Source organism: Delftia sp. WSY_16 (genome assembly GCF_043104415.1).
Classification (GTDB): Bacteria; Pseudomonadota; Gammaproteobacteria; order Burkholderiales; family Burkholderiaceae_C; genus Comamonas; species Comamonas tsuruhatensis.
On sequence record NZ_JBICKS010000019.1, the window covers coordinates 398,482 to 512,400 of the forward strand.

Below are 113,919 nucleotides of genomic sequence, written 5' to 3' on the forward strand. Positions count from 1 at the left end.
GGTGTTCCAGGTGAGGATCTGCATCATGCGGACAGCGGCTCGCGCAGCTGGAACAGGTTGCCTTCGGGGTCCATGGCGTTGCAGACGCGAAAGCCCGGGCCCAGCCAGGACTGCTCCCACAGCTGGCCGCCATGGGCGATGACCAGGGGGCGCACGGCCGCAAAGCTTTTCACGGTGGCAAAGAACTTGATGGCCACGTTCTCGCGCGGCTGGGGTGGCTCGGTGATGGTGATGTGCCGCGCAATCGCCTCGGGAATGGCGTGCAGCACCAGTTGCAGGTCCGGCGACTGCAGCACCATGAGCTCGCTCGTGTGGTGCAGCATGCGCATGGCCAGCACCTCCATGTAGAACAGCGCCAGCCTGTCGGGCTGCTTGGCGTAGATGAACAGACCTGCGGATGCGGGACCGGACATGGTGGACCTCGGGGTGAAAGGCTGGGACAAGGAACTTTAGCACCGCCCTCACTTGATCCCCGCACGCATGAAGCTCTGCACGAACTGGCGCTGGAACAGCACGAAGGCCACCAGCAGCGGGCCCGAACTCATCAGCGTGGCGGCCGTGATGGTGGCCCACTCCACGCCAGACTCCACGCTGGAGAACACCTGCAGGCCCACAGTGAGCGGGCGCGCCTGCACGCTGTTGGTGATGATCAGCGGCCACAGGAAGTTGTTCCAGTGAAAGCTCACCGACACCAGCGCAAACGCCAGGTACACGGGCCGCGCCAGCGGCACGTAGACGCGCCACAGGATCTGCAGGGTGCTGGCACCCTCCACCCGCGCGGCCTCGTCCAGTTCCCGGGGAATGCCCAGGAAGGTCTGGCGCAGCAAAAAGATCGCAAAGGCCGATGCGAAGTACGGCAGGCCTATGCCCAGCAGCGTATCGACGGCGCCCAGTCGCGACACGGTCTGGTAGTTCGCCACCAGCAGGATGTCCGGCATGATCATCAGCTGCACCAGCACCAGCGCAAAGGCCAGGCCCTGGCCGCGAAAGCGGTAGCGTGCAAAGGCATAGGCGGCCAGCGTGCCCAGCACCAGCTGGGCCGCCAGGATCATGGCCACCAGCACGGCCGTGTTCAGGAAATAGCGCGTAAAGGGCGCGGCCTGCCAGGCACGGCGAAAGTTCTCCAGCGTCCAGGGCGCGGCCAGGTCGAAGCGTGCCGAGTATTCGGGCGGATGGAAGGCCGTCCAGAACGCATAGGCCAGCGGCAGTATCCACAGCAGGGCCAGCAGCCAGGCGGCCAGCGTATCCAGCCAGGTGGCGCCGTACAGCGCGGGCGGCGCATGGCGCGGGGCAACGGGTGCGGCGCTCATTGGTAGTGCACCTTCTTGTCGAGCACGAAGAACTGCAGCAGCGCCACGGCCGCCAGCACCACGACCAGCACCACGGTGATGGCCGCCGCATAGCCCGTGTCCCAGAACTTGAAGCCCACTTCGTACAGGTGGTAGAGCAGCAGCGTGGAGGCGTTGTCCGGCCCGCCGCGCGTGAGGATGAAGAGATGGTCCACCAGGCGGAAGGCGTTGATCACCGCATTGACCAGCACGAACAGCGTGGTCGGCATCAGCAACGGCCACTGCACGCGGCGCAGGAAGTACCAGCGGGAGGCCTCCTCGATGGCCGCCGCCTCCTTGAGGCTGGGGTTGAGGGTCTGCAGCGCGGCCAGGTAGAAGATCATGAAAAAGCCCGCCTCCTTCCACACCGCCACCACGGTCACGCAGGCCAGCGCAGTGGACGGGTCGCCCAACCAGTTGTGCGCGGGAAGGCCCAGTGCGCCGCGCAGCTGCTCCAGCAGCCCGTACTGCGGCGTGTAGAAGAACAGCCAGATATTGGCCACGGCAATCATGGGCAGCACCGTGGGCGTGAAATACGCCATGCGCACGAAGGCGCGGCCGGCCAGCCTCTCGTTGACCCACAGCGCCATGGCCAGCGCCAGTGCCATGGACAGCGGAATCGTGGCCGCCGCAAACCACAGGTTGTTGCGCACGGCCTGCCAGAACACCGGGTCGTCGGCCATCACGGCGTAGTTCTCCAGCCCCACCCAAGGCCCCGGCTGGCCGCCGCGCGGCGTGGCATGCAGGCTGTCGATCAGCGTGGCCACGGCCGGCCAGTGCGTGAAGGCCACCAGCAGCACCAGCGCCGGCAGCAGCATCAGCCAGGCATGGACGGCCTGGCGGCCGCGGACAAGGGAGGCGGGAGCGGAGCTCATGCGGTCAGCGGCACTGCGCCATCACTTGTAGCGGCGCAGGATGCGGTCTGCTTCCTTTTGCGCATCCTGCAGGGCCTGGGCCGAGGTCTTGCTGCCGTTGAGGGCGGCCTGCACGGCGTCGTTGAGCACCTTGGTCACGCGCTGGTTCTCATGCGTGGAGAACTCGGCCACCGATACGGGCAGCTGGTCGCGCGCCACCAGGGCCTGCGGGAAGTCCTGGCCGTACTTCTTGAGCGCGGGCGTGTCATAGGCGGCGGGCGAGACGGCCACGTAGCCGCTGTCCATGCTCCACTGCGCGGCCAGCGAGGGCTGGGTGACCCACTTCATGAACTGGAAGGCCGCCTCCTGCTGTTCCCGGGGCGCCTTCTTGAACAGGTAGAAATTGCCGCCGCCCGTGGGCGAGCCCTTGCGCACATTGCCTGCGATCTGGCCCACGCCGAAGTCGAATTTGGCATTGGCGCGGATATTGGTCAGGTTGCCCGTGGTGGTGACGATGATGGCGGCCTTCCTTTCCATGAAGTCCTTGGGCGTCGTGCCCCATTCCACCACGCCGGCCGGGTGCACGCCCTCCTTGACCAGGCCCACCCAGAAGTCCAGCGCCTCCACTACCTTGGGGCTGTCCAGCGTGACCTGGGTGCCGGCCTCGTTGGCCAGCAGCACGTCATTGGGCGTGGTCAGGGTCTGCAGCATCCAGTAGGCAAAGCCCGTGGACGGGATCTGTATGCCGTACTGCAAGACCTTGCCGCCGGCGTCCTTCTTCGTCAGCCTGTGGGCGGCTTCCTTGAGTTCCTTCCAGTTCTGCGGCGCCTTGCTCGGGTCCAGGCCGGCTTCCTTGAAGGCTTCCTTGTTGTAGTACATGACCACGGTGGAACGCTGGAAGGGCACGCCCCAGGTCTTGCCGCCCGCCTGGCTGTTGGCCATGAAGGCCGGGTAGAAGCCCTTGAGCCAGGCCCGGTCGGCATCGGTCTTCACGAAGTCGTCGATGGGGGCGATGGCGTCCTCGTCGATCAGCGTGAACATGTCGGTGGACAGCAGCACCGAGCTGGCCGGCGGCTTGCCCGACTTGTGGGCCGTCAGCGCCTTGACGATGGTCTCCTGGTAGGTGCCCGCATAGACGGGCGTGATCCGATACTGCGGATGGGCCTTGTTGAACTCGGCCGCATAGCCGTCGATCACCTTGGTGATGGGGCCGCCCACGGCCACGGGGTAGTAGAACGGCACCTCCAGCGGCGTCTGCGCGCTGGCGGTGTTCAGCAGGCCCGTGGCGGCCAGGGCGGCAGCGGCTGCGAGGGTTTTGAGGAAGGCATGGCGTTGCATGGCGGACTCTCCTGGAAGGTGCTTCGGATGCGAAAGCCGGAACGGCTGAAACGGTGGAACTGCGGAGGAAGATAGAAGCGGTGCCACGGCATCAGGCCGTGCAGCGCCGCCCCTTTTCGTCAAAGAAATGCGTGGCCTCGCGCGCCCAGCGCAGGCCCACGAGCTGGCCCGGCTGCAGGCCGCCGAGCTGGCTGCCAGCGGTGCGCACCATCAGTTGCTCGCTGCCCACGCGGCAGCGCAGCACCAGGTCGGCGCCCAGGTATTCGAGGCTTTCGATGTCGGCGGCCACCACGGGGCCGCTGCCGACATCGCCATGGAGCGACAGGCGCATGTCCTCGGGCCTGACGCCCAGCCAGCGCGCCTGGGCCGGCTGCTGCAGGCCGGCGGGCGCGGCGCTGGCATGGCTGCCCGCGATGTGCAGGCCGTCGAGGCGCGCGATGTTCATGGCCGGCGTGCCGATGAAGCGCGCGGCAAAGGTGGTGGCGGGCCGGCGGTAGATCTCCTGGGGCGCGGCGCACTGCTCCACGCGCCCCTGGCTGAGCAGCACCACCTGGTCGGCCATGCCCATGGCCTCGGCCTGGTCGTGCGTGACATAGACCACGGTCAGGCCCAGGCGCCGCTGCAGCTCGCGCAGCTCGGTGCGCATTTCCTGGCGCAGCTGGGCGTCGAGGTTGGACAGCGGCTCATCCATCAGGCAGACCCGGGCGCGGGCCACCAGGGCGCGGCCCAGCGCCACGCGCTGCTGCTGGCCGCCCGACAGCTGGCCGGGCCGGCGCGCCAGCAGCGCGTCCAGGCCCAGCAGCGCAGCGGCCTCGTCGATGCGCCGGCGCGCCTCGGCCGCCGGGACCTTGCGCACGGACAGGCCGAAGCCGATGTTCTGCGCCACCGTCAGGTGCGGGAACAGCGCGTAGTTCTGGAACACCATGGCAATGCCGCGCCGTGCGGGCGGCAGTTGGGTGACGTCCTGCCCATCGATGCGCACACGGCCCGAGGTGGCGCTTTCCAGGCCCGCGATGATGCGCAGCGTGGTGGACTTGCCGCAGCCCGAGGGACCGAGCAGCACGCAAAAGGATCCGGGTTCAATGCGCAGATCCAGCGCCTGCAGTGCCGTGGTGCCGCCCCAGGACTTGGCGACACCTTCCATCTCGATCAAGGACATCACGCCAGTCTAGGAAGGCTGTGTGACAGGCCCGTGTCGCGCCACCGGACTGGCGCCCCGCGCAGCTCAGGCAGCTCAGGCAGCTCAGGCAGCTCAGGCAGCTCAGGCAGCAGGGTGCCGTCTGTGCCAGTCCGTGGCCTGCTGGAACGCCCAGCCCGCGCGCACCAGCAGGTCTTCGCGGAAGTCGGGGGCCACGAACTGGAAGGCCACGGGCGCGCCCTCGGGAGTGCGTCCGCCGGGCAGCGTGATCGTGGGGCTGCCCGTCAGGTCGAACGGGCAGGTGTAGCGCAGCATGCCCGAGAACAGCTCGGCATCGGAGCCGAAATGCGCCATGCGCTGCAGCGTGGGGGCCGCAAAGGCCGTGGCGGGGACCAGCAGCAGGTCCACCTGCGCGAAGAGTGCGCGTACCTGGCCCGTGAAGTCCGCGCGGCGCAGCAGCAGCCGCTGGTAGTCGGTGGCGGACAGGCCCAGCCCCAGGTCGATCAGCCCGGCGAGCCCGGGGCCATAGGCCTCGCGCCGTGCAGGGAAAGTGGCGCCGTGCGCCACGGCGGTCTCCACCGCGCACAGCGCCGGCCAGTCCTCCACCGCCTCGGTGGCATCGGGAAAGCGGACTTCCTGCACGCTGGCCCCCAGGCGCTGCGCCACCGCCAGGGCCTGCTCCACCGCCTGGCGGGAGGGGGCATCCACGCCGTCCAGTGCCCATTGCCGGTCCATGCCCAGGCGCAGGCCGGAGAATCCGCGCGTCATCATGGCCAGATAGTCGGGCACGCTGCACTGGCTGGCCGTAGGGTCCAGCGGGTCCGCCCCGGCGATGGCCGCGAGCATGGCTGCGGCATCGGCGGCACTGCGCGCCATCGGGCCTATGTGGTCCAGGGACGCGGCCAATTCGAAGGCGCCGTGGCGGCTCACCCTGCCCCAGGTGGGCTTGAGCCCCGTGATGCCGTTGGCGGCCGATGGAAAGCGGATGGAGCCCCCGGTGTCCGTGCCCAGCGATCCGAAGCACAGCCCCGCCGCCGTGGCCACGCCCGAGCCGCTGGACGAGGCCCCGGGCCACAGCTGGGCTCCCCAGGGGTTGACGGGGGCAGTGATCTCGGGATGGTGGTCGGCGAAGGCGCCTTCGGTCTGCTGCAGCTTGCCCAGGATGACGGCGCCGGCCTCGCGCAGCCTGCGCACCACGGTGGCATCTTCCGTGGGGCGATGGTCGCGGTGCAGCGTCATTCCATGCGTGGTGGGGACGCCCCGGGTCCACAGCAGGTCCTTGAGCGCCAGCGGCACGCCGTGCAGCGCACCGCGGCGGCGGCCCTGCGCGATCTCCGCGTCGGCGCGGCGGGCGTCCTCCAGCGCCTGCTGCGCCATCACCGTCACGTAGCTGTGCAGCCGCGCGTCCACGGCCTCGATGCGCGCCAGCATGTGGCGGGTCACCTCTTCCGAGGAAATGCGGCGGGACTGGATCTCGCGCCCCACCTCCAGCAGTTCGAGATGGTGCAGTTCGCTGTCGTTCATGGCATGTCTCCCGGCGCCCGGCTCCGGGGCGCCACCGTTGTTGCACTGGAAAAGCCGCACGGGACGCACGGCAGGCCCATGCTAGGGAGCCAGCGGCACCGACGCTTGTTCGTGAGGGTCAGCGACCTTGCTCAGGCGGCCAGCAGGCTGCGGGGCGTGCAGCCGAAAGCCTTGCGAAAGGCTCGGCTGAAGTGCGCCGCATCGGAGAACCCATGCGCGAAGGCCGCCTCGGTCACGCTAGAGCAGCGCCCCTGCATCAGGGCCTGGCGGCTGGCCTGCAACCGCAGCTGCCATACCAGGCCCATGGGCGTCTGGTTGCGCCGCGCAAAGGCCCGCGTCACGGTACGCGGCGAGACGTTGTGCTGCTGCGCCAGCCATTGCAGCGACAGCTCGGGCGAGCCCAGGTTGTCCTGGATGAACGCCTGGATGCGGCCGTGCAGGTCCCTTTCCGAGCGGGGCTGCACGGCCATTTCCTGCATCTCCAGCGCCAGGGCCAGCACATCGAGCAGCGCCATGCCGAAGCGCTGCGCCAAGGCATCACCGTGCGGCGCAGGCGGCATGGCGATGGCCTCGCCGAGCATGGCCCGCAGCGGCGCCACGGCCGGGGCATGGCCATGCAGCGCCCGGCCCGCGTGCGAGGGTGCACGGGCAAAGCGATTCAACAATTCGCTGCGCGGAATGCGCATCAGCAGGATATCGCGGGGCGCCACCGAGAATTCGAAAGGCTGCGCAGCGTCATAAAGCACCAGATTGCCCGCGCTCAGCCGGGCCACTTGCCCGCCCTGGCGCACCTCGGCCTGGCCCTGGAGCAGATAGCCCAGCCACAGCTCGTCGCGGGCATGCAGGCGCAGGTGGGCTGCGTTGCGCACCCAGCGGTGGCTGGGTGCCGACATGGCACTGATCTCCAGCAGTCCCAGGGACCGCACGGACAGCGTGGCCCCGAAGCCGCCGGGACCTGCGGCGTCCCCCTCCGCGCGGTGGCTGTCGGCCGGGATGCAGTGGCGGCAGACCACCTCGTGCCAGTAGTCGAAACGATGGCGTGGCTCCTGCGAATGGGTAGAGTATTCGAGCTGCATGGCAGCGCCCAGTATCCGCAGGCGGCCGCCGGCTGGCACCCCGGTGTTTACCCAAAGGCCCGGGGTGCCGCGACGGCGGCACTGCGCAGCACGGTTCAGCTGTGGCCCGGAGCCCGGTTCAGCAGATGCGTGCGCTGGTCGGCGCTCAGCGACAGGTAGCGCTCGTAGTGGCGCAGGATGTCGGCGATGACTTCCTCGCTGCGCAGGTACTGGATGTCGTGGCCCAGGCGACCGTCCTCGAAGAACGTGATGGGCTCGTAGACATGGCGCCGCTCCTGCTCGCTGGCCGCCTCGCTCACCAGGAAGGTGGGCACCGTGCGGCGCGTGGCGCGCACGCCGTAGACGAAGTCGCGCAGCGAGGGATCGGGCACGGTCAGGCGCACGGCGCCCTCGCCATCCAGGTCCTCGGTGACCACGGCCTGCACGCCGCGCCTTTGCATCTCGGCGGCCACCTCGTTCATGGCGGGCAGCACCACGCCGGCCAGGAACCTGCGCACATCGGCGCGCGAGGGCTGGTGCACGATCTGCTCCAGGCGCTTGCGCCAGTGCTGGCCGCTCCAGAAGCTGGTGGCCGGGGCCAGGTCAGGCGAGAAGTGCGCGCGGTCGGCCTGCAGCCCGCGCCACAACCCGTAGCACAGGGCCAGCATGATGACGGCCACGGGCAGGGCCGCCACCAGGGTCATGGCCTGCAGCGCCTTGAGGCCGCCGGCCAGCATCAGCACCATGGCCGTCACGCCCAGCACGGCAGCCCAGAACAGCCGCTGCCAGACCGGCGAACGCGCATGGCCGCGCGAGGCGATGTTGTCCACCACGAAGGCCCCGGAGTCCGCCGAGGTGACGAAGAACACCGCGATCAGCACGATGGTGAGCCAGGCCACGGGCTTGAACCAGGGCAGGTACTCGAAGAAGCGGAACAGCAGCGCATCCACGTTCGAGGCCGTCTGCCCCAACGCGCCCATGGCCACGTGGGTGTCTATCCAGATGGCGCTGTTGCCGAAGGCCGTCATCCACAGCAGGTTGAAGGCCGTGGGCACCAGCAGCACGCCGGTCACGAACTGGCGGATGGTGCGCCCGCGCGAGATGCGCGCGATGAACATGCCCACGAAGGGCGACCAGGAGATCCACCAGGCCCAGTAGAGGATGGTCCAGCCGCCGAACCAGCCTTCCTGGCTGGGCGGCTCGTAGGCGAAGGTGCGGAACGACAGCTGGACCAGGCCAGACAGGTAGTTGCCGATGTTCTCGCTCAGCGCCTCGAAGAGGAAGACCGTGGGCCCCGCCACAATGACGAAGGCCAGCAGGATGAAGGCCAGCACGAGATTGAACTCGCTCAGGCGGCGCACGCCCTTGTCCAGGCCCGAGACGGCCGACAGCCCGGCCAGGCCGACCACGATGACGATGACCGAGATGCGGAACAGCGCCGTGGAGGTGTCCCATCCCGTCACCGTATGCAGGCCGGCGGCCAGCTGCAGCGCGCCATAGCCCAGCGTGGTGGCGATACCCGCGATGGTGCCCACCAGCGCGAAGGCATCCACGCTGTGGCCGATGGGGCCGTTGATGCGCTTGCCCAGCAGCGGGTACAGGCCCGAGCGCATGGTCAGCGGCAGGTTGTAGCGAAAGCCGAAGTACGCCAGCACCAGGCCCATGGTCCCGTAGACGGCCCAGGCATGAAAGCCCCAGTGGAAGAAGGTGGACTGCAGCGCCTCGCGCGCGGCAGCCGGCGTGGAAGGCACGGCCGTGGGCGGCTTGAGGAAATGCTGCAGCGGCTCGCCCACGCCGAAGTACATCAGGCCGATGCCCATGCCGGCGGCGAACAGCATGGCGGTCCAGGAGATGAAGCTGAACTCGGGCTCCGCATCATCGGGACCCAGGCGGATATCACCGAAACGGCTGGACGCGACGAAGATCAGAAAGACCAGGAACAGCGTGACCGAGACGGCATAGAACCAGTCCATGTGCCCCACCACCCAGGCCTGGGCGCTGGAGAACAGCCGGTCGGCGCTGTCGGGCATGAGGCCGCAGTACAGCAGCAGCAGGCCCAGCACCAGCAGGGAAGGAATGACGACGGGGCCGGAGAACGTGATGCGCGGAGCAGGCTCGGCAGGCGATGGCGTGGCCGCCTGCGGTGCATCCGGTGGCGCGGGTGGCGCCGGTCGGGGATCGGTGGTCGTGTCTGGCATATACCCTCTCTCTTGTGATCAATGGTGTGCCCGGGAACCGATTCGCAATGGTGGCGGACCTGCCCTTGTGGGGCGGGCCGCGTTCCCTGCTCGGGGGATGTCCGCCGGGCAAAGGCCGCAAGTATGCAAGGGCGGCGTGGAAGCAGGCGTCGGACGCCAACGCCAAAGGCTTCCGATTTGCTGACTTCAGGGCCGACGCCCCAGCACGCTGCTCCAGCGCGCCAGCGCAGCCAGTACGGCGGGCCAGAACACGGTATTGGCAATGTCGTGCAGGCTGGCGCCCCAGCGCCAATACCCCAGGCTCGCGATATCGTCGCGCATGTCCAGCAGCTCGCCCGTCATGGCCACCGCCAGGGCCGCCAGGAGGGGCGTCCAGCTGCCCAGGGGTCTGCGCAGCACGGCGCAGGCGGCCAGCGCCACCGTCAGGCCCACGTAGATATGCAAGGCGTCCTTGGACAGCCCCGAGGCACCCACGACGGCCATTTTGATGGCCTGGACAGCCGACGGCTCCATCCGCAGCTTTCAGCCGGCCAGCTTGGCCACCACGGCCGGGGCGATGACGCGGTGGGCCGGCGCCACGCCCAGCATGTAGATACGGCCCAAGGCATTGTGCACATGGACCACGGTGGACATGGCCACGGTGAAGGTGGCCGATGACAGGCCCTCGGGCCGGGGCAGCTTCATGAGGGAGACCTGCACGTCCAGATGCCGGTCGCTGTCGCCCAGCACCACTTCGCTGTCGCTCAGGGCATGGACACGGAAGATGCCGGCACGGTCGCCCACGCGGTAGCTCGATGGCTGGCGCTGCGCATCGACGCCGCTGAGCGTGCCCAGGTCCTTGATGCCGAAGGGCGCCACCACGCGGTTGCGCAGGCGCATCAGAAAGTCGATCCAGCCCGGCGTGCGGCCCACGCAGCGCAGGTACAGCGCCATGGGGCTGCTGCCGTCGTCCGGCAATTGCAGCTGGTAGCTGTCGTGGAAATAGGCGGTCTTGAGGCGGTCCTGCAGGGCGCTGCCCGCGGGAACCGGAGAGAGGATAACTTGTGCCATGGAGCGGAGGGTGATGAAAAAAGGGGGCGGTCCTGCAGCCATCATAGGCCGCAGGGCCGCCCCCTTGTCAGGGCGCCATCAACGCTGCATCAGCGCTTGTCGCTCACCTTGATGCGGGCGTTGGGAACCTCGCCGAACATCTCGGGCGCATACAGCGCCTCCACCCGCGTGGGCGGCAGCGCGAAGTCGCCGGCATTGTTCAGCCGCACGGTGTACTCCACGCGCGTGCTGCCCTTGGGCAGGTACTGATAGTAGGCGCGGTAGGCCTCGAAGCTGCGCTCTTCATAAGCCAGCCAGCCCGCGCCTTCCGCGCGCTCGCCGCCCGAGGCGATCTCCGAGTCGCGCCCCAGACCGCCGCCCAGGATGGTGGCGCCCGTGGGCACGGGGTCGGTGATGGCCACCCAGGTCATGTCGGTGCGGGCCTGCACCTCCAGCGTGACGCGCAGCACGTCGCCGCGCGAGTACTGGCCTGCGGGCAGGCTCTTGTCGGCCTGCTCCACGGGCTTGACCGTGCGCGTGACGGTGTAGCCGGCGCTGAACGGCGCCTTCAGCTGCACGGCCGCCACGGACTGCAGCGTGAGCCAGGGCTTGCCGGTGCCCTGCTGGGTCACCGTCAACTGGCCCTTGCGGGCATCACCCACCGCGCTCCAGGGCAGGAACATGGTGTTGTTGCGCAGGCCGCCGACCACCGTGGTCGCGCCGAAGCTGGACGCCTGGTGCGCCGCGCCCTCGGTGTCGCTGGCGCGCATGCGCGTGACCTGGCTCCACTCCACGCGGGCCTGGGACGCGCCCAAAGCCGCCTGGGTGGCGCCCGTCACGGGCGTGGCCTCGAACTGCTGCGAGAAGCGCTGCAGTGCCAGCGCGCCCCACAGGTTGGCCGTGGTTGTGCCCCAGGCGCCGTTGCTCTGGCGCGAGATGAAGCCGTTGGCCAGGCGCGGCAGCTCTTCCTTCCACGTCGGGTCGTCCATGTTGACCAGCATCAGGCGGGCCAGGTTGACCTCGGGGCCCTGCATCAGCCACCACCACTGGTCGTCCTGCTCGTTGCTGAACGCCACGCGCGTGCCCTGGTAGCTCAGGCGGGCGCGCAGGATCTGCTGGGCCTGGGCCAGCTGCTGTTCGCGCTGGGGCAGCTCGCGCATGTGCTTGAGCAGGGCCACCCAGTCGATAACGGCATGCGTGGGCCAGTCGTTGGGCGCGATGGTGATGCTGTCGAGCATGCGCGGATTGGCGCGGCCCGTCAGCGCCAGCGCCTGGATGGCGGCCAGCTTGCGCATGTCCAGATCCTTGCGCGGGCTCCAGAAGCTGCGCTGGATACGGCCTTCGACGAAGGCGATCAGGCCGTTTTCCATGCGCTCGCGCTCGGCAGCCGGCAGCACGAAGCGCTTGTCCACGCCCTGTGCCAGTGCCGAGAGGTTGAGCAGGTGGGCCGTCAGCGTATCGCTGCCGCGGGCCGCACGGCCCGAACCGTCGCCTGCCAGCGGAAAGTAGCTGGCCAGGCCGTCGCCGTCCAGGTAGCTGGGCAGCTGGCCCATCGTGGACTGCCACAGCGTGGCGTCGCTCATGCCCACGGCCTTGCTGGTGACCTGCTCCAGGCAGCTGTAGGGATAGCGCGCCCACCAGTCGCGCACGCCCGGCAGGCCTTCAGCCAGCTTGGGCGCCAGCGACATGCGCAGGCCGCCGCGGCCGGACAGTGCATCGGCCGGCAGTTGCACGGGCAGGTTGATGCTGCCATCGACCTGCATCAGCGTGCCCTGCTGCACCGTCAGCGGCACGGCCGGGATGATGCGCTGGCTGACCTTCAGCCTGTCGCTGGCCGGCTTGTCACCGCCTGCGGTGTCACGGGCCTCAATCTCCCAGATCAGCGCCTCGGCGCGCGTCTGGCCCAGCTGGGCCGGGGCCGTGACGTTCCAGGCCACCTCGCGCGCCTCGCCCGCGGGAATCTCCACGGTCTGCGCTGCCAGCTCCAGCAGCGTGGCACGCGGCGTGACCTGCACCTTCATGGCCTTGGCCGAGGTGTTGCGCAGCGTGACCATGGCACGGAACTGGTCCTCCTCGCGCACCAGCGGCGGCAGGCCGCTGATGATCTGCAGGTCCTGGGCCGTGCGGATGGGCGCCTGGCCCGTGCCGAACATCGACACGCCATGGTCGGCCACCGCCACCACCTGGAAGGTGGTCAGCGAGTCGTTGAGCGGCACGCTGACCTGGGCCTTGCCCTGGGCATCGAGCACCACGCTCGGATTCCACAGCAGCAGCGTCTCGAACAGCTCGCGCGTCTGGCTGCGGCCACCGCCGCCGCCAGCGGCCACGGCCTTGCGGCCGTAGTGGCGCCTGCCGATCACCTCCATCTGCGCGGTCGAGGTCTGCACGCCCCACTCGCGGCGGCGCAGCATGGCGTCGGCCAGCTGCCAGCTGGTGTTGGGCATGAGCTCCAGCAGGGCCTGGTCCACGACCGCCAGCGCCACCTCGGCGCCAGCGGCGGGCTTGCCGTCGGGCAGCGTGGCGCTGATGGTGACCTTGGCGGTGCCGCGCACCTGGTAGCTGGCCTGGTCGGCCGTGACCTTGACGTCGATGCGATGGGCCTTGGTGCCCACGCGGATCTCGGCCATGCCCAGGCGGTAGGCGGGCTTGGACAGATCGACCAGGGCCGTGGGCGCGATGTACTCCTTGCCCTCATGCCAGAAGGCGTTCCACCACTCACGCGGCGCCTTGAAGCCCCAGGTGAAGAAGCTGTACCAGGGCACCTCGCGCAGCCGCCCGCGCAGGGCCAGCACGCTCACGTAGACGTTGGGCCCCCAGTCGGGCTGGACCTTCAGCTCCACGGTGGGGTTCTGGCCATTGAGCTGCATGACCTGGGTGCTGACGATGCCTTCGCGCTCCACTGCGACCAGGGCCGTCGCATAGCGGAAGGGCATGCGCACCTGAAAGCGCGCTGTCTCGCCGGGCTCGTAGCTGCGCTTTTCGGGCAGCACGTCCATGCGGTCATGGTCCTCGCCGCCGAACCACAGTTCGCCCTGGCGCGTGACCCAGACGCTGGAGGCGGCCTGGGCGGGCCGGCCGTCCTTGTCGGAGGCGGTGACGATCAGCTCGACCTCGCCGGGCTGCGACAGCTGGGCCTCGCACTGCACCATGCCCTGGGCATCGCTGTTGCCCGTGCACACCGTGCCCATGGATTGGAGCATGGTCTGGTTGTCATAGCTGTAAAAGCCCCCCACCAGGCGCTTGCGGCTGCTGGTGGTGACGCGGGAGATGGCCTCGACCTTGACCGGCACGCCGGCCTGGGGCTTGCCGTCCACGCCCAGCGCCAGCGCCTGGAACTGCAGCTTGCGGCCCGTGGTGATCCAGCTTTCGGCACGCACGCCGGCCACGATGGCCGCGGGCCACAGCATCTGCGTGCTGCGCAGGGTCTGCACCTCGCCATTGGGGTCGGCATAGGTGGCCTCGATCAGCAGCTCGCGCGGCTCGCGCAGCTTGGGCAGGTTCTCGATCTTGAGCTTGCCCAGTCCTTCACGGTCCAGCGTCACGGGCAGCTTGTCGGCCACCACCTTGCTGTCCTGGGAGGCCGTGGCCTCCTCGTCATCGCTCTGGCCCGTGTCCTGGGCGCTTCGCGGTGCCGAGAAGCTGAAGCCCTGCCAGTCGCTGCGGTCCATCCAGGTGGAGCGCACCAGGGCGGACACGCGCACCGGCAGGTTGGCGGCCGGGCCGCCGGAGACGTAGTTCACCTGCACCTGCACCGGCAGGCTGGAGACGCCGACCAGGGCCTGCTTGCCTTCGGGGCCCACGCGGCCTTCGAGCACGGGCAGGCGGAATTCCTCGACACGGAAACTGCCCGTGCCGAAGCGGTTGTTGCGCCCGCGCGAGCCGTTGCCATCGCCGCGCAGCTCCACGGAATACGAGCCGAGCTTGGCGCCCTTGGGCACGGAGAAGCTGTTTTCCGCACTCAGGCCGCCCGTGCCCGTGGAACGCCACTGCAGCGGCTGCGTGTACTGCTGGCCGCTGCCTTCATGGGTGATGACCAGTTGCGTGGGCCGCTGCTCGGGCAGCGCAAAGCCGCCCTGCCCCTGGCCGATGCCGGTCTGGGTGCGCATCAGGTGCTTCATGGACACGGTCTCGCCGGCGCGCAGCAGCGTGCGGTCGAAGATGGTGTGGGCCACTTCGTCGCGCTGGGCGCTGCGGCTGGTGGGCACGTTGAAGCGCCAGGACTCGATGCCGCGCTGCCAGTCGCTCCAGGTGAAGGCCAGCTCCTGCTGGCCATCCTTGCCCTGGGCGCGCGCGCTGACGAAGTAGGCCGGCGAGCGGTAGCCGACACCGCCCGTGCACTGGGGCGGCTCGGGCGACAGGCCGTCCAGGCGGGCCACGCCGCTGGCATCGGTGGTGGCCGAGGTCAGCACCTTGCCATTGCAGTCGGAGACCTGGACCCTGGCATTGGCCACGGCCTGGCCCTTGTCCAGCGTGGTGACCCAGGCGGCCGCGTTCTCGCGGCCGAGCTTGAAGTGCACGGACAGGTTGGTCACCAGGGCCGAGGTGCGCACATACATGCTGCGCGCCGAGCCGTAGCGCTCATCGAGCAGCGACTGCCCCAGCAGCGGCGAGGCGATCTCGACCACATGAAAGCCCGGCGTGAGCGGAATGCCCACCACCTCGAAGGGGCGCGGATCGCCCTTGACGGGCTTGGGCAGCTCCAGCGTCTTGACGTCGCCCTGGCCGGCCAGCAGCGACAGCATGCGCGTCTGCACATAGTCGCGGTTTTCGTTGTCGATCACGGGCGGCAGCGGGCCCTTGATGTCGCGCGAGGCGCGCTTGCGGTCCATGTCGGAGGACTCGTAGTCGGCCACGCGGCGCATCCAGGCGATGATCTCGGCATCGCTGCCGGGCTGCTTGGTGCTCACGCGGCTGGCGTCCAGGGACCTGGTGGCCAGCTCGGACTCCACATTGCGCAGCGTCACGGGCAGCAGGGCCGGGCCGTCCGGGCCTTCGGCATAGCGCTCGACGATGCCGAAGGGCGAGGCCGCGAACTTGGCCAGCGGCGGCAGCGCGCCCGTGGCCACCTGCAGCGGGAACATGTCGGCATTGCTCAGGCTGCGGCCTGCCGCGTCCTTGAACTGCGGAGGCAGCTCCACCGTGTAGCGCGCCTGGGCCTGCATGGTGGCCGGGAAGCTCAGGTTCTGCACCAGCGAATCCTCGCTGAGCTTTTCGCCGTATTCGCTGTCGATCACGGGCGCCACCTTGGAGGCGCCGCTGCTCAGGCGAATGCCCTCGGCCAGCTTGCGCGGCACGGGGGCATTGAAGCGCAGGCGCATGGGACGGATCGGCAGGCAGGCGGCCTGGGCGTTCTCGCGCTCGCAGCTGAACTCGGCGACGAAGGGCTCGCGCACGCGGTACTCGAAGCGCTTGTCCTGGCGGCTGGCCACGCCGTTGGGCGTGGCAATGCCGGCGCCGAAGACCAGCTTCATGGTCGTGCCCGCCGTCAGGCGGCGGTTGCAGGCCAGCGTGGCGTACTGCAGCGGGTTCTTGGCAGCGGCCTTGTCCCAGCCGCGGTGCTTGAGCAGCTCGTCGCGCTCCTTGCCTTCGATCAGGCGCACGGGAATGCGCTCGCCCACGCCTTCGGCCGTGCACCACATGTGCTGCTGCAGGCTTTGCACGGTGGCCGGGCCCGACAGGCGCAGCGCGAAGTACTGCTCCTCGTCGATCTGTTCATAGGTGTCGGGTGCCATGTCCAGCACGGCAGGGCCGCCGGTCTGGAACTGGTAGCTGGCAGCGCCCGTCACGGCCGTGCCCGCAGGCGACTTGTAACCGGCCACGAGCTGGGCCGTGCAGCGCACGCCGGGCGGCAGGGCCTGCTTGAAGTCGAACACCCATTCGCGGTCGCTGTTCCAGCGGCCCGTGCCCTGGGTGGCCGCCGCATCGCTGCAGCTGAGCGTGACCGGCGCGGCGGCCTTGGGGTCGCCAAAGCGCACGGCCGTGCCATCGAACTGCACCACCACCTGCTCGACCTTGGCCACCTCTCCCTGCGGGCTGAACTGGCGCACGCCCACGGCCTGCGCCGTCAGCGCCGCCGATCCCAGCAGCAGGCCCAAACCCCACCGGCCCCAGGCCCGGCCGTGCGCCGGCGGACTCTGGAACCCCTTGATCGCTGTCGTGCGAAGCACCCCCATGGCAATCCCTTCTGTCGGGCTCAGATGGCCCGGTGTTTTCTTGGAATGAGCAGGCTTTCAGCGCTGCGGCGCGCGCCGTGCACGGTGCACAGGCTGCAAATGAAAAGCCCTGCGCTGCGGCAGGGCTCGGCGGCAAGGGCTGCAACGAGGCAGATGCCCGCCGCCCGCATGCGCCGAATGCAGGGCCGCATCCGCTGCGGCTGAAAACCACTGCGCGGGATGATACCGGGCCGCATCCGCTGCAGGCCCTGCTGCGGGTGCCCGGAACCGGGTCTGCGGTGTATCCATCTGTAAGACATCGGCGCACAAGGGCGTCATATATGTCCGATCACAAGGATTCGCGCCACCCACTGCACCGTCAGCTCCGGCGATGGCCGTACCAAAACACAGCGCTTGCCGGTTCACAGCGCCTGCCGGTCGCGGAGGCTGTCGCCCCGCAGTCCGCCTGTCTTACTGCGGCTGGAAGCCGCTGGTCTGGATGATGCGTTTCCAGACCTGGGTATAGGCCTGCTCGCGCTCGGCCAGTTGCGCGGGCGGCATGTGGCCCACGGTCAGGCCCAGGGCGGTGAGCTGCTCGTGCACATCGGGCTGCTTGAGCACGGCGGCCACGGCGGCGGAGAAGCGGTCGATGAAGGCCTGGGGCGTGCCGCGCGGCGCGTAGATGCCGTAGTAGGGCGTGTCCTCGAAGCCCTTGACGCCCTGCTCGGCCAGCGTGGGCACTTCGGGCATGGTGGCCTGGCGGCGCGTGCCCAGCACGCCGATCACGCGCAGCTTGCCGGCCTTGTGGTTTTCCATGAAGTCCTGCACCGAGGCGATGCCGGCCGGGATCTGGTTGCCCAGCATGTCGGCCAGCATGGGCGCGCTGCCCCGGTAGGGCGCGGCCACCAGGTCCAGCCTGTAGTGCTCGCCCAGCAGCCTGACCAGGAATTCCGGCGTGGACGCGGGCGCGGGTATGCCGATGCTGCCGCGCTTTGCGCCCTGGCGCACCCACTCCACATACTCGGCGAGGTTGCGCGCAGGCGTGCTGGCGGAGACCGCCAGCGCGTTCACGAAGGTGGCAAAGCCGGCCACGGGAACGAAGTCATGGGCCGGGTCGAAGCCCGGCTTCTTCACCACCTGGGGCAGGATGGAGATGGTGTGGTCATGCGTGAGGAACAGCGTGTGGCCATCGGCCGCAGCCGCCTTGAGCTGCTGCGCCGCGATCTGGCCGCCCGCGCCGGGGCGGTTGTCCACCAGCACCGTGGTGCCCAGCACGTCCTTGAGACGGTCGGCCAGCAGGCGTGCGATGGCATCCGTGCCGCCGCCCGGCGGAAAGCCCACGAGGATGCGAATGGCCTGCCCCGGCTGGGCCCAGGCCAGCGGAGCCAGGGCGGACGAGGCGGCAACGGCGGTCACTGCGCCGGCGGCGCGCAGCGCCCCCGTCAGCAGTTGGCGGCGGGAGGATGTCATGGCGTGGCTCCGGCGAACGGGGGGATCAGCCCAGGCGCGCGTTCAGGCGTGCATTCAAGCGCGCCTGGTGGCCTGCCAGCTGCTTGCGCACCTGGGCCGGCGCCGTGCCGCCCAGGGTGTTGCGCGCATTGAGCGAGCCTTCCAGGCTGAGCGCCTCGAAGACATCGGCCTCGATGCCGGGATTGAAGGCCTGCAGTTCGGCCAGCGGCAGCTCGGTCAGGTCCACGCCCTTTTGCGAGGCCAGCTTGACGGCATGGGCCACGGTCTCGTGCGCGTCGCGGAAGGGCAGGCCCTTCTTGACCAGGTAGTCGGCCAGGTCGGTGGCCGTGGCGTAGCCCTTGAGCGCGGCGGCGCGCATGGCTTCGGCGTTGACGGTGATGCCGCCCTTCTTGCCGCCCGTGGCCGGGTCGGCCTGGCCGCCGATCATCTCGGCGAAGATGCGCAGCGTGTCCTTCAGGGTGTCCACCGTGTCGAACAGCGGCTCCTTGTCTTCCTGGTTGTCCTTGTTGTAGGCCAGGGGCTGGCCCTTCATCAGGGTGATCAGGCCCATCAGGTGGCCGACCACGCGGCCGGTCTTGCCGCGCGCCAGTTCGGGCACGTCGGGGTTCTTCTTCTGCGGCATGATCGACGAGCCCGTGGTGAAGCGGTCGGCGATGCGGATGAAGCCGAAGTTCTGGCTCATCCAGATGATCAGCTCTTCGGACAGGCGGCTCACGTGCACCATGCACAGGCTGGCGGCGGAGGTGAATTCGATGGCGAAGTCGCGGTCGCTGACGCCGTCCAACGAGTTCTGGCAGACGCCTTCCATGCCCAGGGTGCGGGCCACGCGCTCGCGGTCCAGCGGGTAGGTGGTGCCGGCCAGGGCGGCGCTGCCCAGCGGCAGCACGTTGACGCGGCGGCGCAGGTCCAGCATGCGCTCGGCGTCGCGCTTGAACATTTCCACATAGGCCAGCAGGTGGTGGGCAAAGCTCACGGGCTGGGCCACCTGCAGGTGGGTGAAGCCGGGCAGGATCACGTCCACGTTCTTCTCGGCCACTTCGACCAGGGACAGCTGCAGCTCGCCCAGCAGGCCTTCGATGAGGTCGATCTCGCCGCGCAGCCACAGGCGCACGTCAGTGGCCACCTGGTCGTTGCGGCTGCGGCCCGTGTGCAGGCGCTTGCCGGCGTCGCCCACCAGCTGGGTCAGGCGGGCCTCGATGTTCAGGTGCACGTCTTCCAGGTCGAGCTTCCACTCGAACTGGCCGGATTCGATTTCCTGCGTGATCTGCGCCATGCCCTTGCGGATGGCTTCATGGTCGGCGGCGGCGATGATGCCCTGGGCCGCCAGCATCTCGGCATGCGCCAGGCTGCCCGTGATGTCGGCCTGCCACAGGCGCTTGTCGAAGAACACGCTGGAGGTATAGCGCTTGACCAGATCGCTCATCGGCTCTTCGAAGAGAGCGGACCAGGCCTGGGCCTTGGTATCGAGCTGGTTGTGCGAGGCGGACGTTGGTTGATTGGCAGACATGTGAGGACGCGATCTTCGATGGGGCTGTGCAGGCAGCGCAGGCGGCGGGCGGCATCGCCCCCCGGCGCAGGCAGGAAGCGAAGATTCTATCGACCTGGGCGGCGCCACGCCCGTGCAGGGGCCTACACGGGCCTGCATGGGCGTGCATGGGTGTGCATGGGCGGTGTGACCGCTGTGCAGGCCCGCCCGGCATGACCATAATCCGGGCATGCGGCGCGAACCCCACCCGCCGAAACACTACCTGCCGCCCCTTGCCGACCCAGCCGACCCCCACCACTGCCCCCCCGCCCCTGCCTGCGGCGCTGGTCTTTGACGCCTGCAACGTAGGCGTGGTGCTGCGCGCCGTGCTGTTTGTGCAGGCCGTGGTGGCAACGGCCTCGATGTTCGGCGCCGACTCGCCCCTGCAGTGGCTGCAGGGCATGGCCCTGCTGACCGGCGCCTGCCTGCCCGGCACGCTGGTCTGGCTGGTGGCCGCCTGCCTGCTCAAGCACCCGCTGCAGCGGCTGCCCGCCTCCGGCCAGTACGCGGCCGGCGTGCTGCTGGGCATGGCGGCCGGGCTGTATGCCTGCGCCATGCTGCACCTGGCCGGCGGCACCAGCGCCCCCTGGCTGGCCAGCGCCGTGTCCGGCGGACTGCTGGCAGCCCTGCTGGTCGCAGCCCTGGTGCTGCGCGCACGCGGCCACGCACCCGCCGACACGCAGGCGCGGCTGGCCGAGCTGCAGTCGCGCATACGCCCGCATTTCCTGTTCAACACGCTCAACAGCGCCATCGCCCTGGTGCGCGCCGAGCCCGCCAAGGCCGAGGCCCTGCTGGAGGACCTCAGCGACCTGTTCCGCTATGCGCTGGCCGAGCCGCACAGCACGACCACGCTGGCCGAGGAGATCGAGCTGGCCCAGCGCTACCTGGCCATCGAGCAGGTGCGCTTTGGCGAACGGCTGCAGGTGCGCTGGCAACTGGACCCTGCCGCCCACGGCGCCCTTCTGCCGCCGCTGCTGCTGCAGCCGCTGGTGGAAAACGCCATACGCCATGGCGTGGAGCCCAGCGCACGCGGCGGCAAGCTGCAGGTGCGCACCGAGCGCCGTGGCGATCTGGTGGAGGTGCGCATCACCAACACCCTGCCTTCCGAGATCGATTCCGCCAGCGCAGCCGGCACGCGCGGCAACGGCATTGCGCTGGCCAATGTGCGCGCCCGGCTGTCGCTGCTGCACGACCTGCAGGCCCACCTCACGGCGCGCACGCTCAACGGGCATTTCGTGGTGCGCATCAGCCTGCCGCTGGCACCGCCTGCCAGCCAACCCACGAAGGCTTTATCGAAGAAGAAGCACCATGCACATCCTGATCGTTGACGACGAAGCCCTGGCCCGCGCGCGGCTGCGCACCCTGCTGGCCGACGTGCAGGCATGCACGGGCAGCGGCCCGCACCAGGTCAGCGAGGCGGCGGACGCCCGCCAGGCCATGGCCGTGCTGCAGGCGCCGGGCCCGCGCCCCGTGGAGCTGGCACTGCTGGACATCCACATGCCCGGCCAGGACGGCCTGGCCCTGGCCCATATGCTGCGCCGCCTGCCGCTGCCGCCTGCCGTGGTCTTCGTCACCGCCCATGCCGGCCACGCGGTCGAGGCCTTCGACCTCGATGCTGCCGACTACCTGACCAAGCCCGTGCGCCGCGAACGCCTGCAGCAGGCCCTGGCCAAGGCCGCGCGCACGGCCGCGCACCAGACGGCCGAACGCGACAGCGGCCCCGTGCTGCTGATACAGGACCGGGGCGCCACCGTGCGCCTGCCCCTGTCGGAGGTGCTCTACCTCAAGGCCGAACAGAAATACGTGACCGTGCGCACCGTGGGCCGCAGCTACATCCTCGACGGTGCACTGGCCGACCTGGAGGCCCGCCACGCCGATCACCTGCTGCGCGTGCACCGCAACGCCCTCGTGGCACGCAGCGCCCTGCGCAGCCTGGAGCGCCACGACGACCCCACCGAAGGCGAAGGCTGGGCCCTGCGCCTGCACGGCATCCCCGAACTGCTCATGGTCTCGCGCCGCCAGCTCCCCCAGGTCCGCGCCGCCATCCGCGACGAAGGACAGCCCGGCTGAGGCGCAGGGCTCAAGGAGCCCGGCCCAAGACAGCCCCCCGCGTCAGAAAGCACGCCCGCAACACAAGCATGGCCCAACGCGAGGGACACCGAGCAAGGGCCTATGCCGGCCGCGCCGCCCCGCAGCGAGGGTGTCGTCCCCCTCGGGGGGAAGGCGCGCAGCGCCTCAGGGGGCTACATTTTTCTAGACAGATCCCACATCGCATCCACCAGCAGATCGATGTCCCGCGCGTCATGCCACAGGTGCGTGGACACGCGCACGCCGTAGTGGTCTGCCGCCGCGCCGATCACGGGGAAGTTGGAGTTGCGGATCACGAAGCCCTGCGGATAGTCGCTGAGCATGCGCGCCACGAAGGTCGAGGACTTGGTCCCGTTCATCACGTCGTCCTTGTTCTGGAACGGGTTGAAGCAGGTCAGCGCCGACAGCAGCTTGGGATCGTCCTTGGGCGAGTACAGCGAGTCCACGCCCCAGCGCTCGACGATCTTTTCCTTGAGGTAGGACGACAGCGTCAGGTCATAGGTCTCGATCTTCTTGCGGCCGATGCTGTCCCACTGCGCGCAGGCCTGGGCCAGCGCCATGAACATGGGCGTGTGCACGCTGCCGCAGGAAGTGACCGAGGCGGCGATGTCGTAGGTCTCCTTGGCCGTGGTCGTGCGCTCCAGCGCCGGGTAGGCGCTGGTGTGCACCGGGTACCACTTGGGCAGGGGCAGCGGGTTGGAGGCGCGGATCTTGTTGCGGATGATGAGGATGCCCGTGGAGCCCGGGCCGCACTGCCACTTGTGGCCCGCGCCCGACATGAAGTCCATGCCCAGCTCCGCATAGTTGTAGGCCATCATGCCCGGCAGGTGGGCGCCGTCCACGATGCTGATCAGGCCGTGCGCCTTGACCACGCCCATCAGGTCGGCAATGGGCAGCATGGTGCCGGTCTTGTAGGTGGGAGAGGACCACATCATGGCGCGCACGCGCTTGCCCTGGGCCTTGAGCGCGCGGATGCGCTCGTCGAACAGGTTCACGTAGGTGGCGGCCGTCTGGTTGTTGCCCACGGGCAGCGCAATGCGCGAGACCTCGATGCCGTAGCGGTCCTGGGCGATCTTCAGCGGCGTGTCGCCGCCGCCGTGCTCGTGGTTGGTGGTCACCACCACGTCGCCACGCTGCCAGTCGATGCCCAGGATGGCGTGGCACATGCCCGAGGAGGTGTTGGCCGAGAAGGCCAGCTCGTCGGCATCCACGCCAAAGCCCGGCGCCACCTGCTTGCGCAGGTCCAGCAGGTTGCTGTAGCCGTTGCCCGAGTCGGCGGCCTTCTTGCGGTTTTCGGTATCGAACACATCGAGCACCAGCTTGGGCATGGAGCCCGCCGTGCCGATGTTCATGTAGGTCTTCTCGGGCTTGAGGATGAACATGCTCTGCACGTCGGTCCAGAAGGCCTCGTCACGCATGAGCTGCTCGCGCAGCGCAGCGGCCGAGGTCTGGGCATTGCCGCTGCCGCAGGCAGCCAGCAGCGGGCCCAGCGTGGCTGCGCCGGTGCCGTAGCCCAGCATGCGCAGGAAGTCGCGGCGCTTGGAAGTCCAGCGCGCGGGATAGCCGGATTCGCCGGCGGCCGCAGTGGCGGTCAGGGATGTGGCCTGCTCGGCCGCGATCTGGGGGTGTCGTGCGTTCATGCGGTCCTCCTGTCGTTGCGCAAGCGGTCAGCGGCGGCCGACGATGGCCGAGATTTCGATCTTCACATCGCGCGGCAGGCGCGCCACCTCCACCGTGGCCCGAGCGGGGGCGCCGGTCTTGAAGTACTCGCCATAGACCTTGTTCATGGCGGCGAACTCGTTGAGGTCCTTCATGAAGACCGAGGTGGACAGCACATCCTCATAGCCCAGTCCCTGGGACTTGAGCTTGGCGCCGATGTGGTCCAGCACGGCGCGCGTCTGCTCCTCGATGGTCGTGCCCTGGATGGCCGTGCCCTGCGCGTTCAGCGGCAGCACGCCCGAGAAGTAGATCGTGTTGCCATGCGCCACCATCTGCGAATACGGGCCGATGGCCGGATAGATCTGCGTGGTGGACAGCACCTCGCGCTTGTGGGGCGCGGCGCAGCCCGCCAGCGTCGCTACCGCCGCCGCCACACCGCATGCCAGCGCCACGCGCCGCAGGTTCGATCGAATATCCATGGTATTGCCTTTCTGAAACAAGAATACAAACTGCCACTGCCGTGCCGCGCATTACTGCAACGGCGCCCCGGAAACACTTCGTCACCATTTAATTGGGTCATCGAAGGCGACATGAATCATTGACACAAAATGATTCGAATCAGTGATTTCACGGAGAAATTCTAGGCAGGGATCTGGAGCATTCGATAATGAATTTTCCCCTACGCACCACTACGCAGGACCGCTTGCGCAGTGCTACGCAGCAGGATAACTCTCTTCTGAAACAACGGCTTGGCACGGAACCTGCTCAACCGTAGCCAGGCATGTCAGACAGATGAGGGACGGCGCACCACAATACGGCAAAACCATTATTCAAGACCCCAAAAAGGGGACAACGCACCAAGAAAATGCATATCGGATTCCCTATGTCAATGGGATATTCTTTCGTGCGCGAAATATATTATCCATGGCATTTTCCTTGGGATATTCAAATTCCTTTTCCTGCGCGCGTGGATATGCAGCGCGCACAGGCCATTGGCAGATACGACGCCCGCCATTCAAGGTCCGCTGCCGGGCCCCGGCGCCATGCGCGCAAGCCCTGTTGACAAGGTCCGTGCACTGGGCGGAAAAGATCGTCGGTGCACCCCACACAGGCTCCCATGCAACTTCCGCTGAAACTTGCGCTTCTGTCGATTGCCGCCATCGCGCTGGCCCTGGGCCTGGTCGCGGTGACCGTGCAACACCAGACACTGGAGCTGGCCCGCCAGGAACGAGAGCTGGTCGAGACCGCCTACCTGCACAGCAAGGAGACCGAGCTGCGGCACTACGTGCAGCTGGCGACCACGGCGCTGGCGCGCATCCAGTCCAGCGGCGAGGAGCCATCCGTGCAGCGGCGCCAGGCGCTGGATACGCTGGCGCGCATGCAGTTCGGCGAGGACGGCTACTTCTTTGTCTACGATGAACACGGCAACGTGCTGCTGGATGCGCGGCAGATGGGCCTGTCGGGCGTGGACCTGTGCGATCCCAACAGCCCGGGCGGCGCAGGGCCCGCCAGGATCATCCTGGATGCCGCGCGCAGCGGCGGCGGCCTGGTGCGCTACCAGTGGCAAAAGCCGTCCTCGCTGCGTACCGAGGCCAAGCTCGCCTACGTGGCCACGGTCCCCGAATGGGGCTGGTCGCTGGGCACGGGCCTGTACCTGGACGATGTGGAGCAGGCGCTGCGCCAGATCGACGAAAGCGCCCAGGCCAATATCGCGGCCACGCGCTGGCGCATCTTCGGCATTGCGGCGCTGTGCATCGTGCTCATCGGCGTGGCGGGGCTGGCGTTCAATCTCAGCGACCACCGCGTGTCCAGCACCAAGCTGCAGCGCCTGGCCCAGCGCGTGGTGCATTCGCAGGAGGAAGAACGCACGCGCGTGGCGCGCGACCTGCATGACGGCGTGGTCCAGGTGCTGGTCTCGTCCAAGTTCCTGCTGGAGACGGCCCAGGCCCAGCTCAGGCGTCTGGCCGCACAGGACCCGGCCACGGCCCAGCGCATGGTGGACCAGGGACTGGAGCAGCTCAACCACGCGCTGGTGGAGATACGGCGCGTCTCCCACGGCCTGCGCCCCGCCCTGCTGGACGACCTGGGCCTGGCCCCGGCCCTGGCACTGATGAGCCAGCAGATGCAGGCCGAGGACGGCCTGCGCATGCAGTTCGGCTGCCGGGGCGAGACCCGCTTTCTGCCGCCCAGCCACGCCACGGCCCTGTTCCGCGTGGCCCAGGAGGCCGTGACGAATGCGCAAAACCATGCGCAGGCCACGCGCATCGACGTCAGCCTGCACTTTCAGCGCCGCCGCGTGGTGCTGCAGGTCAGCGACGACGGCCAGGGCTTCGACATGCGCCGCGTGCAGCGCGACCGCCAGGGCGGCATCGGCCTGCGCAACATGCGCGAGCGCATCGAGGGCCTGGGCGGCCATCTGAGCATCAGCTCGGGCGCCCGGGGCACCCGGCTGGTCGCCGTGCTCTACCGCAGCGGCGGCATGCCGCTGTCTCCCTCACCGGAATTCGAACTCCCACAGGCCGCTGCATGAACCCCATGATCCGCATCCTCCTGGTGGACGACCACCCTCTTGTGCGCGACGGCGTGTCCATGCGCCTGCAGGCCACCGACCATATCCGTGTCGTGGGCGAGGCCGCCAGCATGGACCAGGCCCTGCCGCTGGCGCGCGAGCTGTCGCCCGACCTGGTGGTGACCGACATCCGCATGCCGGGCGCCAGCGGCATCGACCTGGCCGCGCTGTTCCGCGATCAGTTCCCCCTGGTGCGCGTGCTGGTGCTGTCCATGCACGAGGACCCCGAATACGTGCGGCGCGCCGTGGCACTGGGCGCACGCGGCTATGTGCTCAAGGATGCACCGGCGCAGCAGCTCATCGAGGCCATAGACCGGGTCTACGCGGGCGGCCTGTATTTCAGCCCCGGCCTGCAGCCCGTGGTCGAGGACGACGGCGCCGGTGCCGGCCCCCGGCGCGCCCTCACGCCGCGCGAGGCCAGCGTGCTGCAGTGGATCTCGGAGGGCCGCTCCAACAAGGAGATTGCAGCGCTGATGGGCACCTCGGTGCGTACCGTGGAAACCCACCGGCTGCACCTGCGCCGCAAGCTGCGCATCGACGGCCATGCGGCCTTCATCAAGTACGCCGTGGACTATGCCGACCTGCTGGGCAGCACGCCCGTGCAGGCCGGTGCGGGATAGCCTGAAACGCCGCCCCCTCAGTGCGCGTGCGCCGCGCGGCTGACCACGGTGACCAGCACGATGCCCAGCATCAGCCAGCCCACCTGGGCCACGGTCTCGCGCGCGCTCAGGCGCTTTTGCAGCTGGGGAATCAGGTCGGCCAGCGCCACGTAGATGAAGCTGCTGGAGGCCACGGCCAGGAAGTACGGCAGCAGCTCCTGCAGCTGGCCGACCAGGAAATAGCCGCCAATGCCGCCCAGCGTGGTCACGGCCCCGGCCATGGACACCTTGATCAGGGCCACGCGCCGGTTGGAGCTGGACTGGCGCAGCACCACGATGTCACCCATGTGGTGTGGCACCTCGTGGGCCAGCACCGACACCGCCGCGATCAGCCCCAGGCGCATGTCGGCCATGAAGGCGGAGGCGATCAGCACGCCATCGCCGAAGCAGTGCACGCTGTCGCCGGTCAGCACCGCCCAGCCGCCGTGGCGGTGGCCATGATGGTGGCCATGGGAATGGTCATGGGCGTGGCCCTGGTGATCGTGATGCTCGTGGTGATCGTGCTCATGGGCCGGCGGCGCGCCGTGCTCATGCCCGTGGTGCCACAGCTCGGCCTTGGACAGCAGGAAAAAGAACACCAGGCCCACCAGCAGCGTGACGAACAGGTCGTGCGCGCCGGCCTCGCTCTCGAAGGCTTCGGGCAAGAGGTGCATGAAGGCCGTGGCCAGCAGCGCGCCCGCCGCCAGGCTCAACAGCCGCTGCGGCATCATGCCCGGCGAGCGGTTGCCTCCCAGCCCCATCAACAACGCGGCCACCCAGACGCTGCCAATACCGGCGGCCAGGGTGGCCAGAATGATTGCTACCAATGTCATAGCGATTTGTGCTTCAACCGTATGCCCTTGCAGGCGAAACCCGCGAATTCTCGCAGAAAGACCGGCCCCATCGCAGCCGTGGCCTGCGATCCCATGAAGGAAGCAGGCCACGGTGTCGGGCGCCCTCGGTTTCAGCCTACAGAAGCTGTCAAGCCCCCCCTGCGCGAATAAAGTTGAAAGCTAGTCAGCAATACCTTAAAAACTGGCGCGTCCTCACACCAGGGACACCGAGGAAGGGCCTACGCCGGCCGCGCCGCCCCGCACCGAGGGTGTCGTCCCCCTCCCGCGAAGCGAGAGAGGGGGAAGCGGCGCAGCCGCTCAGGGGGTCACCCCATGCTTATTGAACCAGGCCAGCATTTTTTGCCAACCGTCGCGCGCAGCCTGCGCGCGGTAGCTGGGCCGGTAGTCGGCATGGAAGGCGTGTGGCGCCTCCGGGTAGATCACGAACTCCGAGGCCTTGGCCGCTGCCGAGCCCTGCTTGAGCGCCTCGCGCATGCGCTCCACGGATTCCAGCGGAATGCCCGTGTCCTGCCCGCCATACAGGCCCAGCACCGGCGCCTTGAGGCTGGAGACCAGCTCCAGCGGATGGCGTGGCTGCAGCGCGGTCTTGGCGCCTTCCAGCCGGCCGTACCAGGCCACGCCGGCCTTGACCGGGCCATGGGCCGCATACAGCCAGGTGATGCGCCCGCCCCAGCAAAAGCCCGTGATGGCCACGCGCGCCGTATCGCCGCCCTGCGTGCCCGCCCATTGCACGGCGCCGTCCAGGTCGGCCATGACCTGTTCGTCGGGCACCTTGGAGACCAGCTCGCTCATGAGCTTGGCGATCTCGGTATAGGTCTTGGGATCGCCCTGGCGCGCATACAGATCGGGGGCGATGGTCAGGTAGCCGGCACGCGCCAGGCGGCGGCAGGTGTCGGCAATGTATTCGTGCACGCCGAAGATCTCGGAGATCACCAGCACCACGGGCACATTCTTCTTGCCGGCGGGCGCGGCGCGGTAGGCCGGCACCTTGAAGCCGTTCACGGTGAAATGCACCTCGCCGGCCGTCAGGCCGTCGGCCGGCGTGGAGATGGCGGTCTGCGCCATCAGCGGCGTGGCCGCTGCGGCATAACCCAGGCCCAGGGCCGTCTGCAATGCCAGGCGCCGCGTGGGCCCCTCTTCGCTGCTGCGCCCCGGAACCAGGGCCTTCAGGTCTTGCTGCTGATCGTCACGCATGCATCTCTCCTTGGTGGTGGTTGAGAACCGGCCAAGTCTACGATGCCTGCGTGAAGCTCAATGCGCCTTGTCCCAGTTGGGTCCCAGGCCCACCTCGGCGAGCAGCGGCACCTTCAGGTCGGCCACGCCGGCCATCAGGCGCGGGATCTCGGTGCGCACCCAGTCCGACTCGCCTTCGGGCAGCTCGAACACCAGTTCGTCGTGCACCTGCATGATGACGCGGACCTCGGACTGCCTGGCATCGAGCTCGGCCTGCACCGCCACCATGGCCTTCTTGATCAGGTCGGCCGCCGTGCCCTGCATGGGCGCGTTGATGGCCTGGCGCTCGGCCGCCTTCTTGCGCGGGCCGCTGCCGCCGTTGATGTCCACCAGGTACAGGCGGCGGCCGAAGACGGTTTCCACGTAGCCGTGGTCGCGCGCGAATTCCACCGTCTCGTCCATGTAGCGCTTGACGCCTGGATAGCGCTGGAAATAGCGGTCGATGTAGGCGGCGGCAGCCTTGGTCTCTATGCCCAGGTTCTTGGCCAGGCCAAAGCTGCTCATGCCGTAGATCAGCCCGAAGTTGATGACCTTGGCATAGCGGCGCTGCTCGCTGCTGACCTGCTCCAGCTCCACGTTGAAGACTTCCGATGCCGTGGCACGGTGCACGTCGCGGCCTTCGTGGAAGGCGCGCAGCAGCGACTCGTCGCCCGACAGGTGGGCCATGATGCGCAGCTCGATCTGCGAGTAGTCGGCGCTGGCGATCACATGGCCGGGCGCGGCAATGAAGGCCTCGCGCACGCGCCGGCCTTCGGGCGTGCGGATGGGGATGTTCTGCAGGTTGGGGTCGTTGCTGGACAGGCGCCCCGTCACGGCCACGGCCTGGGCGTAGTGCGTGTGCACCCGGCCCGTGCGCGGCAGCGCCAGCTGGGCCAGCTTGTCGGTATAGGTGCCCTTGAGCTTGGACAGGCTGCGGTGTTCCAGCAGCTTGGCGGGCAGCGGATAGTCCTCGGCCAACTTCTCCAGCACCTCTTCGTCGGTGCTGCGTGCGCCGGTGGCCGTCTTCTTGACCACGGGCATGCCCAGCTTGTCGAAAAAGATTTCGCCCAGCTGCTTGGGGCTGGCCAGGTTGAAGGGCTGGCCCGCGATGTCGTAGGCCTCCTGCTCCAGCTGCACGATGCGCTGGCCCAGATCGTTGCTCTGCCTGGCCAGCGTGGCGGCATCGATGAGCACGCCGTTGCGCTCTATGCGGAACAGGGCCTCGCTGGTGGCGATCTCCAGCTCGTAGATGCCGCGCAGGCCGTCGTGCGCCTGCAGCTGCGGCCACAGCACGCGGTGGACGTCCAGGGTCTGGTCCGCATCCTCGCAGGCGTAGGCGGCAGCCTTGTCCACGGGCACCTGGGCAAAGGGAATCTGGTGGGCGCCCTTGCCGCAAAGGTCTTCGTAGCTGATGCCCGTGCGGTTGGTGTGGCGCAGCGCCAGGCTGGCCAGGCCATGCGGGCGGTGCACTTCCAGCACATAGCTTTGCAGCATGGTGTCGTGCACATAGCCGTGCACCTCGATGCCGGCATTGGCGAAGACATGGCGGTCGTACTTGACGTGCTGGCCCAGCTTGGGCCGGGCCGCATCCTCCAGCCAGGGCTTGAGGCGCTGCAGCACTTCGTCGGCCGGCAGTTGCTCGGGCGCGTCGGGGCCGGCATGGCGCAGGGGGATGTAGGCAGCGGCGCCGGGCTCCACGCTCAGCGAGATGCCGACGATCTCGGCACGCATCTCGTCCAGCGAGGTGGTTTCGGTATCCAGGGCCGTGAGTTCGGCGGCGTTGATCTTGGCCAGCCACTGGTCGAACGCTTCCCAGGTCAGCACCACGTCGTAGTCCAGCGCACGCTGCTGGGCGGTCTCGGCCTCGGCGGTGGCGTCGTCGGATTCGGCCTGCTCCTGGGCAAACATGTCGCCCGTGGACTGGTCGGCACGCGGCTTGGCCGCGGGCTTGCGGCCGGCCTTGACGGCTTGCAGCGCATCGGGCTCGGGCGCGGCACCGCCGAGCATGCGTGCCAGCCCCTTGAAGCCGTAGCGCTCATAGAACTCGCGCAGCGGCGCGGTATCGGGCTCGCGCGGCGCCAGCGCGTCGAGCACGGGCAGGGTGGGCACTTCGACGCTCAGGTCGCAGTCGGTCTTCATGGTGACCAGCTGGCGGCTCAGCGCCAGCTGGCCCGAGGCGATGGCATCGCGCAGGTTCTGGCCGGCCACGCCCTTGATGCCGTCGGCCGCAGCGATCAGGCCGTCGAGCGAGCCGTGCTCGGCCAGCCACTTGACGGCCGTCTTGGGGCCGACCTTGGCAACGCCGGGCACGTTGTCCACGGCATCGCCGACCAGCGCCTGGTAGTCGATCATCTGCGCAGGCGGCACGCCGAACTCGGCCGTCACACCGGCCACGTCGCGGCGCTTGCCGCTCATGGTGTCCATCACCATGATGTGGGGATCCACCAGCTGGGACAGGTCCTTGTCTCCACTGGAGATGACCACGTTCACGCCCTGGGCGGCGGCCGTCTTGGCCAGGGTGCCGATCACGTCGTCGGCCTCCACGCCCTGGATGGCCAGCACGGGCCAGCCCATCAGGCGGACCACTTCGTGGATGGGCTCGATCTGCGAGCGCAGATCGTCGGGCATGGGCGAGCGGTGCGCCTTGTATTCGGGATAGAGCGCATCGCGGAAGGTGGGGCCGCTGGCGTCGAACACGCAGACCGCGTAGTCGGCCGCCACTTCCTTGCGGATCGCCTGGAGCATGTTGATCATGCCGCGGATGGCGCCCGTGGCGGGGCTTTCCGGGTTGCCGGGCTCGGCGCGCAGATCCGGCATGGCGTGGTAGGCGCGGTAGAGGTAGCTGGAGCCGTCGATCAGCACCAGGGTCTTGGAATTGCTCATGCGCCGATTGTGCACGCGCCGGCAGGGGGACAGGGCGGGACAGGGCCCGCCGCAAGACCTACAATGGAGCCCATGCGCGCCGCTCCACTTCTCATCCTCCTGAGCCTGGCCGCCAGCCCCGTGCTGGCCCAGAACCCCACGCCTGCCCCGGCTGCCTCCACCGCCCCCGCGGCGGCGACCGCCGGGCAGACCGCGCCGGACACGGCCAGGCCCGAGGCCCGCGACCGAAGCAACCAGCGCGTGGAACGCATCCATGTGGAAGACGAAGGCAGCCGCGTTGACGAACTGCGCGTGGGCGGCCAGACCCGAAGCATCACCGTGCAGCCCAAGGTCGGCGACATGCCCTCCTATGAGGTGCAGTCCAACGACGGCGCCCGCTCCTCCCGCAACCGCGGCGATGGCGACGGCACCAACGGCACGCGCGTCTGGAACCTCAAGAAGTTCTGATCCTCACCGGACTGTCCGGGCCCCGGGCCCGGCGGCATCCCAGGGGGCAGCACCTGACGGCGCTGCCCTCTTTCCATATCTGACGACAACGATTTCCGCCGAGCCGCGCTGGCCGGCAATGCAAACATGGCCGTTTTCACCGAAGTCTCCGACAAAGATGCGCGCGAGCTGCTGCGCCGCATGTCCCTGGGTTCCTTCAAGGAGCTGCGCGGCATCCAGGGCGGCATAGAGAACACCAACTACTTTCTCACCACCGAGCAGGGCGAGTGGGTGCTGACGCTGTTCGAGCGCCTGACGGCCGAGCAACTGCCCTTCTACCTGTACCTGATGAAGCATCTGGCGCAGGCCGGCATTCCCGTGCCCGACCCGCAGGCCGAGACGCGCAGCGGCGACATCCTGCTGCGCGTGTGCGGCAAGCCCGCCTCCATCGTCAACCGCCTGCCCGGCAGGAGCGAGCTGACCCCCCAGCCCGCACACTGCGCCGCCGTGGGCGAGATGCTGGCGCGCATGCACCTGGCCGGACGCGACTACGATCGCCAGCAGCCCAATCTGCGCGGCCTGCCCTGGTGGAACGAGACCGTGCCCACGGTGATCCCGCACATCGACGCACCCACCGCCGACCTGCTGCGCTCCGAACTGGCCTTCCAGAACCATGTGGCCGCGCTGCCTGCCTATGCGGCGCTGCCGCGCGGCCCCGTGCACGCCGACCTGTTCCGCGACAACGTGATGTTCGATGGCGAGCGCCTGACCGGCTTCTTCGATTTCTACTTCGCAGGCGTGGACAGCTGGCTGTTCGACCTGGCGGTGTGCCTCAACGACTGGTGCATCGAACACGCCACAGGCGCCCATGACGCCGCCAAGGCCAAGGCCATGATCGATGCCTACCAGTCCGTGCGCCCCCTGACCGCCGCCGAGCGAGAACTATTCAACCCCATGCTGCGCGCGGGCGCGCTGCGCTTTTGGATCTCCCGCCTGTGGGATTTCCACCTGCCACGCGAGGCCTCCATGCTCGTTCCCCACGATCCCACGCATTTCGAGCGCGTGCTGCGCCAGCGCCTGGCCCGCCCCGTGGCGCTGGACTGACGTCCCAGGCCGGCCACGACGCGGCTGCCGGAGGGCTTTGCGGTCCACGGGCCGCGCTTCCTCGGGTACAGTCCCCGTTCGGGCGCCAGCGGCGCGGCCCATGCCAGAGGCCATGCCCCATCCAGGCGCCCCGACTTCCTCACCCCATGAAACTTCTCATCGTTCCCGCCCGTACCGGCCTGCAATGGGTGCAGCAGGGCATCCGCACCTTCCGCCAGCAGCCGCTGGCGCTGGCGGCACTGTTCTTTCTGTCGATGGCGGCCATGTCGCTGGTCACGGTGCTGCCGCTGATAGGCCCCGTGATCGCGCTGGGCCTGCTGCCGGCCACATCGCTGGCCATGATGGTGGCGGCGGCCGAAGCCTCGCACGGGCGCGCGCCCACGCCGGCCCTGCTGCTGGTGGCCTTTCGCACCGGGCGCCAGCGCCTGAATTCCATGCTCACGCTGGGCGCCATGTATGCGGCAGGCTTCTTGCTGATCATGGGCCTGTCCATGCTGGTGGACGATGGCCAGTTCGCCAACGTCTACCTGGGCGGCGAACCGCTGACGCGCGAGATCGCCGAATCGCCCGACTTCCAGGCCGCCATGTGGCTGAGCATGGGCCTGTACCTGCCGCTTTCGCTGCTGTTCTGGCATGCGCCGGGCCTGGTGCACTGGCACAACGTGCCGCCGGTCAAGGCCGTGTTCTTCAGCCTGGTGGCGTGCGTGCGCAACATCGGCGCACTGGTGGTCTTCGGCCTGAGCTGGATGGGCGTGTTCATCGTGGCCGGCATCGTGATGGCACTGATCTCGGCCGTGCTGGCCCAGGTGCTGGGCGGCATTGCCAACGGCCTGATGATTGCCACGGCCATGCTGCTGGCCGCCATGTTCTTCACCTCCATCGTCTTCACCTTCCGTGACTGCTTTGCGGCGCCCGATGAAAGCGATGGCAGCGACGCCATCGGCACCGAACCGCCGCAGCCGCCCGGACTGTCCGGCTGACGCCTGCACGGCACCAGATCACCAGGCCCCTTTCGAGGGGCTTTTTCTTTGCCGTTTCTCTGTCGTGCCAGCGGCCACCCGGGCGTCCACATGACGCAGTCACTGTTGTGTCATACGGATGCCATCGCTTTGTCACAGTGCCTGCCTAGCATGCCGTGCGGATGCATAGCCAGCGAGTGCGCAGTGGCATCCCGGCCCATCCCGCCCCCGATGGGCTGATGCAGACAACCCCACAACGGAAGCCCCATGTCCCAATCCACGATGCTCTCCCGCCGCAAGGCGCTGCAATTCCTGACCGGCGCCCCCCTGCTGCCGCTCGGCTCCGCCGTGTCCGCCGCCGGCCTGCTGACCGCCTGCGGCGGTGGCGATGACGGTCCCGCGAAGAACTATGTGGCGGCCAGCTTCACCTCCATGGCCGCGCCCACGCTGGCCACCCCCCAGGCCATGGCCCGGATGACCGTGGCCTCGCAGCTCAAGGTGCAGTACAGCGACAACAGCGAGCAGAGCTTCGACCTGGGCTACCAGCCCTTCTTCGTGACCGGCGACGAAGTGCCGGACGGCAAGGGCGGCAAGATCCTGGCCGGCGGCTACTACGACATCAACAACAACAAGATCATCGACCGCACCGTGGCCGGCAGCGAGCGCCACTTCTTCTCCGATGCGCCCGACGGCACCTCGCTGCTGACCGTGCCCAATGCCAAGGTGGATGGCGTCAAGGGCAAGCCCGTGTTCGCCGTGGTGCAGTTCGAATACACGACCTGGGCGCAGGATGGCAAGACCGACATGTACGGCAAGCTGCCCTCGCCCATCGCCGTGCTGACGCTGGACCAGGACCAGACCACGGGCAAGCTCAGCCTGGTCAAGTACCACAACGTGGACACCTCCAAGGTGCATGGCCTGTGGATCACCTGCGGCGCCAGCCTGTCGCCCTGGGGCACCCATCTGTCCAGCGAAGAGTACGAGCCCGACGCCTTCGCCACCGGCAATGCGCAGTTGCAGGCCTTCAGCCAGAACCTGTATGGCGACCAGACCAAGGCCAACCCCTACCACTACGGCCACATGCCCGAAGTGACGGTCAACGTGGACGGCACGGCCAGCATCAAGAAGCATTTCTGCATGGGCCGCATCTCGCACGAGCTGGTCCAGGTCATGCCCGACCAGCGCACGGCGCTGATGGGCGACGACGCCACCAACAGCGGCTACTTCGTCTTCGTGGCCGACAAGGAAAAGGACCTGTCCTCGGGTTCGCTGTACGTGGCCAAGGTGGGTGCAGGCTTCTCCATCGACCCCGCATCGGGCAGCGCCGCCGCGCTGACCTGGATCAAGCTGGGCTCGGCCACCAGCGCCGAGATCGAGCAGCTGGCCAACACGCTCAAGCCCACGGACATCATGACCGTGGCCAAGACCGATCCGGGCGACGCCAGCTACACCAAGATCACCGCCAACGGCAAGGTGGAGTGGATCAAGATCAACCCCGGCATGGAAAAGGCCGCCGCCTTCCTGGAAACGCACCGCTACGCCGCCTTCAAGGGCGCGAGCATGGGCTTCACCAAGATGGAAGGCACGACCGTCAACGCCAAGGACAAGGTGGCCTACTCGGCCCTGCAGAACTGCGAAAAGTCCATGGTGGCCGGCGATGCGCTGAACGTGGCAGGCAATGGCGTGTCCATCCCCAAGCAGCTCAAGGCCGGCGCCGTGATGGCACTGAACCTGCGCGGTGGCCAGAAGGACACGGCCGGCGCCGCCATCAACAGCGAGTGGATGCCCGTGGACACCAAGGCCCTGCTGGCCGGCGAGGATATCAGCGCCGACGCGCTGGGCAACACCGGCAACCCGAACAAGATCTGCAACCCCGACAACCTCAAGTTCTCGGAGAAGATGCGCACCCTGTTCATCGGCGAGGACAGCGGCCAGCACGTGAACAACTTCCTGTGGGCCTACAACATCGACACCAAGCAGCTGTCGCGCCTGATGTCGATTCCCGCAGGCGGCGAATCCACGGGCCTGCACGCCGTGGACGAGATCAACGGCTGGACCTACATCATGAGCAACTTCCAGCACGCCGGTGACTGGGGCAGCATCCACAACGTGGTCAAGTCCACGCTGGACCCGCTGATCAGCACCAACTATCGCGGCAAGTTCGGCGCCGCCGTCGGCTACCTGACCGGCACCGCTTCCCAGCCCAAGCTGTCGGCCTGACCGCCGCCACAACGCCCCGCCGCCCTGCGGCGCGTGGCGCGTGGCGCGTGGCGCCACAACAATAAGGCCATGGATTTCCATGGCCTTTTTGCATGCCTGCGCCGCAACTGCATGGATGTCATGAACCCGACTCCTGGCGTGCAAAACAAGAGTCATTCTCACCTGCTCGCTATAATTTCTGATGCATTGCGGCGTCGCTAGCCCGCCATCGCACCATCTTCAGCCCCGCCGGATCACGCCCCTCAAGGCCCGGCAGGCGCACGCAGAGCCACACCACAGGAGAGACTCCATGACCCCAGCTTCCCGCATCCTTCGCAGCACGGCCTCCGCATGGCTGGCGGCCGCTGCCACCCTGGCGGTGCCGGCTGCACATGCCGACTATCTCTGGCTGCAGCAGGACGCAGGACAGGCCCGGGCCTATGCCGGAGAACTGCGCAAGCCGCTGCAACAGCTGCCGGCCCTGGAGGACGCCAAGCAGGTCCTGCCCGACGGCAAGAGCCTTCCCCTGAAGGCCGAGGCCAATCATTTCACCGCGGACGCAGGCCAGGGCGATGTGCGCATCGCCGCCACGCGCCCCGGCGCCAATGGCGTGCTGACCTATTACCAGGCCCGTTTCGGCCGCAACGACACCAAGGCCGTGAACGACCTGGAGCTGGTGCCCACCACGGCGGGCGGCGATACGTTCCAGCTGGTGTTCAAGGGCCGCAAGGTCGCGGCCAGCCAGGTCAATGTGCAGACCAGCGAGGGCTGGTACCGCACGCTCACGCCATCGCAGGACGGCACGGTGAGCTTCAAGCCCTACTTCCCGGGCCTGTACGTGCTGGAGGTGACGGCGCGCGTGGACAACGGCTCGGTCACGCTGGACGGAAAGAAGTACACCGACGTGCGCCACACCACCACGCTGAGCTTCGAAGTCAAGCCCTGACCGCCGGACACGACGGCCCGGCCCTCACTCCACGACCGTGAGCTTGGCAATGGACAGCGCCAGCCACTTCGTGCCGTGGCGCCCAAAGCTGACCTGGGCACGCGCGTCGTCGCCCGTGCCTTCCAGGGCCAGCACCTTGCCTTCGCCGAACTTGTTGTGGAACACGTTCAGGCCCACGCGCAGGCCGTGGCCCGGGTCGGCCTTTTGCGGCGGCACGGGCGGGCTGGCGAAGACCTCGCTGCGCCAGCCTTCGGCCTTGCTGCCGAAGCCGCCGCGATCGCGTGAGCCATAGCCGCCACCACCGCCGCCACCGGGGCGGGGCGCGTAGCTGCCAAAGCCGCCCTGCTTGGGGGTGATCCACTTGAGCGCCTCTTCAGGCAGCTCGTCGAAGAAGCGGCTCTTGACGTTGTAGCGCGTCTGCCCGTGCAGCATGCGCGTCTGCGAATGGCTCAGGTACAGGCGCTTGCGCGCGCGGGTGATGGCCACATAGGCCAGGCGGCGTTCTTCCTCCAGGCCGCCCCGGTCCATCATGGCGTTCTCGTGCGGGAACAGGCCCTCTTCCACGCCGCCGATGAAGACGGCGTCGAACTCCAGGCCCTTGGAGGCATGCACGGTCATCAGCTGCACGGCGTCCTGGCCTGCCTGGGCCTGGTTGTCGCCAGCCTCCAGCGCCGCGTGCGTCAGGAAGGCGGCCAGCGGCGACAGGGTCTCGCCGGTATCGGCATCGACCATGCCGGCCACGGTGCCGGCCGGCGGCGTGAGCGGCGTGTCCAGCAACGGCAGCGCAGGGTCCAGGCCCTGGCTGGCGGGGCTTTGCGTCAGCGCCCTGGCGCCGTCGTGCTCGTCCAGCGGCAGGGCCACGGCATCGCGGCCAAAGCCTTCCTGGGTGACAAAGCTCTCGGCCGCGTTCACGAGTTCCTGCAGGTTCTCGATGCGGTCGGCGCCTTCCTTTTCGTTGCGGTAGTGCTCGAGCAGGCCGCTTTCTTCCTCGATGGCCTCGATGATCTCGCGCAGCGTGCGGCCCTGGGTCTGCTCGCGCAGCACGTCGATCTTGGCGACAAAGCCTGCGAGCTTGGCGCCCGGCGCGCCCGGCACCGCCGAGACGGCATCGTGCAGCGAGCAGCCCGCGCTGCGCGCCGCGTCCTGCAGCGTCTCCACGCTGCGCGCGCCAATGCCGCGCGGAGGGAAGTTCACCACGCGCAAAAAGCTGGTGTCGTCGTGCGGGTTCTCCAGCAGGCGCAGGTAGGCCAGCGCATGCTTGATTTCGGCGCGCTCGAAAAAGCGCAGCCCGCCGTACACGCGGTAGGGAATGGCGGCATTGAACAGCTGCGATTCGATCACCCGGCTTTGCGCATTGCTGCGGTAGAGCACGGCGATTTCCTGGCGCTGCCAGCCGTCCTTTTTCACGAGCTGCTGGATTTCCTCGACCATCCACTGCGCCTCGGCCATGTCGGTGGGCGCCTCGTAGATGCGCACGGGCTCGCCCGGGCCCTGGGTGGTGCGCAAGTTCTTGCCCAGGCGCTGGCTGTTGTGGCTGATGAGCGCGTTGGCGCAGTCCAGGATGTTGCTGTAGGAGCGGTAGTTCTGCTCCAGCTTGATCTGCTGGCGCACATCGAACTCGCGCACGAAGTCCTGCATGTTGCCCACGCGCGCACCGCGAAAGGCGTAGATGCTCTGGTCGTCGTCGCCCACGGCGATCACGCTGCCCAGGGCCTGCAGGCGGCCATCCACCACGTCGCCCGCCAATTGCTTGAGCCACTGGTATTGCAGCTTGTTCGTGTCCTGGAACTCATCGACCATGATGTGGCGAAAGCGCCGCTGATAGTGGGCGCGCAGCGCGGCGTCGTCGCGCAGCAGCTCGAAGGAGCGCAGCATCAGCTCGCCGAAATCGACCACGCCCTCGCGCTGGCACTGCTCCTCGTAGAGCTGGTAGATCTCGACCTTCTTGCGCGTGTCCGGGTCATTGGCCACCACGTCGCCGGGGCGCATGCCCTCTTCCTTGCAGCCGGCAATGAAGTACTGCAGCTGCTTGGGCGGGAAGCGCTCGTCGTCCACGTTGAACTGCTTGCACAGGCGCTTGACGGCCGACAGCTGGTCCTGCGTGTCCAGGATCTGGAAGGTGGACGACAGCCCTGCCGCCTGGTGGTGGGCACGCAGCAGCCGGTTGCACAGGCCGTGGAAGGTGCCAATCCACATGCCGCGCACGTTGTAGGGCAGCATGGTCGACAGGCGCGCCAGCATTTCCTTGGCCGCCTTGTTGGTGAAGGTCACGGCCAGGATGGAGCCCGGCGTGGCCTGGCCCGTCTGCAGCAGCCAGGCGATGCGCGTGGTCAGCACCCGCGTCTTGCCCGAGCCGGCGCCGGCCAGGATCAGCGCATGGCCGGCCGGCAGCGTGACGGCAGCGAGCTGCTCCTCGTTGAGGTTGGCCAGCAAAGGGGAGTTGGAGGCGGGTGCGGCACCGGAGGCGCCGTCGAGCAGATCGATCGGGAACATCCCGGCATTGTAGGAAGCGCCCCGGCCTGCGGGGAAAGCCATGCTGCATTTCCCGCATTCGACACATGCAGCGCATCTTCCCGGTCCATAACGCCATTGCTATAACCGCTATATCGACAGGGCGCCCGGGCCCGCCGCCGGCAACGTATAGAATCAATCACCGGGCCCAAGTTTCTTGCGGTCCGGTTTTTTGTGCCCGGGCCACAGCCGCCCTGGCGACGCGGCCCGCCCGCGCCGCCCGCAAGACCGGCCTCCAAGCCAAGCGCCCCATCGCGGAGGGATGTTCCTGCCGCGACCTTTCATGGAGCTTGGAATCAAATGGAAATCTTCGACTACGACAACATCCTGCTGCTGCCGCGCAAGTGCCGCGTGGAAAGCCGCTCGGAGTGTGATGCCAGCGTGGAGCTGGGCGGTCGGTCCTTCCGCATCCCGGCCGTGCCGGCCAACATGAAGACGGTGGTGGATGAAAGCATCTGCACCTGGCTGGCCCGCAACGGCTACTTCTACGTGATGCACCGCTTTGACCTGGACAACGTGCAGTTCGTGCGCGAGATGCAGGGCAAGGGCTGCTTCGCCTCCATCTCGCTGGGTGTCAAGAAGCCCGACTACGACACCGTGGACCGCTTCGTCGCCGAAGGCCTGTGCCCCGAATACATCACCATCGACATCGCCCACGGCCATGCCGACAGCGTGAAGAACATGATCGGCTACCTCAAGGAAAAGCTGCCCAAGTCCTTCGTGATCGCCGGCAACGTGGGCACGCCCGAAGCCGTGATCGACCTCGAGAACTGGGGCGCCGACGCGACCAAGGTCGGCATCGGCCCCGGCAAGGTCTGCATCACCAAGCTCAAGACGGGCTTCGGCACGGGCGGCTGGCAGCTGTCGGCGCTCAAGTGGTGCGCGCGCGTGGCCACCAAGCCCATCATTGCCGACGGCGGCATCCGCAGCCACGGCGACATCGCCAAGAGCGTGCGCTTTGGCGCCACCATGGTGATGATCGGCTCGCTGTTCGCGGGCCATGAGGAATCGCCGGGCCAGACGGTCGAGGAAAACGGCCAGCGCTTCAAGGAGTACTACGGCTCGGCCTCGGACTTCAACAAGGGCGAGTACAAGCACGTCGAAGGCAAGCGCATCCTCGAGCCCGTCAAGGGACTTCTGGCCGACACCCTGATCGAGATGGAGCAGGATGTGCAAAGCTCCATCAGCTACTCGGGCGGCAAGAAGCTGATGGACATCCGCAAGGTCAACTACGTGATCCTGGGCGGTGACAACGCAGGCGAACATCTGCTGATGTAAGCGCAGACACCAAGGCAAGGCGGCTTCGGCCGCCTTTTTTTGTGCCTGCGTTCCCGACGTCACGCAGGCCGCGCATGCCGAGATCGCGCCATGAACCAAAAAATTGGCGTGTCTTCCTGCAAGCATGCCAAAAATGCCGCATAATTGCGGTCTCGTTTGCAGCGCAGACTTGTTTTTGGGGCTCTTAGCTCAGCTGGTAGAGCAGCGGACTCTTAATCCGTTGGTCGAGTGTTCGAATCACTCAGGGCCCACCAAAAATTCCTTTTCAGCCTGGATTCATCCAGGCTGATTCCTTCGGAATACCCGAGGGGGCTCTTAGCTCAGCTGGTAGAGCAGCGGACTCTTAATCCGTTGGTCGAGTGTTCGAATCACTCAGGGCCCACCAAGAATTCCTTTGCCTGATCTCTTCAGGCAGCCACGCAGAAATACGTGGGGCTCTTAGCTCAGCTGGTAGAGCAGCGGACTCTTAATCCGTTGGTCGAGTGTTCGAATCACTCAGGGCCCACCACCAACACCCCGAAAAAGGCACTCAGCGCACCGGCGCTCAGTGCCTTTTCTTGTTGTACTCCATCAGCACCGACATATTGCTGCTGCCGGCCTTGGCCACCCACTCGCGACCAAAGCGCTCGCCCACCAAATCCAGCATGTGGCGCAGATCCGCCGACGGCGCGGCCACGGACACCTTGTTGTCGGCAAGGATCTTCTTGCCCAGCTCATCGGCCTGCTGGGCCAGCGCCCAGCCCTCTTTTTCAGCCGACTCGGCAGCGCGGCCGATGGCCTGGCGCTCGGGCTCGGTGAAGCCCCTCCAGGCAAGTTCGCTGACGCAAAGCATGTTCTTGGGAATCCAGGCCTTGATATCCAGAAACACCTTCATGGCCTTCCAGGCCTGGATGTCGGCGCCCGTGGCGCTGGAGGTAATCATGGCATCGATGCCACCTTGCTCCACAACGGCACCCAGATCGCCTGCGGCAATCACCACCGGCTGCGCCCCCCAGAGCTCGGCCAACCGCTTGGTCGCATCGCTTTGCACACGCAGCCTGAGGCCCTTGAGATCCGCGATGCTGTGGACCGGGCGCCGACTCAGGAGACCCTGCGCCGGCCAGGGCACGGCAAACAGCAGGCGCGCGCCCTGCTGGGCCAGCAAGAACTCCTGCAGCACGGGGCGGGTCAACTGCCACAGGCGCGCGGCCTCGTCAAAGCCACGCACCATGAAAGGCAGCGAGTCCATGGCCAGCAGCGGGTGGATATCCGCACAGGACGACATGAGCACTTCGCCGAACTGGAGGTCATTGCGCTTGAGCGCAGGCAGCACCTGCGCCATGGGCTTGAGCGCCGAGCCGGACACCACCTCGATCTCCAGCGACTGCCGGGTGTCGGCACCCACGCGTGCCGCGAAATTGCGCAGGTTCTGCGTGTGGAAGATGCCATCGCCATAGGCCGCCGACAGCTGCAGCCGGTGGCCCTTGGACCAGGCAGCGCCGGCGGTCAGTTGCAACGCGGCCGGAGCCAGGCCTGATATCAACGTGCGGCGAGAAACAGTCATGAAAGATCCTTGGCGAAAGCGCCCAGAACCATGCCATCCACCCGACGGCGGACCTGTGCATGCGGGCGGAAAAGATAAATTCTATCGATATTTATATCATTTAGATAAAAACTATCGATCCATTCCATCGCCCAGGTCATTCGCCAAGCCATCCGTCACACCGGATTCCAGCCAAGCCGCTACAGTGTCACCCTGCCGCAGACGCATGAGTGTGCGGCCCTCTTCTGCGCCTGTGGCCCGCCTGCAGCGCACAACCGCCTCGCCTGCATGCCACAAAATGTTTCCCCGCTCTGGCAGGGCCCGCGCTGGGCCCTGGCCGTCCTGCTTGCCATCCTGGGCATGCTGGGGCCGTTCTCGATCGATACCTACATCCCGGCCTTCTCGGGCATCGCCCAGGCCTTGAACGCCACGCCGCTGCAGATGCAGCAGACGCTGTCGGCCTATCTGTTCGGCTTTGCCTTCATGAACCTTTTCCATGGCGCAATGGCCGACAGCTTTGGCCGCCGCCCCGTGGTGCTATGGGGACTGGCCGTGTTCACGCTGGCCTCGGCAGGCTGCGCGCTGTCGCAGAACATCACGCAACTGGTGCTGTTCCGGGCGCTGCAGGGCCTGTCCACGGGCGCCGGCATCGTGGTGTCGCGCGCCGTGGTGCGCGACCTGTTTCCGCCTGCCCAGGCCCAGCGCGTGATGGCCCAGATCACCATCTTCTTCGGCATTGCCCCGGCGCTGGCGCCGGTGCTGGGCGGCTGGCTGTTCGTGCACCTGGGCTGGGCGGCCGTATTCTGGTTCCTGACGCTGGTGGGCGTGCTGCTGTGGAGCATCAACTGGCGCTTTCTGCCCGAGTCTCTGCCGCAGGCGCAGCGCCAGCCCTTCCGGTTCAAGCCACTGATGCAGGGCTACAAGGCGCTGTGCAGCGATCCGCGCTTTGTGCTGCTGGCCTTTGCCAGCGGCGTGCCGTTCAACGGCATGTTTTTGTACGTGCTGTCGGCCCCCGCCTTCCTGGGCGACCTGCTGCACCTGCAGCCGCAGCAGTTCTTCTGGTTCTTCGTGATTTCGATCTCGGGCATCATGGGCGGCGCCTGGGTGAGCGGCCGGCTGGCCGGGCGCATTCCACCCAAGCACCAGATCCGCCACGGCTTCGTGATCATGTTCGTGGTGTCCATCGTCAACCTGGTTGCCAACCTGATCTGGCCTGCCCATGTGAGCTGGGCGTTGATTCCCGTGGGTGTGTTCGCCTTCGGCTGGGCCATGATGGTGCCCGTCGTGACATTGCTGGTGCTGGACATCCATCCCGAGCGGCGCGGCCTGGCCTCATCGCTGCAGGCCGTGGTGGGCTCCACGGCCAATGGCATCGTGGCCGGCGTGCTGGCGCCTCTGGTGATGCATTCGACGGTGCTGCTGGCCCTGGGCTCGATCAGCATGATGCTGATCGGGCTCGCGTCGTGGATCTACCTGCATCACCGCTGGCCCGAAATCGGGCGGCACGCCTCGGAGGCCTGAAGGCCACTGCTCCCGGGATCCCGGGCGTCTATGCCCGGCCCGCGCGGCGGTCCAGCATTTTTTCCTTGTAGTAGCGCGCCTTTTCGGCATACATGGCCTGGTCCGCGCGTGACACGGTGGCCTCCAGCTGGCTGCCCTCGTTGCAACAGGCCACGCCCATGGACAGGCTGACCAGCTGACCCGGATAGAACTGGTTGTTGAGCTCCAGCAGGGACAGGATGCGCTCCTTGACGGCTTCGGCGCCGCGCTCGTCCGAGGCTGGCAGCAGCACCATGAATTCGTCGCCGCCCACGCGTGCCGCACAAGCGGGCGCATCCACGGCCTTGGTCAGCACTTCGCCCACGCGGCGAAGCATGTCGTCGCCTGCGGCATGGCCATGCTCGTCATTGGCCTCCTTGAGACCATTCATGTCGATGGCGATCACGGCCAGCGGCCACGGCCCCTTGCGCGCCAGGCGGTTCAATTCCTCGATATAGAAGGCGCGGTTGCGCAGTTGGGTGAGCACGTCGTGCTTGCCCAGGTATTCCAGATAGGCCTCGGCCTTCTTGCGTGCCGTGATATCCACCAGGGACAGCAGCACCAGCCCCCAGTCGTCCGCATGGCCGTCCAGCACGGCCAGCTGCATGTGGATGTGCAGCGTGTCGCCCGACAGCGCGTAGTTCACCACTTCGCGGTGCTGCACGAGCTTGCCGTTCCACAGGTCCTGGAGTTGATCGGCAAAGGAGTCGATCATTTCATCGCGGAAGATGCGGCCCAGCCGGCTCAGCAGCTGCAGCTTGTCGGTGGCACCGAACATGCGCAGCGTCTGGCGGTTCACGTCGATGACGCGAATCTCCTGCATGCAGCGCGAGATGAATTCCGGATGCACCTTGAGGAAGGTGGCGAAATCGCTGATGCCCTGGGCGCGCACATCGTCGAGCAGGCGCTTGATGGAGCTGAAGTCCTCGACCCACAGCGACACGGGCGAGTACTCGAACAGGTCGCGCGAGTACTGCTCGCTGCGGTGCAGCTGCCGCGTGCTGCGCATCTCGGCCGTCACGTCTTCCAGCGACACCAGCACGCAGTCCCAAAGCTCCTCATGGCCGGGCAGGATGCGGCCACGGATCTGCACGTCCAGCCGGCGCCCGTCCAGCGTGTAGTTGGCGGTGCGGTTGGCAAAAGTCGGCGAGCCCTTCCAAAGCTCCTGCAGCTCGCAGGCCAGGCCGGCATGCATGTCGTCACGGAACACCTGGCCCAGGCTGTCGAGAAAGGTCTGCTGGTCCGCGGCGCCGAACAGGTCCAGCGTGCGCTGGTTGACGCGAACCACCCTGAGCGCGGCACTGCACTGCTGCAGTGCCTGCGGATGGGCAGAAAAATGCGCCTGCAGATCGGTCACGCCCTGTGCTCGCCACTGGTCGAGCAGGCGCTTGAGCGCGCTGTAGTCCTCCAGCCATAGCGAGACGGGGGCCAGTTCGAACATGTGCTCAAAATCCACACTGGACGCGATCAAAGACTCCACAGGGCACCTCCGCGCCGCGATTATGGCAGTCGCAGAGCCCGCCAGACAGCAGGTTCTGCGCCACGAACACAGGCAGCGCCAGGCAGGCAGGCGGATTGCCCAAAAAAAAACGGCCCCGAAGGGCCGGTCTGCATGCAAAGCCGGAATCGATCAGCGCACGGCGCGCTTGCGATCGCCGCCCTGGGGCGAGTAAGGCTTGGGAGCGCTCTTGCCAAAGGCCGGACGGCGCTCACCACCGCCGAAGCCGCCGCGGGATTCACCGCCGAAGCCACGCGATTCACCGGATGCACCACGGAAGCCGCCATCGCGGTGGCCGCCATCGCGGGGAGCACCCTCACGACGGTCGCCGCCGCGCGCAGCGCCACGGTCGCCGCCGAAGCCACGGCCTTCGCCGCCACGGCCAAAGCCGCCTTCACGCGGAGCCTGGCTGTAGCCACCTTCACGCTGGCCCTGGCCAAAGCCGCCTTCGCGCTGGCCGCCACCGAAGCTGCCGAAGCCGGCCTTGCGGCCATAGCCTTCCGAATCACGGCGGGGGCCGAAGCCACGGTCGCCACCGCGATCACCAAAGCTGCGCTCGCGGTCACCACCGCCGAAGCCGCGGTCGCCACCGAAACCACCACGACCACCGCCGGCGGAGCCTCGGCGATCACCACCACGGCCTTCAAAGCCGCCGCCACGACGGCCGCCACGGCCTTCGTTGCTGCTGGGTGCGCGCTGTGCAGGCTCGAGACCAGGAATCACCTCGGCCTTGAATTGCTGACGGCTGTAGCCTTCGATATCGAAAATGCGGCGGCGGTCACGGAATTCCGCGAACGTCACGGCCACGCCTTCGCGACCGGCACGACCCGTGCGGCCGATACGGTGGGTGTAGTCCTCGGCCTTCATGGGCAGGCCGTAGTTGAAGACGTGGGTGATGGAGGGCACGTCAATGCCGCGTGCCGCCACATCGGTCGCCACCAGCACCTGCACCTGGCCGCTGCGCAGCGCCATCAGGCGGCGGTTGCGCAGGCCCTGGCTCAGGGCGCCGTGCAGCGCCACGGCCGAGAAGCCGTCCTGCTGCAGGTCGTTGGCCAGGCCGTCGCACTCGACCTGGGTCGATGCGAAGACGATGGCCTGGTTGATGGTGGTGTCGCGCAGCCAGTGGTCCAGCAGCTTGCGCTTGTGCTGGGAGTTGTCGGCCCAGAACAGCACTTGCTTGATGTTGGCGTGCTTTTCCTGGGGCGTGTCGATGGTGACCTTCTTCACGCCCGATCCGCCGTCATGCATCACGCGCATGGCCAGCTGCTGGATGCGGGGCGCGAAGGTGGCGCTGAACATCATGGTCTGCTTGCGCTGGGCCGTCAGGTCGTTGACTTCGGCCAGATCGTCCGAGAAGCCCAGGTCCAGCATGCGGTCGGCCTCGTCGACCACCAGGAACTGCACCTGGTCGAGCTTGATCTGCATCGAGCGCTGCAGGTCCAGCAGACGGCCAGGCGTGGCCACCACGAGGTTGGCGTTCTGCAGCTTGGCAATCTGCAGCTGGTAGGGCATGCCGCCCACCACGTTGGCAATGCGGATGCCACGGCAGTGCTTGACCAGTTCGATGGCGTCATGCGCCACCTGCTGAGCCAGCTCGCGCGTGGGGCACAGGATCAGGGCGCCGGGAACGGCCGCCTTGAAGTTACGGGGATTGGTGGGGTCCTTGCGCTTGTTGCGCTTGGGCGTGGGCTGGCCGCTGGCAGTGGCCTCGGCGCACTGGCGGTCATATTCGGCGCGGATGGCGGCTTCCTCGTCAGCCTTTTGCTGGATCAGCGTGTGCAGCACGGGCAGCAGGAAGGCGGCGGTCTTGCCCGAGCCGGTCTGGCTGGAAACCATCAGGTCGATGAAGGCCTGATCACCACTGCCCATGGCCAGGGGAATGGCTTGCGCCTGCACGGCCGTGGGCTGGGTGTAGCCCAGATCGGCAACGGCGCGGACCAGCTCTTCAGCCAGGCCCAGCTCGACGAAGGCGTTGGGGAGTTCGGGAGCTGCCTGGGCGGCTTCGGCGCCCTCGACGGTTTCAGCAGCGGCCTGCGACTCGGCGGCCTGCTCGGCACCGGCAACGGCGGCGTCCAGCACGGAAGAGGCTTGGGCAGCGCAAGCAAAAGAGGAATCGGCAGCGGCAATGATGCCCTGCTCTTGAGAGATGTCGTTCATGAATGGCTCTAACGAAAAGCACGCGCAGTCAGCGATCTGCCACGCTTTTCTCGACGGTTGGGTCAACATCCACCGTCAGACTTGACCGGCCCTTCGCAAAAGGGCGGATGGGCGTTTTCGGCTGGTCCGAAACCGATGGTCCCGCCATCCATGAAAGCCTTCATGGAGGTCTGTGGACATCGACCTCAGACACACAGCGCAGGAGCCCTTGTGTGATGGAGATGTGCAAATTGCCCCTTGTTGATGGAGGCAAGCTGTAGATTGTCGCACTCCTGGGGTTTTCCCGCAAGCCCCCTGCACAAAAATGGCCGGAGGGCCCGGCTCCGGGCGCTAGACGCTCAGCAGGCGTGCGCGATAGTGCGCCAGCTCATCGATGGATTCATGCACATCGGCCAGCGCCGTGTGGCGCTGGGCCTTCTTGAAGGATGCGTAGGCATCGGGCTTCCAGCGCCTGGCCAGTTCCTTGAGGGTGCTGACATCAACGTTGCGGTAGTGAAAGAAGTCGTTGAGCTTGGGCATGTAGCGCTCCATGAAGCGCCGGTCCTGGCCAATGCTGTTGCCGCACAGCGGCGCCTTGCCCTTGGGAACGTACTGCGCCAGGAACTTGATCAGCGCGGCTTCCGCATCGGCCTCGGTGGTGGTCGATGCCTTGACGCGCTCGATCAGGCCGCTTCTGCCGTGCGTGCCCTTGTTCCAGGCGTCCATGCCGTCGAGCAGGGCATCGCTTTGATGGATGGCGAACACAGGACCCTCGATGCGCGTGGCAAGGTCCGGGCTGGTGACGACCACGGCGATCTCGATGATGCGATCGGTGTCGGGCTGCAGCCCGGTCATCTCGCAGTCGAGCCAGACGAGATTGAGGTCGGATTTGCTCAGGGTGACGGGCGTGCCGGATTCGGCGGGGACGGGAATGCAGGCGCTGGAGGCTTCGGACATGGCCCAAATTGTCGCCTACACTGCGGCCACATGGTCTTCAACCCCGATTTTTCCTCGACGCTTTCCCTGCTGTTTGCCGCAGCCGTGCTGGCCCAGTGGCTGCTGCGCGCCTGGCTGGCCTCGCGCCAGGTTCGCCATGTGGCAGGCCACAGAGCGCAGGTGCCCGAGGCCTTTGCGCAGCGCATCAGCCTGGCCGCCCACCAGAAGGCCGCCGACTACACACTGGCGAAGGCACGCGTTGCCCTGATCGACATGACGCTGGGCGCCGTGGTGCTGCTCGCATGGACGCTGCTGGGCGGGCTGGATGCACTCAACCAGCAGTTGCTGGAATGGATGGGCGCCGGCCTGTGGCAGCAATTGGCGCTTCTGGCCAGCTTTGCACTGATCTCCGGCCTGGCGGAGCTGCCGCTGTCGCTCTACCAGACCTTTGTGCTGGAGCAGCGCTTCGGCTTCAACCAGATGACGCTGCGGCTGTGGCTGGCCGATGCCGCCAAGTCCACGGCCATGGGCGCAGCCATCGGCCTTCCGATTGCGGCACTGATCCTGTGGCTCATGGGTTCGGCCGGCGACCTGTGGTGGCTCTGGGCATGGGCCGTCTGGACGGGCTTCAACCTGCTGCTGATGTGGATCTTCCCGACCTTCATCGCACCGCTGTTCAACAAGTTCGATCCACTGGAGGACGGCCCGCTCAAGGAGCGCGTGAGCGCACTGATGCAGCGCTGCGGCTTCACGGCCAAGGGCCTGTTCGTGATGGACGGCAGCCGCCGCTCGGCACATGCCAATGCCTATTTCACGGGCTTCGGCCACTCCAAGCGCGTGGTGTTCTTCGACACCTTGCTCAAGCAGCTGGACGCCGACGAGGTGGAGGCCGTGCTCGCGCATGAGCTGGGCCATTTCAAGCACCGCCACATCCTCAAGCGCATGCTGCTGATGTTTGCCGCCAGCCTGGCGGGCTTTGCGCTGCTGGGCTGGCTGTCGCAGCAGCTGTGGTTCTACCTGGGCCTGGGCGTGCGTCCGGGTCTGGACCTTGCGCTGGGACACAGCGGCATCGGCGCCGGCAACGAGGCCGTGGCGCTGCTGCTGTTCCTGCTGGCCGTGCCAGTGTTCAGCTTCTTTGTCACCCCGCTGTTCTCGGCCCTGTCGCGCCGCGACGAGTTCGAAGCCGATGCCTACGCCATGCAACAGGCCAGCGGAGCCCACCTGGCCTCGGCACTGCTCAAGCTGTACGAGGACAATGCTTCAACGCTCACGCCCGATCCCTGGTACGTGAGCTTCTACTACTCGCATCCGCCCGCCCTCGCCCGGCTGGCGCGCATGCCCTATCCGACCTGAACCATACGCACTCACCATGAGCACACAACGCTTGCAACAACAGGACTGGTCCAACCAGCAGCGCCGCGCGCTGACTTCCGACGAACTGCACACCGCACTGGCCGCCCTGCCGGGCTGGCAGCTCGATGGCGATGCCATCGCCAAGAGCTACGCCTTCGCCAACTACTACGAGACCATGGCCTTCGTGAATGCGCTGGCCCTGATCGCCCACCAGCAGGACCACCATCCCGACCTGACCGTGAGCTACGGCCGCTGCGGTGTACGCCTGAACACGCATGACGTGAACGGCATCTCGTCCACCGACATCGAGTGCGCACGCCGCATCGATGCGTTGCTGGCGCGCCCATGAATCGCACCCCGCTGACCCATGGCTGAGCGCTCCGCACTGCACGAAGGCCTGGTCGTCTCCAGCCATGGCCGCCATTGCGTGGTCGAGACCGAAGACGGCTCGCGCCACATCTGCCACCCGCGCGGCAAGAAGAGCCAGACCGTGGTGGGCGACCGCGTGCGCTGGCAACTCCCGCCCCCAGGCCAGGGGGAGGAAGGCACCATAGAAAAGGTGCTGGAGCGGCGCAACCTGTTCTACCGGCAGGACGAGATACGCACCAAGTCCTTTGCAGCCAACATCGACCAGGTGCTGATCCTGATCGCCGCCGAGCCGGTCTTCTCCGAAAGCCAGCTGGCCCGCGCCCTGATCACTGCCGAAGCCACCCACATCAAGCCCCTGATTGCCCTCAACAAGCGTGACCTGGCCGAGCCCTTTGCCGACGCCTGGGAGCGCCTGGAGCCTTATCGCGAGATGTACCTGGGCCAGGAAAAGCCGCACTACGAGGTACTGTCGCTGTCGCTGGCCAATGAGGGCGAGGCCGATCGGCAGCTGCTGATGAAGCACCTCAAGGGCAAGGCCACGCTGGTGCTGGGCCCTTCCGGCTCGGGAAAGAGCACCCTGATCAACCTGCTGGTCCCCGGCGCACGCGCGGCCACCAACGAGATCTCGCAGGCACTGAACTCCGGCAAGCACACGACCACCACGACCAGCTGGTACTGGATGGACGAGGAGCGCACGACAGCCCTGATCGACTCGCCGGGCTTCCAGGAGTTCGGCCTGCGCCACATCGAACCCACCGACCTGCCCCGCTGCATGCCCGACATCGGCGCCCATGCGCAGGAATGCAAGTTCTACAACTGCACCCACCTGCACGAGCCCGGATGCGCGGTCATGCCGCGCGTGGAGGATGAGGAACACGGCATGGACGCCGACCATGACATCAGTGCCAACCGGTACTGCATCTATGCCGAGCTGTTTGATGAGTTGAGTCAGGCCACGAAGTATTGAGCCTCCCCCAAACGCCACGGGGCCCCTCCGGGAGGAAGAAACGACGCCTCCAAAGGGGCGTCATCCAGGACTCGCCCGCAGGCTCCGCACTCAGCCCAACAGGCGCGCCAGCGACAGCAGCGCCAGCAGCAGCAGCCAGACCACGACCGAGCGCCAGACCAGGCCGACCACGCTGCGCAGGTGGCCGATCTCGGGCTCACGGCCCGGCGTGGCTTCACTGTCCACGTCGAGGTCGATCTCCTCGCCGTCGTCACGGGTCACCGAGATGCCCTCGCGGCGCTTGAGTGCCTCGCCGCCCAGGCGCACGTTGATGGCGCCCGAGGTGGCGGCCAGGATCACGCCGTCGTTGTCGTTGGGAAAGCGCTGGGCATGGAAGCGCCAGCCCTCGATGGCCTCCTCGAAACTGCCGACCACGGCAAAGGAAAGAGCCGTCAGCCGTGCGGGCAGCCAGTCGATCACGGTCCAGGCCAACCGTGAGGCGTGCTGCAACTGGACACTGACCTGGCTGCCACCCAGCAGGCCCTTGCGCGACCAGGAGCGCGACAGGTGCTCGGTCATGCGGTAGAACACGGCGCCCAGCGGGCCCAGGCCCAGCGCTGCCAATGCAGAGAACCAGAACAGCACGCCAAACACATGGCGATGCGCTGCCAGCACCGAATACTCGATCACATGGCGCACCACCTCGCTGCGGGGCACTTCGCTGGCGTCCACCTGCTGCCAGTGGGCGAGGGCTTCGCGCGCCGCGTACTCGTCACCTGCATCCAGCGCATCGCGGATGCGCGTGAAGTGGTGGCTGAACTGGCGAAAGCCCAGCGTGACGTAGAGCACGGCCACATTCCAAACCATGGCCAGCGGCCAGCCCACGCCCCACAGCAGCAGCAGATAGATGCCTGTCACCAGCACGCAGGGCAGCGCCACCGCCACGGTCCAGGCCAGCCAGCCGTGGTGCGCCTGGCCGGCATCGAAGTTGCGGCGCACCGAAACCGTCCAGGCCCTGTAGCCTGTGTGCACCAGGTTGGCCGGCGTCAGGGGGCGCGCCTGCTCGATCAGCAAGGCGATCAGAATGGCAAAGAAACTCATCCGGCCATCATACTGGCGCATGCGGGCAGGCCCGTGACCCCGGGGTGGCACGGCACCCCATCCGGGCATCAGGCCGACAGGAATCGGTAAAGATTGCGCAGCATGCCGGCCGTGGCGCCCCAGATGTAGCGCTGGCGGTCTCCATCCTGATAGGGCATGGCAAACCATTCGCGCGGCACGCCGTTCCAGACCATGGCGTGGCGCTCATGGTTGGCAGGATCGAGCAAAAAGGACAGCGGCACCTCGAACACGTCCGCCACTTCGTAGGGATTGGGATGCAGGCGCGCCCGGGGATCGACCAGGGCCACCACCGGCGTGATCAGAAAGGCCGTGCCCGTGGTGTAGATGGGCAGGGTGCCCAACACTTCCACATCGCCGGCAGCAAGCCCGACTTCCTCCTGCGCCTCGCGCAGGGCCGTGGCCTGGGCAGACACATCCTCAGGATCGCGCTTGCCACCCGGAAAGGCCACCTGGCCCGAATGGGTGGACAGATGGGCCGTGCGTTCGGTCAGCAGCACCGTGGGCTCGGAGCGCAGCACGATGGGCACGAGCACGGCGGCATCGGTGGGCTGGCGATCACTGAAGCGTTTCTCGCGCACCACCTCGGGAGCCCAGCGGGGCGGCCGCGCAAAGCGCTGGCGCAGGGCATCCGGCGCGCGGGCCTCCAGAGGCACGGCGGGCAGGTGGCTGTCCCTGCCCACCAGTTGCGCCATGCGCGGGTCGGCGACCGAGGCGACGGCCGCTGGCGTCGGGCCGCCGGTCGGCACGGGTATGGCGGTATCGGGCAGAGAGGACACGAATGAAGGAATGTGGTGAGAAACGACCGGGCAACAAAAAAGCCGCTACAGGCGACTGTAGCGGCTTTCCAGCTGTGACGCAGGTGCTCAGGCTTCGGCAGAAACCTTGACACGCGACGGCAGCTTTTCCTTGATGCGGGCCGACTTGCCGCTGCGCTCGCGCAGGTAGTACAGCTTGGCACGACGCACATCACCGCGACGCTTGACTTCGATGCCGGCGATCAGGGGCGAGTAGGTCTGGAACGTACGCTCCACGCCTTCACCACTGGAGATCTTGCGCACGGTGAAGCCGCTGTTCAGGCCACGGTTGCGCTTGGCGATCACGACGCCTTCGTAGGCCTGCACGCGCTTGCGGCTGCCTTCGACCACGTTCACGCTCACGATGACGGTGTCACCGGGGGCGAACTGGGGGATGGTCTTGTTCAGACGGGCGATTTCCTCTTGCTCGAGGGTCTGGATCAGATTCATGGTCAACATCCAATCGATCTTGTCCGCGCCAGGATTGGCAAGCGCCGGGATTGGCGCCATGGCTGCTTTGTTCGTAGCAGCGGCCGGATAGAGGATCGAAGAATCGCGGATTATAGCCCGGCGGCGTTTTTTGCCAAAAACCCCTCGTCCTTGGCATTGAGCAGGCCCTGGGCGCGCGCCTGCTCTATCAGCTCGGGCCGGTGCCTGGCCGTGATGGACAGGCGCTGGTCGCGGCGCCAGCGCTCGATCTGCGCGTGGTGCCCAGACAACAGCGGCGCCGGCACTTCGCGCCCTTCCCAGACTTCGGGGCGCGTGTAGTGCGGGCAATCGAGCAGACCATCGAGCGCGGGATTGAAGCTGTCCTGCTGGAAGCTGCCCTCGTCGTTGAGCACGCCGGGCTGCAACCGGGCCACGGCATCGAGCAAGGCCATGGCAGCAATCTCGCCGCCGGAGAGCACGAAATCGCCCAGGCTCAGCTGGTGCGTGACATGGGCATCGATGAAGCGCTGGTCCAACCCCTCGTAGCGGCCGCACAGCAAGATGGCACCCTGCCCCTGCGCCCAGTCGGCGACCACGCAGTGGCGCAGCGTCGTGCCTATCGGCGAAAACAGCACCACCGGCGCCGGCTCGGTCTCGCCCGCGTCGCGGCGCGCCTGCTGCGCCGCCTCCAGGCAGCGCTGCAGCGGCTCGGCCATCATCACCATGCCCGGCCCGCCGCCGAAGGGCCGGTCGTCCACGCGCCGGTAGTTGCCCTGGGCATGGTCGCGCGGATTCCACAGGTGCACGCCGACCTGGCCCGAGGCATAGGCCCGGCGCGTCACGCCGCTTTCGAGAAACGGCGTGAACAGCTCGGGAAACAGCGTGAGGATGTCGAAGCGCATGGATGTCGGCGATCAGTAGTCGGGCTGCCAGTCGGCAACGATGGTCTTGCCCGGCAGATCCACCTTGTCCACATAGGCGTCGACAAAGGGAATCATGCGCTCGCGCTCCTTGCCATCCTCTTCATAGGCCAGCACCAGCACGGTCTGCGGGCCGGTGGACAGCAGGTCTCGGACGATGCCCAGGGCCACGCCTTCGCGGTTGACCACGGACAGGCCCAGCAGGTCGACCCAGTAATACTCGCCATCCTCGGGCTGCGGAAAATCGCTGCGCGCCACGAAGATGCGCGCACCGCGCAGGGCCTCGGCAGCGTTGCGGTCGTTCACGGCGGGCGAGGTGGCGACGACGGAGTCGGAGTGCACGCGCGCCTGCTTGACCGGCAGCAGCACGGTTCCGGTGAACTGCCGGGCGCCTTTTTCGGCGGGCTGCAGATACCACTGCTTGGCCGTGAACAGGGCCTCGGGGTCGGAACTGAAGGCCGCCACCTTGAACCAGCCCTTGATGCCCCAGGCATCGGCGATGCGCCCGACCTCCACGGCATCGGCAGGCAGGACGCTGGCTTCGAGTTCAGGCATGTGGCTCATGGCAGTCGGTAGGCAGTAGGTGGACGGTCAATGCAGATCGGTGCAAGGCGATCCGGAGGGGGAAAACAAAAACGGGCCCCGTCAGACAAGCCAACGGAACCCGATTTCAGAAGGGGTGCTGAATTAGGCAGCAGTCTTCTGGGTGGCCTGCTTGATCAGGCGCTCTGCGGTCTCGGAAGCCTGCGCGCCAACGCCCTTCCAGTAGTTCACGCGGTCCAGAGCAACGCGCAGACCCTCTTCGCCACCACGGGCGTTGGGGTTGTAGAAGCCCAGACGTTCGATGAACGAACCATCGCGGCGAACGCGCTTGTCAGCAGCAACGATGTTGTAGAACGGACGGGCCTTGGAACCGCCGCGAGAGAGTCGAATGACGACCATGATTTTCCTTCGGGTGGCGCAGCCACCACGTAATTAACACACAATAAATGGCTGCACAGAGTTTTGCGGCGTTTGAGACACGCGACATGGCCACCCGGCCAGCGACACGCCGTAAAACCAGCGATTATATCGAACTTCTTTTCTCATGCCTACCATCCGCCCAAGCCAGGACAGCGATCTCGCTGCCATCACCGCCATCTACCGCCACCACGTGCTGCATGGCACAGGAACGTTCGAGACCGATCCCCCTTCCGAAGCCGACATGGCCACGCGCCGCGCGGATGTGCTGACCAAGGGCCTGCCCTATCTGGTCGCCGTGGACGCACAGGGCCAGGTGCTGGGCTTTGCCTACGCCAACTGGTTCAAGCCGCGCCCGGCCTATCGTTTTTCTGCCGAGGATTCCATCTATGTGCATGACGCGGCACGCGGCCAGGGCGTGGGCCGCCTGTTGATCGATGCGCTGTCGCACGACTGCGAGGCGGCCGGCGTGCGCAAACTGCTGGCGGTGATCGGCGACTCGGCCAATGCCGGCTCCATCGGGGTGCACCGCGCTGCAGGCTTCACCCCTGCGGGCACGCTGCGCTCCATGGGATGGAAGTTCGGCCGCTGGCTGGACATCGTGCTCATGGAGAAGACCCTGGGAGACGGCGACCGCAGTTCGCCCGAATAATGGGCGCATGAACCGACCCAGCACGCCCCTGCCCCAGACCACCGGCGCCGACCGGGCTCCCCGCCCCAGGAACAAGACACTGGCCGCCTGGCTGGCCTTTGTGGGCGGGCCGCTGGGGCTGCATCGCTTTTACCTGCATGGGCTCGGCGACTGGCTGGGCTGGCTGCTGCCCGTGCCCACGGCGCTGGGCGTGTACGGCATCGAACGCGTGCAGCAACTGGGACAGGACGACCAGCTCAGCTGGCTGCTGATTCCGCTGCTGGGCTTCACCATCGCCGGCTGTGCGCTGCGCGCCATCCTCTACGGGCTGACCGACACCGAAGCCTGGAACCGGCGCCACAACCCCGGCATTGACGTGCAGGCGCAGGCCGGACGCACGGGCTGGTCAACCATCTTTGCCATTGCGCTGTCGCTGATGCTGGGCGCCGCCGTGCTCATGGCCAGCATTGCCTACAGTTTCCAGCACTACTTCGAGCACCAGGTGGAGGAGGCGCGCAAGATTTCGCAGTGAGGCGCAGCCAACGCCTCCCCCGAAAAAAGAAAGACCGCCATGGGCGGTCTTTCTTTTTGGCGGCAGCAGCCCCGGCTCAATACAGCTGCAGGCTGATCCAGTAGGCAATCGATGCCACGAAGGCGCTGGCAGGGATCGTCAGCACCCAGGCCCAGACGATGTTGCCTGCCACGCCCCAGCGCACGGCGCTGGCGCGCTGGGTGGAGCCCACGCCGACGATGGCGCCGGTGATGGTGTGCGTGGTCGAGACCGGCACGCCCAGGAAGGTTGCAAAGAACAGCGTCAGTGCACCACCGCTTTCGGCGCAGAAGCCGCCCACGGGCTTGAGCTTGGTGATCTTCTGGCCCATGGTCTTGACGATGCGCCAGCCGCCGAACATGGTTCCCAGGCCGATGGCCAGGTAGCAGCTGACGATGGTCCACAGCGGCGGCTCGGCGTCGCCGGCATTGGCATAGCCGGTGGCGATCAGCAGCAGCCAGATGATGCCGATGGTCTTTTGCGCGTCATTGCCGCCGTGGCCCAGGCTATAGGCACCGGCGGAGACCAGCTGCAGCCTGCGGAACCAGCGGTCCACCCTGTTGGGCGCGGCGCGCCGGCAGACCCAGGCCACCAGCACCATCATCAGCGAGCCCAGCAGGTAGCCCAGCAGCGGCGAGACGAAGATGAAGGCCACGGTCTTCCCGATGCCGCTGGCAATCAGCGCGCCTGCGCCGGCCTTGGCCATCACCGCGCCCACGATGCCGCCGATCAGCGCATGCGAGGAACTGCTGGGGATGCCGTAGTGCCAGGTGATCACGTTCCAGGCAATGGCACCGACCAGGGCACCGAAGACCACATGCGTGTCGACGATGCCGGGCTGCACGATCCCCTTGCCCACGGTGGCTGCCACGCTCAGGTGAAAGACAAAGACCGCCACCACGTTGAAGAAGGCTGCGAAGGCCACGGCCTGCGTGGGCTTGAGCACGCCCGTGGAGACCACGGTGGCGATCGAGTTGGCAGCATCGTGGAAGCCGTTCATGAAGTCGAACAGCAGGGCCAGCACCACCAGCAGGATCACGACCCACAGGGCCGCTTGTACGGATTCCATAGAGAAACGACTCCGCGAGGGCTCAGGAATTCTCGAGGACGATGCCCTCGATCAGGTTGGCCACGTCCTCGCAGCGGTCGGTCACCGTCTCCAGCAGCTCGTAGATGGCCTTGAGCTTGATGACTTCGCGCACATCGGGCTCTTCGCGGAACAGCTTGCTCATGGCCGAGCGCATCACGCGGTCGGCGTCCGATTCGAGGCGGTCGATTTCCTCGCAGGTCTTCATCGCCGCGTCCACCACCGAGGGATCGGAGATGCGCGACAGCAGCTTGACCGCATCGCGCAGCCGCTCGCAGCAGCGCACGCACAGGTCCGTCAGGCGCGTGATCTCTTCCGTCATGTGGCGCACGTCGTACAGCGCCATGGTCTCGGCCGAGTCCTGGATCAGGTCGGCCACGTCGTCCATGGTGTTGATCAGCGAGTGGATGTGCTCGCGGTCCAGCGGCGTGATGAAAGTCTTGTGCAGCGCCTTGGTGACGTCGTGCGTCACGCGGTCTGCGGCACGCTCGGCGTTGTTCACGTCCTCGTTGTACTTCTCGCGAAGATGAGGATCGTTGTAGTTGGCGACAAGCTGCGAGAAGGCATGCGCGGCTTCGACGATGCGATCGGCATGCTGGTTGAACATCTCGAAAAAATTGCCTTCGCGCGGCAATAACTTGCCAAAAAGCATGAATGCTCCTTACCGGGAAACAGGGGGAACCAGGCGACTCACTGCGTCACATTGCGGATGCTTGGCATGGCTTCCCGGCTTGAACGGGGCGAAGTGTACTCTTGAGTCCCAGGCGCGTTTTTGCGCGCCGGCGCGCCGCCCTGTCAGCCGCTGCGAAAAATAAAGTACACCGCGCCCACCATGCATAGCCCGGCCCAGAGGAAGTCCCATTTGAGCGGCTGGTTCAGGTAGAGCACGGCAAAGGGCGCGAACACCGCCAGCGTGATCACCTCCTGGATGATCTTGAGCTGCGCCACGCTGAACTGCGTGTGGCCTATGCGGTTGGCGGGCACCTGCAGCAGGTACTCGAACAGCGCGATGCCCCAGCTGACAAGGGCTGCCACGTACCAGGGCGACGAGGCGTGGTTCTTCAGGTGGCCATACCAGGCGAAGGTCATGAAGACATTGCTCATGGCCAGCAGGACCACGGTCTGCAGCCCGACGGGGATGTGTTGGAGCCAGTTCATGTGATGTGCAGCCCGACGCGGGGAAACCCAAATTATCGCGTCCGGCACTGGGCAGGGCGGATTTTCGATTTCTTTCCAAAAATTGCCTTTTTGCGCGAATTTCCTCGAATAACCCATTCCATCGCACAAATACGCAAAGTCTCGCATCGATCGACGCTTGATGAATCTTCATCAAATCGTCATATTTTTGCCATATCCCGTCAGTGGCACGGGGCATTCCATCCATCCCCGCGCTCACGGCAGCCGTGGCGCTCACTCGCCCAGATAGGCAGCCCGCACGCGCGGGTCACTGAGCAGGGTCTGGCCGGGCCCCGTCATGGTGATCAGGCCGGACTCCATCACATAGCCGCGATCGGCCAGCGCCAGCGCACGGCTGGCATTTTGCTCGACCAGCACAAGGGTCACGCCCAGGCCGTGCACGTCGCTCACGACCTCGAAGATCTTGTCCACCATGATGGGCGACAGGCCCATGGAGGGCTCGTCCAGCAGCAGCACCTTGGGCTGGCTCATCAGCGCGCGCGCCATGGCCAGCATCTGCTGCTCGCCACCCGACATGGTGCCGGCCAGCTGGTCGCGGCGCTCCTTCAGCCGCGGGAAGATGCCGAACATACGCTCGATGTCGGCGGCAATGCCGGCCTTGTCGTTGCGCGTGTAGGCGCCCATGAGCAGGTTCTCGGTGATGGTCATGCGCGCGAACACGCCGCGCCCTTCGGGCACCATGACCAGGCCCTGGGCCACCAGATCCCAGGCGCCCACGCCCCGGATGCTGCGGCCCAGGTAGTGCACGTCGCCGTCCGCCATCTGCAGGCTGCGCGTGACGGCCTTCATGGTGGTGGTCTTGCCGGCACCGTTGGAGCCGATCAGCGAGACCAGCTCGCCCTGGCGCACCTCGAAGTCCACGCCCTTGACGGCCTGAATGCCGCCATAGGCCACCTTCAGGCCCTCGACCTTCAGCAGCACCGGAGGGGACGCGCCCTTGTCTTGCTCTTGCTCGCCCATGGTTCAGTGTCCTCCCGTGCCCAGATAGGCTTCGATCACCTTGTCGTTCTTCTGCACCTCGGCCGGCGTGCCTTCGGCAATGGGCTTGCCATAGTCGAGCACGGTGACGCGGTCGCACAGGCCCATGACCAGCTTCACGTCGTGCTCGATCAGCAAGATGGTGCGCTGGTCGCGGCGGATGCGGTCGATCAGCTCGCGCAGCTGCACTTTCTCGGTGGCATTCATGCCGGCGGCAGGCTCGTCCAGCGCGATCAGCTGCGGGTCGGTGGCCAGGGCCCGCGCGATCTCCAGGCGCCGCTGGTCGCCGTAGCTCAGCGTGCGGGCCTTGAAGTCCGCGTACTTGGAGATGCCCACGTAGTCCAGCAATTCACGGGCGCGCGCGCGGATGGCGGCCTCCTCGGCCTTGAAGCCGCGCGTGCGCAGCACCGCGCCGATCAGGCCCGAGTGCGTGCGCACATGGCGCCCGACCATCACGTTCTCCAGCGCCGTCATCTCGGCAAACAGCCGGATGTTCTGGAAGGTGCGCGCAATGCCGGCCTTGGCCACCTTGTGCACGGCCGTGGGCTCGTAGGCCTTGCCGGCCAGCTCGAAACTGCCGCTGTCGGGCGTGTACAGGCCCGTGATCACGTTGAAGAAGGTGGTCTTGCCCGCGCCATTGGGTCCGATCAGTCCGTAGACCTGGCCCCGGCCAATGGTCATACCCACATCGGACAGCGCCTGCAGCCCGCCGAAGCGTTTGGAAATGCCCGAAACCCTGAGCACCGGAGCGCTGGAGCTGTTGTCTGCCGTATTCGCCATCTGCGGTTTCTCCATGCTCAGGACTGGTGCGGCAGGTTCTTGCCATGTTCGGGCGACGGCCACAGGCCGCGCGGACGCATCAGCATGATGACGATCATGGCCAGCGCGATCAGCAGCTGGCGCAGGATGGAGGCATCGAGCCGCCCATCGGTCATCTGCTGCAGGGGACCGGCCACATAGCGCAGCACCTCGGGCAACGCCGACAGCAGCACCGCACCCAGGATCACGCCGGGCAGATGGCCCAGGCCGCCGAGCACCACCATGGCCACGATCATGATGGACTCCATGAGGCTGAACGACTCGGGCGAGACGAAGCCCTGGAAGGCCGCGAACATGGCGCCCGAGACACCGCCAAAAGAGGCGCCCATGCCGAAGGCCAGCAGCTTCATGTTGCGCGTGTTGATGCCCATGGCCTTGGCGGCGATCTCATCCTCGCGGATGGCCATCCAGGCGCGGCCTATGCGCGAGTCCTGCAGGCGCCAGCAGATCACGATGCTGACCAGCACCAGGAAGAGGAACAGGTAGTAGTACAGCGTGACCGAGCTGATGTCGTAGCCGAAGATCTCCTGGCGCTTGGCCAGGTCCAGTCCCAGGATCTTGACCGAGTCGATCTGGCCTATGCCTTTGGGGCCATTGGTGATGTTGACCGGCTGGTCCAGGTTGTTCATGAAGATGCGGATGATCTCGCCGAAGCCCAGCGTGACGATGGCCAGGTAGTCCCCGCGCAGCTTGAGCACCGGAATGCCCAGCAAAATCCCCGTGATGGCCGCCAGCAGCGCCGCCAGCGGTATCACCAGCCAGATGGAGGTATGCAGCCCGTCCGGGAACATGGCGGCAAAGCCCTCGAAGGTCTCCGCCAGATGCGGCGAGGCCATCAGCGCGAACATGTAGGCGCCCACGGCGTAGAACGCCACATAGCCCAGGTCCAGCAGGCCCGCGTAGCCCACCACCACGTTCAGGCCCAGTGCCAGCAGCACATAGAGCAGCGCCAGGTCGGCGATGCGCACCCAGGCATTGCCGAAATACTGCAGCACCAGCGGCAGCGCCAGCAGCGCCAGGCCACCCAGGATCCATTGCACGGTCTTCTTGCTGTTCATGCGTCTCTCCTCAGGCGCGGTCGGCCACTCGCTCACCCAGCAGGCCCGAGGGGCGCAGCGTCAGGATGATGATGAGCACGATGAAGGCGAAGATGTCGGTGTAGTGGCTGCCCAGCACGCCGCCCGTGAGATCACCGATGTAGCCCGAGCCAATGGACTCGATCAGCCCCAGCAGCATGGCGCCGACCACGGCGCCCGCCAGGTTGCCGATGCCGCCGAACACGGCCGCCGTGAAGGCCTTGAGTCCCGGCAGAAAGCCCATGGTGTGGTGGGCCGTGCCGTAGTTGGAGGCGTACATGATGCCCGCGATGGCCGCCAGCACGGCGCCGATGATGAAGGTGGCAGAGATCACCATGTCTGGCTTGACGCCCATCAAGGCCGCCACGCGCGGATTCTCGGCCGTGGCCCGCATGGCGCGCCCGAGCTTGGTGTAGTTGACCAGGTAGGTCAGCGCAGCCAGCGCAATCGCCGTGACCACCAGCACCAGGATCTGGGTGGGCGTGATCACCGCCGTGCCGATCTCGAAGGGCGTGCTCGGCAGCAGCGTGGGATAGGCCTTGTAGTTGGGCTTCCAGATGATCATGGCCAGCGTCTGCAGCAGCAGCGAGACGCCGATGGCCGTGATCAGGGGCGCCAGGCGCGGGCTGCTGCGCAGGCGCCGGTAGGCCACTTTCTCGATCACGAAATTCAGTGCGGCGGCCACCACGCAGGCGATCACCGTCGCCAGCAGCAGGATCAGCCAGCCCGGTGCGCCCGGCATGGCCTCCTGCATCAGGCCTATGCAGCTCCAGCTGGTCAGCGCCCCGACCATGAGCACCTCGCCATGGGCGAAGTTGATGAGCTGGATGATGCCGTACACCATGGTGTAGCCCAGGGCGATCAGGGCATACATGCTGCCCAGGACCAATCCGTTGATGACCTGCTGAAGCAGTATGTCCATATGCGCTCTCCCCTTTTGCTCAGGATGGAGACATTCAGCGTGCCTCGCATCCAAACGAACGGAGCCAGCAATGCCATGGTGGTGGAAGCTCTCCTGCCGCATCCCGGCTTGTGATCAGGAAGCCGCAGGGGATGGGCGATTCTAGGCACCCCCCGGTGGCCTGCAACGCCTTGTTGCAGCGGGGTTTCCCGAGGCTTTACAAGCCACGCGCTCTTATGTAGCACTGCAGCAATTTGCCGCAGCCAGCATGAACTCCTACCATCAACGGCAGTGCCGCCAGCAAGCGGTGGCCACGGAGAACCCCGATGAAATACCACGGCAGCTGCCACTGCGGCGGCATCGCTTTCGATGTGGAAGGCGAACTCACCCAGGTCATGGCCTGCAACTGCTCCATCTGCGCGCGCAAGGGCGCCCTCATGTGGTTCGTGCCCCGCGAACAGTTGCAGCTGAGCACGCCCGAGGAGCAGATGCGCTCCTACACCTTCCACCGGCATCTGATCCAGCACCGCTTCTGCCCGACCTGCGGCATCCACCCTTTCGGCGAAGCCACCGATCCCAAGGGCCGGCACATGGCGGCAGTCAACGTGCGCTGCCTGGAAGGCGTGGATGCCGAAGCCTTGCGCATCACGCGCTACGACGGACGGTCGGCCTGAGGCTGGCTTCAGGCCCGCAGCGCCTCCTCCTCCACATCGCGCAGGCGGTCCTTGCCGAAGTAGATCTCGTCGCCAACAAAAAAGGTGGGCGATCCGAAAGCGCCACGGTGGAAGGCCTGCTCGGTATTTGCCAGCAGCCGGGCCTTGACTTCGGGCGTCTGGCTTGCGGCGATCAGGGCTGGGGCGTCCAGACCCGCACCGGACAGCTCGGTGCCGATCACCTGGGCATCGTCCATCTTGCAGCCCTTCTCCCACATGCTGGAGAACACCGCATCGACATAGCGCTCGAAGCAGCCCATGTCCTGGGCGGCCACGGCCCCACGCATGATCTGCAGGGTGTTCACGGGAAAGTGAGGATTCATCCGGAAGCGCGTGAGGCTGTGCCTGTGCACGAAGCGCTGCAGCTCCAGCGCCTCATAGGCGCGCTTGTTGGGAATGTCGGCATTGGCCTCGGCCGGGGAGCGGTTGTTGGCCAGCTTGAACAGGCCTCCCAGCAGGACAGGCACATATTCGAAGCGGATGCCGCTGCGCGCCTCGATCCGGGGAATGACCTGGTGGCAGAGATAGGCGTTGGGGCTGCCGAAGTCGAAGAGAAATTGCACCTTGGTGTTCATGGCGTGGCCTGCGGGAGTGGGAGGAAGTGACGATGCGATAAGGCAAGGCGGCTCACCACGGCTCCATCCAGGGACGGATCTCGGTCTCGTGCGTCCAGGCGTCGCGCGGCTGCTGGTGCAGTTGCCAGTAGAGGTCGGCAATGTGCTCGGGATTGAGGATGCCGCCCTGCTCCTTGAGGGCATAGCGCTCGGGGAAATTGCTGCGGATGAATTCGGTGTCTATGGCGCCGTCGATCACGGGATGGGCCACATGGATGCCCTTGGGCCAGAGTTCGCGCGCCATGCTCTGCGCCAGGGCGCGCAGGCCGTGCTTGGCACCGGCAAACGCGGCAAAGCCCTCGCGCCCGCGCAAGCTGGCCGTGGCACCCGTGAAGATGATGGTGCCCCGGCCGCGCGGCAGCATCACCCTGGCCGCCTCCCGCCCCATCAGAAAGCCGGCGAAGCAGGCCATCTCCCAGACCTTGAAGTAGACGCGCGCCGTGGTTTCGGTGATGCCGAAGCGCACATTGGCGCCGATGTTGAAGACGGCGACCTCGATGGGTGCGATCTCGGCCTCGATCTTCTGCACCAGGGCCACCATTTCCTCTTCCTTGCGCGCGTCGCTGCCAAAGCCATGGGCTTCACCCCCTGCGGCGCGGATCTGCTCGACCAGCGGCTGGAGTTTGTCGGCATCGCGGCGGGTGACGCAGGCGATATAGCCTTCGCGCGCAAAGCGCCGGGCAATCGCCCCGCCCGTGGCGTCACCGGCACCGATGACGAGGATGGCTTTCTTGTCGGTCATGGAATCTCCGTGGATGAAGAAGTCAGTTCATTTTTTGAACTTTATGCACGGTAGGTTTAAAATCTGAACCCGTCAAGCGGGGAACTGCCCAATGAAATGGAACGAACTGGAAGAGGAGCGCTGCTCCATCGCACGCACGGTCTCGGTCATCGGTGACCGCTGGACGCTGCTGGTGCTGCGCGACTGCTTTCTGGGAGTGCGCCGCTTCGATGAATTCCTGGGGCGCCTGGGCATTTCACGCCCCATGCTGTCGGACAGGCTGGCCAGGCTGGTCGAGGCCGGCGTGCTCAAGAAGGTGGCCTACCAGGAGGCGCCGGTGCGGCACGAGTACCGCCTCACGTCCAAGGGACTGGACCTGCATCCCGTGGTCATGGCCATCGTGCACTGGGGCGATGTGCACATGTCCGGCGAGGAAGGCCGGCCCCTGCTGCACCGGCATTCGGTGTGCGGCCACACGTTCGATCCCCTGATCGTCTGCTCGCACTGCCACGCTCCCTTGCACGCGCGGGATGTGACGGTGGAGCCCGGCCCGGGCGCCTAGCCCTGGCTCCAGCCCCGGCCTGCTCTCACGGGATTCGGCTATGCGCCGCCGCCGCCAGCCTCTTCATCCCACTTGCGCAGCACCGCCAGCTTCTCGCCGATCTTGATCTCCAGGCCCCGTGGCACGGGCTGGTACCAGCCCGGCTCCGCAATGCCCTCGGGCAGATAGGTCTCGCCGGCCGCGTAGGCGTTGGGCTCGTCGTGCGCGTAGCGGTATTCATGGCCGTAGCCCAGCTCCTTCATGAGCTTGGTGGGCGCGTTGCGCAGGTGCACGGGCACCTCGCGGCTCCTGTCCTGCTTCACGAAGGCCCGGGCCTTGTTGTAGGCGTTGTAGCCGGCGTTGCTCTTGGGGGCCATGGCCAGGTAGATAACGGCCTGGCCCAGGGCCAGCTCGCCTTCGGGGCTGCCCAGGCGCTCGTAGGTCAGGGCCGCATCGTTGGCGATCTGCATGGCGCGCGGATCGGCCAGGCCTATGTCTTCCCAGGCCATGCGCACGATGCGCCGCGACAGGTAGCGCGCATCGGCGCCGCCGTCGAGCATGCGGGTGAGCCAGTAGAGCGCCGCATCGGGATGGGAGCCGCGCACGGACTTGTGCAGGGCCGAGATCTGGTCGTAGAAGTTGTCGCCCCCCTTGTCGAAGCGCCTGGCATTCAAGGTCAGCGCGTTCTGCACGAATTCGGCATCGATCCGGGTGACGCCTGCAGCGCCCGCCGCCGTCTGGCATTGCTCCAGCAGGTTCAGGAACCGCCGGGCGTCGCCATCGGCATAGCCGATGATGGTGTCCCGCGCCAGGTCGTCGAACTGCAGGCCGCCCAGGGCCTTTTCCTGCGCGCGCTGCAGCAGCTGCCTGAGCTCTTCATCGGTCAGTGACTGCAGCACATAGACCTGTGCGCGCGACAGCAGGGCCGAGTTCACCTCGAAGGACGGGTTCTCCGTGGTGGCGCCGATGAAGGTCACCAGGCCGCTTTCCGCATAGGGCAGCAGCGCATCCTGCTGGGATTTGTTGAAGCGGTGGATCTCGTCCACGAAGAGGATGGTGTGCCTGCCCATGGCCAGGTTCTGCTGGGCCTGCTCCATGGCCGCGCGGATGTCCTTGACCCCGGAGAACACCGCCGACAGCGCAATGAACTCACACTTGAAGGCCGTGGCCGTGAGCCGGGCCAGCGTGGTCTTGCCCACGCCGGGTGGCCCCCAGAAGATCATGGAATGCGACTTGCCCGACTGGAAGGCCAGGCGCAGCGGCTTGCCTTCGCCCAGCAGGTGGGACTGGCCCACGACCTCGTCCAGGGTCTTGGGCCGCAGGGCTTCGGCCAGTGGTGCGGAGGGCTCCTGGGTGAACAGATCAGCCATGGGACAGCTCTCTCGAAGGCCGCTCCCCGCACGCGAGGTGCGGCAGCCCGTGTTGCGGATTCTTCGCCAAGAGGAACAGATGCAGTTGCAGAACCATGGCGCCATTGTCCACGCCATGGCTGGCGCAGGTGCGCCAGGCCTTGATGCCTGATGTCGGCCGTGGACTGAAACTCCTGATCTTCAGACGGGAATATGGCCATCGCCTCCAGGCATGTTACTGAAACGACATGGATTGTTTGCATGCACCCCATCAAGAGCAATCACTGACATTTCACACCTGCTTCGGGCCGCAGCCCTAAAATGCTGCCCTTTGCGGAGCCGGCCGCGCGATCCGCGCGCGACCTTCGGGCCTGCGTCATCGCAGCCTTCCAACCCGCGCCTACCTCCGTTTACGGAACCGCCTGCCATGCGGCAATGCGGTGCCTTTTCATTTCTGCATCCATGCAAACACTCAAGACCAGGGACCTGATCGCCCTAGGCTTCATGACCTTTGCGCTGTTCCTCGGCGCGGGCAACATCATCTTTCCGCCCATGGTCGGCCAGGGCGCCGGCGAACACGCGGCCGCCGCGGCCACCGGCTTCCTGCTGACGGGCGTGGGCCTGCCCCTGCTCACGGTGGTCGCACTGGCGCGCGTGGGCGGCGGCATGGACGCACTGACCTCGCCCGTGGGCCGCAAGGCCGGAATGGTGCTGGGCCTGCTGATCTATCTCATCCTGGGGCCGCTGTTCGCCACGCCGCGCACGGCGACGGTGTCGTTCGAGATGGGCTTTGCGCCTTTCATGGGCCACAGCAGCACAGCCCTGTTCATCTACTCTGCCGTGTACTTCGCCCTGGTCATGGGCCTGTCCCTGTTCCCGGGCAAGCTGATCGACAACATCGGCAAGCTGATCACGCCCGTGTTGATCCTGGCGCTGGTGGTGCTGGGCGCCGCCGCCGTGCTGCTGCCGGCCGGGGAGGCCACCAGGGCCAGTGGCGACTACCTGGTGTCGCCGCTGACCGAAGGTTTCCTGGAGGGCTACCAGACCATGGACGCGCTGGGGGCGCTGGCCTTCGGCATCGTCATCGTCAACGCCATCCGTGACCGCGGCATCTCCGATACCGGCCTGCAGACGCGCTACGCCATCGTCGCGGGCGTGATCGCCGCCGTCGGACTGGGCATGGTGTATCTGTCGCTGATCCATCTGGGCGCCACCAGCCAGTCCATCGCCCCGCAGGCACAGACCGGCGTGCTCATCCTCACGCGCTATGTGGATCACACCTTCGGCCCCATCGGCAGCCTGCTGCTGGCCGTGGTGATCTCCCTGGCCTGCCTGACCACGGCCGTGGGCCTGGTCAGTGCCTGCGGCGCCTACTTCAGCCAAATGCTGCGCCTGCCCTACCGTGCAGTGGTGGTGGCCATCGGCCTGGCCTGCATTCTGGTGTCCAACCAGGGCCTGGCCCAGCTGATCGCCGTATCCGGACCCGTGCTCGTGGGCATCTACCCGCTGGCCATCGCCCTGGTGGTGCTGAGCCTGCTGTCTGGCCTGTGGCGCAATGCGCAGCGGGTGTTCGCACCGGTGCTGGCCGTGGCCCTGTTGTTTGGTCTCATCGATGCAGCCAGGGCTGCCGGCTGGCAGGACTGGCTGCCCGCGTTCCTGAACAGCCTGCCGGGCAACGGCATGGGCTGGGCCCTGCCCGTGGCCGCGACCCTGGTGCTGGCCGCCCTCCACGACCGGCTGCGCCCTGCGCCCGCCGCCGCGTTCAAGCCGTCCTGAACCTCGACATGAGTTCGACCAGCTGATGGGCCTGCTTGCGCAGGCTCTCGGCGGCCGAACTGGTCTGCTCCACCAGCGCGGCGTTCTGCTGGGTGCCTTCCTCGATGCGGACGATGGCGCTGTTGACATGGCTCACGCCCGCGCTCTGTTCGCCGCTGGAATGGCTGATGGCGCCGATCATGCGCGAGACCTTGGCAATCGCCTCCTGCACCGAGGCCATGGTCGCGCCCGCACTGTCCACCTCCTGGGCGCCCAGGGCCACGCGCTGGGCGTTGGCCTGGATCAGGTCGCGGATCTCCCGCGCCGCACCCGAGCTGCGCTGGGCCAGCGTGCGCACCTCGGCGGCCACCACCGCAAAGCCCCGGCCCTGCTCGCCGGCCCGTGCGGCCTCCACGGCCGCGTTGAGCGCAAGAATGTTGGTCTGGAAGGCAATGCCGTCGATCACCTCGATGATGCTGACCACGCGTTCGGACGCATCCTGGATGCTGCGCATGGTGCCCACGACGGCCGAGATGGCATCGCCGCCGCGCGTGGCAATGTCGCTGGCGGACGAAGCCAGCAGGTTGGCCTTCTCTGCGTGATCGGCATTGCCGCGCACGGTGGAGTCGAGCTGGTCCATGGAGGATGCCGTCATCTGCAGGGCCGACGCCTGCTGCTCGGTGCGCTGGGCCAGGTCGCTGTTGCCCGCTGCGATCTGCGAGCTGGCGGATGCCACCTGCTCCGCATTGCCGCGCACTTCCACGACGATGCTGCGCAGCTGTTCCTGCATGGCGCCCAGCGCCCGCAGCAGCTGGCCCAGCTCGTCGCGGCCGCCGCTCGCTATGGCATTGGTCAGATGGCCACGGGCCACGTTCTCGGCCAGCCGGACCGCGCTGCGCAGCGGTGCCACCACGGCGCGGGTGATAAGCCAGCCAATGACCACGCCGGCCACGGCCGCCACCAGCATCAGCGCCAGGCTCAATTCCGTGGCGCGCCTGCCGCTGCTGTAGGCATCATCGGCCACGGACTTGCTCTGGGCAGCGATGCCGGCCTTGAGCCGGGACAGCAGCTCGGCCGGCTCGCGGTCCACGCCGCGCACGGCCATGTCGCCCACGGAGGGGTCGAAGCCCGTGGCCTCGAACTTGTCCAGGCCCACGCGATAGCCCTCGGCCATCTTGCGGTGCTGTGCCACAAAGCGCTGGGCCATCTCGCGCAGGGCGGCGTCTTCCACCAGGGCCAGCAAGGCGGTGGTCTTGTCCTGCACGGCGCGCTCATCGGACAGAAAGCCCTTCCAGTGCCGCTCGCGCAGCGCGTTGTCCGAGCCGCGCAGCAGCACGTTCTTCCATTCCTGGACCTGGGTCTTGAAGTGGCCTTCCACTTCTGCGGCAAGGCGCTCTGCGGCCATGTGGCGCTGTACGTCGCCGTGAAAGACGCCAAGGGATTGATGGGCCGACCAGAGGCCGAAGAATCCGGCGGCCAGGGTGAATAGCAGCGCCATGGCAATGGCGAGCGGCAACTTGCGACTGAGGTTCATAAAGACATGCGAGAGCCGGCCAGCATGTCCTCGAAGGGACGTCGAAACAGTCGCTGGCCGCAGGCCGCTATTGTCCCGGCGATATTAGGCAAAACCATTACAAAACCTCACAAACTGCGCACCGCAGCGTGTGAGGTTCTTGAAGGGCCGCCCTGTGCAGCGGTGGATTACTGCTTGAGCACGTCGGCGCCCGCAGGCACCTTGAACTCGAAGGTCGAGGCCGGCAGGGATGCCTGGGCCTGCAGCTTGCTGAAGCGGATCAGCGAACGCTGGCCAAAGCTGTCGAGGATGTCCAGCGCCGAAAGCTGCCCATCGGCTGCAAAGCCCACGCGCACGCTCTTGAGCTGGCCGTTCCTGTCCTTGGGGCTGGCCTGGACCCATTGCAGGCCATCCTGCTCGGGCGCGGACTGCAGATCGAAATCGGCGCTCAACGCCTTGAGATCGCTGGCCGACGCCAGGATGGCGGCAGGCGTGCTGCCCAGGGCCTGGGCCTGCGCGCGCTGCGTGACCTGGTTGAGGTCGGCGTCATAGAGCCACAGCGTCTTGCCGTCGGCCACGATGGTCTGCTCGAACGGCTTGGTGTAGACGAACCTGAACTTGCCGGGACGCTGGAATTCGAATTGGCCGCTGGAGTTCTTGGTGCGCGGCGGCTGGCCATCCTTGGACGGGGCCGTGACGGCCTGGGTGAATTCGGCGCGGCCGGCCTGGGAATTCTTCATGAAGGCTTCCAGGCTCTTGAGGCCATCGGCCCACGAGACCGTCGCGCTTGCCGCGATCACAACTGCAGTCAACAGACGTTTCATTCTTTCTCCATGATTGCGAAATGCGGGCTCATTCCCCGGCGCGCGCCGGCACCAGCACCTCGCGCTGCCCGCTGGCCGTGAGACCGCTGACCAGGCCCGCCTTTTCCATATCTTCCAGCAGGCGGGCCGAGCGGTTGTAACCAATCCTGAGCTTGCGCTGCACATACGAGATGCTGGCCTTGCGGTCCTTGAGCACCACTTCCACGGCCTGGTCGTACATGGGATCCTTCTCGCCGTTGCCGCCGTCGCCGGACTCCGCGCCGAACTCGCTGTCGCCCTCGGCCGTGCCGCCTTCGAGCACACCCTCGATATAGTCGGCCTCGCCCTGCTCCTTGAGGTAGCCCACGACGCGGTGCACTTCCTCGTCGGACACAAAGGCGCCGTGCACGCGCACGGGCAGGCCCGTGCCGCTGGCCATGTAGAGCATGTCGCCCATGCCCAGCAGGGACTCGGCACCCATCTGGTCGAGCACGGTGCGGCTGTCGATCTTGCTGCTGACCTGGAAGGCGATGCGCGTGGGAATGTTGGCCTTGATCAGGCCGGTGATCACGTCCACGCTGGGGCGCTGGGTGGCCAGGATCAGGTGGATGCCGGCCGCGCGGGCCTTCTGGGCCAGGCGCGCGATCAGCTCCTCGATCTTCTTGCCGACCACCATCATCAGGTCGGCCAGCTCGTCGATGACGATGACGATGTGCGGCAGGCGCTGCAGCGGCTCGGGCTCCTCGGGCGTGAGGCTGAAGGGGTTGGGAATCGATTCCTCGCGCGCCTTGGCCTCGTCGATCTTGGTGTTGTAGCCCGCCAGATTGCGCACGCCCAGCTTGCTCATGAGCTTGTAGCGGCGCTCCATCTCGGCCACGCACCAGTTCAGGCCGTTGGCGGCCTGCTTCATGTCGGTGACCACGGGGCACAGCAGGTGAGGAATGCCTTCGTAGACCGACATTTCCAGCATCTTGGGGTCGATCATCAGCAGGCGCACATCGCGCGCCTCGGCCTTGTACAGCAGCGACAGGATCATGGCGTTGATCCCCACCGACTTGCCCGAACCCGTGGTGCCGGCGACCAGCACGTGCGGCATCTTGGCCAGATCGGCCACCACCGGGTTGCCCACGATGTCCTTGCCCAGGCCCATGGTCAGCATGCTCTTGGCATCGTGGTAGACCTGCGAGCCCAGCACCTCGGACAGGCGGATGGACTGGCGCTTGGCATTGGGCAGCTCCAGCGCCATGAAGTTCTTGCCGGGGATCGTCTCGATCACGCGGATGGACACCAGGGACAGCGAGCGCGCCAGATCCTTGGCCAGGTTCACGATCTGCGAGCCCTTGACACCCGTGGCCGGTTCGATCTCGTAGCGCGTGATCACGGGGCCGGGCATGGCGGCCACCACATGCACTTCCACGCCAAAGTCCTTGAGGCGCTTTTCGATCAGCCGGCTGGTCATCTCCAGCGTCTCGGGCGAGACGCTTTCCTGGCGCTGCTGCGCCGCATCGAGCAGGTCCACCTGGGGCAGCTTGCTGTCGGGCAATTCGGAGAACAGCGGCTTCTGGCGCTCCTTGACCACGCGCACGCTGGGGGCCGCCGCCTCCTGCAGCACGGGCTCGATGATCTGCACGGGCTGCGGGTGCTGCACGGCGCTTTCCGTGCGCTCTTCCTGCAACACCTCTTCGCGCTCGCGCGCGGCACGGCGGCCTGCGGCCTCGTCCCGGGCCTTCTCGCGGCGCGCGAAGAGGAAATGCACCCATCCATCCAGGCGTGCGCCCATGGATTCCGCCAGATGCCCCCAGGAAAAGCGGAACACCATGGCCAGGCCGATCACGGCCACGCAGATGCCGATCAGGCCCGAACCCATGAAGCCCAGCCATTGCAGGCTGTGGTAGCCCAGCATGTAGCCAAAGACGCCGCCGGCAGGGCCTGGCAGCACGCTCTCGAAGCGGTACAGCCGCGTCCATTCCAGCGCGCAGCTTGCGCCCAGCAGCAGCAGCAGGCCACCCCAGAAACGCAGGCGCCGGCGCCACAGCGGCGGCAGTTGCACGCCATCGCGGGGCACGCCGCCCCGCAGCCAGCGGGCGAAGGAAGACATCCAGGTCTGCACCGAGGCCAGCACCAGCCACCAGACCGACATGCCGAAGCCGAAATAGCAGGCGTCGGCCAGCCAGGCTCCGACGCGGCCCATCCAGTTGGCGACCAGGCGCGCGTGTCCCGCCCCGGAGGTGGACCACGCTGGATCCTGGGGCGAGTAGCTGAGCATGGAGGCAAGCCAGAACACCAGGGCCAGCAGCCCCGCCAACAGCAGCATTTCATGGCCGAAGCGCGCCACCATGCCGGGGCGCGCCGCAGACTTGGATTTGCCCTTGGCGGATGTGGAAGCGTTCAGAGCGTTCAATGAGTAGGTCATACGCAGGCGGGAGCTTACCCCAGCCCCCTCGGGCTGGCCGCAAAAACAGCCAGGACGGCCTGCTAGCGTAATGCAAGCACTTGCAACAGAACATGACGCCGCTGCATGACGGCGCCATGCCGATCATTTTTGACAATCCGGGCCATTGATCCGCATGGCAACGGGAACCCGGCTGCGGAGCGATACTCCATGGCTGTGCCCGATGTATCTTTTTTCTGCACGCCGACTGCCGGCGTGCGCCTTTTTCAAGAACTGCATCCATGTCTTCTACGCAACACGCCAAAGTCCTGATCCTCGGCTCCGGCCCTGCCGGCTACACGGCCGCCATCTACGCCGCGCGCGCCAACCTCAACCCGCTGCTGGTGACCGGCATGGCCCAGGGTGGCCAGCTGATGACGACGACGGAAGTGGACAACTGGCCTGCGGACGTGAACGGCGTACAGGGCCCCGAACTGATGCAGCGCTTCCTGGAGCACGCAGAGCGCTTCAAGACCCAGGTGGTGTTCGACCACATCCACAGCGTCGATTTCTCCAAGCGCCCCTTCACGCTGACCGGCGACTCCGGCACCTATACCTGCGACAGCCTGATCATCGCCACGGGCGCCTCGGCCAAGTACCTGGGCCTGCCCTCCGAAGAGGCCTTCATGGGCCGCGGCGTCTCGGGCTGCGCCACCTGCGATGGTTTCTTCTACCGCGAGCAGCCCGTGTGCGTGGTCGGCGGCGGCAACACCGCCGTCGAGGAAGCCCTGTACCTGTCCAACATCGCCAGCAAGGTCACCCTGGTGCACCGCCGCGACAAGTTCAAGGCCGAGCCCATCCTCGTGGACAAGCTCATGGACAAGGTCCGTGCCGGCAAGATCGAACTCAAGACCCACTTCGTGCTCGACGAGGTGCTGGGCGACCAGTCCGGCGTGACCGGCATCCGCATCAAGAGCACCCAGGATGGCCATGCCGAGGACATCCAGCTGCAGGGCTGCTTCATCGCCATCGGCCACGCGCCCAACACCGAGATCTTCAAGGGCCACCTGGAGATGGACGAGACCGGCTACATCATCACCCAGGGCGGCCTCAAGGGCTTCGCCACCCAGACCAGCGTGCCCGGCGTGTTCGCGGCCGGCGACGTGCAGGACCATGTCTACCGCCAGGCCATCACCAGCGCCGGCACGGGCTGCATGGCCGCGCTGGACGCCCAGCGCTTCCTGGAGCAGGAATAAGCGGGAAGCCATCCCGCCCGCCCTGCCCTCGTGCAGGGCGGCAAAAGCCCCTGGCTGCCGCCGTGATTGGCTGGCCCAGGGGCTTTTCTCATGAAGACGCTATAATCCGTGGCTTTGCTGAATTTGAAGCGCGCCTTGCTTGCATGGCCAGGACACTTTCAGCGATGGGGTTACCGCCACCCTTTATGGCGAGGTGAGGTTGCCGGCAGGCCCTGCAGCAAATGCAGGGCATCAGCGTCGGCGGCTGTACAACTATCGGAGTGTCCTCATGGCACGCGTATGTGAAGTAACGGGCAAGAAGCCCATGGTGGGAAACAACGTTTCCCACGCCAACAACAAGACCAAGCGTCGTTTCCTGCCCAACCTGCAATACCGCCGTTTCTGGGTTGAGAGCGAAAACCGTTGGGTGCGCCTGCGCGTTTCCAGCGCTGCTCTGCGCCTGATCGACAAGAACGGTATCGACTCCGTGCTCGCAGACCTGCGTGCCCGTGGCCAAGCCTAAATCCCTCAAGGAGAAACACCATGGCTGCTAAAGGCGGACGCGAAAAGATCAAGCTGGAATCCACTGCAGGAACCGGCCACTTCTACACCACGACCAAGAACAAGAAGACAATGCCCGAGAAGATGGCGATCATGAAGTTTGATCCCAAGGCTCGCAAGCACGTCACGTACAAGGAAATCAAGCTGAAGTAATTCAGCCTGTCCCTGGTACCGACAAAGAAACCGCCCGGCGCAAGCCCGGCGGTTTTTTTGCGTCCCTCACCCGTGGCGCGCGGGCTGGCCCAGCTGCGCGCAGGCCATGGCGCCGAGATCGCGGCAGGCCTGCTCGACCACGCCATCCACGGGCAGGGTGCAGCCCAGGCGCATGCAGTGCTCGTAGCGGCCCGAGTTGGAGAACATGCTGCCCGGCGCCGTGCGTATGCCGCGCGCCAGCGCCTGCGTGAACAGCGCGGACGTGGACACGCCAGCCGGAAGCTCCAGCCACAGGCTGAGCCCGCCGGGCGGCAGGCTCAGCCGCGTTCCCAACGGGAAAAAGCGCGCCACCAGCTGCGCCATGCCCTCGCGCTGGCGCCGCAGCTGCTGCTTCAGGCGCTGCAGATTGCGCAGATGCGCGGGCGAGCCCACGCAGGCGGCCGCCAGCAACTGGGCCAGGGTCTGGGTCCCCCGGCTGCGCGCGAACTTGAGCATCTGCACACGGCCATGCCACTGGCCGGCGTTCATCCAGCCCTGGCGCAGGCCTGGCGCCATGCTCTTGTTGAAGGCCTCGCAATAGATCACATGTCCCGGCAGGCGGTCCCAGGCCTTGATGGGGCGCACGGGCTGGCTGCTTTCCACGAACAGGCCGTAGGAGTCGTCCTCGATCAGCGCCACGCCGTGGGCGGCGCACAGCTCGACCAGTCTGGCCTTGTGTTCATCGGGAATGCGCGTGCCCAGCGGCATCTGCAGCTCGGGCACGACCACCACGGCCTTCAGCCGGGGCTGGGTCTGCAGGGCCAGCTCCAACGCCTCAATGGACAGGCCGGTGCGCGGGCTGCAGGGAATCTCCAGCGCCTGCATCTGCAAGGACTCCACCACCTGCAGCAGGCCGTAGTAGGTCGGCGACTCCACGGCCACCACATCCCCCGGCGAGGCCACGGCGGCCAGCGCCAGGCTCACAGCCTCGGAATTGCCCGTGGTCGCCAGCACATCGGCCGGTGCGACATGGATGCCCGCCGCCAGCGCGCGCCGCGCCATGGCCCGCTGGAAATCAGGGTGGCTGCCCATCATGGAACGCCCCAGCACCAGCAGATCGGGCTGCTCGCGCAGCAGCCGGGCAGCCGCCTGGTTCAGGTAGCCGCGATCGAACAGTTCTGGCGGCGGCGTGGCACCGCCCAGGTCCACCTGCACGTCGGCCTGGCGGCCGCGCTCCAGCATGAGCGAGATGTGCTCATTGATGCCCGCAAAGTGCTGTTGTGGCAACGGCTGCACGGGCTGGCTCAGATCCGGCTCGCTGGCAGGCGCCAGCCCTGCAGGCCGGGCATCGCGCACGAAGTAGCCCACGCGCGGGCGGGCCTCGAGCTGGCCCAGATCCTCCAGATGCCGCAGCGTCTGCAGCGCCGTGGACAGGCTGACCTCGTGGCGGCGCATCAGCTCGCGCACGGAAGGCATGCGCTCGCCCGCCTTGAGCGTGCCCATCTCCATGGCCAGGCTGTAGTCGGCCGCCAGGCGGCGGTACAGGGTGGGGGCGGCGCTTGCGGCGGTCATGGGCAGGATGGAAAACGGCTGGGGATGGAAGTGCTTGACCGAGATCTTGCCTCAAGGCCCTGTTACGCAACAGATACAGATCATCAAGCCATGCAGCAGAACAGAACATGGACTGCCTGCACTGCTGCGGCGCAACAAACCATAGGCTGTGCCTGTGCCAAAGAGGGCCGAATGCCTACGCTTGGGGCCTGGAACTACAGGACACAGACCCATGCATAACGCCCACACCCGCTCGTTCGAACTGCGCCATCTCGCCCCCGGAAACGACCTGTATCTGTCCATGCAGGAGGGCTGCGAGCTGTTTTGCCGCCAGGGCAGCCTGGAAATCAGCGTCCCGCAGCAGGTCTGGGCCGATGCAGCGCCGGGGCTGACCCTCAGGCTGCAGCCGGGCCAGGGCTGGCGCGCAGGCGCGGACCTGCGGATAAGAGTCCGCTCCGTGTCCCAGGCCACGGCAGGTCTGGAACTGCAGCCGAACCCCGCAGCAAAAAGCCGCATCGCCTCCGAAGAGAAGATGCGGCCCCGGGAATGGACGCTTGCCGGCTGGCTTCGCAGCTTCAGGCGTGGGCAGCGCGCAGCTTGACCGAGAACTCCTTGAGCGCGGCAATGCCGCTGGCCTCGGCGCGATGGCACCAGGCCTGCAGATGGGCCGTCAGCTGCTCGCGCGACAGCGAGGTGTTGAGCCACAGCTGGCGCAGCTCCTCGCGCATGACCAGCATCTGGTCCAGCACGGGATGGGCGGCGCGCGCCTGGGCCAGCTGGTCCTGCGCCTGGGCGGGCACCTTGTCGGCATCGCGGTGCAGCCAGCGGCGCGCCGTCCTGAGCAAGGACAGGTCGGCCTGCTGCGCCTTGCGCTGCTTGAGCGCATCGAGTTCGAACTGCACGGCGGCACGCACGCCGCGCGCATAGCGGGCCATGACCTCGTAGCGGTTGGCGATCACGGCCTCCAGCGTCTTTTCGTCGGCCACAGGCTTGATGGCGCCCATGACCAGCCTGGGCGGCGTTTTCTTGACCTTGGCCCAGCCGACCGCCTGCATCGCCCGGATGTAGGCCCAGCCCATATCGAACTCATAGCGCTTGACCGAGAACTTGGCCGAGGTCGGATAGGTGTGGTGGTTGTTATGCAGTTCCTCACCGCCGATGACCAGGCCCCAGGGCACGAGGTTGGTGCTGGCGTCCTGGGCCTCGAAGTTGCGGTAGCCCCAGAAATGGCCCAGGCCGTTGACCACACCGGCAGCCCAGAACGGAATCCAGGCCATCTGCACGGCCCAGATGGTCAGTCCGATGGCGCCGAACAGCAGCACGTTGATGACCAGCATCAGAGAAGGACCCCAGATCGAATGCCGGCTGTAGAGATGGCGCTCGATCCAGTCGTCGGGCGTGCCGTGGCCGAACTTCCTGAGCGTCTCGGCGTTCTTGGCCTCTTCGCGGTACAGCTCCGCGCCCTGGCGCATCACGGTATCCAGCCCGCGCGTTTGCGGGCTGTGGGGATCGTCCTCGGTTTCGCACTTGGCGTGGTGCTTGCGGTGGATGGCCACCCACTCCTTGGTGACCATGCCCGTGCCCAACCACAACCAGAACCGGAAGAAATGCGAGGGCACCGGCCCCAGGTCCAGCGAACGATGGGCCTGACAGCGGTGCAGGAAGATGGTGACGCCCGCAATCGTGACGTGGGTGGTGACCAGGGCATACAGCAGCAGCTGCCACCACGACAGCTGCCACAGGCCATGGGCCATCCAGTCCAGGGCAATATTCCAAACCGACGCGAAATCCACAGACATGACCCAAGCCTTTGCCAAAGCCGGCGCCCAGTGGCACCGATGCCTCAATTTTAGGCGAGCCCCCCGTGAAGGCGTTCGGCAATCTCCCGCGATTTACAGCTTATTGCGTCTGCAAGTTACGGCTTCCGGGTCCAAACGGCGGCGAAAAACCCGTCCGTCTCATGGCGCTGGGGCCACAGGCGCAGGTACTGCGTGCCGGTCTCGCCGCCGCTGCACAGCACATCGCCCCGCTCCACCTTGAGCTGGGCCAGAAGTTCTCCGGCATCCATGGCCACGAAGTCAGAGTGCTCCGCTGCAAAGGCGTCGGCGATGGCTTCGTTTTCCTGGGGCAGGACCGAACAGGTGGCATAGACCAGGCGTCCGCCCGGCTTGACCAGCCGCGCAGCACTGGCCAGGATGGCCGCCTGCTTTTGCGTGAGCTCCTCGATGGCCTTGGCCGACTGGCGCCACTTGAGGTCGGGATTGCGGCGCAGCGTGCCCAGGCCCGAGCAGGGGGCATCGACCAGCACGCGGTCGATCTTTCCGGCCAGGCGCTTGACGCGGTCGTCGCGCTCATGGGCGATGGCCGCGGGGTGCACGTTCGACAGGCCCGAGCGCGCCAGGCGCGGCTTCAGGGCCTCGAGCCGGTGGCCCGAGACATCGAAGGCGTACAGACGCCCCGTGCTGCGCATCGAAGCACCAATGGCCAGGGTCTTGCCGCCTGCGCCTGCACAGAAATCGACCACCATTTCGCCGCGCTTGGCATCGAGCATCAGCGCCAGCAGTTGCGAGCCTTCGTCCTGCACCTCGATGGCACCGCGCGTGAAAACGTCCATCCGGGCCAGCGCCGGCTTGCCCTGCACACGCAGGCCCCAGGGCGAGTAAGGCGTGGCTTCGGCAGCGATGCCGGCATCGGCCAGTTCCTTTTGCACATCGGCACGCTTGGCGTTCAGCGCATTGACGCGCAGATCCAGCGGCGCGGCCTGTTCCATGCTCTGGGCAAAGGCCCAGAAGTCATCGCCCAGTTGCTGCTGTAGCGGCGCGACCAGCCATTCGGGAAGGTTGTGGCGGTGCGGCTCCATCAGTTCGTCGGGACGCACGGCCTCGCAGGCGTCCAGCCATTGCAGCTCCTGCGGCGACAGCGCGGCACGCACGAAGCTGCGTGTGTCCTTGACACCTTGCTCGGTCTTGCCAGCCACGCGGGCCAGTGCCTCCTGGCTGTGGGCAAAGCCCAAAATGGCCAGCCTGCGCTCACGCGAGCCGCTGCCAGAACGCGCCAGGCTCTCAAAAAGCAGCTTCTTGCGCAGCACGGTGTAGGCGGTCTCGGCCAGCGCAGCGCGCTCGCGCGGGCCCAGGTTGCGGTTTTCACGGAAAAAGCGTGACACCACGGCGTCGGCCGGATGTTCGAAAGTCAGGGTGCGCTTGACCAGTTCGGCGCAGGCGTCGAGAAGCTGTTTGGGATGCATGGCCGCGATTGTCCCACTGCCTTGCAAATCCGAGAGGGGCGCAGGTCGGAACCCGGAGCAACGCCGGGCTGGCACGGCTACCATGGCGCCCCATGACCGATGACGACCTGCCCCCTCTGATTGCCACGCCCCCGGGCCTGTACCGCCACTACAAGGGCGCTCCCTACGAGGTGCTTGCCACCGTGCGCCACAGCGAAACGCGCGAGTCCATGACCCTGTACCGCGCGCTCTACGGCGAGCGCGGCCTGTGGGTGCGGCCAGCCGCCATGTTCAACGAAACCGTGGTCATCAACGGCGTGGAGCAGCCCCGCTTTGCACGCTGCCCCGAAGTGGAGCAGCAGGCCTTTCAGAGCGAAGGCCTGTGAGCAGACCCTAGCCCCGCATCAACTGCGCCACGGCGCGCGGGTAGATGATGTGCTCCTGCACCAGCACGCGCGCGGCCAGTGCCTGGGCCGTGTCGCCGGGCAGCACGGGCACCACGGCCTGCTCCAGGATGGGGCCCACATCCAGCTCGGCCGTCACGCGGTGCACGGTGCAGCCGGCGAAGCGGCAGCCTGCATCGATGGCCCGCTGGTGCGTGTGCAGGCCCGTGAAGGCGGGCAGCAGCGAGGGGTGGATGTTGATCATGCGACCTTCGTAATGCGCAACGAAGCCCGGCGTGAGGATGCGCATGAAGCCGGCAAGCACGACCAGCGCGGGCGCGTGCCGGTCGATCACCTGGGCCAGCTCGGCGTCGAAGGCCTCGCGGCTGGGGAACGGGCGGTGGTCCAGCACCTCGGTGGCAATGCCCTGCTCGCGCGCGAAAACCAGGCCCGAAGCCTCGGCCTTGTTGCTGACCACGGCGGCCACGCGGGCGCCATAACGCCGCGCCCAGTCCTGTTGCTGCGAAGCACGCACAATGGCAGCCATGTTCGAGCCGCCGCCCGAGATCAGGATCACGATATTTTTCATGGGCGGCGATTGTCGCACCGCGGGCCGCGCGGCCTGCGCCAGCCCCGGCAAGGCCCATGGCCCTGCCGGGCCTTGTCACCTCTTGCCCTCAGACCCATGCCATTCGATCCCCGCTCCACCCCCTTGACCGCCGTCGAAGCCCGCGTGCTGGCCACCCTGATGGAGAAGGCGCGTACCGTGCCCGACAGCTACCCGCTCACGCTCAACGCACTGGTGACGGGCTGCAACCAGAAAAGCAGTCGCGATCCGGTGATGGAAGTCAGCGAGGGCGAAGCCCAGGAAGCGCTGGACAGCCTGCGCCTGCGCACCATGTCCGTGCAGATCAGCAGCGCACGCGCCACGCGCTGGGAACACAACTTCCCGCGCGGCGTGGGTGTGCCCGACCAGAGCGCCGTGCTGCTGTCCCTGCTGATGCTGCGCGGCCCGCAGACGGCTGGCGAGCTGCGCATCAACTCCGAGCGCTGGCACCGCTTTGCCGACATCTCCTCGGTCGAAGCCTTCCTGGAAGAGCTGCGCGAGCGCAGCGAGGAAAAAGGCGGCCCGCTGGTCGTCCTGCTGCCCCGCGCGCCCGGCGCGCGCGAACAACGCTGGGCCCACCTGCTGTGCGGCCCCGTGGACGTGAACGCGATCGCCTCGGCCCCTGCGGCAGCAGGCGCACGCGGCGATGCCCTGGCCCAGCGCGTGGTCGATCTGGAAGCCCAGGTACGCCAGCTGCAGGCACGTCTGGCACATGTCTACGCCCAGCTGGGTCTGGAAGAACCAGATCAGCCTGCCTGATATCCGGCGGCCGTGAAGCCATCAGGGATTGCCATAGGTTGTCACGCCCTGGACAGTTCAAAAAAGAACGCGCGTGCTACAAAAGCCGGGATTGAAGGAGACACAGTCCATGGACCTGGCATTTACCCCTGAAGAACAGTCCTTTCGCGAGGAAGTCCGCGCCTGGGTGCGGGCCAACCTGCCCCAGGACATCGCGCACAAGGTGCGCCATTCGCTGCGCCTGACGCGCGACGACCTGCAGAACTGGGCCAAGATTCTTGGCAAGAAAGGCTGGCTGGGCTACGGCTGGCCCAAGCAGTTCGGCGGACCCGGCTGGAACGCCGTGCAAAAGCACCTGTTCGAGGAGGAATGTGCCCTGGCCTGCGCGCCGCGCATCATTCCCTTCGGCCCCGTGATGGTGGCGCCCGTGATCATGGCCTACGGCACGCCCGAGCAGCAGCAGCGCTTTCTGCCCGGCATTGCCAGCGGCGAAGTGTGGTGGAGCCAGGGCTACTCGGAGCCGGGCTCGGGCTCGGACCTGGCCAGCGTCAAGACCCGCGCCGAGCGCGTGGGCGACAAGTACATCGTCAACGGCCAGAAGACCTGGACCACGCTGGGCCAGTACGGCGAATGGATCTTCTGCCTGGTGCGCACCAGCAACGAGGGCAAGCCCCAGACCGGCATCAGCTTCCTGCTGGTGGACATGAAGAGCCCTGGCGTGACCGTGCGCCCGATCAAGCTGCTGGACGGCGAGTGCGAGGTCAACGAGGTCTTCTTCGACAATGTGGAAGTGCCGGCCGAGAACCTGATCGGCGAGGAGAACAAGGGCTGGACCTACGCCAAGCACCTGCTCAGCCACGAGCGTACCAACATCGCCGACGTGAACCGCGCCAAGCGCGAGCTGGAACGCCTCAAGCGCATCGCCAAGGCCGAAGGCGTCTATGAGGACCAGCGTTTCCGCGACGAGATCGCCAAGCTCGAAGTCGACGTGGTGGCGCTGGAGATGCTGGTGCTGCGCGTGCTGTCGGCCGAGAAATCGGGCAAGAACCCGCTGGACATCGCCGGCCTGCTCAAGATCAAGGGCAGTGAAATCCAGCAGCGCTACTCCGAGCTGATGATGCTGGCCGCAGGCCCCTTCAGCCTGCCCTTCATCGAAGAAGCCATGGAAGCCGGCTGGCAGGGCGACTTCCCCGGCGGCGTGGCGGACAACGCGCCGCTGGCATCGACCTATTTCAACATGCGCAAGACGACGATCTACGGCGGCTCCAACGAGGTCCAGAGAAACATCGTCGCTCAGACGGTTCTGGGCTGATTTTGGCTGGAGTTTCGCTGACCCCAGAAGTGCGCCGGACGCGCTTCGATCAGCTTCGGGAGACAGAAAATGGACTTTGATTTTTCGGATGACCAGCAGCAACTGCGCGACGCGGTGCGCCGCTGGGTGGACAAGGGCTACACCTTCGAGCGCCGCCGCTCCATCGTCGAGGCGGGCGGCTTCTCGCGCGAGGCCTGGGGCGAGCTGGCCGAACTGGGCCTGACGGCACTGACCGTGCCCGAGGAGCACGGCGGCCTGGGCCAGGGCGCCACCGACGTGATGGTGGTGATGGAAGAGCTGGGCCGCGGCCTGGTGATGGAGCCGCTGGCACAGGCCTTCGTGGCATCCAGCGTGCTCGGCCAGCATGCCGACGCCACCGTGGCCGGCCAGTGGCTGCCGCGCGTGGCCAGCGGCGAGGCCCTGGTCGTGCTGGCACACCAGGAGCGCCAGGCCCGTTACCGGCTCGACGTCTGCGCGGCCACGGCCGGCAAGAGCGGCGGCGGCTACACGGTGGATGCCACCAAGAGCGTGGTGCCCGCAGGCGACGCGGCCGATGCCTTCCTGGTGCCGGCCCAGCTGGACGGCAAGATCGCCCTCTTCCTGGTGGAGCGCGGCGCCAGCGGCGTCAGCACCCAGGGCTACCGGACCCAGGATGGCAGCCGCGCCGCCGAGCTGCGCTGCCAGGCGGCCCCCGCCACGCTGGTGACGACCGATGGCCTGGCCGCCCTGACACTGGCCCAGGACGTGGCCAACGCCGCCCTGTGCGCCGAAGGCGTGGGCGCCATGGAGCAGACACTGAAGCTCACCACCGAGTACATGAACCAGCGCAAGCAGTTCAACACGGTGATCGCCAGCTTCCAGGCCCTGCGCCACCGCGTGGCGGACATGAAGATGCAGCTGGAGCTGGCCCGCTCCATGAGCTACTACGCCAGCCTCAAGATGAACACGCCCGAGGCGGAGCGCCACGTGGCCATCGCGCGCGCCAAGGTCCAGCTGGGCCAGTCGCTGCGCTATGTGGGTCAGCAGTCGGTGCAGTTGCACGGCGGCATCGGCGTGACTGACGAGTACGCAGGCAGCCACTACTTCAAGCGCCTGACGCAGATGGAGATGACGGGTGGGGACACGCTGCACCATCTGGGCATCGTGTCCGGGAAGATGCAGGACACGGCCGGCGTGTTTGCCTGAGCCTCGGGTCCCGCTTCAGACCACCAGTCCCCGCAGGAAACTGCGGGGCTTTTTCATGGGCTTTTCATGGGCCTTTGCTTTTTCCCATGCTTGCCCGCCGCCTCAGGTCAGCCTGTAGCCCTCGGGCCTGAGCGGCGCGGGCAGATCCGTCTCGCCCAGCGTGCGGCCCAGGCTGATCTCGATGGAGCGGCAGATGGTGTCCAGCGGCAGGTCGTTGCTCTCCAGGCCAAAGGGCTCTTCGAGTTCATCGCCAAGGGCGTCGAGCCCATAGAAGGTGTAGGCCACGATGGCCACGACAAAGGGCGTCATGAACCCGGTCGTGTCCACCAGGCCGAACGGCAGCAGAAAGCAGTACATATAGGCCGTACGGTGCAGCAGCAGCGCATACGAGAACGGCATGGGCGTGTTGCGAATGCGCTCGCACGAGGCGGCAGCGGCCGTCATGCGCGTGAAGGTCTTGTCCATGGACGCGGCCAGACAGGGCTCCATCTCGCCACGGCGCACACACTGCGCCAGGTCATGCCCCATGGACATCATCAGTGCGTCGCAGCGCTGCTCCAGCGGCAGGGCCTGGATTTGGCGCCATTCCCTGCCCACGAGCCAGCGGCCGGCTTCGGCATCGTCGTGCAGGCCCCGCAGCTGGGACCGCAGCGAATGCGCGAAGGCAACAGCCCGGTGCACCATGCGCACGCGCACATCGCTGTCGCGACGCCGGGGATCGGGCACCGTGTCCAGCGCAATCAGGCTCTGGCACTGGCGCGCCAGCGTGCGCGCGCAGATCACCATCTCGCCCCAGAGCTTGCGGCCTTCCCAGTAGCGGTCATAGGCGGTGTTGTTGCGAAAGCCCAGGAAGATGGCCAGCGGCAGGCCGATCAGCGTGAAAGGGATGGGCGTCACCGTGATCTTCACGTCGAAGAGATTGCCATGCACCAGGGTGATGATGGCGGCAAACACGATGTTCACGAGCAGCGTGACCTGGATGCGCTGGAGCACCGAGCCCCGCAAAATCAGAAACAGCCTGAGGCCGGCGGGGCGATCACGGACGATCATGGGGCGAATGCTAGGTATAAACCCTTATTCGATCACATATTGAGCATGTCAATGGGCTGCGGCCATGCTCCGAACCAAAAAAAAGGCGCCCCGAAGGGCGCCCTGCGTCACGACCGGTTGCCGGTCACAGCGCGTTGAAGCGGCGGCGCACCATGCCCCAGCCCATGATGCCCATCAAGACGGACATCAGGATCAGGCCCCATTCGGAGAGGGTGGGGATGGAGGCGGGCGATACGGCCACGGCCACCGCGCGGGAAGCCGTGTTGTTGGCCGGGTTGGCATCTCCGGTCGCACCGGTGCTGCCCGTCAGTGCCACCGCCCCCACGGAGCTGGGCGTTCCGCTGACCGTGCAGGTCACGCTGGCGCCCGCAGGCACGGCATCCCCTGCGGACCAGGCTGCATTGGAGGGGCTGATGCGGCAAGCGCCCTGGCTGACGCCAGGCGGCAGTCCCGTGACTGCGCACGAGGTCCCTGCCGATGCATCGGCCGAGCCCTGGTTCTTGCAGACAAAACTGCCGCTGTAGGGCGTGCCGGCAGTGAACGCGGTCGGCAGGCCGCTCAGATCGACGCCCATGTCGGGCACTGCAACGGTGGACACATTCATGGTCGCGGTGTTGTTTGCCGCATTCGAATCATCCGTTGCGCCCGTGGTGCCCGTGACCGTGGACGAACCTGCGGCCGTGGGCGTACCGCTCACCTGGCAGGTGACCGTGGCTCCCACCGGCACCGCATTGCCCGCCACCCACGCGGCATTGCCGGAGCTGATGGAGCATGCGCCTTGCGTCACGCCAGCCGGCAGGCCGGTGACGGCGCAGGAGGTGCCGCTCACGGCGTTGGCCAGGCCCTGGTTGCTGCAGGTGAAGCTGCCGCTATAGGGAATGTTCAGCGGCGAGGTGGAGGGCAGTCCGCTCAGATTGACCTGCATGTCCGGCGCTGTGGTGACCGTGATGTTCGATGTGACCGTGTTGTTGCCCGGGGTCAGGTCGTTGTCGCCGCCCGTGGTCACCGTGACCGTCGAGCTGCCGCCTGGACCCGTCGGTGTGCCGGAGACCAGGCAGACCACCGTCTTGCCCGCAGGCACCACGGCGGGCTGCATCCAGGCCGCGCCGTCTATCGTGCATTGGCCTGCCGTCACGCCAGGGGGCAGACCGGAGGCATCGCAGATGGCCTGGCCTGCGCTGGCTGCACCATCGTTCTTGCAGGAGAAGCTGCCGGTGTAGGGGACGCCGACCACGGCGGTGGGCGGGAGTCCGGAGACATCAGGCACCATGTCGCTGCTCGCCGCGGGAGCCAGCAATTGGGTCTGCACCATGGCACCGAGCAGGGTCGAGGTCAGGTCGCCTCCGATGGTGTAGTTGCCGTTGTTGATCTGGTCTGACGGCGTGCCCGCAGGAACCTTCACGGTCATCGTGAACGTGCCCGACTGCCCGGGAGCCAGGGTCCCAAAGTCGCACTGTGCAGGATCTGAACTGCCCACGGCCGGGGCCGTGCAAGCGCCGCCGTCGCCGGCCAGCGACACGAACGTGGTCGGACTGATGCCCGCATCCGTGCCCACGGGCATGGCGGGCGTGACCTTCACGTTGTTCACCGGGGTGCTGCCGTTGTTCGTATAGGTATAGGTGTAGGTGATCTCCGTGCCGTCCGCCTTGGGCGCGCTGACAGGCCCGGACGCGCTGATCCACAGGGTCTTGGGCAGGGTCGTGCCGAAGTTGTCAACGTACAGATGGCCTGCGTGGCCACCGGCACTGCAGGCCGAGGCCACGGCCTGCAGCCTGACCTTGTCGCCTACCCGCAGGTAGGCATTGCCAGGAGCGACATCGTAGGCCTGGGGGTCGGTGTAGTTCTGGATGGCACCGCCCTTGTCGGTAAAGGTCTTCCAGGGTGCTCCCGGCTCGCCGCCGTAGTGGTATTTGAAGAACAACTCCTGGGGTGAGCCCGTCAGATCCGTGGAGGTCTGGGCGTCATAGGTCTTGACCAGCGAGATGGCAAAGTAGGGGCGATCCTCGCCCCCGTGATTGCTGGCGTACTCAAGCACGGGCGCCGCGACAAATCGGATGTGGATCTTGCCGTCCTGGTCGATGTCATCTGCAGTCAGCGTCACTTCCTGGGTGATGGAACTTGCCGTATTGACCTGCTGGGTCCAGCCGGCGAGTCCCCCCGTGACCTTGCTGGACCGAGGTATCACGTTGCTGGCTGGGGTAGCGCTGTTCGCCTTGAGGTTGATGCGGGCAGAGTGGGAGCCTGCCAAAGTCAGTTTGAGGGCGGACTGGCCGGCGTCACCCCGGAACAGGACTTCGTCTGCAGCGCCTTCCGAGCCGCTGGCGATTTCGACCAGATGGGACTTGGTGCCAGGTGGCTGTAGGCGCAACTCGCTCAAGCGCTTCGGATTGGCCTGGGTGCCATTGTTGGTCCATGCCTGGGGGGTCCAGCCAGTCAGGTCCCCTGCCTCGAAGTCCCCATTCAGAAATGCCGCCTGCGCAACTGCACCCACCATTGCCAGGGTGCCGGCTGCAACCAGACTTCTGGCCTGCCTCCAGGCCTTCATGCGCGGCCCTGTGGGCCGGATATGCAAACTCTGTCTCGCCATACCATTCCTCTCTTGATGTGTGTTTGATCACGGTTGAAAACTCCGACGGCCCACGCCGCCCGCCTGCGCACGCCGCCAGCACCAAGCCGCCCAAGCACGCGCACGCGCTTTTGCAGCAAAAAAATGGGCGAACGAATCCCTTCCGCATGCCCGGACGGCTGCGGTTCAAAAAGCTGAAATGGAGAAGAAAAAGGCGCCTAAGGCACGAACACCAGCCCTCGGCCGAACACGGCCCTCACCGGCAGGGCCAGCCCGGAGATATCCAGGGTCTTGCGGCGAAGCCGCGTCAGCTGCGATTCGATGCGGTGAAAACCGTCATCCACATCGGCATAGCCCATGGCCTCGATCAGGGTCTGCTTGGACACCATGGTCCCGGGGGTGGCCATCAGGCAGCCGAGCAATTCCAGCTCGCGGCTGGTCAGGGCAATGATCTGGTGGTTGGGTGCGACCATGCAGGCCGACAGGGGGTCAAGGCGCCAGGTCAGGAATGGGGCGGACGCCCTGCCCGGCTGACCGGTGTTGCGGCGAAGCTGGGAGCGGATGCCGGCCACCAGCTCGTTCATGTCGGTGGGCTTGACGAAGTACTGCAGCGCGCCGGCATTGAGGCCGGCAATGCGGCTGTCCAGATCGCCGCGTGCCGTGAGCACCACCACGGGGATCTCCTGCTCGGCCAGGCGCTTGACCAGGCTCAGCCCGTCCTCGCCGGGCAGACCCAGGTCGACGACGACCAGATCTGCCTTCTCGCGCAGTAGCTTTATGTAGAAGTCTTCTGCAGAATCCGTGCCCCAGGCATGCAGGCCAGACTTTGTTAAAAATCGACACACATTGATACGAATATCCTCGTCGTCCTCTACGACGGCGACGGTGAACTCGATCGATGGCTCTAGTGTCTGCTGCATGATGTTTGCCTATTGGTGCGCGGATTTTCATTGGGGTGAACGTCCGCCGCCATGCACGAACACTCTCGAATGCTCACAGTTCAGAGAAACACACAAAAATTTACTTTTATTGCATGGATCACGGTATCGCTCGGGCTGCTCGCATTTTTCGTGCTGAGCCCGGCAACCATGTCTCCCCCTGACAAGGGACTGCGTCTGGGCAAGGACCTGCCGATGCAGGTGCTTGCCGATGCGGGCCGCAGCATGACCATTGAACAGGTCGCGGCCCTGCCCGATGATGCCTTCGAAACCCGGCGCACGCCTCTGAACGAGGGCTATACCCGCCAGGCTTACTGGGTGAGGGTTGCCATGCCCGCCCTCGCACCCGCCAGTGCGCTGGCCGGCAATGATCCGCTGTGGCTGGAGATCACGCCCACCTATCTGGACAGGGTCACGCTCTACCAGCAGGCGCATGGCCTGTGGCAGGCACGCGAAAGCGGTGACACGGTGCCCATGGCCCAGCGCATCCATGTGCGCCAGCTGATGTTTCCACTGCGCGCCGGCCAGCCCTTTGTGCTGCGCATCGAGACCAGCAGCGCCATGCAGCTGTACGCCACGGTCTGGCGCAGCACGGGGCTGATGGCCTGGCTGTCCAGCGTGGAGTGGGCCTCGGGGGTGCACCAGGGCGTGAACCTGGTGCTGACCTTGCTGATCGCCGGCGCAGCCCTGGCCCTTCGCATGCGCAGCCTGATGGCCATGACGCTGCTGGCGTTCGTGGTTCTGACCCACAACGCCAATGTGCGCGGCTATGCCCAGCTGTGGCTGCCCGAGCCCTGGGCGCCGCATGCGGATATCTGGGTGAGCGTGGGCGTCTTCCTGCTGCCTGCCGCCTTTGCCTGGCAGGCACGCGAGACCTTGACGCGCGGCACGATCTGGCGCCGCATCGACCGCATGCTGGTGCTGCTGACCTTGGCGCCCCTGCTGGCCTTGCTCAGCATTCCCATGGGGCACTACACGCAATGGGCCTGGCTAGGAGTCAGCGTCCCCTGGATGGCCAGCATGCTGAGCGCTCTGGTGGCCTGGAAGAACCTGCTCCGCCAGGGCCCCAGCATCGTCAACCTGCTGGTGCTGATTCCCTACACGCTGCATGCGGTCATGGGCATCCACGTGGCTGCAGCGTTCACGGGGCTGGTGTCCTCCGACATCGAAGCCGGCATGTACTGGCAACTGGAATCGCTGCTGCTGTACATCCTCATCATCATTGCCGTGGGCGCCAGCCTGGTCGAGAAATTCCAGAACTCCATGGACAGGCAGGCGCAACTGGTGGATTCACTGGCCCGTTCCGAGCACGCGCTCGAAGGCCGGGTACGCACACGCACGGCCGAGCTGCTGCATGCACAGAACGCGCTGCAGGCCGCGCTGCACGGCGAACGCACCCTGCGGCTAGAGCAGCGCCAGTTCTTCAACATGGTCAACCATGAATTCCGCACGCCGCTGGCCGTGGTGGACAGCGCGGCCACGGAGCAGTTGACCTTTCCGTCCACCGACATCGACTCCCAACTGGAGCGGGCCGCCCAGATCCGGCGTGCCTGCAGGCGCCTCACGGCCCTGGTGGACAACTGCCTGGTCAGCGACCGCCTGGACGCGCCTGCGTTCCGGCTGCAGCTCGACCGGGTTCCGGTGACGGACCTGATCGACGATGCCGTACAGCTCGTGCACTGGTCGCGCCGCCATCATCTGAGGCTGGAGACTGCCGGCATCCCCGCCTCCTGGCAGTGCGATCCCACGCTGGTGCGCATCGCCCTGTCCAACCTCGTGGACAACGCCGTGAAATACGCCCAGGCCGGCGAAATCGCCGTGTGTGCCCGCCTGGACGGGCAGGGCCGGCTGGAGCTCACCGTCAGCGACGAGGGCCCTGGCCTGGCGCCCGAGCTGGCGCAGCGCATCTTCGAGCTGCACGAGCGCGGAGAGCGCTCGGACCAGACCCGAGGCTTCGGCCTGGGCCTGTGGGTGGCCCGGCGCGTGGCCCAGATGCACGGCGGCGATGTGCAGGTCACGCCAGCTGCGGGCGGCGGCACCTGCTTCACGCTGACGCTGCCCTGCAGCATTCCCGAAGACAGCGGCCTTGCCGCAGCTGCAACACAGCCCGCCTCGCCATGCGCATCCTGAACCTGCTGCGTGTCCTGAACCGTCTGGCGCTGCCGGGCTGGCTGGTGTTTTCGCTGGTGCTGGTGGTCTGCTTCATCCTCAGTCCGGCCTGGCAGTCCCTTCCAGCCAAGCGCCTGCAGCTGGGCACGGACCTGCCCATGCTGGCGCTTGTCGATGCGCAGGGCAGCCTCACCATCGACCAGGTGGCAGCACTGCCCGATACGGACTTCACCGCGCTGGACACACCGCTGAACAAGGGCTACACGCGCGATGTGTATTGGCTCAAGGTGCAGGCTCCCTATATCGCGGCCGGGAAGATCGACCCCGAGCAGGACCCTCTGTGGCTGGAGATCCTGCCCAGCTACCTGGACCAGGTCGCGCTGTACCAGTACATGGACGGCGCCTGGCGCATGCGCAGCAGCGGCGATACGGCAACCGGCGAACCACGGGTCCATGTGCGCCAGCTCGTGTTTCCGCTGTACACGGACCAGCCCTTCATCCTGCGCGTGCAGACCTCAAGCCCCATGCAGCTGGACGCCACGATCTGGCGCAGCAGCGGTCTGATGACGCAGTTCTCGGCCGTGGAATGGGCATCGGGCATCCACCAGGGCATCAACCTCATGCTGGCCCTGCTGATCATCGGGGCAGCCCTGGCCTTGCGGTTGCGCAAACTGGCCGCCATGGCCGTGGCAGCCATCGCCGTACTGATACACGGCGCCAGCGACCGGGGCTACCTGCAGATCTGGCTGCCCGACCATCTGGCGCACTGGGGCCATCTGTGCGTCAGCCTTGGCACCCTGATGCTTCCCGCCGCCCTGGCCTGGCAGATGCGCGAGCTGCTGACCCGCGACACACGCTGGCGGCGCATGGACCGGGCCCTGCTCGCCCTGGGAATCATCCCGTTGCTGTGCCTGCCAAGCATCCCGCTCGGCCGCTACCAGGACTGGGCCTGGATAGGGGTCGGCGCGCCCTGGGCCATCAGCGCGCTGTTTGCGGTGGTCGCATGGAGCAATCTGCTGCGCGATCGTGCCAGCCTGGTCCATGTGCTGATGGTCGTTCCCAGCACCATGTACGGGCTCATGGGGCTGTATGTGACGGCAGCCTATGTGGGCCTTGCCAGCCTGCCCACCATAGAGACCAGCGTTTTCTGGCAGCTCAACACCTTGCTGGTCAACATCGTGATCACCGTGGCCGTCGGCGCCAGCCTGATCCAGAAATTCCGGGACTCCATGGCACGCCAGGCACAACTGCTCGAATCCCTGGCCAAATCCGAGCATGCGCTGGAAGAGCGCGTGCGGCTGCGCACGGCCGAGCTGCTGCGGGCGCAGAACGCGCTGCAGGCGGCGCTGCACAGCGAACGCACGCTGCGACTGGAGCAGCGGCAGTTCTTCAACATGGTCAACCATGAGTTCCGCACGCCGCTGGCCGTGGTGGACAGTGCCGCCACCGAGCAACTTTCCTTTCCCTCCCCCGACATCGACTCCCAGCTCGAACGCGCCGCCCAGATCCGGCGCGCCTGCAGACGCCTCACGGCCCTGGTGGACAACTGCCTGATCAGCGACCGCCTGGACGCTCCCGCCTTCAGGCTGCAGTTGCACCGCGCTCCCGTCATGGAGCTGGTCGATGATGCCGCGCAGCTCGTGCACTGGTCTCGCCGCCACCGTCTGCGCCTGGACAGCGCGCAGGCGCCCGCCATCTGGGAGTGCGACTCCACGCTCATCCGCATCGCACTGTCCAACCTCGTGGACAACGCCGTGAAGTACGCCAAGGCCGGAGAAATCACCGTGCGCGCGCGCACCGACGACCGTGGTCAGTTGGAACTCACCGTCAGCGACCAGGGCCCAGGCCTGGCGCCCGAGCTGGCGCTGCGCATCTTCGAGCGCTTCGAGCGCGGCCACCGCTCCGACCAGGCCCGCGGCTTCGGCCTGGGCCTGTGGGTCGCCCGGCGCATTGCGCGACTGCATGGCGGCGACATACAGGCGGCACCTTCACCGGAGGGCGGCACGAGCTTCACGCTCACGCTGCCGCCGCATCCCGCTCCCGCTGCGCAGTCCAAAACCTTGCAGACAGCGGCTTGAAACAAGGCGCCCTGGAGAATCCACGATAATGAAAAGTTAGCCACTGGCGCAATCCCTGTTTGGAACGCGTGCTCCAAGCCACCTCCGGCCCATGCGCCCGCGCACACCTATTTTTCTGTCCATGAGCGTTATCTCTACCCCCGTCGACATCAATCGCAAGCATCTGGAAGCGGCCCGCCAACAGATTGAGCAAGGCAATCTGAAGAAAGCCGCACAGACCCTGAACAAGGCCCAGCGCCAGATGCCGAACGACGCACGCGTCTTCATGTTGGCGGCGCTGATGGCGGAGAAAGCCGGCAATCACGCCAAAGCCGAAGAGACATTCGAACGCTGCCTCGAACTGGCGCCCATGTGGGGACCAGGCCTGCTGGAAACCGCGCTCTATCGGGCTCGTCGCAGCCAATTCGATTCTGCTCTGGAACTCGCTGAGAAAGTGGCGCGCATCGAGCCTGGAAATCCGCAGGTACTGGCAGGCGTGGTGGACATCGCCCACCGCGCCGGTCATACCGCAATGGCCGTGGAGCACCTGCGCAGAGGCTTGGAGCTATTTCCCGGCGACACCATGCTGCGCCAGTATCTGGCCAACGATCTGAGCAGCCTGCAGCAACACGCCGAGGCAGGGCAGATCTGGGACGCCCTGGTACAGGAGCAGCCCGAGCAGCCGTCACTGCGCATTGGCCGAATCAAGGCCTGCATCGCACGCGGCGAGCCTGCTGCGGCACAGCCTGACATCCGCATGCTGCAGGAACGATCCCCCGAGGATGCCACGCTGATCTACTACGCAGCCCTGGCCCGGGGCGAAACCCCGGCACACCAGCCTGTTGAGATGCACAGGCCCTTGTTCGACGGAATGGCCGAGCAATACGATATGCACATGGTGCGTGGCCTCGGCTACCAGCTGCCCAAACGCGTCGCAGAACAGTTGGTCGCGCGCAATCCAGAAAAGGACTTTAACCTGCTGGACCTGGGCTGTGGCACAGGCCTGCTGGGTGTCTGTCTGGGCTCCATGCAGGGCTTCCTGATCGGCGTGGACAGTTCCGTGAAAATGATCGAACAGGCGGCACGGCACGGCATCTATGACCGTTTCCACAACGTGAGCCTGCTGGATGCCCTGCGCGACACTCCGGACAGCGAGTATGACGTGATCACCTGCCTCGATGTACTGATCTACGTTGGCGATGCAGCTACGGTCATCCCCAATGCGGCGCGCATTCTGAAGACGGGTGGCGAATTCATCTTCTCCTGCGAAACTGCGCCAGAAGACGGCCCCGACCTGGTGCTGCAAAACAGCCAACGCTACGCCCACAAGCGCAGCCATATCGAAGCACTGTGCAAGCAAGCGGGCTTCAGCGTATCGACCGAGGAACTGGTGCTGCGGCAGGAAGGCGGGCAACCGGTTCAGGGCTTCGTCGTGACCGCAACCAAGACCGCTGCCTGACAGTTCTCATCAAGCCCACGCCACCTCGTGCGTGGGCGCACCACCGTCCCCGACAAGGCTATCGCGCGCCCAGCGCGAGCTTCTGGGCACGTGCAGCAGCAGAAACTCCATCTGGTCCGCCAGAATCCGCCGGTTGCGCAGAATGAAGTCTTCCCAGAGGCTGGGTACATAGGGCGTGTAGAGTAGGGGCATGCGCGCCTGTTCAGGCGTGCGGGCGCCCTTGCGGTGGTTACAGGAACGGCAGGCAGTCACCAGATTCATCCAGTGATGGCCGCCGCCTGCGGAGATGGGCACGATGTGTTCGCGCGTGAGGTCGTTTTCGTGGAAGACCCGGCCGCAGTAGGCGCAGATGCAGCGGTCGCGTGCGAACAGCTTGCCGTTGGTCAGGCCCGGCTGCAGGCTGTGCGGATTGATGGAGGGCGCACCGCGCGTGCCGATGATGCTGTTGATGTGGATGACCGACTGGCAGCCCGTGACGGCATTGTGGCCACCGCGGAAACAGGCGACTTCCCCGCCGGACTCCCAGCGCACATCGTCCGCCGCGTAATGCAGCGCCGCCTGCTCCAGCGTAATCCAGGATTGGGGCAGCCCTTGGGCCGACAGCTTCAAGACCTTCACGACACGCCTCCTCTGACACCAAGGTGAACGGGAATGCAGCCAGTGCACAGGGCCTGCAAGGCAGGCCTTATCGAGGCAATATACTCTGTTTCCGTGTCGGATTGACAGCCTGCGCTGGCTGCGCGCGTGCCAGCCGCTATTGAAAACAAAGCGTCCCATGAAGATTTTTCGAGGCTTCAACCATCCAGGGCGAGAACCGGCCTGCGCCGTCACCATCGGCAATTTCGATGGTGTTCACAGGGGTCACCAGGCCATGCTGGCCCTGCTGTCGGCTGAAGCTGCCCAGCGTGGCGTGCCCACCTGCGTGCTGACCTTCGAGCCCCATCCGCGCGACTACTTCGCCCAGGCCCTGGGCCGGCCCGAGATCGCGCCGGCGCGCATAGGCACGCTGCGCGACAAGCTGTCGGAGCTGCAGCGCTGCGGCGTGGACCAGACCGTGGTGCTGCCCTTCAACCGGGCGCTGGCCAGCCAGGCGCCCCAGGCCTTCATCGATGAGGTGCTGGTGGCCGGCCTGGGCGCGAAATACGTGCTGGTCGGCGACGATTTCCGCTTCGGCGCCCAGCGCGCGGGCGACTACGCCATGCTGGACGCGGCAGGCCAGCGCCAGGGCTTTGACGTGGCCCGCATGAACAGCTACGAAGTGCATGGCCTGCGCGTGTCCAGCACCCATGTGCGCTGCGCCCTGGCCGAGGGGCGCATGCAGGATGCGGCGCGGCTGCTGGGTCATCCCTACACCATCTCCGGCCATGTGGTCCACGGGCGCAAGCTGGGCCGCAGCCTGGCCGAAAGCCGCCAGGGCGCGGGCGACGGCTTTCGAACGCTGAACCTGCGCTTCAACCATTGGAAGCCCGCGGCCAGCGGCATCTTCGCGGTACTGGTCCACGGACTGCATGAGCGTCCTCTGCGCGGCGTGGCCAACCTCGGTGTGCGCCCTTCCCTGGACCCGACGGATGTCAACGGCGGGCGCGTCCTGCTGGAAACCCACTGCCTCGATTGGCCCGGCGCGCCGGGTGGCGAAGAGGCCTACGGTAAAATCATCCGCGTGGAACTTCTGCACAAACTGCACGACGAGCTGAAGTACGACAGTCTCGACGCCCTCACCGCCGGCATCGCCAAGGACTGCGATGACGCGCGCGCGTTCTTCGCCACCATCCACACACCCATCTACACCGAGACCCGTCGCCAGACCACGCGCGACCGAATTTGACGATCTCCGTCACCTGCCCGGGCGCGGGTGCGCACCAGGCTTCCTCCCCTTTTTCCCGTGCCTGGACCAGACGGTCCGGGCTCTGGCCTGCTTTCAAGGTTCTCCATGTCTGATTCGAAAGTCTCTCCCAACGCCAATGCGGGCTATCGCGCCACGCTGAACATGCCCGACACGCCCTTCCCCATGCGCGGCGATCTGCCCAAGCGCGAGCCGGGCTGGGTCCAGGAATGGGAGGACAAGGGCATCTACAAGAAGCTGCGCGATGCGCGCCACGGTGCGCCCAAGTTCATCCTGCACGACGGCCCGCCCTACGCCAACGGCAAGATCCACATCGGCCATGCGGTGAACAAGGCGCTCAAGGACATGATCGTCAAGAGCCGCCAGCTCGAGGGCTTCGACGCCATGTACGTGCCGGGCTGGGACTGCCACGGCCTGCCCATCGAGAACGCCATCGAAAAGCTGCATGGCCGCAATCTGCCGCGCGACGAGATGCAGGCCAAGAGCCGTGCATTCGCCACCGAGCAGATCGCCCAGCAGATGGTGGACTTCAAGCGCCTGGGCGTGCTCGGCGACTGGGACCATCCCTACAAGACCATGAACTACGCCAACGAGGCCGCCGAGCTGCGCGCCTTGAAGCGTGTCATGGAGCGCGGCTTCGTCTACCGCGGCCTCAAGCCGGTGTACTGGTGCTTTGACTGCGGCTCCTCGCTGGCCGAGTTCGAGATCGAGTACGCCGACAAGCAAAGCCAGACGCTGGACGTGATGTTCCCCACGGCCGAGCCCGACAGGCTGGCGGCCGCCTTCGGCCTGACCTCGCTGGCCAAGCCCGCCTTCATCGTCATCTGGACGACGACGGCCTGGACCATCCCCGCCAACCAGGCGCTCAACGTCAACCCCGAGCTGGAATACAGCCTGGTGGATACCGAGCGCGGCCTGCTGATCGTGGCCTCCGCCCTGGTCGACAAATGCCTGGCACGCTGGAAGCTCGAAGGCCAGGTCCTTGCCACCGCCGTGGGAAGGAAGCTGGACCACCTGCAGTTCAAGCACCCGCTGGCCCACGTGGACAAGGGCTTTGACCGCGTCTCGCCCGTGTTCCTGGCCGACTACGCCACGGCCGATGACGGCACCGGCATCGTGCACTCGGCCCCCGCCTACGGCGTGGACGACTTCAACAGCTGCATGAACAACGGCATGACGCGCGATGACATCCTGAGCCCCGTGCAGGGCAACGGCGTCTACGCACCCGAGCTGCCGCTGTTCGGCGGCCAGCACATCTGGAAGGCCGTCCCCGTCATCATCGATGCGCTCAAGCTGGGCGACCGCCTGCTGGATACCACGACCATCACCCACAGCTACCCGCACTGCTGGCGCCACAAGACGCCGGTGATCTACCGCGCCGCCGCCCAGTGGTTCATCCGCATGGATGAGGGCGAGGGAGTGTTCACCAAGCCCGGTGACAAGCCCGCGCAGACGCTGCGCCAGATCGCGCTGGAAGCCATCGAGCACACCCAGTTCTACCCGGAGAACGGCAAGACCCGCCTGCGCGACATGATCGCCGGCCGGCCCGACTGGTGCATCTCGCGCCAGCGCAGCTGGGGCGTGCCCCTGCCCTTCTTCCTGCACAAGGACAGCGGCGAACTGCATCCGCGCACCATGGAGATCATCGACCAGGCCGCCGCCATGGTCGAGCAAGGCGGCATCGAGGCCTGGAGCCGCGTGACGGCCGAGGACATCCTGGGCGCCGAGGAAGCCGTGCACTACACCAAGAGCACCGACATCCTCGAAGTCTGGTTCGACTCCGGCTCCACCTTCTGGCATGTGATGCGCGGCACGCACGCCGACATGCACCACGACCAGGGCCCCGAGGCCGACCTTTACCTGGAAGGCCATGACCAGCACCGCGGCTGGTTCCATTCGTCGCTGCTGCTGGCCTCGGCCATCTTCGGGCGCGCGCCCTACCGCGGCCTGCTGACCCACGGCTTCACCGTGGACGGCCAGGGCAAGAAGATGTCCAAGTCGCTGGGCAACACCGTCGCCCCGCAGGACGTGAGCAACAAGATGGGCGCCGAGATCATCCGCCTGTGGGTGGCCTCGACCGACTACTCGGGCGACCTGGGCATCGACGACAAGATCCTGGCCCGCGTGGTGGACGCCTACCGCCGCATCCGCAACACGCTGCGCTTCCTGCTGGCCAACGTCAGCGACTTCGACGCGGCGAAAGACTCGGTTCCCACCGAAGAGCTGCTGGAAATCGACCGCTGGGCCCTGGCCCGTGCGGCCCAGTTCCAGGCCGAGGTGCTGGCCCACTACAAGGTCTACGAATTCCACCCTGTGGTGGCCAAGCTGCAGCTGTTCTGCTCGGAAGACCTGGGCGGCTTCTACCTGGACGTGCTCAAGGACCGCCTGTACACCAGCGCGCCCAAGAGCCTGGCCCGCCGCAGCGCCCAGACCGCGCTGCACCAGATCACGCACGCCATGCTGCGCTGGATGGCGCCCTTCCTGTCCTTCACGGCCGAAGAGGCCTGGAAGGTCTTCGGCGACAGCGAGTCCATCTTCCTGGAGACCTACACCGACCTGCCGGCCGGCGACGAGGCCCTGCTGGCCAAGTGGGCCCGCCTGCGCGAGATCCGCGACGTGGTGAACAAGGACATCGAGGCCGTGCGCGCCGAAGGCCGGGTCGGCTCCTCGCTGCAGGCCGAAGTCCGTGTCTCGGCCCAGCCCGAAGACCTGGCCCTGCTGCAAAGCCTTGGCGACGACCTGAAGTTCGTCTTCATCACCTCGGCCGCCGAGGCCCTGGCGGGCGAGACGCTGCAGGCCGCCGTCACACCCAGCAGCCATGCCAAGTGCGACCGCTGCTGGCACTACCGTGCCGACGTGGGCATCAATCCCGAGCACCCCAGCCTGTGCGGCCGTTGCGACAGCAACCTGCACGGTGCCGGCGAAGAGCGCCGCAAGGCGTAATCCCACCGAGGCGCTGCCATGACCCCTAGCTTTGCCGCAGTCCCCGAATCCCGCAGCCGCCGCATCTGGCCCTGGCTGGCCTGGTCGCTGGCGATCATCGCCATCGACCAGCTCACCAAGCAGTGGATCCTTGATGCCTACCAGCTGGGCGACTGGACGCCGATCACGGGCTTTTTCAACATCGTGCGGGCCCACAACACGGGCGCGGCCTTCTCGTTCCTGGCTGGAGCCGGTGGCTGGCAGCGCTGGCTGTTCGTGGGCATCGGCGCGGCGGCCACGCTGCTCATCGTCTGGCAGTTGCGCAAGCATCCGGGGCAGAAGCTGTTTTGCTTCTCGCTGGCCAGCATCCTGGGCGGTGCCATCGGCAACGTGGTGGACCGCCTGCAGCACGGCTACGTGGTGGACTTCCTGGACTTCTACTGGGGCCGTTCGCACTTTCCGGCCTTCAATGCGGCCGACATCGCCATCAGCGTGGGCGCGGCCCTGCTGATCCTGGACGAGGTGCTGCGCGCACGGCGGGCCAAGGGCACCTGATCTGATCCCTGCCGCAACCGGAGCCGCCGCCAGCCCCTCTTGCGAGGGGCTTTTTCATTGAGGGGGCCACCGGCTGCATGCCGGCGGGTTTTCCTCGGGTTTTCCTGAGTGCGTTTTGGGTCAACCGAAATTCTTTTCGATTCGTTTTATTTCTACAATTTTCCTTATTTCGCACCAAACTGTGCGCTCATGCGGCCGACTCTCCTGCGCGCAAGCCGGGACCGGGGTTATATTGGTCCGCTTCTCCGCTCACAGCACATGAAGCACTTACTCAATCTACTGGCCGCCATCGCCCTGCTGGTCTGGGGCACGCACATGGTCCGCACCGGCGTGCTGCGGGTGTTCGGCGCCAACCTGCGCAACCTGCTCGCCCACAGCATGAGCAACCGCTTCTCGGCCGCGCTGTCGGGCCTGGGCGTGACTGCGCTGGTGCAGTCGAGCACGGCGACCTCGCTGATGACCTCGGCCTTCGTGGGCCAGGGCCTGATCTCGCTGCCGGCCGCGCTGGCCGTGATGCGTGGCGCCGACGTGGGCACGGCGCTGATGGCCGTGCTGTTCTCCACCGACCTGTCCTGGCTGTCGCCGCTGTTCATCTTTGTCGGCGTGGTGCTGTTCATCACGCGCCAGGACACCACGGCCGGGCGCATAGGCCGCGTGCTCATCGGGCTGGGCGTGATGCTGCTGGCCCTGCGCCTGGTGGTCGATGCCACCGAGCCGCTGCTGGAAGCCCCCGCCGTGCGCACCCTGCTGGCCTCTGTCACCAGCGACATCTTCATGGAGCTGCTGCTGGGTGCGCTGCTGGCCGTGATGGCCTATTCCAGCCTGGCCATCGTGCTGCTGATCGCGGCCATGGCCAGCTCGGGCGCGATTCCCATGGAAGTGGCGCTGGGCCTGACGCTGGGCGCCAACATCGGCAGCGGCCTGGTGGCCGTGCTGACCACGGCCAAGTCCAGCGTGGAAGTGCGCCAGGTCACCATCGGCAACATGCTGTTCAAGATCATGGGTGTGGCCATCGTGGCGCCCTTCCTGGGGCTGTGGGCCACCTATGTGATGCCGCTGATCGACGGCAAGGGCCAGAACATCGTGCTGTTCCACCTGGCCTTCAACATCTTCAACAGCCTGTGCTTCATCGGCCTGACGCAGACCGTGGCGCGCTGGGTGACGGCCCTGCTGCCCAAGCCCGAGGCCAGTTCCACCAGCCTGCTGCGGCCCCGCCACCTGGACCCCTCGGCGCTGAGCACGCCGTCGCTGGCCATTTCCTGCGCCGCGCGCGAGGCCCTGCACCAGGCCGACATGGTCGAGTCCATGCTGATCGGCATGCAGCGCGTGCTGGAGACAGACGACCTCAAGCTGTCCCAGGAGCTGCGCGAGCTTGAAGGCACGGTGGACGACCTGTACTCGGCCATCAAGTACTACATGACCAAGATCTCGCGCGCCGAACTGGATGAGCGCGAGGGCCAGCGCTGGACGGAAATCATCAGCTTCACCATCAACATGGAGCAGATCGGGGACATCATCGAGCGCGTGCTGCTGGACATCGAGGACAAGAAGATCAAGAAGGGCCGCCAGTTCTCCGAGGCCGGCACGCAGGAGATCCGCGAGCTGCTGCACCACCTGCTGGACAATCTGCGCCTGGCCATGAGCGTCTTTCTCAACGGCAATGTGCGCGAGGCCCAGAAGCTGCTGGAGGAAAAGGCGCGCTTTCGCGATCTGGAACTGGCCTACTCGGCCACCCACCTGGCCCGCCTGTCCGACAACACCGTCTCCAGCATAGAGACCAGCTCGCTGCACATCGACCTCATCAGCGACCTCAAGCGCATCAACTCGCTGCTGTGCTCTGTGGCCTATCCCATCCTGGAATCGGCCGGCGCCCTGGCGCCCAGCCGGCTCAAGGAATCGGCGCTGGACAAGGCGGCGCGCTGAGGCGCCGCAAGCCTTGCCCGGTCACCAGCCCAGCCAGGCCGCCAGCACCTGGGCGGCCTCGGGCGTGAAGCGGTCCTGCAGCAGCCATTGCACGAGCTGGTCGCGCTCTATCAGTGCAAAGGCCTGCACCTCGCCATCCTGGTTGCTGGGCTCCAGCGCAGCCGGCACGGTGGCGCTGAACCAGTCGATGCGTTCGCGCATGAAGCCACGGCCCTCGGCCTCGTCGCTGGGGCGCTCGAACAGTACGTGGCCGCCATGGCGCAGGCCCTGCAGCTCGCCCACGCGCAGGCCGGCCTCTTCCCAGGTTTCACGCTGCACGGCTTGTTCCAGGGTATCGTGCGCGGCCACCATGCCGCCCATCAGCGTGTCCCACATGCCGGGGTTGGTGGGCTTGCTGTCGGCGCGCTGCTGCACCCAGATGCGGCCGTCGGCCGTCTCGCCCACCAGGTGCACGGCCAGGGTGGCAATGCCCAGCGGACGCACGGCGCCACGCTCCACGGTGCCAATGCGCTGACCCTGCACGTTGCACACGGCCAGTTGCTCATCGCGCCAGGGGCCGCTGTGGCCGCAGGCTCGCAGCACGCGTGCCAGGGCGTTGAGCAGGGCCGTGGCATCACCTTCGCCCTGCAGGTGCCAGTGGCCGGCCTGCTGCCGCAGCGCCACGCCATGGGCCTGCATCACCCCGTCCGGCAACTGCGCAGCCAGCCCATCTTCCAGCGAACCGATTTCCTCTGCCGCCACCTGAAGCGGCCGGCGCGGCTGCAGCGCAGGCTGGCGGGTTGCGGCGCGCACCCGGTTCAGCCATGCCTGCACGCCTGGGTCGGCTGGGCTCTTTTCCCCGTTCATGGCAGCAAGATGGTGGAGCCCGTGGTCCTGCGTGCCTCCAGGTCCAGATGGGCCTGGCGCACTTCAGCCAGCGGATAGCGCTGGTCGATGTGGATCTTCACGGCACCGCTTTCCACCACGGCGAACAAATCGTCGGCCATGGCCTGGGTGGCCTCGCGGCTGGTGATGTGGGAGAACAGGGTCTGGCGCGTCACATACAACGACTTGGCGGCCAGCACGGCGGGTGCGAAAGGCGCCACGGGACCGGATGCGTTGCCGAAGCTGACCATCAGCCCAAAGCGCCGCAGGCAGGCCAGCGAGCCTTCCCAGGTGTCCTTGCCCACGCTGTCGTAAACCACCTTCACGCCCTGGCCGCCCGTGATTTCCTGCACGCGTTCGGCGAAGTTCTCGCTGCGGTAGTTGATGGCATGGGCCGCGCCGTTGGCCAGTGCCAGCGCGCACTTCTCGTCCGAGCCTGCCGTGGCGATGAGCTGCAGGCCCATGGCCCTGGCCCATTGGCAGGCAATCAGGCCCACGCCACCGGCCGCCGCATGGAACAGCACGGCATCACCCGGTGCCAGGCCCTCCACCGGAATGCATTTCTTGAGCAGGTACTGGGCCGTCAGGCCCTTGAGCATCATGGCGGCAGCCGTCTCGAACGCGATGGCGTCGGGCAGGCGGCACACGCACATGGCGGGCATGACACGCACTTCGCTGTAGCTGCCCGGCGGATTGCTGGCATAGGCCACGCGGTCGCCCACGCCCAGGTGCTGCACGCCCTCTCCCACGGCCTCGACCACGCCTGCGCCCTCCATGCCCAGGCTCAAGGGCATGGGCAGCGAGTACAGGCCCGAACGCTGGTAGACATCGATGAAGTTCAGGCCCACCGCATGGTGGCGTATGCGCACCTGGCCCGGCCCGGGCTCGCCCACGGCGACCTGCACCAGCTCCAGGACTTCGGGGCCGCCGTTGTGGCGGATCTGCACTGCAATACCCATGGGATGCACTCCTGCAAAAAACCAACAAGAGCGGCATCGTGCCATGTTTCGGGAGGCCACGCGCAAGACGCTGCACCGGGCCCGCACAGGACTGGCGCAAGGCCGGCAAAGAGCGTTCGCAGCACCTATAGTGGCGGGCCTATGAGCCACACGAGCCCGCCGCTGAAGCTGTCCACCGCCGCCATCCTGACGCTGCCGCCCCTGTTGTGGGCCGGCAACGCCATCGTGGGCCGCCTGGTCCATGACCTGATCTCGCCGTTTGCGCTGAACTTCCTGCGCTGGGCCATTGCCTTTGTCCTGCTTGTGCCGCTGGCAGGATGGGCACTGGGCCGCAGCAGCGGCACCTGGAGCCACTGGCGGCAGTTCGCCGTGCTGGGCCTGCTGGGCATCGGCTGCTACAACGCGCTGCTGTATCTGGCGCTCAAGACCTCGACGCCGCTGAACGTCACCCTGGTCAGCTCCAGCATGCCGGTGTGGATGCTGGCCCTGGGCCGCATCGTCTGGGGCATTCCCGTCAGCCGGCGCCAACTGCTGGGCGCACTGCTGTCGATGCTGGGCGTGGCCGTGGTGTTGTCGCGCGGAGATCCTGAGCTGCTGCTGCATCTGCAGCTCGTGCCCGGCGATCTGTTCATGGTGCTGGCCACCATGGTCTGGGCCCTCTACACCTGGCTGCTGTCCAAGGCGCAGGTCCCGCAACGGCTGCGCTCGGACTGGGCAGGCTTTTTGCTGGCCCAGATGGTCTTCGGCCTGGTCTGGTCCGGCCTGTTCACGGGCGGCGAGATGGCCATGGGGCAGTTCCACATTCAGTGGGGCTGGCCTCTGGGCGGGGCACTGCTGTTCATCGCCCTGGGCCCGGCCATCCTGGCCTACCGTTTCTGGGGGCTGGGCGTGCAGCGCAGCAGCCCGGCCGTGGCGGGCTTTTTCGGCAATCTGATCCCGCTGTTCACCGCCCTGCTGTCGATCGCGCTGCTGGGCGAAGCGCCGCGCCTGTACCACGGCCTGGCGTTCGTACTCATCGTGGGCGGCATCATGGTGTCTTCGCGCCGGGGATAGCCTTGGGCAGGCCGTGTGCCGCGGTGCGCACGGGCACCTTGGCCAGCAGCTGTTCGAACGCGCGGATGGGAACGGGCGGGCTGAACAGATAGCCCTGGAAGTACTCGCAGCCGTAGTGCGCCAGCAGGGCGCGCTGCTCCAGCGTTTCCACGCCTTCGGCGATCACATCCAGGTTGAGGTTGCGAGCCATGCCGATGATGGTCTGCACGATCACATCGTCGGTATGGCGCATGCCCAGGTGGCGCACGAAGGACTGGTCGATCTTGAGCTGGTTCAGCGGCAGCTGGGTGAGGTAGGTCAGCGAGGAATGGCCGGTGCCGAAGTCGTCCATGGAAAAGCACACGCCATGGCTGCGCAGCTGCTTCATCTTGGCGATGGACTCCTGCACGTTCTCGATCACCAGCGACTCGGTCAGCTCCAGCTTGAGCAGATGGGGGGCGATGCCTGCGCTGCGCACCTGCTCGATGACCTGGGAGGCAAAGTCCTGGTGGCGAAACTGGCGGGCGCTGACATTCACGGCCACCTGCAGATGGCGCAGCCGCGCATCCTTTTGCCAAGCGGCCAGCTGCTCGCAGGCCGTGCGCACCACCCACATGCCCAGCGGCACGATGATCTCGCTTTCCTCAGCCACGGCGATGAACATGCCGGGCGGTACCAGGCCGCGCTCGGGGTGGCGCCAGCGCAGCAGGGCTTCGGCACCGATGACCTCGCCTGCCAGCGTGAACTGGGGCTGGTAGTGCAGCTCGAACTGGGACTGCGCCAGGGCCTGGCGCAGGTCGCCCTCCATGCGCACGCGCTGGTGGATCTCCACCTGCATCTGCGGATCGAAGAAGCACAGGCCGCTGCCGTTGCGCGCCTTGATCTGGTACATGGCGATGTCCGCCTGCTTGAGCAGCTCGGCCGCCGACTGCGGCTGGCGGCCGAACAGCGTGGCGCCAATGCTGCAGGCGCTGCGGTGCAGGTGGGCACCCAGCACATAGGACTGGTTGAGCCGAGCCAGGATCTTCTCGCCAATGCGCTGGGCCAGCGTGGCCGCCTCGGCAGGCTCGTGCGACAGCTCGCAGAGCATGACCACGAATTCATCGCCCCCCAGGCGCGCCACCGTGTCCGAAGAGCGCACGGCGCTGCGCAGCCGGTGCGCCACCTGCTGCAGCAGTTGGTCGCCCACTTCATGGCCCAGCGTATCGTTGAGCATCTTGAACTGGTCCAGGTCCAGGAACAGCAGCGCCCCGGTCCAGCCTTCGCGCGCAGCCAGCACCGTGGCCTGGGCCAGGCGGTCCAGCAGCAGGCGGCGATTGGGCAGGCTGGTCAGCGGATCGTAGAAGGCCAGGCTTTCGATCTCGGCCGTGGCCAGCCGGATATCGGTGACATCGTTGTAGGTGATGACCACGCCGCCCTCGGCAGCCGGGCGCGCCGTCATCTGCACGAAACGGCCGCTGGCCAGTTGCTGCTCCATGGGGACGCCAGGACGCAGCACCAGTTGCCGGTGCAGGTCCTTCGCCTCATCGATCTGCTCCGGCGCCGCCACCAGACCCACGGCGCTGGGGCTGGCATCCAGCAGGGATTGCAGGGGCCGGCCGGGCTCCAGCTGATCCGCATGCCATGGAAACATCTCCTCGTAGCAGCGATTCCAGCGCAGCACGCGCTGCTGTGAATCCAGCAGCAAAAAGCCGCTGACCATGCTGTCCAGCGCCTGGTCCAGCCATTGCTCGGAGCGCTGTGCCTGACGGCGCGCGGCATGCAGGCGATCCATGTAGCGGTGGACCGTCCAGCCCAGTATGGCCAGCAGCACGCCGAAGATCATCACGGCCAGCACCATCAGCCAGGCCGCCACACGCCAGCCCGCCAGCACGGAGGACATGGGCAGGCTGGCCGTGACCCACAGATTGCCCTTGGGCAGCGGATGCGCGGCCACCAGGGCGGGCACGCGGCTCAGGCGTGCGGCCATGGGCATGACGCCGCTGGACGCCAACTGCGATGTCGCCGGCAGCAACCGCGCAGCCGAGGCCTCGCCGTAGGGGGGCATGGACAGCAGCAGCTCGCCGCTGCCCTGCTCCAGCGTGACTTCCAGTCCGTCCAGCACGCCGCCCTGGGCCAGCACCGCGCCCAGCGCCGCCACCGGCACCTGCATCAGCACATAGCCACCCTGCTGCGCACGGCTCAGCGGGCGCACCAGATAGAGCATGCGCTCGCCGCCCGGCGGCTGCGGCGCCACGGAGGGCGGGCTGGCCAGCAATTCTGAGCGGCTTTGGGCCGCAAGGCGCTCCCAGGCCTGGGCCGGCAGATCAATGGCCGGGCCATCGCCCGAAGCCGCCAGCTCGCGGCCCTTGGAGTCGTGCACGGAGGCGCGGCGCGCCAGCGTGTTCTGCCGCTCCATGGCGTGCAGCATCTCCTGCAGTTGCGGCTGCGAGGCCGATGCGGGATCGCGCGAACCCAGCCATTCATCCACCCCCATGGCCAGTGCGTCCAGGGATTCAAGGCTGCGGCTGATGGCCGCCTCGGTGCCGAGCACAAAGCGCACCAGGCGCAGCGATGCCTCTTCCTGCGCGGTGGTGCGCATGCCGCTGAGCAGCCAGACGACGGCGGCCGCCAGGGCCACCGTCAGCAGCACGAGCATCAGGCCCAGGGTATGGCGCACGCCTGGGGGACTGAGCGCAGCCGCCGGGCGCGCGGAGGGGCCTGCAATCGCCTGCGACCAGTCCGTCTGGTGGGACAGTTCGCTCATCTCCCGGCTCCCTGCATGGCATGCGACATGGGCAGGCTGCGGCGAGGCCGCTGGCCGCGATGCAGGGCCGGGGCTTTCAAGACCGCCCCTGTCCGCCGCCCGTTTGCAACTGCGCGGCCATGCCTGGCACTGTCCGGGGCTTGCAGGCTCCGGAGGCGGTCATGGTCGCAGTGCCCTGGCGCATCAGAAGGTTCCTGCGTACAGGCCGCCGTCGGGCAGGATGTTCTGGCCCGTCATGTAGCCTGCGTGGGCGCTGCACAGGAAGGCGCAGATGGCGCCGAATTCCTCGGGCGTGCCGAAGCGGCGCGCCGGCACCTGGGATTGCTGCACCAGGCGCACATCGTCCAGGCTCTTGCCGCTCTTGTTGGCGGCGGCCGTGAAGGTGGTGCGCAGGCGGTCGGTGTCGAACTTGCCGGGCAGCAGGTTGTTGATGGTCACGCCCTTGGCCGCGATGCCGCTGCGCGCCAGGCCCGCCACAAAGCCCGTGAGGCCGCTGCGCGCGCCGTTGGACAGGCCCAGGATGTCGATGGGCGCCTTCACGGCGCTGGACGTGATGTTGACGATGCGGCCGAAGCCGCGTGCCGCCATGCCGTCCACCGTGGCCTTGATCAGCTCGATGGGCGTGAGCATGTTGGCGTCCACGGCCTTGAGCCAGGCCGCGCGGTCCCAGTCACGGAAATCGCCGGGAGGCGGGCCGCCCGCATTGGTGATGACGATATCGAAATCCACGCCCGGGCCGCCGGCGGCCGACAGCACGGCGGCACGGCCTTCCTCGGTGGTGATGTCGGCGGCAACGGCCAGCACCTTCACCTGCGGCGCGAGGGCCGCAAGGCTGGCCGCGGCCTCCTGCAGGGCCTCGGGATTGCGCGCATTGATCACCAGGTTCACACCCTCTTGCGCCAGCGCCTTGGCACAGCCAAAGCCCAGGCCCTTGCTGGCGCCACATACCAGGGCCCACTTGCCCGCGATTCCCAGATCCATGTCTCACTCCTGAACAAACACAACCTTGCTCGATCCTTGCAGAACGGCAGCGCACATTGTGCGCGAGGCTTCGACGCTTTCACGCCAAACGTGAGAAAACGTGAACTCGCCGGCACACCGGCGAGCCCCTGGCGCTGCCTTCAATGCGCGCCGCCGCCGTGCTGGCCACGGAACAGCCTGTGGTGCAGCCTGCGCAAGGACCACCACACACCCAGCGCCACCACGGGAATGGCGACGGCGGCCGTGCTCTCCGGCGACCAGGGCCAGCCCAGGGCCTTGGCGCCCTTGGCCAGATAGCTGATCAGGCCCGTGAAGTAGTAGGTGATGGCGGCCACGGACAGGCCTTCCACCGTGGACTGCAGCTTGAGCTGCATGTCCTGGCGCTGGTTCATGGCGCCCAGCAGTTGCTGGCTGCTTTGCTGCTGCTCGATCTCCACGCGCGTGCGCAGCAGGCTGCTGACGCGCGAGACGCGCTCGGACAGCGCGTTCTGCCGCCGCGCCGCCCATTCGCAGGTGCTGCGCGCCGGCGTCAGGCGCCGGTCCATGAACTCGCGGATGGTCTGTATGCCGTCGATGCGTGATTCCTGGATGTCCTGAATGCGCTTGTCCACCAGCTCGAAATAGGCCGCACTGGCGGAAAAGCGCGAGTGCGTGGTGGCGTACTCGCTCTCCACCTGCCCGGCCAGGCGCGTGAGCCGGTCCAGCAGCGCCGGCTCGGCATCGCGGTCCGCCAGGCGGATGGAATGGGCCAGGGCCGCCAGGTCCCGCTCGGCCGTGGCCAGAACGGCAGCGGCCTGGCGGGCTGCCGGCAGGCCCAGCAAGGCCGCCATGCGGTAGGTCTCGATCTCCAGCAGGCGCTGCACCAACCGCCCCAGGCGGCGCGGCGACAGCGATTCGCCGGCCAGCAGCAGCATGCGCGAGAAGCCATCGGCATGGATGGCGAAGTCCGTGTAGACCTTGCCCGCATCGCCGGCCACACGTGCGCCCACCAGCGTGTCTTCCTGCAGCAGGTGGCGCACCAGGTGCGGCTCGTTGATCGCCTGTTCCTGCAAGGCCCACAGGTGCAGGCCGCTCAGGCACTGGCCAGGCAATGCAGCCAGCCAGTCGCGCGGCACGTAGTCGATGGCGGCCTCGGGCTCGCGCACATCGTCCATGCCGGCCTGCGACATGGGCTTGCTGAAGGTCCAGCAGACGAATTCCGTGTGCAGCTCCCAGCGCAGGTGAAAGGCGCCCAGATCGATGAGCACATGCGTGGTCGCCGCATCGGGCGGGGGCAGGTGGTGGTTGCGCAGCAGGGTGGCCACATGGGCGCGGCTGGCCTCGCGCTGGGCCGCGTCGGTGAGCATCACCACATGGGTGATGGCCAGCGGCGCCTGCATTTCCTCGGCGGGACGCGCATGGATCTCGTTGTGCAGCAGCACGCGCAGCGGGTGCTGGGATGACAGAAGTGGGGACATCGTGACCTCGAAAGACTGCGCGCTATTGTGCAGGCACGGGCGCTGCGTCCTCCCGCCATCCGGGATCAACAGCTTTCACGTGCATTTCTCGTCGACGCAAAAAAAAACGGCCCCGAAGGGCCGTCAAGCAACATGGTTGCAGCGCTGAGGCGATCAATCCTCGACGAATGCTTCTTCGCGCTTGTTCTTCACTGCGGGCATCAGCACCACCACCAGCAGCACCACGGCGGCGAGCAGCAGGCCGGCCGAGATCGGACGGGTCACGAACACGCTCCAGTCGCCACGCGACAGCAGCAGCGCACGGCGCAGGTTTTCTTCCATCATCGGGCCCAGGATGAAGCCCAGCAGCAAGGGAGCCGGTTCGGTGCCCAGCTTGTGGAACACATAGCCCACGAAGCCGAAGATACCCACCATCCACACGTCCCAGGTGTTGTTGTTGGTACCGTACACGCCGATCGCGCAGAACAGCACGATGGACGGGAACAGCCAGCGGTAGGGCACGGTCAGCAGCTTGATCCAGACGCCGATCAGCGGCAGGTTCAGGACGATCAGCATCAGGTTGCCGATCCACATTGAGGCGATCAGGCCCCAGAACAGCTCGGGGTTGCTGGTCATCACCTGCGGGCCCGGCTGGATGTTGTGGATGGTCATCGCGCCCACCATCAGTGCCATCACGGCGTTGGGCGGAATGCCCAGCGTCAGCAGCGGGATGAAGGAGGTCTGCGAACCTGCGTTGTTGGCCGACTCGGGCGCGCACACGCCACGGATGTTGCCTTGGCCGAAGGGGACTTCGCCCGGCTTGAGCTTGGTCTTCTTCTCGATGGTGTAGGCAGCAAAGGCCGACAGCATGGCACCGCCACCGGGCAGGATACCCAGGGCAGAACCCAGGGCCGTGCCGCGCAGCATGGCAGGCAGCATGCGCTTGAAGTCCTCGGCGGTGGGCATCAGGCCCGTCACCTTGGCTGCGAACACTTCGCGCTCGTCCTCGGGCTTGGACAGGTTGGCAATGATTTCGCCGTAGCCGAACACGCCCATGGCGATCACGACGAAGTCGATACCGTCGGTCAGTTCGGGAATGTCGAAGCTGTACCGGGCCACACCGGAGTTCACGTCGGTACCGACCATGCCCAGCAGCAGGCCCAGCACGATCATCGCAATGGCCTTGAGCAGCGAGCCCGAAGCCAGCACCACGGCGCCGATCAGGCCCAGGGTCATCAGCGAGAAGTACTCGGCAGGGCCGAACTTGAAGGCCACTTCCGTCAGCGGAGGTGCGAAGGCGGCCAGGATCACGGTGCCCACGCAGCCTGCGAAGAACGAGCCGAGTCCTGCGGCAGCGAGAGCAGGTCCCGCTCGCCCCTTTCTGGCCATCTGGTAGCCGTCGATCACGGTCACCACGGACGAGGATTCACCCGGCAGGTTCACCAAAATGGCGGTGGTCGAGCCACCGTACTGCGCACCGTAGTAGATACCGGCCAGCATGATCAGCGCCGCCACCGGAGGCAGGGCGTAGGTCGCTGGCAGCAGCATGGCGATCGTTGCCACGGGGCCGATGCCTGGAAGCACGCCGATGAGCGTACCGAGCAGACAGCCGACGAAGCAGTAGATCAGGTTCTGGAAAGTGAAGGCGACGCCGAAGCCGGTCGCCAGGTTCTGAAAAAGTTCCACGGACGATGCTCCTGCTTAGCCGGTGATGAAGCTGGGCCAGACGGGGAACTGCAGATTCAGTGCCCACACGAAGGCCACATAGCTGCCTACGGCAAGAACGGTGGCCAGAATTGCCACTTCCTTGAAGTTGAAGCTATGGCCGCCCAGGCTGGCGATGAACACCAGCGCGTAGATGGCGACGATCAGACCGAACTGGGGAATGCCCAGATTGGGAACGCCGACCAGCAGGATGCCGAAGGCAAAGTTCGCGGCCAGGATGAAGAACACCTGCTTCCACGCCCACTTGCCGATCTTGTCACCGCCGGAGGGTCCCTTGGTCAGGCCGGAGAAGCAGATGGCCGTGCCCAGAATGGACATCAGCACACCCAGGATCAGCGGGAAGTAGCCCGGGCCCATGCGGGCACCGGTGCCGACGGTGTAGTTGGTTGCGCCGATCGCAAAAGCGAGGCCGACAACCAAAAACATCACGCCGGAAAAAAAGTCTTTCTGACTCTTGATTTTCACGAGAATGTCTCCTTACGGAATCACGACCCGGCGATTTTGCGTTCAGAAAAACTGTGTCCGAATGTGGATTCCACCTACAAAGGGCATACCCTCATGTCCTACCCGCATGAGGAAAAAAGGGTGCCCATGCCAGGCACCCCATCCATCATTGGCAACGGCCTGCGCAAGAGCAGGCACTTACGTTTTTATCCGCCAGTCAGCCTAGCAGGGGCGTGCTGGCCATGACCTCTTGCAGCGTGGTCACGCCTTCGGCCACGCGCAGGGCTCCGGCCAGGCGCAGCGGACGCATGCCGTCCTGCACGGCCTGGCGGCGCAGCGCATCCATGGACGGTGAGGTGTGGATCTGCTGCTTGAGCGCCTCGCTCACGGTCAGCAGCTCGTACAGGCCCATGCGCCCGCGAAAGCCCGTCATGCGGCAATCCACGCACCCCACGGGCTTGTAGGGCTGGTAGCTGCCTGACAGTTTCCAGGGCCGCACGGCCTCGGCCAGCGTGGCGGCCGAAGTCTCCTCGTCGCGCTGCTTGCATTGCGGGCACAGCGTGCGCACCAGGCGCTGGGCCAGCACGCCCAGCAGCGTGGCGTTGATCAGGTAGGGCGGCACGCCCAGCTCCATCAGCCGGCTCACGGCGCTGGGCGCATCGTTGGTGTGCAGCGTGGAGAACACCAGGTGGCCGGTCAGCGCGGCCTGCACGGCCATCTCGGCCGTGGCCAGGTCACGGATTTCGCCCACCATGATGATGTCCGGGTCCTGGCGCATTAGCGAACGCAGTCCCTCGGTGAAGCCGAAGTCCAGTTGCGTCTGCACCTGGGTCTGGTTGAAGCTGGGCTCGATCATTTCGATCGGGTCCTCCACGGTGCTGACGTTGACCTCCTCCGTGGCCACGCGCTTGAGCGTGGAGTACAGCGTGGTGGTCTTGCCCGAGCCCGTGGGACCGGTCACGAGGATGATGCCGTGCGGGCGGCGCACCAGCTCGTTCCAGCGCTGGGCGTCATGGCTGGTGAAGCCCAGGGCGTCCAGGTCCTTGACCGTGTTGTCGGGGTCGAAGATCCGCATCACCAGCTTTTCGCCAAAGGCCGTGGGCAGCGTGGACAGGCGCATTTCCACCTCGTCGCCGCGCGGGTTGCGGGTCTTGATGCGCCCATCCTGGGGACGGCGCTTTTCCACCACGTCCATGCGCCCGAGCAGCTTCACGCGCGAGACCATGGCGTTGAGAACACCCATGGGCACCTGGTAGACCGGATGCAGCACGCCGTCGATGCGAAAGCGGATCACGCCCTGGTCGCGCCGGGGCTCCATGTGGATGTCGCTGGCGCGCTGGTCGAAGGCGTATTGCCACAGCCAGTCCACCACGCGCACCACGCCCTGGTCGTTGGCATCGAGCTGCTTGCTGCTGTTGCCCAGCTCCACCAGCTGCTCGAAGCTGGCCGCGCTGGCCGCACCGCCGGCCTTCTCGGCAGCGCGCACCGACTTGGCCAAGGCGAAGAACTCGCCCGTGTAGCGCTTGAGGTCCACCGGACTGGCCAGCACGCGGCGCACCTTGCGGCGCGCCTGGCGCTCGACCTCGGCCACCCAGTCGTCGATGAACGGCTCGGCCGTGGCCACCACCACTTCCTGCGGCGACACCTGCACGGGCAGCACCTTGTGGCGCTCGGCATAGCTGGCGCTCATGATTTCGCCCACGCGGCCCGCATCCACGCGCAGCGGGTCGATGCGCAGGTAGGCCAGGCCGCTGCGGCTCGCCAGGTACTGGGTCAGCTCCTCGATGTCCAGCGCGCGCCCGTCACCGGCCCGGGCCACGCCCACGTTGGCCAGCCGGACCAGCGGGTGCTGGGTGCTCTCGGCCTGCGAGCAGCGCGCCACGGTGCGCTGGGCCTCTTCGGCCGTGATCACGCCGTCGGCCTGCAGCCACTGCACCAGCCTGCGCCAGTCCAGGGGCCCCGAAGGATTGCGCGGAGCGACGGCGGTTGTGGGCTGTGCGGTGGAGGTCGGGTCGGACATGGCGTTGGGCCGGAAGCTGAACTGCGCCCTATGGTAAGCCTGCCGGCCTCCCTGCCCGGCCAGCCCGCTCTACCAGGGCCGCACGAAGATCTTGGGCCAGCGCGTGGTGGGCAGGTCCCAGCGGGCCTGCACCTGGGCGCTGGCGGCCTGCAGCGCTGCGGGGTCGAGCGCGCGCGGGGTGCGCTGGGCCAGTACCACGGTGTTGCCTTCGCGCGTGGGGCGGAAGGCCCACATGGCCTCTTCGCCAAAGGCTTCGGCCATGCGCGCCAGGCTGCGCTCGTAG

At 66.7% G+C, this 113,919-nt stretch carries 95 protein-coding genes and 3 tRNA genes (2 of these 98 cut by a window edge); 38 read left to right on the forward strand and 60 right to left on the reverse strand.

Annotated elements, in window-relative coordinates:
• The 14 genes from ACF8O7_RS11240 to argH all read right to left on the reverse strand — a co-directional run.
• Positions 1-27, reverse strand: partial view of an endonuclease/exonuclease/phosphatase family protein gene (locus tag ACF8O7_RS11240; RefSeq protein ID WP_392443365.1) — the 5' end (the start) only. 843 nt of this gene lie to the left of the window's left edge; 27 of the gene's 870 nt are visible here — the first part of the coding sequence; its start codon is at positions 25-27; its stop codon lies off the left edge, out of view.
• Positions 24-413 carry a glyoxalase/bleomycin resistance/dioxygenase family protein gene (locus ACF8O7_RS11245; RefSeq protein WP_016447842.1) on the reverse strand — a complete coding sequence of 130 codons (390 nt, stop codon included), beginning with the start codon at positions 411-413 and terminating at the stop codon, positions 24-26. Before ACF8O7_RS11245 ends, ACF8O7_RS11240 begins: the two co-directional genes overlap by 4 nt.
• Positions 414-461: 48 nt before the next feature.
• The gene (locus ACF8O7_RS11250; protein WP_209672076.1) at positions 462-1,310 is read right to left on the reverse strand and encodes a carbohydrate ABC transporter permease; all 849 of its coding nucleotides are present in this window, start codon (positions 1,308-1,310) and stop codon (positions 462-464) included.
• Positions 1,307-2,203, reverse strand: a complete 897-nt coding sequence (locus tag ACF8O7_RS11255; protein WP_392443367.1) for a carbohydrate ABC transporter permease — start codon at positions 2,201-2,203, stop codon at positions 1,307-1,309. Before ACF8O7_RS11255 ends, ACF8O7_RS11250 begins: the two co-directional genes overlap by 4 nt.
• A 21-nt stretch (positions 2,204-2,224) precedes the next feature.
• The gene (locus ACF8O7_RS11260) at positions 2,225-3,520 is read right to left on the reverse strand and encodes an ABC transporter substrate-binding protein (RefSeq protein WP_392443369.1); all 1,296 of its coding nucleotides are present in this window, start codon (positions 3,518-3,520) and stop codon (positions 2,225-2,227) included.
• 91 nt (positions 3,521-3,611) lie between these two features.
• On the reverse strand, positions 3,612-4,679 hold the full coding sequence (locus ACF8O7_RS11265) for an ABC transporter ATP-binding protein (protein ID WP_392443371.1): 1,068 nt from the start codon (positions 4,677-4,679) through the stop codon (positions 3,612-3,614).
• 102 nt (positions 4,680-4,781) lie between these two features.
• Positions 4,782-6,182, reverse strand: coding sequence for an amidase (locus tag ACF8O7_RS11270; protein WP_392443373.1), 1,401 nt, complete (start codon positions 6,180-6,182; stop codon positions 4,782-4,784).
• Positions 6,183-6,313: 131 nt separating this feature from the next.
• Positions 6,314-7,258 (reverse strand): helix-turn-helix domain-containing protein, encoded by a 945-nt coding sequence (locus ACF8O7_RS11275; RefSeq protein ID WP_392443375.1) that lies wholly within the window; start codon positions 7,256-7,258, stop codon positions 6,314-6,316.
• Between the two features lie 95 nt (positions 7,259-7,353).
• On the reverse strand, positions 7,354-9,435 hold the full coding sequence (locus tag ACF8O7_RS11280; protein ID WP_238001983.1) for a BCCT family transporter: 2,082 nt from the start codon (positions 9,433-9,435) through the stop codon (positions 7,354-7,356).
• Positions 9,436-9,621: 186 nt separating this feature from the next.
• A complete protein-coding gene (locus ACF8O7_RS11285) occupies positions 9,622-9,918 on the reverse strand; it encodes a hypothetical protein (protein WP_084027320.1) in 297 nt (98 codons plus the stop codon).
• A gap of 39 nt (positions 9,919-9,957) precedes the next feature.
• Positions 9,958-10,485 carry a DUF2867 domain-containing protein gene (locus tag ACF8O7_RS11290; protein ID WP_392443377.1) on the reverse strand — a complete coding sequence of 176 codons (528 nt, stop codon included), beginning with the start codon at positions 10,483-10,485 and terminating at the stop codon, positions 9,958-9,960.
• Between the two features lie 89 nt (positions 10,486-10,574).
• Entirely contained in the window at positions 10,575-16,637 is a 6,063-nt protein-coding gene (locus tag ACF8O7_RS11295; RefSeq protein WP_392443379.1) for an alpha-2-macroglobulin, read from the reverse strand.
• A 450-nt stretch (positions 16,638-17,087) separates the two neighbouring features.
• On the reverse strand, positions 17,088-18,086 hold the full coding sequence (locus tag ACF8O7_RS11300; protein ID WP_310041406.1) for a Bug family tripartite tricarboxylate transporter substrate binding protein: 999 nt from the start codon (positions 18,084-18,086) through the stop codon (positions 17,088-17,090).
• 25 nt (positions 18,087-18,111) lie between these two features.
• Positions 18,112-19,593, reverse strand: a complete 1,482-nt coding sequence (argH, locus tag ACF8O7_RS11305) for an argininosuccinate lyase (protein ID WP_016445811.1) — start codon at positions 19,591-19,593, stop codon at positions 18,112-18,114.
• Positions 19,594-19,784: 191 nt separating this feature from the next.
• On the opposite strand from argH, the gene ACF8O7_RS11310 reads away from it, so the two are divergent.
• Positions 19,785-20,939 carry a sensor histidine kinase gene (locus ACF8O7_RS11310; protein WP_026062438.1) on the forward strand — a complete coding sequence of 385 codons (1,155 nt, stop codon included), beginning with the start codon at positions 19,785-19,787 and terminating at the stop codon, positions 20,937-20,939.
• Positions 20,920-21,681, forward strand: a complete 762-nt coding sequence (locus ACF8O7_RS11315; protein WP_016451123.1) for a LytTR family DNA-binding domain-containing protein — start codon at positions 20,920-20,922, stop codon at positions 21,679-21,681. The genes ACF8O7_RS11310 and ACF8O7_RS11315 overlap by 20 nt, the downstream gene beginning before the upstream one ends.
• 173 nt (positions 21,682-21,854) lie before the next feature.
• Here the strand turns inward: ACF8O7_RS11315 and ACF8O7_RS11320 are convergent, their stop codons facing one another.
• The gene (locus ACF8O7_RS11320) at positions 21,855-23,339 is read right to left on the reverse strand and encodes an aminotransferase class V-fold PLP-dependent enzyme (protein ID WP_016445808.1); all 1,485 of its coding nucleotides are present in this window, start codon (positions 23,337-23,339) and stop codon (positions 21,855-21,857) included.
• A gap of 27 nt (positions 23,340-23,366) precedes the next feature.
• Positions 23,367-23,837 carry a Rid family detoxifying hydrolase gene (locus ACF8O7_RS11325; RefSeq protein WP_016445807.1) on the reverse strand — a complete coding sequence of 157 codons (471 nt, stop codon included), beginning with the start codon at positions 23,835-23,837 and terminating at the stop codon, positions 23,367-23,369.
• A 638-nt stretch (positions 23,838-24,475) separates the two neighbouring features.
• Between ACF8O7_RS11325 and ACF8O7_RS11330 the strand changes: the two genes are divergently transcribed.
• Entirely contained in the window at positions 24,476-25,888 is a 1,413-nt protein-coding gene (locus ACF8O7_RS11330; protein ID WP_016445806.1) for a cache domain-containing protein, read from the forward strand.
• Entirely contained in the window at positions 25,885-26,547 is a 663-nt protein-coding gene (locus tag ACF8O7_RS11335; protein ID WP_017405417.1) for a response regulator transcription factor, read from the forward strand. Before ACF8O7_RS11330 ends, ACF8O7_RS11335 begins: the two co-directional genes overlap by 4 nt.
• Before the next feature lie 17 nt (positions 26,548-26,564).
• Here the strand turns inward: ACF8O7_RS11335 and ACF8O7_RS11340 are convergent, their stop codons facing one another.
• The 3 genes from ACF8O7_RS11340 to polA form a co-directional block, all read right to left on the reverse strand.
• Entirely contained in the window at positions 26,565-27,398 is an 834-nt protein-coding gene (locus ACF8O7_RS11340) for a ZIP family metal transporter (RefSeq protein ID WP_016445804.1), read from the reverse strand.
• A gap of 318 nt (positions 27,399-27,716) precedes the next feature.
• Complete coding sequence (locus tag ACF8O7_RS11345) at positions 27,717-28,613, reverse strand: dienelactone hydrolase family protein (protein ID WP_392443383.1); 897 nt, start codon at positions 28,611-28,613, stop codon at positions 27,717-27,719.
• A 57-nt stretch (positions 28,614-28,670) separates the two neighbouring features.
• Positions 28,671-31,514 carry a DNA polymerase I gene (gene polA / locus ACF8O7_RS11350; RefSeq protein WP_392443385.1) on the reverse strand — a complete coding sequence of 948 codons (2,844 nt, stop codon included), beginning with the start codon at positions 31,512-31,514 and terminating at the stop codon, positions 28,671-28,673.
• Between the two features lie 72 nt (positions 31,515-31,586).
• Between polA and ACF8O7_RS11355 the strand changes: the two genes are divergently transcribed.
• The 5 genes from ACF8O7_RS11355 to ACF8O7_RS11375 all read left to right on the forward strand — a co-directional run bounded on the left by ACF8O7_RS11355 (position 31,587) and on the right by ACF8O7_RS11375 (position 37,148).
• Positions 31,587-31,961: a hypothetical protein gene (locus ACF8O7_RS11355; RefSeq protein ID WP_016451118.1), complete on the forward strand. Its 375-nt coding sequence runs from the start codon at positions 31,587-31,589 to the stop codon at positions 31,959-31,961.
• A gap of 126 nt (positions 31,962-32,087) precedes the next feature.
• Positions 32,088-33,044, forward strand: a complete 957-nt coding sequence (locus tag ACF8O7_RS11360) for a homoserine kinase (RefSeq protein ID WP_250438426.1) — start codon at positions 32,088-32,090, stop codon at positions 33,042-33,044.
• Positions 33,045-33,190: 146 nt separating this feature from the next.
• A complete protein-coding gene (locus ACF8O7_RS11365; RefSeq protein WP_016445799.1) occupies positions 33,191-34,024 on the forward strand; it encodes a BPSS1780 family membrane protein in 834 nt (277 codons plus the stop codon).
• A gap of 246 nt (positions 34,025-34,270) precedes the next feature.
• Positions 34,271-36,223, forward strand: coding sequence for a PhoX family phosphatase (locus tag ACF8O7_RS11370; protein WP_016445798.1), 1,953 nt, complete (start codon positions 34,271-34,273; stop codon positions 36,221-36,223).
• 289 nt (positions 36,224-36,512) lie between these two features.
• Entirely contained in the window at positions 36,513-37,148 is a 636-nt protein-coding gene (locus tag ACF8O7_RS11375; protein ID WP_016445797.1) for a hypothetical protein, read from the forward strand.
• A gap of 24 nt (positions 37,149-37,172) precedes the next feature.
• On the opposite strand, the gene ACF8O7_RS11380 is transcribed toward ACF8O7_RS11375, so the two are convergent.
• A complete protein-coding gene (locus tag ACF8O7_RS11380) occupies positions 37,173-39,641 on the reverse strand; it encodes a UvrD-helicase domain-containing protein (RefSeq protein WP_017407381.1) in 2,469 nt (822 codons plus the stop codon).
• A 318-nt stretch (positions 39,642-39,959) separates the two neighbouring features.
• On the opposite strand from ACF8O7_RS11380, the gene ACF8O7_RS11385 reads away from it, so the two are divergent.
• The 4 genes from ACF8O7_RS11385 (at position 39,960) to ACF8O7_RS11400 (ending at position 41,445) form a co-directional block, all read left to right on the forward strand.
• Positions 39,960-40,937: a GMP reductase gene (locus ACF8O7_RS11385; RefSeq protein ID WP_016445795.1), complete on the forward strand. Its 978-nt coding sequence runs from the start codon at positions 39,960-39,962 to the stop codon at positions 40,935-40,937.
• A 178-nt stretch (positions 40,938-41,115) separates the two neighbouring features.
• Positions 41,116-41,191 (forward strand) — tRNA-Lys (locus ACF8O7_RS11390).
• A gap of 55 nt (positions 41,192-41,246) precedes the next feature.
• A tRNA-Lys gene (locus ACF8O7_RS11395) sits at positions 41,247-41,322 on the forward strand.
• A 47-nt stretch (positions 41,323-41,369) separates the two neighbouring features.
• A tRNA-Lys gene (locus tag ACF8O7_RS11400) sits at positions 41,370-41,445 on the forward strand.
• Positions 41,446-41,481: 36 nt separating this feature from the next.
• Here the strand turns inward: ACF8O7_RS11400 and ACF8O7_RS11405 are convergent.
• Positions 41,482-42,480 (reverse strand): TRAP transporter substrate-binding protein, encoded by a 999-nt coding sequence (locus ACF8O7_RS11405; protein ID WP_016451115.1) that lies wholly within the window; start codon positions 42,478-42,480, stop codon positions 41,482-41,484.
• A 267-nt stretch (positions 42,481-42,747) separates the two neighbouring features.
• Here ACF8O7_RS11405 and ACF8O7_RS11410 point away from each other — a divergent pair, with 267 nt between their 5' ends.
• Positions 42,748-43,980: a multidrug effflux MFS transporter gene (locus tag ACF8O7_RS11410; protein ID WP_016445793.1), complete on the forward strand. Its 1,233-nt coding sequence runs from the start codon at positions 42,748-42,750 to the stop codon at positions 43,978-43,980.
• 28 nt (positions 43,981-44,008) lie between these two features.
• Here ACF8O7_RS11410 and ACF8O7_RS11415 read toward each other — a convergent pair whose 3' ends face one another.
• From ACF8O7_RS11415 to orn, 3 genes are all read right to left on the reverse strand, one after another.
• Positions 44,009-45,478, reverse strand: a complete 1,470-nt coding sequence (locus tag ACF8O7_RS11415; RefSeq protein ID WP_016451114.1) for a diguanylate cyclase domain-containing protein — start codon at positions 45,476-45,478, stop codon at positions 44,009-44,011.
• A gap of 150 nt (positions 45,479-45,628) precedes the next feature.
• Positions 45,629-47,653, reverse strand: coding sequence for a DEAD/DEAH box helicase (locus ACF8O7_RS11420; RefSeq protein ID WP_280047536.1), 2,025 nt, complete (start codon positions 47,651-47,653; stop codon positions 45,629-45,631).
• A 330-nt stretch (positions 47,654-47,983) separates the two neighbouring features.
• Positions 47,984-48,589: an oligoribonuclease gene (gene orn / locus ACF8O7_RS11425; protein ID WP_016445790.1), complete on the reverse strand. Its 606-nt coding sequence runs from the start codon at positions 48,587-48,589 to the stop codon at positions 47,984-47,986.
• 30 nt (positions 48,590-48,619) lie between these two features.
• Here orn and ACF8O7_RS11430 point away from each other — a divergent pair, with 30 nt between their 5' ends.
• Genes ACF8O7_RS11430 through rsgA form a run of 3 tightly spaced genes read left to right on the forward strand, consistent with a single transcriptional unit; the run spans position 48,620 to position 51,257 of the window.
• Complete coding sequence (locus ACF8O7_RS11430) at positions 48,620-49,921, forward strand: M48 family metallopeptidase (protein WP_280047535.1); 1,302 nt, start codon at positions 48,620-48,622, stop codon at positions 49,919-49,921.
• Between the two features lie 16 nt (positions 49,922-49,937).
• Complete coding sequence (locus tag ACF8O7_RS11435; protein ID WP_016445788.1) at positions 49,938-50,270, forward strand: 4a-hydroxytetrahydrobiopterin dehydratase; 333 nt, start codon at positions 49,938-49,940, stop codon at positions 50,268-50,270.
• Positions 50,271-50,288: 18 nt separating this feature from the next.
• On the forward strand, positions 50,289-51,257 hold the full coding sequence (gene rsgA, locus ACF8O7_RS11440; protein ID WP_016445787.1) for a ribosome small subunit-dependent GTPase A: 969 nt from the start codon (positions 50,289-50,291) through the stop codon (positions 51,255-51,257).
• A gap of 90 nt (positions 51,258-51,347) precedes the next feature.
• Here the strand turns inward: rsgA and ACF8O7_RS11445 are convergent, their stop codons facing one another.
• The 6 genes from ACF8O7_RS11445 to rpsP all read right to left on the reverse strand — a co-directional run bounded on the left by ACF8O7_RS11445 (position 51,348) and on the right by rpsP (position 55,443).
• Positions 51,348-52,337 carry a CobD/CbiB family protein gene (locus ACF8O7_RS11445; protein WP_026062341.1) on the reverse strand — a complete coding sequence of 330 codons (990 nt, stop codon included), beginning with the start codon at positions 52,335-52,337 and terminating at the stop codon, positions 51,348-51,350.
• A gap of 68 nt (positions 52,338-52,405) precedes the next feature.
• Positions 52,406-53,134 carry a CoA pyrophosphatase gene (locus ACF8O7_RS11450; protein WP_016445785.1) on the reverse strand — a complete coding sequence of 243 codons (729 nt, stop codon included), beginning with the start codon at positions 53,132-53,134 and terminating at the stop codon, positions 52,406-52,408.
• Between the two features lie 87 nt (positions 53,135-53,221).
• On the reverse strand, positions 53,222-53,602 hold the full coding sequence (rplS, locus tag ACF8O7_RS11455; RefSeq protein WP_016445784.1) for a 50S ribosomal protein L19: 381 nt from the start codon (positions 53,600-53,602) through the stop codon (positions 53,222-53,224).
• 110 nt (positions 53,603-53,712) lie between these two features.
• Positions 53,713-54,483: a tRNA (guanosine(37)-N1)-methyltransferase TrmD gene (gene trmD, locus ACF8O7_RS11460; protein ID WP_017405202.1), complete on the reverse strand. Its 771-nt coding sequence runs from the start codon at positions 54,481-54,483 to the stop codon at positions 53,713-53,715.
• 12 nt (positions 54,484-54,495) lie between these two features.
• Complete coding sequence (rimM, locus tag ACF8O7_RS11465; protein WP_016445782.1) at positions 54,496-55,065, reverse strand: ribosome maturation factor RimM; 570 nt, start codon at positions 55,063-55,065, stop codon at positions 54,496-54,498.
• A gap of 123 nt (positions 55,066-55,188) precedes the next feature.
• Positions 55,189-55,443: a 30S ribosomal protein S16 gene (gene rpsP, locus ACF8O7_RS11470; RefSeq protein ID WP_012207143.1), complete on the reverse strand. Its 255-nt coding sequence runs from the start codon at positions 55,441-55,443 to the stop codon at positions 55,189-55,191.
• 145 nt (positions 55,444-55,588) lie between these two features.
• Here rpsP and ACF8O7_RS11475 point away from each other — a divergent pair, with 145 nt between their 5' ends.
• The gene (locus ACF8O7_RS11475; RefSeq protein WP_126310862.1) at positions 55,589-56,113 is read left to right on the forward strand and encodes a GNAT family N-acetyltransferase; all 525 of its coding nucleotides are present in this window, start codon (positions 55,589-55,591) and stop codon (positions 56,111-56,113) included.
• 7 nt (positions 56,114-56,120) lie between these two features.
• Positions 56,121-56,624: an NINE protein gene (locus tag ACF8O7_RS11480; RefSeq protein WP_016445780.1), complete on the forward strand. Its 504-nt coding sequence runs from the start codon at positions 56,121-56,123 to the stop codon at positions 56,622-56,624.
• A gap of 76 nt (positions 56,625-56,700) precedes the next feature.
• Here the strand turns inward: ACF8O7_RS11480 and ACF8O7_RS11485 are convergent, their stop codons facing one another.
• From ACF8O7_RS11485 to ACF8O7_RS11515, 7 genes are all read right to left on the reverse strand, one after another.
• Positions 56,701-57,711, reverse strand: a complete 1,011-nt coding sequence (locus ACF8O7_RS11485) for an inorganic phosphate transporter (protein ID WP_016445779.1) — start codon at positions 57,709-57,711, stop codon at positions 56,701-56,703.
• Positions 57,712-57,733: 22 nt separating this feature from the next.
• Positions 57,734-58,381 carry a DUF47 domain-containing protein gene (locus ACF8O7_RS11490; protein WP_016445778.1) on the reverse strand — a complete coding sequence of 216 codons (648 nt, stop codon included), beginning with the start codon at positions 58,379-58,381 and terminating at the stop codon, positions 57,734-57,736.
• A gap of 143 nt (positions 58,382-58,524) precedes the next feature.
• Entirely contained in the window at positions 58,525-58,887 is a 363-nt protein-coding gene (locus ACF8O7_RS11495) for a DMT family protein (RefSeq protein ID WP_016445777.1), read from the reverse strand.
• A gap of 252 nt (positions 58,888-59,139) precedes the next feature.
• Positions 59,140-59,886: an ABC transporter ATP-binding protein gene (locus ACF8O7_RS11500; protein ID WP_047326590.1), complete on the reverse strand. Its 747-nt coding sequence runs from the start codon at positions 59,884-59,886 to the stop codon at positions 59,140-59,142.
• Positions 59,887-59,889: 3 nt separating this feature from the next.
• Positions 59,890-60,684, reverse strand: a complete 795-nt coding sequence (locus ACF8O7_RS11505; RefSeq protein ID WP_016445775.1) for an ABC transporter ATP-binding protein — start codon at positions 60,682-60,684, stop codon at positions 59,890-59,892.
• Positions 60,685-60,701: 17 nt separating this feature from the next.
• Positions 60,702-61,781 (reverse strand): ABC transporter ATP-binding protein, encoded by a 1,080-nt coding sequence (locus ACF8O7_RS11510; protein ID WP_277848896.1) that lies wholly within the window; start codon positions 61,779-61,781, stop codon positions 60,702-60,704.
• Positions 61,782-61,791: 10 nt separating this feature from the next.
• Positions 61,792-62,721 carry a branched-chain amino acid ABC transporter permease gene (locus ACF8O7_RS11515; protein ID WP_016445773.1) on the reverse strand — a complete coding sequence of 310 codons (930 nt, stop codon included), beginning with the start codon at positions 62,719-62,721 and terminating at the stop codon, positions 61,792-61,794.
• 305 nt (positions 62,722-63,026) lie between these two features.
• Between ACF8O7_RS11515 and ACF8O7_RS11520 the strand changes: the two genes are divergently transcribed.
• The gene (locus tag ACF8O7_RS11520; protein ID WP_016445772.1) at positions 63,027-63,374 is read left to right on the forward strand and encodes a GFA family protein; all 348 of its coding nucleotides are present in this window, start codon (positions 63,027-63,029) and stop codon (positions 63,372-63,374) included.
• An 8-nt stretch (positions 63,375-63,382) separates the two neighbouring features.
• Here ACF8O7_RS11520 and ACF8O7_RS11525 read toward each other — a convergent pair whose 3' ends face one another.
• Together ACF8O7_RS11525 and ACF8O7_RS11530 are read right to left on the reverse strand one after the other, a co-directional pair.
• Positions 63,383-63,988, reverse strand: coding sequence for a 2-hydroxychromene-2-carboxylate isomerase (locus ACF8O7_RS11525; RefSeq protein ID WP_016445771.1), 606 nt, complete (start codon positions 63,986-63,988; stop codon positions 63,383-63,385).
• A gap of 52 nt (positions 63,989-64,040) precedes the next feature.
• Entirely contained in the window at positions 64,041-64,769 is a 729-nt protein-coding gene (locus ACF8O7_RS11530) for an SDR family oxidoreductase (RefSeq protein WP_016445770.1), read from the reverse strand.
• Positions 64,770-64,860: 91 nt separating this feature from the next.
• Here ACF8O7_RS11530 and ACF8O7_RS11535 point away from each other — a divergent pair, with 91 nt between their 5' ends.
• The gene (locus ACF8O7_RS11535; protein WP_016445769.1) at positions 64,861-65,310 is read left to right on the forward strand and encodes a helix-turn-helix domain-containing protein; all 450 of its coding nucleotides are present in this window, start codon (positions 64,861-64,863) and stop codon (positions 65,308-65,310) included.
• Between the two features lie 38 nt (positions 65,311-65,348).
• On the opposite strand, the gene ACF8O7_RS11540 is transcribed toward ACF8O7_RS11535, so the two are convergent.
• Complete coding sequence (locus ACF8O7_RS11540) at positions 65,349-66,659, reverse strand: replication-associated recombination protein A (protein ID WP_126310864.1); 1,311 nt, start codon at positions 66,657-66,659, stop codon at positions 65,349-65,351.
• A gap of 441 nt (positions 66,660-67,100) precedes the next feature.
• On the opposite strand from ACF8O7_RS11540, the gene brnQ reads away from it, so the two are divergent.
• On the forward strand, positions 67,101-68,414 hold the full coding sequence (gene brnQ, locus ACF8O7_RS11545; protein ID WP_016451105.1) for a branched-chain amino acid transport system II carrier protein: 1,314 nt from the start codon (positions 67,101-67,103) through the stop codon (positions 68,412-68,414).
• On the opposite strand, the gene ACF8O7_RS11550 is transcribed toward brnQ, so the two are convergent.
• The 3 genes from ACF8O7_RS11550 to ACF8O7_RS11560 all read right to left on the reverse strand — a co-directional run bounded on the left by ACF8O7_RS11550 (position 68,401) and on the right by ACF8O7_RS11560 (position 73,122).
• Positions 68,401-69,927, reverse strand: a complete 1,527-nt coding sequence (locus ACF8O7_RS11550) for a methyl-accepting chemotaxis protein (protein ID WP_126310865.1) — start codon at positions 69,925-69,927, stop codon at positions 68,401-68,403. The two genes, brnQ and ACF8O7_RS11550, sit on opposite strands and share 14 nt — an antisense overlap.
• A 167-nt stretch (positions 69,928-70,094) precedes the next feature.
• Positions 70,095-70,730 carry an outer membrane lipoprotein chaperone LolA gene (lolA, locus tag ACF8O7_RS11555; RefSeq protein ID WP_126310866.1) on the reverse strand — a complete coding sequence of 212 codons (636 nt, stop codon included), beginning with the start codon at positions 70,728-70,730 and terminating at the stop codon, positions 70,095-70,097.
• A gap of 28 nt (positions 70,731-70,758) precedes the next feature.
• Positions 70,759-73,122 carry a DNA translocase FtsK gene (locus ACF8O7_RS11560; protein ID WP_016445764.1) on the reverse strand — a complete coding sequence of 788 codons (2,364 nt, stop codon included), beginning with the start codon at positions 73,120-73,122 and terminating at the stop codon, positions 70,759-70,761.
• Positions 73,123-73,382: 260 nt separating this feature from the next.
• Between ACF8O7_RS11560 and trxB the strand changes: the two genes are divergently transcribed.
• From trxB to rpmG, 3 genes are all read left to right on the forward strand, one after another.
• Positions 73,383-74,336 carry a thioredoxin-disulfide reductase gene (gene trxB, locus ACF8O7_RS11565; RefSeq protein WP_016445763.1) on the forward strand — a complete coding sequence of 318 codons (954 nt, stop codon included), beginning with the start codon at positions 73,383-73,385 and terminating at the stop codon, positions 74,334-74,336.
• Between the two features lie 268 nt (positions 74,337-74,604).
• Positions 74,605-74,838 (forward strand): 50S ribosomal protein L28, encoded by a 234-nt coding sequence (gene rpmB / locus ACF8O7_RS11570; protein ID WP_012207163.1) that lies wholly within the window; start codon positions 74,605-74,607, stop codon positions 74,836-74,838.
• Positions 74,839-74,858: 20 nt separating this feature from the next.
• Positions 74,859-75,029: a 50S ribosomal protein L33 gene (rpmG, locus tag ACF8O7_RS11575; RefSeq protein WP_012207164.1), complete on the forward strand. Its 171-nt coding sequence runs from the start codon at positions 74,859-74,861 to the stop codon at positions 75,027-75,029.
• Between the two features lie 66 nt (positions 75,030-75,095).
• On the opposite strand, the gene ACF8O7_RS11580 is transcribed toward rpmG, so the two are convergent.
• Positions 75,096-76,580: a PLP-dependent aminotransferase family protein gene (locus ACF8O7_RS11580; protein ID WP_016445762.1), complete on the reverse strand. Its 1,485-nt coding sequence runs from the start codon at positions 76,578-76,580 to the stop codon at positions 75,096-75,098.
• A 211-nt stretch (positions 76,581-76,791) separates the two neighbouring features.
• Here ACF8O7_RS11580 and ACF8O7_RS11585 point away from each other — a divergent pair, with 211 nt between their 5' ends.
• Positions 76,792-77,160 (forward strand): hypothetical protein, encoded by a 369-nt coding sequence (locus ACF8O7_RS11585; RefSeq protein ID WP_017405191.1) that lies wholly within the window; start codon positions 76,792-76,794, stop codon positions 77,158-77,160.
• Here the strand turns inward: ACF8O7_RS11585 and ACF8O7_RS11590 are convergent.
• Positions 77,135-78,358: a fatty acid desaturase gene (locus tag ACF8O7_RS11590; protein ID WP_126310867.1), complete on the reverse strand. Its 1,224-nt coding sequence runs from the start codon at positions 78,356-78,358 to the stop codon at positions 77,135-77,137. The two genes, ACF8O7_RS11585 and ACF8O7_RS11590, sit on opposite strands and share 26 nt — an antisense overlap.
• A gap of 116 nt (positions 78,359-78,474) precedes the next feature.
• On the reverse strand, positions 78,475-79,803 hold the full coding sequence (locus ACF8O7_RS11595) for an RsmB/NOP family class I SAM-dependent RNA methyltransferase (RefSeq protein ID WP_126310868.1): 1,329 nt from the start codon (positions 79,801-79,803) through the stop codon (positions 78,475-78,477).
• A gap of 92 nt (positions 79,804-79,895) precedes the next feature.
• On the opposite strand from ACF8O7_RS11595, the gene ACF8O7_RS11600 reads away from it, so the two are divergent.
• Entirely contained in the window at positions 79,896-80,168 is a 273-nt protein-coding gene (locus tag ACF8O7_RS11600; protein ID WP_016445758.1) for a DUF1653 domain-containing protein, read from the forward strand.
• A gap of 7 nt (positions 80,169-80,175) precedes the next feature.
• Here the strand turns inward: ACF8O7_RS11600 and purN are convergent, their stop codons facing one another.
• Positions 80,176-80,754, reverse strand: a complete 579-nt coding sequence (purN, locus tag ACF8O7_RS11605; protein ID WP_016445757.1) for a phosphoribosylglycinamide formyltransferase — start codon at positions 80,752-80,754, stop codon at positions 80,176-80,178.
• A 96-nt stretch (positions 80,755-80,850) separates the two neighbouring features.
• Between purN and ACF8O7_RS11610 the strand changes: the two genes are divergently transcribed.
• The 3 genes from ACF8O7_RS11610 (at position 80,851) to ACF8O7_RS11620 (ending at position 84,007) form a co-directional block, all read left to right on the forward strand.
• Entirely contained in the window at positions 80,851-81,531 is a 681-nt protein-coding gene (locus ACF8O7_RS11610) for a YceH family protein (RefSeq protein ID WP_016445756.1), read from the forward strand.
• 109 nt (positions 81,532-81,640) lie between these two features.
• Positions 81,641-82,822, forward strand: a complete 1,182-nt coding sequence (locus tag ACF8O7_RS11615; RefSeq protein WP_017405188.1) for an acyl-CoA dehydrogenase family protein — start codon at positions 81,641-81,643, stop codon at positions 82,820-82,822.
• A gap of 69 nt (positions 82,823-82,891) precedes the next feature.
• The gene (locus ACF8O7_RS11620) at positions 82,892-84,007 is read left to right on the forward strand and encodes an acyl-CoA dehydrogenase family protein (protein WP_280047532.1); all 1,116 of its coding nucleotides are present in this window, start codon (positions 82,892-82,894) and stop codon (positions 84,005-84,007) included.
• Positions 84,008-84,109: 102 nt separating this feature from the next.
• Here ACF8O7_RS11620 and ACF8O7_RS11625 read toward each other — a convergent pair whose 3' ends face one another.
• From ACF8O7_RS11625 to ACF8O7_RS11635, 3 genes are all read right to left on the reverse strand, one after another.
• Positions 84,110-85,057 carry a bestrophin family protein gene (locus tag ACF8O7_RS11625; protein ID WP_047217415.1) on the reverse strand — a complete coding sequence of 316 codons (948 nt, stop codon included), beginning with the start codon at positions 85,055-85,057 and terminating at the stop codon, positions 84,110-84,112.
• A gap of 124 nt (positions 85,058-85,181) precedes the next feature.
• Positions 85,182-87,434, reverse strand: a complete 2,253-nt coding sequence (locus tag ACF8O7_RS11630) for an IPTL-CTERM sorting domain-containing protein (RefSeq protein WP_280047531.1) — start codon at positions 87,432-87,434, stop codon at positions 85,182-85,184.
• A gap of 407 nt (positions 87,435-87,841) precedes the next feature.
• Positions 87,842-88,543, reverse strand: a complete 702-nt coding sequence (locus ACF8O7_RS11635) for a response regulator transcription factor (RefSeq protein WP_016445751.1) — start codon at positions 88,541-88,543, stop codon at positions 87,842-87,844.
• A gap of 168 nt (positions 88,544-88,711) precedes the next feature.
• Between ACF8O7_RS11635 and ACF8O7_RS11640 the strand changes: the two genes are divergently transcribed.
• The 3 genes from ACF8O7_RS11640 (at position 88,712) to ACF8O7_RS11650 (ending at position 94,186) form a co-directional block, all read left to right on the forward strand.
• On the forward strand, positions 88,712-90,691 hold the full coding sequence (locus ACF8O7_RS11640) for an ATP-binding protein (protein ID WP_280047530.1): 1,980 nt from the start codon (positions 88,712-88,714) through the stop codon (positions 90,689-90,691).
• Positions 90,679-92,748, forward strand: a complete 2,070-nt coding sequence (locus ACF8O7_RS11645; protein ID WP_017405185.1) for an ATP-binding protein — start codon at positions 90,679-90,681, stop codon at positions 92,746-92,748. Before ACF8O7_RS11640 ends, ACF8O7_RS11645 begins: the two co-directional genes overlap by 13 nt.
• 91 nt (positions 92,749-92,839) lie before the next feature.
• Positions 92,840-94,186, forward strand: a complete 1,347-nt coding sequence (locus ACF8O7_RS11650) for a methyltransferase domain-containing protein (RefSeq protein WP_016445748.1) — start codon at positions 92,840-92,842, stop codon at positions 94,184-94,186.
• 9 nt (positions 94,187-94,195) lie between these two features.
• Here ACF8O7_RS11650 and ACF8O7_RS11655 read toward each other — a convergent pair whose 3' ends face one another.
• Positions 94,196-94,804, reverse strand: coding sequence for an HNH endonuclease (locus ACF8O7_RS11655; RefSeq protein ID WP_016445747.1), 609 nt, complete (start codon positions 94,802-94,804; stop codon positions 94,196-94,198).
• A 157-nt stretch (positions 94,805-94,961) separates the two neighbouring features.
• On the opposite strand from ACF8O7_RS11655, the gene ACF8O7_RS11660 reads away from it, so the two are divergent.
• From ACF8O7_RS11660 to ACF8O7_RS11675, 4 genes are all read left to right on the forward strand, one after another.
• Positions 94,962-96,011 carry a bifunctional riboflavin kinase/FAD synthetase gene (locus ACF8O7_RS11660; protein ID WP_034399628.1) on the forward strand — a complete coding sequence of 350 codons (1,050 nt, stop codon included), beginning with the start codon at positions 94,962-94,964 and terminating at the stop codon, positions 96,009-96,011.
• A 105-nt stretch (positions 96,012-96,116) separates the two neighbouring features.
• Positions 96,117-98,972, forward strand: a complete 2,856-nt coding sequence (ileS, locus tag ACF8O7_RS11665; RefSeq protein WP_046238069.1) for an isoleucine--tRNA ligase — start codon at positions 96,117-96,119, stop codon at positions 98,970-98,972.
• 18 nt (positions 98,973-98,990) lie between these two features.
• On the forward strand, positions 98,991-99,506 hold the full coding sequence (gene lspA / locus ACF8O7_RS11670) for a signal peptidase II (RefSeq protein WP_046238068.1): 516 nt from the start codon (positions 98,991-98,993) through the stop codon (positions 99,504-99,506).
• Between the two features lie 258 nt (positions 99,507-99,764).
• Positions 99,765-101,429: a Na/Pi cotransporter family protein gene (locus ACF8O7_RS11675; RefSeq protein ID WP_016445743.1), complete on the forward strand. Its 1,665-nt coding sequence runs from the start codon at positions 99,765-99,767 to the stop codon at positions 101,427-101,429.
• A gap of 21 nt (positions 101,430-101,450) precedes the next feature.
• Here the strand turns inward: ACF8O7_RS11675 and ACF8O7_RS11680 are convergent, their stop codons facing one another.
• Together ACF8O7_RS11680 and ACF8O7_RS11685 are read right to left on the reverse strand one after the other, a co-directional pair.
• Positions 101,451-102,275 (reverse strand): NUDIX domain-containing protein, encoded by an 825-nt coding sequence (locus ACF8O7_RS11680; RefSeq protein WP_016451091.1) that lies wholly within the window; start codon positions 102,273-102,275, stop codon positions 101,451-101,453.
• Positions 102,272-103,252, reverse strand: a complete 981-nt coding sequence (locus tag ACF8O7_RS11685; protein ID WP_016445741.1) for a quinone oxidoreductase — start codon at positions 103,250-103,252, stop codon at positions 102,272-102,274. The genes ACF8O7_RS11680 and ACF8O7_RS11685 overlap by 4 nt, the downstream gene beginning before the upstream one ends.
• 141 nt (positions 103,253-103,393) lie before the next feature.
• Between ACF8O7_RS11685 and ACF8O7_RS11690 the strand changes: the two genes are divergently transcribed.
• Positions 103,394-104,305 carry a DMT family transporter gene (locus ACF8O7_RS11690; RefSeq protein ID WP_016445740.1) on the forward strand — a complete coding sequence of 304 codons (912 nt, stop codon included), beginning with the start codon at positions 103,394-103,396 and terminating at the stop codon, positions 104,303-104,305.
• Here the strand turns inward: ACF8O7_RS11690 and ACF8O7_RS11695 are convergent.
• The 7 genes from ACF8O7_RS11695 to ACF8O7_RS11725 all read right to left on the reverse strand — a co-directional run.
• Entirely contained in the window at positions 104,280-107,030 is a 2,751-nt protein-coding gene (locus ACF8O7_RS11695; protein WP_046984437.1) for an EAL domain-containing protein, read from the reverse strand. The two genes, ACF8O7_RS11690 and ACF8O7_RS11695, sit on opposite strands and share 26 nt — an antisense overlap.
• Positions 107,031-107,213: 183 nt before the next feature.
• Complete coding sequence (locus ACF8O7_RS11700) at positions 107,214-108,011, reverse strand: SDR family oxidoreductase (RefSeq protein ID WP_016451090.1); 798 nt, start codon at positions 108,009-108,011, stop codon at positions 107,214-107,216.
• 140 nt (positions 108,012-108,151) lie between these two features.
• Positions 108,152-109,468 (reverse strand): DUF3422 family protein, encoded by a 1,317-nt coding sequence (locus tag ACF8O7_RS11705; RefSeq protein WP_016445737.1) that lies wholly within the window; start codon positions 109,466-109,468, stop codon positions 108,152-108,154.
• A gap of 153 nt (positions 109,469-109,621) precedes the next feature.
• Entirely contained in the window at positions 109,622-111,133 is a 1,512-nt protein-coding gene (locus ACF8O7_RS11710) for a tripartite tricarboxylate transporter permease (protein ID WP_016445736.1), read from the reverse strand.
• A gap of 15 nt (positions 111,134-111,148) precedes the next feature.
• Positions 111,149-111,637 carry a tripartite tricarboxylate transporter TctB family protein gene (locus tag ACF8O7_RS11715; protein WP_016445735.1) on the reverse strand — a complete coding sequence of 163 codons (489 nt, stop codon included), beginning with the start codon at positions 111,635-111,637 and terminating at the stop codon, positions 111,149-111,151.
• A gap of 196 nt (positions 111,638-111,833) precedes the next feature.
• Positions 111,834-113,636: a GspE/PulE family protein gene (locus ACF8O7_RS11720; protein ID WP_016445734.1), complete on the reverse strand. Its 1,803-nt coding sequence runs from the start codon at positions 113,634-113,636 to the stop codon at positions 111,834-111,836.
• Positions 113,637-113,705: 69 nt separating this feature from the next.
• On the reverse strand, positions 113,706-113,919 hold the 3' portion of the coding sequence (locus tag ACF8O7_RS11725) for a hypothetical protein (RefSeq protein ID WP_016445733.1). Its footprint extends 587 nt past the window's final position; 214 of the gene's 801 nt are visible here — the last part of the coding sequence; its start codon lies off the right edge, out of view — the gene reads right to left on this strand; it ends in the stop codon at positions 113,706-113,708.

Excerpts from the sequence above, each read along its gene's own strand:
- purN (WP_016445757.1), bottom strand. The coding sequence starts at position 80,754 with ATGAAAAATATCGTGATCCTGATCTCGGGCGGCGGCTCGAACATGGCT.
- ACF8O7_RS11420 (WP_280047536.1), bottom strand. The coding sequence starts at position 47,653 with ATGAACGACATCTCTCAAGAGCAGGGCATCATTGCCGCTGCCGATTCC.
- ACF8O7_RS11585 (WP_017405191.1), top strand. The coding sequence starts at position 76,792 with ATGCATAACGCCCACACCCGCTCGTTCGAACTGCGCCATCTCGCCCCC.
- brnQ (WP_016451105.1), top strand. The coding sequence starts at position 67,101 with ATGCAAACACTCAAGACCAGGGACCTGATCGCCCTAGGCTTCATGACC.
- ACF8O7_RS11700 (WP_016451090.1), bottom strand. The coding sequence starts at position 108,011 with ATGGATCTGGGAATCGCGGGCAAGTGGGCCCTGGTATGTGGCGCCAGC.
- lolA (WP_126310866.1), bottom strand. The coding sequence starts at position 70,730 with ATGAAACGTCTGTTGACTGCAGTTGTGATCGCGGCAAGCGCGACGGTC.
- ACF8O7_RS11640 (WP_280047530.1), top strand. The coding sequence starts at position 88,712 with ATGTCTCCCCCTGACAAGGGACTGCGTCTGGGCAAGGACCTGCCGATG.
- ACF8O7_RS11365 (WP_016445799.1), top strand. The coding sequence starts at position 33,191 with ATGAAACTTCTCATCGTTCCCGCCCGTACCGGCCTGCAATGGGTGCAG.
- ACF8O7_RS11445 (WP_026062341.1), bottom strand. The coding sequence starts at position 52,337 with ATGAGTTTCTTTGCCATTCTGATCGCCTTGCTGATCGAGCAGGCGCGC.
- ACF8O7_RS11580 (WP_016445762.1), bottom strand. The coding sequence starts at position 76,580 with ATGACCGCCGCAAGCGCCGCCCCCACCCTGTACCGCCGCCTGGCGGCC.
- ACF8O7_RS11270 (WP_392443373.1), bottom strand. The coding sequence starts at position 6,182 with ATGAACGACAGCGAACTGCACCATCTCGAACTGCTGGAGGTGGGGCGC.
- orn (WP_016445790.1), bottom strand. The coding sequence starts at position 48,589 with ATGTCCGAAGCCTCCAGCGCCTGCATTCCCGTCCCCGCCGAATCCGGC.
- ACF8O7_RS11325 (WP_016445807.1), bottom strand. The coding sequence starts at position 23,837 with ATGGATATTCGATCGAACCTGCGGCGCGTGGCGCTGGCATGCGGTGTG.
- ACF8O7_RS11690 (WP_016445740.1), top strand. The coding sequence starts at position 103,394 with ATGAGCCACACGAGCCCGCCGCTGAAGCTGTCCACCGCCGCCATCCTG.
- ACF8O7_RS11265 (WP_392443371.1), bottom strand. The coding sequence starts at position 4,679 with ATGTCCTTGATCGAGATGGAAGGTGTCGCCAAGTCCTGGGGCGGCACC.
- ACF8O7_RS11530 (WP_016445770.1), bottom strand. The coding sequence starts at position 64,769 with ATGACCGACAAGAAAGCCATCCTCGTCATCGGTGCCGGTGACGCCACG.
- ACF8O7_RS11260 (WP_392443369.1), bottom strand. The coding sequence starts at position 3,520 with ATGCAACGCCATGCCTTCCTCAAAACCCTCGCAGCCGCTGCCGCCCTG.
- rpmG (WP_012207164.1), top strand. The coding sequence starts at position 74,859 with ATGGCTGCTAAAGGCGGACGCGAAAAGATCAAGCTGGAATCCACTGCA.
- ACF8O7_RS11635 (WP_016445751.1), bottom strand. The coding sequence starts at position 88,543 with ATGCAGCAGACACTAGAGCCATCGATCGAGTTCACCGTCGCCGTCGTA.
- rplS (WP_016445784.1), bottom strand. The coding sequence starts at position 53,602 with ATGAATCTGATCCAGACCCTCGAGCAAGAGGAAATCGCCCGTCTGAAC.
- ACF8O7_RS11315 (WP_016451123.1), top strand. The coding sequence starts at position 20,920 with ATGCACATCCTGATCGTTGACGACGAAGCCCTGGCCCGCGCGCGGCTG.
- ACF8O7_RS11620 (WP_280047532.1), top strand. The coding sequence starts at position 82,892 with ATGGACTTTGATTTTTCGGATGACCAGCAGCAACTGCGCGACGCGGTG.
- ACF8O7_RS11435 (WP_016445788.1), top strand. The coding sequence starts at position 49,938 with ATGAGCACACAACGCTTGCAACAACAGGACTGGTCCAACCAGCAGCGC.
- argH (WP_016445811.1), bottom strand. The coding sequence starts at position 19,593 with ATGTCTGCCAATCAACCAACGTCCGCCTCGCACAACCAGCTCGATACC.
- rsgA (WP_016445787.1), top strand. The coding sequence starts at position 50,289 with ATGGCTGAGCGCTCCGCACTGCACGAAGGCCTGGTCGTCTCCAGCCAT.
- ACF8O7_RS11275 (WP_392443375.1), bottom strand. The coding sequence starts at position 7,258 with ATGCAGCTCGAATACTCTACCCATTCGCAGGAGCCACGCCATCGTTTC.
- ACF8O7_RS11280 (WP_238001983.1), bottom strand. The coding sequence starts at position 9,435 with ATGCCAGACACGACCACCGATCCCCGACCGGCGCCACCCGCGCCACCG.
- ACF8O7_RS11645 (WP_017405185.1), top strand. The coding sequence starts at position 90,679 with ATGCGCATCCTGAACCTGCTGCGTGTCCTGAACCGTCTGGCGCTGCCG.
- ACF8O7_RS11375 (WP_016445797.1), top strand. The coding sequence starts at position 36,513 with ATGACCCCAGCTTCCCGCATCCTTCGCAGCACGGCCTCCGCATGGCTG.
- ACF8O7_RS11355 (WP_016451118.1), top strand. The coding sequence starts at position 31,587 with ATGCGCGCCGCTCCACTTCTCATCCTCCTGAGCCTGGCCGCCAGCCCC.
- ACF8O7_RS11485 (WP_016445779.1), bottom strand. The coding sequence starts at position 57,711 with ATGGAATCCGTACAAGCGGCCCTGTGGGTCGTGATCCTGCTGGTGGTG.
- ACF8O7_RS11245 (WP_016447842.1), bottom strand. The coding sequence starts at position 413 with ATGTCCGGTCCCGCATCCGCAGGTCTGTTCATCTACGCCAAGCAGCCC.
- ACF8O7_RS11660 (WP_034399628.1), top strand. The coding sequence starts at position 94,962 with ATGAAGATTTTTCGAGGCTTCAACCATCCAGGGCGAGAACCGGCCTGC.
- ileS (WP_046238069.1), top strand. The coding sequence starts at position 96,117 with ATGTCTGATTCGAAAGTCTCTCCCAACGCCAATGCGGGCTATCGCGCC.
- ACF8O7_RS11520 (WP_016445772.1), top strand. The coding sequence starts at position 63,027 with ATGAAATACCACGGCAGCTGCCACTGCGGCGGCATCGCTTTCGATGTG.
- ACF8O7_RS11345 (WP_392443383.1), bottom strand. The coding sequence starts at position 28,613 with ATGCGTGACGATCAGCAGCAAGACCTGAAGGCCCTGGTTCCGGGGCGC.
- ACF8O7_RS11430 (WP_280047535.1), top strand. The coding sequence starts at position 48,620 with ATGGTCTTCAACCCCGATTTTTCCTCGACGCTTTCCCTGCTGTTTGCC.
- ACF8O7_RS11310 (WP_026062438.1), top strand. The coding sequence starts at position 19,785 with ATGACCATAATCCGGGCATGCGGCGCGAACCCCACCCGCCGAAACACT.
- trxB (WP_016445763.1), top strand. The coding sequence starts at position 73,383 with ATGTCTTCTACGCAACACGCCAAAGTCCTGATCCTCGGCTCCGGCCCT.
- ACF8O7_RS11625 (WP_047217415.1), bottom strand. The coding sequence starts at position 85,057 with ATGATCGTCCGTGATCGCCCCGCCGGCCTCAGGCTGTTTCTGATTTTG.
- ACF8O7_RS11560 (WP_016445764.1), bottom strand. The coding sequence starts at position 73,122 with ATGACCTACTCATTGAACGCTCTGAACGCTTCCACATCCGCCAAGGGC.
- ACF8O7_RS11335 (WP_017405417.1), top strand. The coding sequence starts at position 25,885 with ATGAACCCCATGATCCGCATCCTCCTGGTGGACGACCACCCTCTTGTG.
- trmD (WP_017405202.1), bottom strand. The coding sequence starts at position 54,483 with ATGCGCTTCGACATCCTCACGCTGTTTCCCGAGCTGTTCACGCCGTTT.
- ACF8O7_RS11615 (WP_017405188.1), top strand. The coding sequence starts at position 81,641 with ATGGACCTGGCATTTACCCCTGAAGAACAGTCCTTTCGCGAGGAAGTC.
- ACF8O7_RS11650 (WP_016445748.1), top strand. The coding sequence starts at position 92,840 with ATGCGCCCGCGCACACCTATTTTTCTGTCCATGAGCGTTATCTCTACC.
- ACF8O7_RS11410 (WP_016445793.1), top strand. The coding sequence starts at position 42,748 with ATGCCACAAAATGTTTCCCCGCTCTGGCAGGGCCCGCGCTGGGCCCTG.
- ACF8O7_RS11505 (WP_016445775.1), bottom strand. The coding sequence starts at position 60,684 with ATGGCGAATACGGCAGACAACAGCTCCAGCGCTCCGGTGCTCAGGGTT.
- ACF8O7_RS11535 (WP_016445769.1), top strand. The coding sequence starts at position 64,861 with ATGAAATGGAACGAACTGGAAGAGGAGCGCTGCTCCATCGCACGCACG.
- ACF8O7_RS11705 (WP_016445737.1), bottom strand. The coding sequence starts at position 109,468 with ATGTCCCCACTTCTGTCATCCCAGCACCCGCTGCGCGTGCTGCTGCAC.
- ACF8O7_RS11685 (WP_016445741.1), bottom strand. The coding sequence starts at position 103,252 with ATGGGTATTGCAGTGCAGATCCGCCACAACGGCGGCCCCGAAGTCCTG.
- ACF8O7_RS11590 (WP_126310867.1), bottom strand. The coding sequence starts at position 78,358 with ATGTCTGTGGATTTCGCGTCGGTTTGGAATATTGCCCTGGACTGGATG.
- ACF8O7_RS11495 (WP_016445777.1), bottom strand. The coding sequence starts at position 58,887 with ATGAACTGGCTCCAACACATCCCCGTCGGGCTGCAGACCGTGGTCCTG.
- ACF8O7_RS11475 (WP_126310862.1), top strand. The coding sequence starts at position 55,589 with ATGCCTACCATCCGCCCAAGCCAGGACAGCGATCTCGCTGCCATCACC.
- ACF8O7_RS11550 (WP_126310865.1), bottom strand. The coding sequence starts at position 69,927 with ATGAACCTCAGTCGCAAGTTGCCGCTCGCCATTGCCATGGCGCTGCTA.
- ACF8O7_RS11500 (WP_047326590.1), bottom strand. The coding sequence starts at position 59,886 with ATGGGCGAGCAAGAGCAAGACAAGGGCGCGTCCCCTCCGGTGCTGCTG.
- ACF8O7_RS11405 (WP_016451115.1), bottom strand. The coding sequence starts at position 42,480 with ATGACTGTTTCTCGCCGCACGTTGATATCAGGCCTGGCTCCGGCCGCG.
- ACF8O7_RS11680 (WP_016451091.1), bottom strand. The coding sequence starts at position 102,275 with ATGAACGGGGAAAAGAGCCCAGCCGACCCAGGCGTGCAGGCATGGCTG.
- ACF8O7_RS11720 (WP_016445734.1), bottom strand. The coding sequence starts at position 113,636 with ATGTCCGACCCGACCTCCACCGCACAGCCCACAACCGCCGTCGCTCCG.
- ACF8O7_RS11250 (WP_209672076.1), bottom strand. The coding sequence starts at position 1,310 with ATGAGCGCCGCACCCGTTGCCCCGCGCCATGCGCCGCCCGCGCTGTAC.
- ACF8O7_RS11320 (WP_016445808.1), bottom strand. The coding sequence starts at position 23,339 with ATGAACGCACGACACCCCCAGATCGCGGCCGAGCAGGCCACATCCCTG.
- ACF8O7_RS11330 (WP_016445806.1), top strand. The coding sequence starts at position 24,476 with ATGCAACTTCCGCTGAAACTTGCGCTTCTGTCGATTGCCGCCATCGCG.
- ACF8O7_RS11380 (WP_017407381.1), bottom strand. The coding sequence starts at position 39,641 with ATGTTCCCGATCGATCTGCTCGACGGCGCCTCCGGTGCCGCACCCGCC.
- ACF8O7_RS11295 (WP_392443379.1), bottom strand. The coding sequence starts at position 16,637 with ATGGGGGTGCTTCGCACGACAGCGATCAAGGGGTTCCAGAGTCCGCCG.
- ACF8O7_RS11285 (WP_084027320.1), bottom strand. The coding sequence starts at position 9,918 with ATGGCCGTCGTGGGTGCCTCGGGGCTGTCCAAGGACGCCTTGCATATC.
- ACF8O7_RS11255 (WP_392443367.1), bottom strand. The coding sequence starts at position 2,203 with ATGAGCTCCGCTCCCGCCTCCCTTGTCCGCGGCCGCCAGGCCGTCCAT.
- ACF8O7_RS11490 (WP_016445778.1), bottom strand. The coding sequence starts at position 58,381 with ATGCTTTTTGGCAAGTTATTGCCGCGCGAAGGCAATTTTTTCGAGATG.
- ACF8O7_RS11300 (WP_310041406.1), bottom strand. The coding sequence starts at position 18,086 with ATGACATCCTCCCGCCGCCAACTGCTGACGGGGGCGCTGCGCGCCGCC.
- ACF8O7_RS11515 (WP_016445773.1), bottom strand. The coding sequence starts at position 62,721 with ATGGACATACTGCTTCAGCAGGTCATCAACGGATTGGTCCTGGGCAGC.
- rimM (WP_016445782.1), bottom strand. The coding sequence starts at position 55,065 with ATGAGCCACATGCCTGAACTCGAAGCCAGCGTCCTGCCTGCCGATGCC.
- ACF8O7_RS11480 (WP_016445780.1), top strand. The coding sequence starts at position 56,121 with ATGAACCGACCCAGCACGCCCCTGCCCCAGACCACCGGCGCCGACCGG.
- ACF8O7_RS11595 (WP_126310868.1), bottom strand. The coding sequence starts at position 79,803 with ATGCATCCCAAACAGCTTCTCGACGCCTGCGCCGAACTGGTCAAGCGC.
- ACF8O7_RS11360 (WP_250438426.1), top strand. The coding sequence starts at position 32,088 with ATGGCCGTTTTCACCGAAGTCTCCGACAAAGATGCGCGCGAGCTGCTG.
- ACF8O7_RS11340 (WP_016445804.1), bottom strand. The coding sequence starts at position 27,398 with ATGACATTGGTAGCAATCATTCTGGCCACCCTGGCCGCCGGTATTGGC.
- ACF8O7_RS11370 (WP_016445798.1), top strand. The coding sequence starts at position 34,271 with ATGTCCCAATCCACGATGCTCTCCCGCCGCAAGGCGCTGCAATTCCTG.
- ACF8O7_RS11385 (WP_016445795.1), top strand. The coding sequence starts at position 39,960 with ATGGAAATCTTCGACTACGACAACATCCTGCTGCTGCCGCGCAAGTGC.
- lspA (WP_046238068.1), top strand. The coding sequence starts at position 98,991 with ATGACCCCTAGCTTTGCCGCAGTCCCCGAATCCCGCAGCCGCCGCATC.
- rpmB (WP_012207163.1), top strand. The coding sequence starts at position 74,605 with ATGGCACGCGTATGTGAAGTAACGGGCAAGAAGCCCATGGTGGGAAAC.
- ACF8O7_RS11695 (WP_046984437.1), bottom strand. The coding sequence starts at position 107,030 with ATGAGCGAACTGTCCCACCAGACGGACTGGTCGCAGGCGATTGCAGGC.
- ACF8O7_RS11510 (WP_277848896.1), bottom strand. The coding sequence starts at position 61,781 with ATGAACAGCAAGAAGACCGTGCAATGGATCCTGGGTGGCCTGGCGCTG.
- rpsP (WP_012207143.1), bottom strand. The coding sequence starts at position 55,443 with ATGGTCGTCATTCGACTCTCTCGCGGCGGTTCCAAGGCCCGTCCGTTC.
- ACF8O7_RS11675 (WP_016445743.1), top strand. The coding sequence starts at position 99,765 with ATGAAGCACTTACTCAATCTACTGGCCGCCATCGCCCTGCTGGTCTGG.
- ACF8O7_RS11600 (WP_016445758.1), top strand. The coding sequence starts at position 79,896 with ATGACCGATGACGACCTGCCCCCTCTGATTGCCACGCCCCCGGGCCTG.
- ACF8O7_RS11540 (WP_126310864.1), bottom strand. The coding sequence starts at position 66,659 with ATGGCTGATCTGTTCACCCAGGAGCCCTCCGCACCACTGGCCGAAGCC.
- ACF8O7_RS11610 (WP_016445756.1), top strand. The coding sequence starts at position 80,851 with ATGCCATTCGATCCCCGCTCCACCCCCTTGACCGCCGTCGAAGCCCGC.
- ACF8O7_RS11525 (WP_016445771.1), bottom strand. The coding sequence starts at position 63,988 with ATGAACACCAAGGTGCAATTTCTCTTCGACTTCGGCAGCCCCAACGCC.
- ACF8O7_RS11290 (WP_392443377.1), bottom strand. The coding sequence starts at position 10,485 with ATGGCACAAGTTATCCTCTCTCCGGTTCCCGCGGGCAGCGCCCTGCAG.
- polA (WP_392443385.1), bottom strand. The coding sequence starts at position 31,514 with ATGAGCAATTCCAAGACCCTGGTGCTGATCGACGGCTCCAGCTACCTC.